Below are 115,343 nucleotides of genomic sequence, written 5' to 3' on the forward strand. Positions count from 1 at the left end.
GTCGACCGGAAAAAGCTGATGCTGTACGCGCTCGCGGTATTCATCGTCGGCAACGCCGCGGCCTTCTTGTTCTCCGGCTTCGGCGCCCTCATCGCGTCGCGCGTTATCGTCGCGCTCAGCAGCGGGGTATTCGTCGTCACCGCGCTCACGGTCGCCGCCAAGCTCGCGCCGCCCGAGAAGCAGGGCAGCGCCATCGCCACGCTCGTCATGGGCTTCAGCACGGCGCTGATCGTCGGCGTTCCGCTCGGCCGGCTGGTCGCTTCCGCTTATGATTGGCAGGTGGTCTTCGCCGGCATCGGCGCGCTCGGCCTGCTTGCCTTGCTGCTCATCGCCTTCGCGATTCCGAAGACGGACGGCGAGCAGCCGGTGCCGCTCCGCGACCAGCTGAAACTGCTTAAAAATCCTAAAATCGTCGTCGCGCTCGGCATTACGTTCTTCTGGCTCGGCGGTTATTCCATCACCTATACGTATATTTCCCCATTCCTGCTCGATATTACGGGCATGAGCGGGAAATTCGTCAGCATCGCGCTGCTCGCGTTCGGCGTTGCCAGCCTGATCGGCTCCAAGCTGGGCGGATTCGGCACCGACCGCTGGGGTTTCAAGCCCACGCTGGTGACCGGCATGCTGTTCCATGCGGCTTGGCTGATCGTGATCTCGTTCGCGGCCCATTCGCCCGCCCTCATGTTCCCGCTGCTCATGCTCTGGTCCTTCTCCGCCTGGTCCTCCGGCCCGACGCAGCAGTACCACCTGATCTCGCTCGCTCCCGAAGCGACCAGCATCATGCTTAGCTTGAACAGCTCCGTCGTGCAGCTGGCCATGGCTGCAGGTGCGGGCATCGGCGGCGTGGTCGTGGAAGGCGCTTCGCTGAGCGCCGTTACGTGGATCGGCGCGGCCGGCGTCGCCATCGCCGCGCTCATGTCCGCGGCGGCCTTCGGGTACTTCCGCGTCGGCGCGGCTTCCCGCGCGGCGCATAAGGAGGCGAGCGCCGACAAGATCGGCGCGTAAGCAGCGATTCGCTGCGCTGTTATCGGTCGCGCCGAAGGGCTTGATCCGACCAACGCGGGAAGAAGCCCGCGGCTCTGCTGTGACAAGCAGGCCGCGGGCTTCTTTTCGCGAAGAGAGTCCTCGGCCGTCGACTGCGCGCAGCATTCGCTTATTTCGTCCGGCAGCCAGAAAGAGATTGATTTTCCCGCGGCGTAGAGGAATAATTAGCTCGTATACAATTAAGTATAAGGCGGTGTTCGAATTGGTTCAATCGGGCGTAGGCATCAGGAGCATTCAACTTAGCATGGAAAATCGGGGCAATCCCTTCAATCCGACCGTCTTGTGGGACGATCGAGACGTCATTCTCGTCGATACCGGAATTCCCGGCCAAACGGAGCTGATTCGCGTCGCGTTCCAAGAAGCGGGGATTCCGTTCGAGAAGCTGACCAAAGTTCTCATTACCCATCAAGACATGGATCATATCGGCAGCCTGCCTGATCTGGTACAAGCGTTCGGAGACCGGATTCAAGTGCTCGCCCATGAAGTCGCCGTGCCGTACTTGGCCGGGGAAATCCCCCTCGATAAGAGCAAGAAGCTCGTCAGTACGCCCGTCAAAGTCGATGTCGCCCTGCAGGACGGCGATGTGCTGCCTTTCGCCGGCGGCATTCGAGTGGTGTTCTCGCCCGGACATACGCCGGACCACACGTCGTTCTACCATATTCCGAGCAAGACGTTGATCGCCGGCGATGCCCTGACGGCGCAAGACGGCATCCTGCAATCTTACAGCCCGGCCTACACGCCGGATCAAGCCACGGCGCTGCAATCCATCGCCAAATTCCGATCGCTGGAGCTCGAAAAGATCATCGCCTACCATGGCGGCGAATGCACGGACAACCTGCAGGATCGCCTGCAGGCGATTTTGGATGCGGGCCCCGTGGAGATAAAGTAATCGCTCCCCGGCTCCCTGCCGACAAGAACAAGCATAAAGGACGGCTAACTTTGGCTTCGAAAGCCATGGCTAGCCGTCCTTTTGAGTTTGGCCCTCGGCAGCTTGCGGGGCTTTCAGCGCGGGGTACCGCAAGGTGCCCGATGAGCCTCTTGGTCCGCCTTTTTGACACCCTATCTCGCTAGTTACCGCGCCTTGCTGTTTGCCTCGCCGAGTTGCTTCATCGGGTCGAAGCGCCGTTATCATCGGCATCTAGCCGCTGTTCATTGCTGCCCGGGACCGCTTGCTTCCTCGCTATCGTCATGCCCCTCCCTGCCCGCGCGGTTAACGAGGAAAACAATGCTGAAATGCGCGAGAAACGCAGCGACGGCAAGCAGAAGAAAGAAGAACTCCCAGCTGTTCTTTGTGGTGTTCAGCAAGAAAGGCAGCAGCAGCAGGAGCGCGCCGTCCATGACGACCACGATTCTCCATCGCGTCCGGGCGGCTTCAGCCAAGCCGCGCAGCCCCCGCTTCGCGGCGCTGGCGCGGATGCCCGCGCAAATGCCTGCCAGCATCGCGGCTTCAACCAGGGTCTTGAGCGCGGCTTCTGCGAGTTGCGGCGTCTTGAACGTTTCGGAACCGAGCAGCGGCACCTCGATGCGATGCCCGAACAGCTCGCCGCAAGCGGGCAGCAGCTGAACCGCCGCCGCGAGCCAGGCGATCAGGAAGACGCGGTTGCCGCCGCTCAGCCGGTAGGCGCCCCACATGACGAGCAGGTACCCGACGACATCCGGAAGCAGATCGAAATTCATGATGCGAAAATCGATCAGCTCGAACGTCAAGCCCAGGACGATGCGGGAATAAGAGAATTTCATCCGGCTTCCCTCCTCGCCGCGCGAACGAAGGCCTTCATCCGCGATTCGGTGAAATCGGGCACATAGCGCGCATCGACGCGATATTCCGTCCGCTCGCCGTCCGCTTCCAGGAATTCATGCGTCAGCAGGAGATTGTACGCCTCCATCGCATGCGGGTCCCCCGCGGGAAATCGGAATTGATAGTCCGTTACGATATGCTGCCCTCTGACCAGCCGGACCGGATAATCCGATTCGGGCTTTACCGACGTTGCGGGTTGACCGATGGCATCGATGAGGCTCACGCGGAACGGAAACGCCTGCCCCAGCCTCGAGAGCCAGGCGGACGTCGTCCCCGTGAGCTCTGCCTCGCGATTGACAAGAGCCGTTACGGAGCCGCTATGATCGGAGCCGCCCGTCGTCGCAGTCACGGTCACGGGCGAATCGATCTCGCGCGGCGGGTAGTCGTCGCGATAGACGATGATTTCGCCTACGCGCATCGTTTGCGTCTGCCCGTCGTCGAAGGTCACATCGACGTCGCGGACGACCAAGGGAGGCAAAGCGGATTTTCGCGCCGGGTCGCCTGCGTAGCTGCCCATGAACGTATACACGGTTTGACGACTCAGCTCTTGCCTCCCGTTTGCGGGGCCGAATCGCAGCGTCGGCAGTCCTCCTACGGCGATCGACCGGATCGTCCGCTTGTCGTCCTTGTTCGCGACGTACACGAGGGCGAACGCCGCGGACGGCGTATCCGTCGCTTCGATGCGATGCACCAGAAACCGCCCCTCCGGCAGCCGATAATACCGGCTGTAGGCAATATTGCCGATCCAGCTCGCGATAATCAGCAGCGCCGCAATGCCGTACGCGGCGTAACGCATTTTCATATCCGGTCTTCCCTCCCCTGCAGATCCGTCGCCTGCAAAGGATAATACTTCCAAATGGGCAAAATGTTCCGAATTAATCGTCAGCGATCGGATTCGGCTCCTTCGGCTTCTTAATCGCATGTCCAATGATTGCGCTTGCAAGAATCCCGATAAAAAAAAGGGATCATCGGCAAAGATGATCCCCCTTACTATCCGTTCTGCAAACCGCAAGATGCCGACAGTGCGCGCTAGCCAGCCGCTATTGCTCCTGCTCCAGCCAATCCCGCTTGACCTGCAGCAGCGTCGCAACGCCGCGCGTCGTAATCGAACGCACGCCCCAATCCGCGTATTGGCGCATCAGCGCTGCGTCCTCGACGGTCCATGCGTAGACAGGCAGGCCTTGCTCCGCGGCATAATCCACGAATTCCTTGCGCAGGATGCCGTGATAGATGTTAATGCCCCGGCAAGCTGCCGCCCGGGCATCCTCGCAGGTCCGGACCATCGCGTCCCGGTAGGACATCGTCTTGAACAGCTCGACGTCGGTGTTGAGCATCTTGCGCATCTCCGGCTGCAGCCGCTCGGCCAGAAGCGCCCGGTCCCGCTGGCAGCCGGAGAAGAAAGCCCGCTCCGACAAGCCGTACCGCTTGACCAGCGCCGCCGTCGGCTCGATCGCCTCGTCGACCTTCAAGTCCAGATTGATGATCTTGCCCGAAGCCTGCATCAGTGGCAGGATGTCTTCCAACCGGAGGAGGCGGAACGTTTCCCGCAATTCCCCCTGCTCCGCTTCCAATTGCAGACCGCTTAATTCCGCGTAGGTCATCTCCGCTATATGCACGGTCGACCGATCCGCGGTCGACCATTCGTCGTCATGCGCCAATACAGGGACGCCGTCCCTGGTCACCCGAATATCTTCTTCCACCACGTCGGCGCCGAGCTCGAGTCCGATCTGAACCGAGCGAAGCGTATGCGCCAGAATGTTCATGCTGCCGGCATGCGCCGTTACAAGCGGAAAACGTCGCGTCATCTCATTCACGCTCCTTAAATTTGCGCGGGTCGGGCCATCGTAGTGAAAGCCTGCCGCAGCGCGGATCATCGCGACTTCGGAAGCCTAGGCTTGGTCCGAATCCGCGTAAATCGCATTGGTGAAGGCGATCGTCGTGCGAACGCCGCGCACCGTTCCCTTCAGCTCCGCCCGCACCCATAGCAGGCCGTCGCCGGGAATGTCGAATCCGTACTCCGTCTGTTCCTCGCTCGCGTCGGCTTCGCCGATCACGCCTAGATTGCTCGTCAACGCGAGCGTATAGCCCGCATCGGGGAATGCCCACTTGCCTTCTCTTGCCCCAAAATCGATCGTCGCGACGGCTTCGTAGCCGGTGCTCCGATCCTGCGCCGGCACGCAGGCGCCGATGCCGAAAACTCCCGTCTCCGACCGCAGCTCGAGCGTGACGAGCGGCCCCATCGTGACCGCGGCCCTGCCGGCGGCCAGCGCGCGCACCGCCCGCTCCGTGACGCCGTCCTTCGAATCGTCGAGCAGCAGATACGTCACCGAGACCGGCTCTTCGGTCCGATCCTGGGCATGCCAGTCGCGTCCGGACGTCGCCGCGATTCGGTACCCTTCGTTCAGCTTCTCCGTCCAGAGCCGGAACGCGCGCGCATTGTCCGTCTTGATCGACGGAAAGGTCCCCGACCACACCTCGATATAATCGAGCGCGTTCCAATCCGAGATCTCGAATTCCCAGAAGCAGCCCGTGCACATCGGACTGCCGATGCGAAACGGATGCGCCATGCCGGCAATGCCGCCGGCGGCGTGGACCCGCGCGATACCCGCGTCGATGTCGCCCGGCCCCGCGGGACGCCAATCCACGAATGCGGTCAGGCCGATCGTGACCATATGCCCGTAGAAGGTCGTCCACTCCATGCCCGATATGATCGTCATGCCCGTATCCGATTCAACGCGCTCTTTGTTCTCCAACCCCGTCATCGTGTTATGATCCGTCAGCGCGACGCACTCGAACCCGAGCGATTTCGCCCCTTCGGCCAGCTCGAGCAGGGATTGCCTGCCGTCGCTGTGAAACGTATGACTATGCAGCTCGCATGCCGTCCAGCGCATGATGCTACGCCTCCTCGTGATGTATTCGCAGCCGGTAACGGCAGTCGTCCGTCACGATCGCGTGCAGGCTCAGCGTGACGCGCCATAAGCCTTCGATCAGCTCGCCGGATACGAAGCCCGGCGACGCTTCCTCTTCGCCCAGCTGCAGGAGCTGCTCGGGATCATGGCGATGGCCCGCCCCCCGATGCCGCGCCGGATCGTCGACGGAGACGGTAATCAAATTTTTGAGCGGCAGGAAAGATTCCCAGCGGTCCATGACCAGCTCGCGCTGCGCCGGCTCCGTGTACTTCTCCACGCCGGCCGCGATCAGTTCCCGCGACCGCTCGCGGTCTTCCAGATTCTTGGGTTCGTACGCGAAATCGATCCACAGCTTGCCGCCCGGCTTAGCCAGGTGGAAGCTGTACGCGATATGCGTCTTGGAGCAGACCGGCTGCACCAGTCCCTCCGCATCCAGCACGAGACGTTTCATCAAGACCGCGCCCCCTCTTCCTTGACCATGCTGCGAATGTAGAAGTAGCCCATGACCGAGCAGAGCAGGAACGTGAAGAACGCCAGCGCGGACGCTTGCTGCTTCTCTTGGAACACGCTGAAGATCTGCTCCATCGATACCCCGAGCATCTGCGGCGCGTTCGGACCGAGCAGGAACGGCGCGGTGAACGAGCCGATGACGCCCATGAAGACGAACGTAATGGCCACGAGCAGCGTCTTGTACGTGAGCGGCAGGATGAACCGGGTGAACAGGCGCATCTTGCCCGCGCCGACGTCCTTCGCGCTCTCGATGACCGCGTCGGGCACGCCCGTCAAGGCGGAGCCGAGCAGCATCGTCGTGAACGGGATGTTGAACCACAATTGCGCGATGATGATGCCTTTCATGTCGAAAATGAGGCGCGGAATATCGCCGCCGCCGAGCAGCAGCACCCAGCGCGAAAGCCAGCCGTGGTTGCCCAGCAGCTGAATCAAGCCGTAGGTCGCGATGACCGACGGGATGAAGATCGGGATCATGTACATGTTTTTGATCCATTTCACGATTTTGCCGTTGTTGAATCGCATGTAAGCCGCCAGCGCATAACTAACGATAAGCACGATCACGACCGAGATGACCGTCACTTCCAGCGAGAAGACGATATTGGAGCGCATCAGCTTGTCGGTGAACAAGAATTTGTAATTCGACAGATCGAAGCCGCCTTCCTTGTTGGTCAGGCTCTCCTTGAACGAGACTCCGATCGGGATGACCACCGTGACGAACAGCAACAGAAAAGAGGGGATGACCAGAAGCAATCCCAGTATCCCCATTTTCACCTGTTTCTTCATCATTGCGCGGCTACGTCGCTTTGCCAGCGTTTATTGATCTCGTTGCCGAGGTCGCCGATGTTGAACGTCCGGAAGCCTTCGGCCACGCCTTTGAAGGAATCCTGGATATCCTGCGGCATGTTGGAGAGCTGGATGCCCGGGAAGCCGTGCATTTTGGTCACGACGACGGCTTGCGCTTCCGGCGACAGCACGAAGTTCAGGAATTCATTGACCGCGTCCTTCTTGTCCGACAGCTTCGGCACCATCAGGTACGTCGGGCCGCCGTTGAAGCCAGGGGTGATTTGCGAGATTTTGGTCGTTTCCGGCAGCTGGCCGTTGCCGATTTGCTCGAGCGCCATGTCCGACCATGCCGGGATCATGTCGACTTCGCCGCTGATCAGCAGATCCAGCGTGCCTTGGTTTTTCTTCGGATAGATGCCTTTGCCGTATACGTATTTGCCGAGGTCCTTCAACGTTTTGAAGCCGGCGTCCCATTGCTTCTCGATGCTCGCATCCGTGCTGTGGATCGCGTCTTCCGGCAGTTTGTCGTACAGCGTCGTCGTGACGAACGAGCTGCCGGCGCCGCCCGTGGACGGGTCGTTGTAGGCAAAGCGTTCCGGATTCGCCTTGATCCAGGCGAACAGCTCGTCGAGCGTCTTCGGAGGCGACTTGACCTTATCGCTGTTGTACGCCAGCACGACCGCGGACGAACGGTACGGAAGCGCCAGGTTGGACACGTCCTTCAGCGTGTTGGGGTCGACGGAAGCGAGGTTGGCGATTTTGGCCGGATCGAGCGTATCCCACAGATCGTCCTTTTGCCCCTGGGTGACGTTGGACAGGCCGTCCTCGTACAGGTCGATGCCGCCGGAGCCTTTGCCCGCCTGCTTCGCCGCGAGAATCCGATCGTACGTCGGCTGCGCGCCCGTGCCGGACGGAATGTACACTTCGTTTACCTTGATATCCGCATGATCCTTCTCGAACATCGGAATGATCGCGTCCCACAGGCTCTTGACGTTCTCCGACCCGGTGAAGTAGAAGTTGAATTCGACCGGTTTGCCCGCGGCGTCCGCGGGAGCCGCGTTGCCGCCCGCGTTCGTCGCGCCGTTGGCCGCGCCGTTAATGGCTGCGCCGTTGTTTGCCGCGTTGTCGCCGTTGTTCGTGCTTCCGCAACCGGCGAGAAGCGCTGCGGTAACGGTAGTTACTGTCAGTAAGGTAAGAGCGGATTTTTTGCGTAACATGGCTTATTTGCCTCCTTGGCATTGGGGGATTCGTTTGGAATTAGACTTCCGGATAAGTGAGTACTTTCTTGAAGCTGACGCGAACCGGGTCGCCCGAATGCAGCGCCTTGACCGCATCCCGCGGCTGAAACGCCCGAATGACGCCGTGCTCCGGCACTTGAATCGAGACTTCGGCATAGTGGCCCAGAACCATGATCTGTTTGATGACGCCGGGCAAGCTTTCTTCCTCATGACCGTTCATGATGACATCTTCAGGCCGGATGGCCAGCCTTACCCCGCCGGATAACCGGTTCGAATTTGGAAACCTCAACTTCCCTACGGTAACTTGGCCTTCCGAAATCACCCCTTTCAAAAAGTTCATTTTGCCGATAAACTGCGCGACGAACAGCGTATTCGGTTCATCGTAGATCTCCTGGGGCGACGCGATCTGCTCGATATTGCCATGATTCATGACGACGATGCGGTCCGAGATCGACAGCGCTTCTTCCTGGTCATGGGTGACGAACACCATCGTAAGCCCGGTCTGCGCCTGGATATCCCGCAGCTCCTCGCGCATCTCGTGCCGCAGCTTGGCGTCGAGCGCGGAGAAGGGCTCGTCCAGCAGTAGGACGGCCGGCTTCAGGAGCAGGGAACGGGCCAGCGCGACGCGCTGCTGCTGTCCGCCCGAGAGCTCGCCGGGATGCTTGTTCTCGGAGCCCGGCAGCCGCACGAGCTGCAGCGCTTCCCCGACCGCTTTGCGGATGTCTTCTTTCTTCATCTTGCGTATTTTAAGACCGAACGCCAGGTTATCGAACACCGTCATATGCGGCCATAGATTGTAGCCTTGGAACACCATCGAGGTCGGGCGTTTCTCGGGCGGCGACTTCAGCACGCTCGTGCCTTCGATGAGAATCTCGCCGGAATCGGGCTCGAGGAATCCGCCGATGCTGCGCAGCACCGTCGTTTTGCCGCAGCCGGACGGGCCGAGCAGCGTCACGAGCTCGCCTTTGCGCACGTCGAGCGAGATGCCGGTCACGCCTTCGCCGGTATGGTACCGTTTCGACAATTGTTGAACGGAAAGCTGAATTTCCATAATGGCCTCCTTGAATCTGCGATTGATCCGCCGCGTTCCGCGACGTTACTTGAGCTGAAAGCCGCTCGACATGACATCCGCGCTGACGAACCGCTTCGCGGCGAGCAGCAGGATGATCGTCGGGGCCGTCAGGATGATCGAGAACACCGCGCCGGCATACGCCGGATAATCGCTGATGATCGAATACATGACGATCGGCATCGTTTTATAATTCGGAATGCCGACCAGGAACGTCCCCTGCGCCTCGTCGAGCGAGTTCAGGAACGTGAAGATCGAAGCGACGATGATGCCCGGCAGGGCCATCGGCAGCGTGATCTTCAGAAACACCCGGAACGGGCCGGCCCCGACGTCTCTCGCCGATTCCTCCTGCGCCTTGTGCACGTTGCGGAAGGCGGCGGTCGGAATCCACGTCATGAACATCAGCACGTTGATCATATGGATCAGCACGACGCCGAGCAGCGTGTTCATGAGACCCAGCTTGTAGAACAGCACCGCGATCGACACGTACAAGCCCATCTTCGGAAACGCGTGCGTCAGCAGGAACGAGAACAGGAAGAACTTGCTGAGCGGGAAACGGATCCGGGCGAACGCGTAAGCCGCCGGGATGCAGATCAGGATGGACAACCCCGTCACGATCGCGGCGATCATGAACGAGAGGCCGATGGACTTCGCGATATCCTCCTGCTTGAAGACGAAGGTCCACCATTTCATGGACCATTGATGCGGCAGCACGTCTGGGTAGCTCCATTTGCCGGTGAAGGCCAGGATGGCCAAGTTCAGCAGAGGGCCGAGGAAGAAGATGACGAAGAGCACGAGCACGATGAATTCGACGATTTTGCGGGTGCCCAACGCTTTGAGATACCAGCGCATGAATGATTGTCGCTCCTTTCGATGGTTAATCTGCGATTATGTCCGAACAAGCCGCCGGCGCGGCGGATGCCCGTTTTGTTCATTTGGTCGATTGCCTGACGATTAGCTTCGGTTGCAGCTGGCTCGGATGCGCGACGTTCGGCTCCTGGCGGATCAGCTGGTCGAGCAGCTTGATCGATTGCCTGCCCATCTCGCCGGCATCGACCTTGACCGTGGTCAAGGAAGGCGCGAACATCGCCGCGAAATCGATGTCGTCGAAGCCGACCACCGAGATCTGCTCGGGGATGCGCACCGACTGCTCCAGCAGAAATTTCATGGCGCCGAGCGCGAGCATGTCGTTGGTGGCGAAGATCGCCGAGTACCGGCCTGCCCGGAAGGGTCCCCACTGGCGGCTCATGATGTCGTAGCCTTCGGCGAAGGTCGAGGTCTCCGCGTAGCGGACCGCGGCTTCCGGCACTTCGATCCCGGACAGTGCCATGCAAGTCATGAAGCCCTTGAACCGCAAATGATGGCTGCGGTGCGTCTGCGGTCCGGCGATGACGAAGATCCGGTCGTGTCCGGTGCGGGTCAGATGCTCGGCGACCAGCCTGCCTCCCTCTTCGTCCTGGTTGACGATGTGAATGACGCCGTCGACGTCCGTCGAACCGTTCACCATGACGTAGGGAACGCCGAATTTGGTAATATGGTCGATGACGTTCTGCTGCAGGCGGCTGATGAGGATGAGCCCGTCCACGCGCTTCTCCATCATGAAATCGGCCGATCGGTACGACATGTCGTGATCGGTCGTGACGAAGACCGAGTAGTTCAGGCTTGCCGCCGCCAGGAGGATGGCATCGACGATTTTTCCGTAGAACGGATGCGAGGCGATCGGATGGTCCCGCCTGTACAGGAGCACGCCGATGTTGTGCGTGCGCTGCGACACCATGGCCCGCGCGACCGCGTTCGGTTTGTATTGCAATTCTTCGATCAGCGCGAGCACCTTGTCGCGGGCTTCGGGACTGGAGTAACCTTTGCCGGAGATGATTCTTGAAACGGTGGACTTCGAAACCCCGGCGCGCAGGGCGATTTCTTTAATGGTCGGATTATCCAAAGGTGCACTCCCTTTCCGGCTGTGAGACCGTTCCCACATGAGACCGTTCCCACACACTTAGAATAGAGAAGCGGTGTTTCTGCTGCGTTAAACTGAACCTAAGGAATTGTAAATCTGACGCCTAAAAAACCCAAAAAATAGCAAAAAGACCGGATCAGCCCCCTGATTCGGTCTTTTTGTGTAAACGCCGTCGCTACAAATCGATTTTTGGCCGGTCGGCCGGCAGACGAAATCCGAAATCCGGTCGGAATCGCGGAGCCGTTCCTTCGCCGCTTCGGCCGCTGTCGTCGTTCGCCTCGCCGCGGCTGGCCGCGCATACGACTGTCAGCAGGCTTTTTCTCACACATCTCATCCTCTCGCTCGATCTAGCTCACAAGAGCAAGCATCCCGACAGGCGATCAAGAAAAAGCGAAGCCGGGATCAAGATAAGATCAAGATTCGCGATGCGCAGCAAAAAAGCAGACGTCCTCCATCCGCCGCGGTGGATGAGACCTTCTGCTCGATTGACGGCATGGCTGCCGAGACTATTACCCTTCGCTCATTCCCATGCCTGGCCGGTCCGCTCCAGCAGCGCCTTCAGCGCGCGGACCGCGGTTACGACGCGCTTGGGATTGGAGGCGTGCGGCAGGTAATGCTGGAGATGCGGCTCCACGGACAAGAAACCGTCATATCCGCGCGCCTGCAGGGCCTGCAGCAGCTCCGGTATCTGCCCTTCGCCCTCGCCGGCCGGCGCGAATTGCCTCGGCTCGGACATGGCGTCCTTCACATGGACGTACGCGACATACGGCGCCAGCTTCGGATACGCCTCCGTCATCGGCCGCACGTCTTCCATGACGAAGTTCCCGGGATCGAACGCGAGCCGGAGCGAATTCGAATCGCAATGCTCCAGGATCTCCAAGCAGCGATCGTCCTTGGAGCCGTATAGGCCGCTGTCGTTCTCCAGGATCAGCACGACGCCCTGGCTTTCGGCGACGGCCGTCAGCCGCTTCATCCGGCTGAGCGCTTCTGCCCGCCAGTCGTCGAGGCCGGCGCCCTCGGGCAGGTAATACGAGAAGACGCGGATATACGGCGTGCCGAGCGCCTTGGCGGCGGCGATGGCCCGGTTCAAGCTCTCGAGCTGCGGCGCGAAGTCGTCGGCGATGCCGTATTTGCCGATCGGCGACGCCACGGACGAGATGCCGAAGCCGCGCGCGTCGGCGATCCTGCGCAACTCCGCCAGCTCTTCGGCGGTCAGGTCGAGGACGTTTTTGCCCCATACGCCCCGCAGCTCGACGTGGGCAAGTCCCTCTTGTCCCAGCACGTCCAGCTGTTCTTCCAAATCATGCGAGATTTCGTCGGCGAAGCAGGTTAGTTTGACGGTTGGCATAGTCGCTTCCTCCTCTTAGTTGGCCGTTCCGAAGGAAGCGGACATGTCTTCCTCGGCGCCCGGCGCGCGTACGGCTTTCTTCACGTAGCTCGAGGTGCGGATCCGCTCTTCCAGTTCCGCCAGGAAGGCGTCGCCGTCGATCGGCACCGTCACCGGACGCTTCTGGAACGAAGAAAGCATGATGCCGTTGGCCAGCGTCAGGGCCCCGAGCCCTTCCGGTCCTTCCGCGATCAAATCGCCGTCCCCGCCGAGCAGGCGCCCGACCAACCGTTCCATGACGACCTGATGTCCGTTCGGCGCATCCCGGTCGAACGCGATCTCCTCGGGCTGGATCTCCCATTCGGCGAAACGCTGGTCCGTCTCCCGCGTGAACGCGAGCATCGGCTGCGGATAACGGTAATGCAGCAGTTGGCCGTTCTCGAGCAGCAGCTTCCCGAGATCGCCGACGATTTCGAGCCGGTTCGTGCCCGGCAGCTCCGCCGTCGTGACGATCAGATGGCCGATCATGCCCCCTGGATGCTCGAAATACGCCGTCACCTCGTCCTCGACCTCGATATCGTGGTATTTGCCGATGTGCGCATGACCCGATATCAAGTCCGGCAGCCCGAACAGCCATTGGTACATGTCGAGCGTATGCGGGCATTGATTGGTCAGTATGCCGCCGCCCTCGCCGGCCCACGTGGCGCGCCAGCCCCCGCTGTCGTAGTAGGCCTGGGAGCGGAACCATTTGGTATGGATCCACGTCGCCCGCGTCAACCGGCCGAGCGTGCCGCTTGCCAGCAATTCCTTCAGCTTGGCGTAGCCGGGCAGCGTCCGTTCCTGGAACATGATCGCGAACTGCAGCTCCGGATGCTGCCGCTTGGCGGCCTCGTAGGCGGCGATCATCTCCCGCGCGGCATTGACATGGACCGCGATCGGCTTCTCGCACATGACGTGGATGCCCCGCCGGAACGCTTCCATCGCGATGCGCGGATGATCGTAATGCGGCACCGCGACGATCGCCAGCTCCAATCCCGATCGCTCAAGCAAATCGACGGCCTCGTAATACGCGGCCGTTCCGTGCGCCTTCGCCGCGGCATCCGCCTTCTCCCGGTCGATATCGCAGACGCCGACCAGCTCCACGTTGTCCATGTTGCTCAAATAATTGACATGATGCTGACCGATGCTGCCGATCCCGACGAGCCCGATCCTGACTTTGCGTTCGCTCATTGGCTTGCCCTCCCGCATTCGATTGAAGTTCTTCCTTCCATCCTATATCATTGCAATTACGACTTCCTTGACGAAATTGCCTTGAAAGTGGATAATCTTGCTCGATTACGCGGGGAGGCAGCAGGATGCTGAACGCTTACATCGCCCGATTGGACGACCATGTCAAATTCCAACATGCCGCGCGCATACCGCCGTTCAACGTTCATTTTCACTTGCACCAGGGGTGCGAGATCTTCTTCCTTATCGGCGGCGACGTCAATTACTTCGTGGACAAAACGGTGTACCCGCTCCAGGTCGGGGACCTCGTCATCACGAACGAGCACGAGATCCATAAGCCCGCGCTGACGACGGACGCGCTGTACGAGCGGGTCACGATCGAATTCAATCCCGTCTTGATCGGCTTGTTCCAGACGGAAGAGCTGCAGCTGCTGCGCTGCTTCTACGATCGGCCCTCCGGCGAACGCAACCGGATCCGGCTGAGCGAGCAGGAGAAATCCGACCTCGCCGCGCTCTTCGCCAAATACGACGACGCGCTGAAGCATCCGTTCCCCGAAGCGCCGCTCCTCAAGCTGAGCTGCCTGCTCGAGATTCTGATCCTGGTGCAGCGCGGCTACCACAAGAACCAAGAGAAGGACCCCGGCGTGGATTTGCCCCCGGTGCTGGTGCCCGTCCTGGCCTATCTCGACCGGCATCTCGCCGAGGATCTGTCGCTGGAGCGGCTCGAGGGCTTGTTCTACATGAGCAAGTACCATCTCAGCCGGCTGTTCAAGAAGCATATCGGCAGCACGATCCACGAGTATATCCTCTACAAACGCATTTCCCTCGCCAAAAAGCTGCTCAAGGAAGGCCGCAGCGTGACCGATGCCTGCATGGAAGCCGGCTTCAACGATTATTCGGGCTTCCTGCGCATGTTCAAGAAGAAGGTCGGCCAGCTGCCGAAGCATTATGCCAAGCAGCATCAGGGGACTTTCCCGGCCAAATGATACCGGGGGCCGCCATGCGCCGGAAACCCGCGGAGGCTCTAAGCCCGGGGAGGCTTGGGTCGGGGAGGCAGTGGGCCGGGGAGGTTGTGAGCCGGGGAGGCTCTGGCCCGACAGGCTCTCGACCGGCAGGCTCTCGACGCAGAAAAACCCGCCGATGGCGGGTTTTTCTGCTGCTATGCTGCGCTTCCTTGTTGCGTTTCTCGTTTCCCCAATGCATTGGTTGCGTTTCTTCGCTACGCTTCAGCGTTGCATCCTTGTTGCGTTTCTTCGTCATTTTTTATGCAGCGATTCTTCATTGAAACGTATATGCAACGACGCTTCTTCAATTCACAATTTCACTGCGCTTCATTGGACTTCAATGCGCTTCGCATTGGTCGCGCACGCATCTCGCTGCGCCGGCTGCCTAACGCAGCAGCGCGTATACGTCCGTATACTCGTAGCCGTGCGCCTCGGCCACGGCCCGGTACGTCACCCGTCCCGCGGCGACGTTGATGCCTTTGGCGATCGCCTTGTTGTCCAAGGCCGCTTGCGCGAAGCCCTTGTTCGCGATCTGCAGGCCGTACGGCGTCGTCGCGTTGGTCAGCGCGAGCGTGGACGTGCGGGCGACGGCGCCCGGCATGTTCGCCACGGCGTAATGAATGACGCCATGCTTCACGTACGTCGGTTCGTCATGGGTCGTGATGCGGTCGATCGTCTCGATGGAGCCGCCTTGATCGATCGCCACGTCGACGATGACGCTGCCCGGGGTCATCGCGCGGACCATCTCTTCCGTCACGAGCCGCGGCGCGCGCGCGCCGGGAATCAATACGGCGCCGATCACCAGGTCCGCGCGGCGCACGACCTCGGCGATATTGTAAGGATTGGACATGATCGTCTTCACGCGGCCTTGGAACTGGTCGTCGAGCTGGCGCAGTCGATCCGGGTTCAAGTCGACGATGGTGACGTCGGCCCCGAGACCCACGGCCATCTTCGCCGCGTTGGCGCCGACGATGCCGCCGCCGATGACCGCGACCCTGCCGGGCTCCACGCCGGGCACGCCGCCGAGCAGGACGCCTTTGCCGCCATGCGATTTCTCCAAGAACCGGGCACCGATCTGCACGGACATCCGCCCGGCCACCTCGCTCATCGGCGTCAGCAGCGGCAGGCTGCCGTTATCCAGCTGAATGGTCTCGTACGCGATCGCGGTCACGCGCTTATCCGCCAGCGCCCGCGTCAATTCCGCTTCGGGAGCGAGATGCAGGTACGTATACAGGATCAAGCCTTCGCGGAAGTACTCATACTCCGGCGGCAGCGGTTCTTTCACCTTGACGACCATGTCGGCCGCCCATGCTTCCCCGGCCGTCGCCACGATCGTCGCGCCGGCGGCTGCGTAATCCTCGTCCTCGAATCCGATGCCGCGGCCGGCCAGGGTCTCGACCAGCACCTCGTGGCCGGTTTTAATGTAGGACAACACGGATCCCGGCGTCATGCCGACGCGAAACTCGTTGTTTTTGATTTCCTTCGGTACTCCGATACGCATGCTGCATCAGCCTCTCTCTTCTTCGACTCCTATCCGGGAATCGGTCTCGTCTCGTTGACTGATTCCACTATAAGGCGAATCCGAGGAGGTTCCATTAGACAAAATGTCATAAATCCGGCCAAACCTTTTCACACTTGGACGTCCGGCCGAAGCAGCTGATGCGCGCGGATGCCCACCTGCAGCGCCAGCCGTTTCTCCGGCTGCATGTAATCGGCGCCCAACAGCTCTTCGATTTTGTCCAGCCGGTAGTACAGCGACTGCCTGACGATGAACAGCCGCTCCGCCGCGAGCCGCTTCGATCCGTCGCAATCGAGATACACCTTCAGCGTGCGCAGCAGGTCGCTGCCCTTCGCTTCGTCATGATCGAGGATCGGCCCCAGATACGTCCGCACGAACGCCGACAGCAGCTGCTTGTCCGCGATGTGGAACAGCAGATGGAACACGCCGATCTCGTCGAAGAACACTTGGTTCGCCCTCAGGATCGGCGCGAGCGAGATCGCCTGGAGCGCTTCCTGGTAGCTGACATGCGCCTGCATGAAGCCGCGGCCGCCCTGGCCGATCCCGATCGTCAGCTTGGCTTCCGCCTCCGCTATCGGGAGCTGCAGGGCTTCGAGCACCTGCCGCAGCCGCTCCTTGGCCGGCTTCTTCGACTTCGGCGCCTTGTCGAACGCGATCACGACGAGCCGGTTGTTCTTGAGCGTGATGAGCGGATGGAACGTCTGCTGTTCGAATACCGCGCGCACGGCGAGCGAGAGATGAATGCCTGCCGATTCCGCGCCGTCGCCCTCTTGTCCGGGCGCCGCGCCCTGCCCGTGGTCGAACGCCACGACGACCGCGTGGTACGGCAGCTCGTTCAACTGCTTGTATTCGCTGCCGATCAACAGCTTGACCTGCTCTTCGTCCCGGATCCGCAGATGCAGCAGATCGTCGACCCATAACGTCTGCGAGTACAGCTTGCGTTCTTCCACGTAGCGTTTGCGAAGCAGATCCTGCGCGATGGACAGCGAGGCCGAATCCAGGATCAAGAACTCGTATTCCTGCGGCTTCCGGTCGGACGCGAGCACGAGATGCGCCCACGTCTTGCCCATGGCGCCGACGGGCTGGATGACGACGGACTGCCCGCCGCGCTCCGCTACCGCGGGCGATCCCGCAGGTCCGTCATCGGGCTTCCCTTCCAGCTGCCCCGCCAGAAAGTCCATCCACCGCTCGGCCTCCTGCGCGGAGACGGGCGGCACGAACTTCGGCTGCCCGTCCTGCGGCACGTAGATCACGGTCGCCTTCGTGCTGCCGTGGAGCAGGTCCAGGACCTGGCCCACCCCCTGCGAGGTCAGCGTCATCCGATGGAACGCGCGGGACGTCTTCTCCAGTTCCCGCAGCGCCAGATGATGCTGATTGATCCTATGCGCATGGATATCCTGCGTAATATCGATGAACCGCACGCTCCGCGGGAATATGATGACCGGCAGCCGGACGGTCTCCGCCGCCTCCAGCCAGGCGTCCGGAATCGCGCTCAGATGATGGCCGAGCTCGATGCAGAGACATGCCGCATCGCTCTGGACGAGCTGGTCCAGGTACGCCATGAACGCCGCGTCGTCGTTCTTGAACGCCGCGCCCGTCGTCAGGATCATCTCCCCGCCCTGCAGCAATTGATCGAAACGGATGACCTCGATGATATGGACCCAGCGGACTAGCCGCCCGAGGCCCGCTTCCCCCGCCGCCAGATAAGCCCCTTGGAAGGCCGGCCGTTCCAGCGCTTCCTTTACCGATAATTGATAGTCTTGATTCAAGCGCGTCACTCCGCTTTCTGCCCATTCATGGATACCCGCGTCCCGCCCGAGGCGGAACGGCACGTTAGTATTCTACCATTCGCCGCAGGCTTCGGACATCCGTTTCTCCGTCCGCCCTGCAAGCGCGGCTGGGATAGAATCCGCGGGAATGGTCATCATAAGGTAAATAAAACCATGGAAGGGGAACCCTATGTCTCTATTCCCCGGAAAACGCAATCGTCAGCCGTACGTCGAGGACATCCCGATGCCCCCGTTCTCCGCGCGCGCGGCGGACAACGTCGAGGCGATCGACCGGCTGCTCGGTTCCCCGTCGGACTTGTCGATCCGGTCCTTCGCGATCGAAGCCGCCAAGCATCCGTATATCCTGATCTGCATCTACAACCTGGTCGACAAGCAATTGAATCAACGATCAAGTGCTGAAGCCGCTGATGCGGCGCTTCGAGGACGCGGAGACGCCCGAAGCGGAGCGGCTGACGACGATGATCGAGCAAGAGGTCCTATCCGTGACCGAGGTGCAGTTCGAAAGCGCCTTGAACGAAGTCGTGATCGCGATCTTGTCCGGCGATACCGCCCTGTTCATCGACGGCGGCAGCCGGGCCATCGTCCTCGACAGCCGGGGCTGGAAGAGCCGGGCCGTCGAGGAGCCGCAGACCGAATCCATCATCCGCGGGTCGCGGGAGGGCTTCAACGAAGATTTATGCACCAATAGCCAAGCGCGGCCGAGTCGGGGTCAGGCGCGTCTCCCTCGGGAACGCCTGAAGCCGCCACGCCAGGCGCGTCCGCCTCAAATTCGGACGCGTCTCCCTCAGACACGCCTCCCGGCTCCGGCGCGGCGCGGCAAAAAAAGCCTTGACGACCGCATGTTCGGTCATCAAGGCCCCCTGTCAAGATCGGCCGCTCACGGCCGCTCCTTCAGCTTCGCATTTACCCATTCACGCTTGGCGAGCAGCCAGGCCGCATCCCGCGGATACGCGCTGAACGTGATCGGCTCGGCCAAGCCTTCTTCCAAGCCGGCGAGCACGTATTCCCTGCCGTACCGTTCCTCCAGCAGCCGAAGCGCCCGCAAATCCTGCAGCGCCTCGCGCACGACTTCCAGCCGGATCGATTCGACCGGCCGGCCGTCCTCGCCCGGGTAGACGAGGAAGGCGTCGCCCGATGGAAAAGCGTGACTCGCGTCCGTGACCCGGTACGGATCGATCGGCCCGAGCGAGTATTGCGAATACCAGAAATTATAGCCCCAGTGCAGGAAGCCGGCGATCTCGAATTTGTACAGCTGGATGCCCAGAATCCGGCTGCGCGCCGAAGGCATGCTGAAGAAGCGGTTGGCCACTTCCTTGTATTGGACGCAGCAATAATACGTCCACAGCCGCTCGACCCCGTTCGCGAGGAACGGCTCGATGTGGTTGTTGGCCGGAATCGGGTTCTTGACCAGGCCTTTCTCGTAGAACGCGTAATCCGACAGCGCGTCGATGACCGGATAGTCCCCGACCAGCTCGCCGACCAGCCGGCTCGCGCTCGCATAAGCGTCGATGTGCTGCAGCGACGGCTCGTCGGAGACATGGAAGAAGCAGCGCCCCTCCAGCCCGTTGTCCTTCACCCAGCCCAGCAGCGCGGGCAGGAACTGCCGGAGGAACGCGCCGTAGGCTTCGCCGCCCGCATCGGTGTCCCAACCGAATATGCGCTTGTCGCCCCCGTCCACGGAAGCGATGATCTTGGGCGCATGCTGCGCGCCCCATTGCGTGAACAGATGCGAGAATTCGAACTGCTCGATGCCCTGCCGCCTGCACAGCGCCACCCATCTGCCCAGCTTGCCGAATCCGAATCCGTAGCTGCCGTCCGCCTCGAGCCGCACGTCGACGAGCTGAACGGTCGGGCGCTCCCCGCCGATCTTCGTATCGAGCGGCGGCGTGAATAACGGCGTCAGCAGCAGATTGACGCCGTGCCGCGCGGCCGTGCGCACGTAATGCTCGATGATCTCCCAATGGCGCTCGCCGAAGACCTCGACGCCGTAATGGGTCGCCAAGCAATCGGCGTGAAACCATTCCGTGTGCAGCAGCTCCTGCTTCGGCAGCGACAGCGGGACGACCTCCAGCTCGAAGACCGCTTCGCCGAGCTTCTCGCCGCCGTCCGTCTCGAAGACGACCGCGATCGGGAATATCCCGGGCTCGGCGTCAAGGCGCGGCTCCGCCGTCACCCAGACGGAGCGCCACTGGCCGGGAATCGCCGTCAAGCCCGTCCCGCCATCGGACGACAGCTCGAACAACGGATCGGGGTAGAGCCCCGGCGTCGTGCGCAGCAGGTCTTCGTCGTGATCGGCATACACGGGCATCTCGGACGGGGCAAGGCCGACCGCCCGCAATGTAATGTCGGCGTCGATCTCCGATCGGACGGACGCCCGCATCCCCTTAATCAAGCTGTCCGGCCGGTACGCGACCTGGAAGGACGCCGCCTCGCCCAGCAGCGCGCTCGCCCGCGAATGGGGCGCATCCCGCAATTCTTCGTCGGCGAACACTTTGGCGAGCGAGCTCACGCATCGCAGCTCGAGCTTCGTTCCGTCTTGACTCATCGGTTGCCTGCCTCCTCGTTCCCGTCTTGCTCCGCTTCGAACAGCAGCGTTCCGAAGCAGCGCGGGATATGATAATCGACGGCGCCCGTCGGACGCCAAGCCCAATAATGGCGAACGCCCGTCCGGTCCTCGTCGATCCGGTACGCATTCCAGCGCCATGCCGTGCCGGCGGCGGGCACCCGCGCGAAGTTCGCGAACGGAATCGCGATCTCGTAGATCCGGGTCGCGCCCTCCTCGCGGACGGCGGTCTCCATGCCGGCGGCATGCCAATCCAGCTCGATCGTCTTCGCGCCATGCGCATCGTTGCGGATCCGCGCGTCGAAGACGACGTTGCGCGGACTGACTTCGATCTCGAAGTATTCCATGCCCGTTCCGAGCTCGTCCAGGAAGAGCTCCACCACGTCCTCCTCGTACAGCGGGTCGTCGTGCCCGGTCATGTTCGCCACCACGTGGTCATCCTCGCACGCGAAGCGAAACCGCAGCTCGGCGCCGGTCCAGCACGCCTGCACGGCCGTCCTCAGCGCCGGCGCCTCTCCCGTGACGACGTCCGACAACTCGACGGTCGCGATGTCGTCCCAAGGGATGCCGCCGCCGGCCGCCGGCTCGACGAATCGGCAGCGGTAGATGCCGTCGCCCGCGCGAACGCCGCGGTTCGTCATCGCTTGACGGCGACCCAGTCGCCCGCGCTGTCGGCGGACGCGATCTCGGCGTCGACGATGCGGATCGTCTCCTGCGTGCTTCGCGGCGTCGCGGCCGTCAACGCTTCTCCGGCAATCAGCGTTTCCACGAAATACTTAAGCTCGAAGTAATAGCCTTGGTCCGCGGAAAGCTCCGGCGAGAAGCCTGCTTCGCCGCTCGGATTGACCTGCACCCCGTCGCCGCGGAAATGCACGTTTCCGTTCTCGAAGTTGACCCGATAGTTCATCTCGAAGCCGAAATCGCCCTGCAGCGTCCAATCCACCTGCGCATTGACCACTTTGCCGTCGGGATAGCGGTAATTCGTCGAGACGATGTCGTAGCCGGAGCCCGGAATCACGTTGCGCGCCTGACACGATACCGCGTCCGGCATGCCGAACAGCCAGTTCACGACGTCGGTGTCGTGCACGTGCATGTCGAGCAGGGCGCCGCCGCTCTTCTCGCGCTCCATCAGCCAAGGTCCCCAGGTCGGCGTCGCGCTGCCACGGAAGAACGAGGCGCTCGTCACCGCGCCGTAGGCTTGCTTCTCCACGAGTTCCTTCAGGTAGACGTACGCCGGCCAGAAACGAAGGCATTGGCCGATCATCAGCTGTTTGCCGCTCGCCTCGGCGGCCGCGATCATCGCCTCGCATTCCGCTTCGTTCAGCCCCATCGGCTTCTCGCACAAGACATGCAGCCCCGCCTGCAGGCATTGAATCGTGATTTCCTTATGCAGGTACGTCGGCAGCGCGATGTCGACCGCATCCAGTTCTTCTTCCCGCAGCAGCTCTTCGACGGACGCATACTTCGCGAACCTGCCGAAGTCGACCGCTTCCCCGGAGGCCGTCTCGATATTCCCGCCCGTCGAACGTCCTTCGAGCTTCGCCGGGTCGATGTCGCAGACCGCCGCCAAGCGGATCGGCAGTCCCTCCTTCTCCAGCCGAAGATAATTGTCCAAATGCGTCCTGCCCATGAATCCCAGTCCGATCAAGCCGATTCTCAGCATGCGTGCTAGCTCCTTCCCAATATCGCGCTCATCGAAGCGGATGTGTTATAGATGATTTGTTTGCCGTGGTGCTTGTACGAAGGAATCATTTCCCCGATCACGAAATCGTCGTAGCCGATCTCTTCGAGCGCCTTGACGACCTCCGGATAATTCACGTCGCCGGCCAGCAGATCGACGAAGCCGGACAAGCCCCCGCTCTCGCGGCGGTAATCCTTGAAGTGGACCTTCTTGATCCGTTTGTTCAGAATCCGGATCCAATGCTCCGGATAGCCCGCATAGACGACGTTGCCGACATCGAAATACGCGCCGACGTAGTTCGAGCCTGCCGCGTCGATGAACTGCCTCAGCTCGAGCGGGGACAGCAGGAATTTATTCCAAACGTTCTCGATGCCGATCGACACGCCCGCCGACTTCGCCGGAACCGCCAGCTTGGCAATCGCTTCCAAAGCAAGGTCGTAGGCTTGGTCGTAAGGGACGACCTCGCTGCCCGGGATAAAGTCGACGCCCACCGCGCCGGGAATGACGAGGATCGTGTCCACGCCGAGAATGGCCGCCGTTTCCAGCTGCTTCTTGACGATATCCTGCGCCTTCTCGCGCTTCGCCGGATCGGCGCTGGTCATCGAATAACTCCAATACAATCCGCTCGCCAGGCTCGTCAGCGCGATGCCGGCGTCCTCCGCGAGCTTGCGGATGTCCGCGATCTCCTGCTCGCCGCTCTCGAGGCTGAGCGGCCCGTTCTCGTTCAGGGACAGCTCGATGCCCTCGAAGCCCGCGTCCTTGGCGGTCGCGATGCAGTCCGCAATGCTCATATGGTCCGGAAACGACCAGACGTTGATTCCTTTTTTCATGGCGTTCGCCCTCCTGTCATGATTCCTGTCATGGTTCTATTATAGAAGCTGGGACGCGAAGTAGATTTAGCAATTCAGCCGGAGTTTTTGCACTGCGGCTGTGCTAAGATGAAGAGAACGACACCTGCGGGCGGGAGGCAGCCGACATGGAATTCACGTCATTCGCGCTGAGCGAATCCATTACGATCGAGAAGCTTTATTCCTTTCATTATTTCGAATACGCCAAAGGCTTCGTGTTCGAGGGCGAAGAGCATCACTTCTGGGAATTTCTCTACGTGGACAAGGGGGAGGTCGAGGTGCGCGCGGACGATCGGACGATTCTCCTGAAGACCGGGGACATGATCTTCCATCAACCCGGGGAGTTCCACACCGTGCAGGTCGCCCAGCACCACAAGCCTCCGAACCTGATCGTCATCTCGTTCGAATCCGCGTCGGCCGACATGGCCCGCTTCGCCGGGAAGGTGCTGGCGCCGGGACGACGGGAGCGCGAGCTGCTGGCGCTGATCCTCCAGGAGGGCTTCCGGACGTTCAACCCGCCGTTCGACGACCCGCTGCTTCACCGGCTATCGCCGCATCCCGACGCGCCGTATGCCGGGCAACAGCTGATCAAGTCCTATCTCGAAGCGCTCCTGATCCTGCTCGCGAGACAGGACGGGGCCGCGTGCGATAACGCGGCGGCCAAGCCGGCCTCGATCCGGAAGGACAACGCCGAGCTGCTGGTCGAAGAGCGCATCATCGCGTATATGCGCGAGCATCTCGCCGACAATCTGACGCTGGACCAGCTGTGCCGCGCGGTCCACCTCGGGAAGAGTCGGCTGAAGGAAATCTTTCAGGCCCGCGTCGGAACGGGGGCGATGGACTACTTCAAGCAGCTGAAGATCCAGGAGGCCAAATCGCTCATCCGCGAGAAGCAGTACAGCTTTACCGAGATCGCCGTCAAGCTGGGCTATGCCAGCATTCATTATTTCTCGCGCGATTTCAAGCGGGCGACCGGCATGTCCCCCTCGGAATACGCACGCACCGTCAAAGCCCGCGCCGAGAACCGCGGCGGATAACCGACGATGCCGCATGATAATTCAAGCCGAAGCCAAGCCGCCGTCGAAAGCGGGCAACTGCCGAAACGTCGGCGGCGGCTGTTTCCCGGCATCGAACCCTACGCGAAGAAAAGGCTGCCCGCTTCATTGGCGGACAGCCTTTTCTCATGTATGCCATATCGCTACGGCGGTTAGCCGCGTCAAGGCGAACGGCTCTCTTCCGCCTTAACGCGCGTACCAATATCCCGGGATCCCGCGATCCAGCCGCATCAGCGCTTCCAGGAAGAAATAATCGCCCCAAATCACGAAATCGTCGGGCGACGCGCCGCTTCTCACGGAATACGATCCGTGCCGCAGCAAGCCTTCTTCGGCCTCGTGCCCGGCCGTAAAGTATCGCGCGACCAAGGAACGCATCGATTGCTCCGCGGCCGCGAGGAATGCATGCCGTTCCGGATCCGCTTCCGGCAGCTGCCCGGCAAGTTCCAGCAGCCCGCAGGCCGCAATCGCGGAAGCCGAGCTGTCCCTCGGCGTGCCCTCCTCCTGGGGAACGTCGAAATCCCAATAGGCCACTTGATCCTCCGGCAGATGCGCGATGAAATATCGCGCCAGCCGCTTGGACGTTTCCAGGAATTCCGGTGCCTTGTAATAGCGATGCGCCAAGGCGAAGCCGTATATCCCCCAGGCCTGGCCGCGGGTCCACGTCGATCCGTCCCGGAATCCTTGATGCGTGCCGCCGCGCAAGGCATCGCCCGTCTCGGGATCGAAATAAAACGTGTGATACGAGGAATCGTCGCCCCTGACGAGGAATCGTCTGCTCTTCTCCGCATGCGCGCGCGCAATCTCCGCATAGCGCCCGTCCCCCGTCTGTTCCGCGGCCCAATACAGCAGCGGGAGATTCATCAGGCAATCGATGATGATCCGGCCGCCGTTCTCCGGGTCGCCTTCCGCCCCCCAAGCCTGGATAAGCCGCGGGCCGGGCCGCCACCGCCGCATGAGCGCGTCCGCCGCCCGCAGCGCGAGCTCACGCGCGGATTCGTCCTGCTCGATGATCCACTGCGCCTTGGCGGAGAGGGAGTACAGAAATCCGATATCGTGATGGTCCAGCTGATTTCCTTGCTCCAGCCGCCGTCCGAAGGAAGCCACGCTCCGTTCCGCCGCCTCGCGGAAGGCCGGTTCTTGGCTGTATTCGTAGCTGAGCCACAAGATTCCCGACCAGAACCCTTCCGTCCAATTCGTTTGATTCATGCGCGCGTATTTGCCGTCTCCGTTGCTTACATGCGGATATGCGTCCTTGAAACGTTCCAAGTTCGCGCTCGTCGTGCGCAGGGCTTGCTTGATCGCTGCCGTCCAATCCATGATCGTCCGATGCCTCCTATAGCGCTATTTTGCTTTTCATACGTATTATAGGCGCAGGCGTTCATCGGTTTGTTGTGCTATTCTATAGGTAAATTGCGAATCGGAAAGGAAGCCGGACGATGGCCAGCTTTGAGCGGATCGACTATGAATTCGGCGCGTTCTCTTATAATTACAAGTACAGGACCGACGCGTCCCGCTACTACCATGCCCATGCGGGCATCGAGCTGTTGTACGTCTACGAAGGCGAAGGCGAGGTCATGCTCGAGGGCAGGCATTATCCGCTGCGCGCGGGAACCTTGCTCTGGGTTCAGCCCTACCAGCTGCATCTCGTCGACGTGCCGTTCCGTTCCGGCGCCGGCTACGCGCGCACGAACCTGACCTTCGATCCTCACGCACCGGCCGTCGGCTTGGCCCCGTTTCCCGGCTTGCGGCGGTTTTACGACAGGCTGTGGAAAGGCCATCTGCCGCAACAGGCGTTCGCGCTTCCCGCGGACGGGCCGCTGCCCGGGATATTGGAGGACATGCGGCAAGCCCTTCTGGGTGACGCCGCGGAACGGGAGGAAGGCTTCGGCCTGATCATGCTGCGCTTGCTGCATTATCTCCAGCAAGGCCCATTCCGCGAAAGCCTCTTGAACGCCAACGCCAGTCCCCGCTCGCTGCAGCATATCGAGAACATCACGGAGTGGGTGGAACGGCATTTTCGCCGGCCCTTCCGGCTGGAGGAGATCGCCGCGGAGTTGTTCCTTTCTCCTTATCATCTGTCCCACTTGTTCAAGGCGTCCACCGGCATGACCTTGTCGGATCACATCATGCTTCGCCGAATCCGGGAAGCTTGCTCGCTCCTGGCCGCCACCTCCAAACCGATTCGCGAAATCGCCGCGGAGGTCGGCGGGCTGAGCTCGTCCTACTTTTGCCAGATGTTCAAGCGGCATAAAGGCGTCACGCCCGAAAATTACCGCAGAACCGTACGCGATACGCGCGGCAGCGCGGACACGCCTCCTGCCGGGCCATGACTCGTCGAAGCTGCTGCATGGCGCCACTGTCGGGCATGCGGCTGGCCCCTTCCGATCGGTCGGATGCGGAAGGGGCCGGCCGAATGCCTCTAACGGATGAACGCTCGATGTAACCGGCGCTAAGCGGACGCGAGCGCCATATCTGTTACGTCGGAAGGACGGCAGCCCCGGTTCGGATGGATTCCGCGCCGGGGCTGCCGCTTGTTCGCGTTGCTCGTACGCTCGCGCATTCGATTGGCAGCGCTTGCGCCCGCGGCCGTTCAATCGGAGTAAGCGATGACCTGTACCAGCTCGTTCAGCGTATCCAGGCTTCTGCGCGAATCGTCCACGTGGTCGGACAGGGAGTCGAGCCGCTTGCTGATCATGCTTAATTCGTTTTTGATGTCTTTCAGGACGGCGATCAATCTTTCTTCGAAATCGGTCACGGGCATCCCCTCTTTTCTGGTTTATATTGATTTATATGAACAAGACGGCGAGTTCTGCCCTAAAATATGCCCGAGGGCAGGAACGCTCTCCTGCCCGGCTTCTTCGACGATAATTACGAATGCAATAGGTTGGCTATGATTTGCGCCGATTCCGCGCGCTTCTCGCGGGCGCGTTGACCGCGATCGGGACACGCGCGTCGTCAGGCTCGAATTCCGCCTCGGTCGATTCGAACGCTTATTCGTAAAGGACCGCTTTGATTTTCGGATCGTCGATGTTGGTTTTATCGTACCAGTAAAAGCCGGTGTCGATGCTCTTAGGCAGCGTCTCGCCCTTGATCGCCGCGACGGCCGCTTTGACGGTCTCGTAGCCGATGCCGACCGGATTTTGCGTGATCGCGCCGGCCATCTTGCCGCTTCGGATCGCGTCCATCTGCGTCTTGCCCGAGTCGAAGCCGACGATGACGACCTTGCCCTCCATCTTTGCCTCCGTGACGCCGTTGACGACGCCGGTCGCCGCGCCTTCGTTCGTGCCGAAGATGCCCTTCAGGTCGGGATGGCCCTGCAGGAGCGCCTTTGTCAGGTCCGTCGCCTTCAGGTTATCCCCGCCGTATTGGATGTCGACGATCTTGATGTCCGGGTATTTCGCTTTGATCTCGTTCACGAAGCCGTCCCTGCGCTGCACGCCGGTCAGGCTGGTCTGGTCATGCGCGACGACCGCGATGTCGCCCTTGCCGCCGATCAATTCCGCCATCTTGTCGGCCGCGAGCGCGGCTGCCGCCAGGTTGTCCGTGGAGGCGGTCGTCAGCGGAATGTCGCTGTCTACGCCGGAATCGAACGCGATGACGGGAATGTTCGCATCCTTCGCCTTCTGCAGCAACGGCGCGGACGCCTTGCTGTCCAAGGCCGCGAAACCGATCGCGCTGGGCTTTTTATCCAACGCGACCTGAAGCATTTCCAATTGTTTATCGACCTGCTCTTCCGTCTCCGGACCTTCGAACGTGATGTCGACCTTAAATTCGGCCGCCGCTTGCTCGGCCCCCTGCTTGACGGCCTGCCAGAACTGATGCTGGAAGCCTTTGGAGATAATCGGGACGTACAGCTTCGAATCGGACGAAGCCGTAGTCGCTGCGCCGTCGTTCGCCTTTGCATTGCCGCCGGCACCGTTGGCATTGTTTGCATTGCTCGAGCCGCAAGCGGTAATCGTGAGCATGCCGGCCAGGACAAGTGCGGCCGCCGACCATCTTCTCGCATTCTTTTTCATCGTATAACGCTCCCCTTCGAACTAATGTGGTGTTGAACTGTATGTCATCTTCGCGGGCGAAGATCATACCGGTCCCGGAACGCCTTGCGTATCGCGATCAGGCCGCTTTCCGGCGGCGCAGGATGTCGACATAGACGGCGAGGAAAATCACGACGCCGACGACCACGGTTTGCCATTCCTGGGGTACCGACAGGATGCGGAGTCCGTTCGTCAAGACGCTCATGATGAGCGCGCCAATGACCGTGCCGACGATGGTTCCTTTGCCTCCGCTTAAGGAAGTGCCCCCGATCACGACGGCGGCAATCGCCTCCAATTCATAGCCTTGGCCAAGGGCCGGCTGCGCCGAATTCAGCCGCGAAGCGATGAGAATGCCTGCTATGCCGGTGAACGCGCCGGTAATCGTATAAATCACGACTTTCCAGAAGTTGACGTTAACGCCGGATAAGCGGGTCGCTTCTTCGTTGCTGCCGATGGCGAAGTTATACCGGCCGACGATCGTGCGGGTCAGCACAATGCTGCCGATTATCGCGGCGCCGAAGAAGATGAGCACGGCATTGGGTATCGAGAAGCCGGGAATGAGGTTCTCTAATACGGAGCCGAGCGCGATATTCGAAAACCCGGGAGCGTCGGCGAAATACACCGGCTTCGTGCCCGAGATGACGAGCGCGAGCCCTTTGGCGATCATCATCATCGCCAGCGTCGCGATGAACGGCGGGATGCGCAGCCGCGCGACCGCGTAGCCGGAGACGAGGCCGCAGAGCGCCCCGGTCGTCACGCCGACGAGCAGCCCCGTCCAGATCGGGGTCCCCCAGAACGAGATGCTGACGCCGGTCATGACGGCGCTCAGCGTCATCACGGTGCCGACGGAGAGATCGATCCCGCCCGTAATGATGACGAAGGTCGCACCCAGCGCAAGCACGCCCGTGACCGCCGTGGAGAGCAGGATCCCGACGATGTTGGAGAATTGGAAGAAGTTCTCGGATGCGACCGAGAAAACGATCAATAATGCGATCAAGCTGCCAAATGCCAAAATTTGCTGCATAAAACCGGTCTTCAGCACGACAGGCCTGCTGTCTGCCCGCCGATCGAGTGCCAACATGGGTCTCTTCATTCGTATCCCCTCCGATTTGCCAGAAGAGTTTCTTCTCTGCTTGACGCGAACCTGTCTTCTCTGCGCGTCGCGTATTGCATGATTGTCTCCTGCGACAGTCCTTCGGCATTGCGGAGATCCGCCGTGACGCGTCCTTCGCACATGACGAGAACGCGGTGGCTGAGCCGGAGAATCTCGGGCAGCTCGGAGCTGATCATCAGGATCGCCTTGCCTTGGCCGGCCAATCGATCGAGCAATTTATAGATCTCGCTCTTGGCGCCTATATCGATCCCCCTTGTCGGTTCGTCGAAGATCAGAATATCGCAATCTTTTGTCAGCCATTTGCCGATAATGACCTTCTGCTGATTGCCGCCGGACAAATTGCGCAGCGCTTGGTGGATGCTCGGCGTCTTCACCTGGAGACTGCCGACGACATCCTCGGCCGCGCGCTCGATCGGCGACTTCAGCATCCAGGAGAAACGCGAGAAGCGCTTGAACGACGAGACGGCCACGTTGGACTTGACGTCCATGTCTACCAAGCACCCGTACCGCTTGCGGTCCTCGGACAAATAGCCGATGCCTTCCCGCACGGCATGATGGGGGCTCATGATCCTCACCTTCCGTCCCTGCACGTAGATATCGCCCGAATCCACGGGATCCGCCCCGAACAGCGCCCTCGCCACCTCGGTGCGTCCGGCTCCGATCAGTCCGGCCATGCCCAGGATTTCGCCGCGGCGAAGCTGGAAACTGACGTTCTTGATCGCCTTGCCGCGATTCAGGCCTTTCACTTCAAGCACGACCTCCGCGCGTTCCTCGCGTCCCCGCGCAGTCGCCGAATGATAGAGTTCTCTTCCGACCATCATCGCGATGATCTTCTCGATGGTCGTCTCCTTCGTCAGCACCGTATCGATGCAGCTGCCGTCCCGCATCACGGTGATCCGGTCGCAGATGCGCTGCAGCTCGGCCATGCGGTGGGAGATGTAGACGATCCCTACCCCGCTCGCGCGCAGCTTGCCGATCGCGATAAACAACTCCTCGATCTCCGCGTCGCTTAGCGCCGCGGTCGGTTCGTCCATGATCAGCACTTGCGACTCGTAGGAGATCGCCTTGACGATCTCGACCATCTGCTGCTTCGCAACGGTCAGGTCGGACACGAGGACATCCGGCGCGATATCCAAATTCATCCGGCGCAGCAGCTGCTCGGCCTGCCGGTTCAGCCGCTTGTCGTCGAGCAGGATGCCGCCCAACCTGCGCGGCTCGCGCCCGATATAGATGTTCTGCGCGACCGTAAGGTCGGGCGCCAAATTCAGCTCCTGGTGAATCATGCTGATGCCGAGCTTCTGCGCGGCCCGGGTATCCGGCAGGTCGGCGGGCCGGCCCCTGAACGCGATCTCTCCCTCGTCCCGCTGATAAACGCCCGTCAATATCTTCATCATCGTCGACTTGCCGGCGCCGTTCTCCCCGACGAGCGCGTGCACTTCCCCCGAGCGCAATTCAAACCGGCAGCCCTTCAGCGCGTGCACGCCGGCAAAACGCTTCTCGATCCCGCTCATGACCACGAGCTGTTCGCCCATCTTTCGATCCCCTCCGGTACGTATTCCTGTTGGCCTAGTTTTACTTTACAGAGAGCGCGAAAGGGCTTACATGTGATTTCCTACTGGAAGAGTCGAAAAATATGCGGAGAATCCGGGGACCGGAAGTACAGGGGGTACGCGGCAGGCAAACGCAAAAAGGCCATCCTAAGGGGACCCTTAGAATGGCCTTTCGCCCGCGGCGCAGGCAGCCGTCGAGGCGCTCGTCTTCCGGCGAATTTGAACCTAATTGACAGTGAGATTGAAACCGGCCTGGATGAAATAGAGACTCGGATACGCAATGTTCCTGGCCGTCAATCCGGTAAACGTCGCGGAACCGTTATTCGTGTACGTGTAGATCGCGGCGCCCTTATGTTGGCCCGCAAAGCGCGACGTTGTGACCCCGTCGAGACCGGTTCCGTCGATCGTAACGTTATTGAAGTTTATATTTTGGAATCCGCCGCCATACCCGAACTGAATCGCGTCGCGCTGCGTGTTCAGAATGGTGACGTTGCTGACCGTTACGTTTTTGATCGAATCCGAGGATGCTTCCAGATCAATCGCGCCGCGTTCCCCGTTGTATAGGTCTTGGCTCGTGCCCGTATTGATCAGGGTGTTATCCGAGAACACGATGCCGGCGTTTTTTTGGAAATGGTAACCCGGAAATACGGTGTTCATGCGGAAACCGGATCCGCCGACCGTATCCACGATCAAGTTATGGGTAGCTTGGTGACCGCTTCCTCCGAAGAACGCGATCGCGGCCGCGCGCCAGTTATTTTCAATCGTGTTGAAGGTGAACGTGTCGTTTACCCCCATGACGGCGCCATTGGTGTTGTCCGTCCACACCGCAAGCGCATCATCGCCGTTATTGCGCAGACTCGAATTACGGACCGTCGAATTGCTCGTTCCTTGGCAGAAGTTGACGCCGTCGGCAAGATTGTTTCGGATACGGCTGTTTTCGATGAGCAGACCTTCGGCATGAATCGCCGGCGTATGCGCGTAGTCGGCTACCCAGAAGCCGCATTCAAAGTGTTCTTCCCAGATATCATGAATGCGGGAGTTGGTACCGAAGTTATCCATGAATGCTTTGTAAATGGCATTTTGGTTATAACGCGAGCGGAGATTCGAGTTCATGTAGACGTTACCGAAATCAAGTTGACCGCTGATGCGGAACGAGATCCCGCCCCCGGCCGCATTGGGATTCGTGAATTGGAGGTTCGTGTACCATATGCCCGCACCCGTGATCGTGAGGTTGTTGATCATGCTGCTGACAGTGCCGATCTGCCACATGCCGCTAAGATGGAACGTCCCTTCCGGAATGTACAGCGTTTTCCCCGAAGCGACCGCGGCGCTTTCGGCGGCGTCGAACGCGGCGAGATCGTCCTGTCCGTCGTTCGGTACGGCACCGTAATCGGTTACGGAAACCGAACCGGACGGACGCGCGATAGCGGTAGGAACGGCCTCGATTTCAAGGAAGTCGACCCCGTACTCCAAGCTGTCGCCGTTGTTCTTTTGAATGCGGATCGTGTCTCCTTGGCGGAGGGCCGTGTCGAGTTTGAAGTGCACCTCGTCGAAACGGAAAAGCGGACGTCCGCCTCCGGGCGCATCGGCAGGCTGGTCACTGGCGAAATACTGCCAGCTGTAATAGGAGGTCAACGAAATGGTTTTGGTTTTCGCGCCGTTTACATACACGTCGAGCGAACCGTTCGATCCCATGCCGTTACTCGAGTCCGGCATCGTAAACCGCATCGTTACGCCGGTTCCGCCTTCCCCCTGCCTGATCGTCCATTGCGCATAGGAGCCGTTCGAAGGGAGGGCCGCATAGCTTTGGCCGGAAGCCTCGGAAGCCGTCAGCGACTGATCGAACGTCGGGGCGGATTTCACGCTGGCGCCGCCGCCGAGGGATGCATCCTGCGTATCGTATCGCGTGTACGGCATGCTCGCGCCGCGCGCGGCATACGCGACCAAGTTCGCGGTACTCGTATTATTGGCTTGTTTCATGCTCACTTCGTTTGCATCGGCGGCAACGGTCGTGACGACCGCGTAACTGCCGTTCGCCGCGGTCCATGTTCCGGACAGCGCGACATTGGCGGATGCGCCCGCCGCGATAACGCCGCTGTAGGATCCCGCGAAGGATTGGACGGTTGAACCGGAAGCATTTTTAAGCGCCAGCGTGACGGCATGCGCGCCGCTTGCCGAAGCAAGGTTCCCTTGGTTCTTCAGATTGACCGTAAAGGAAACATTGTTGCCGACCACGGGATTATTCGGCGTCCATGATGCGCCGGCTACGAAATCGGAGCTCGGAACCGCAGCGACAACCAAGCTGGAGCTGCTTGTGTAGCTGTTATTGCTTTCGTTCAGCTCGATGACGGCATTCTCTTCGTCGACTTTCGCCGTCGGCGCGTAGGTGCCCGCCGATTGGGCCGCGACGCTCGCCGACGCGGCAGCCGTTGCGCCTGCCGCCAATGCCGCGACCGGGGCGGATCCGACTTTCGTCGCCCCTACGTAGAAATTAACCGTCGTGGCCCCCGAGGATGACGTGCCGTTATTTTTCACGACGGCGTTCAGCGTAATCGCGTCGGTTTCGATCGGCGAGGCCGGCGTCCAGGTCATGCTTGTAATCGCGAGGTCCGGATTCGGAGCCGGGGTGCCGATCACTTCGAACTCGGCGACTTGAGCGCCCGGCGCGCCGGAATTCGCCGTGATTTTCAATTGCACGTCGCTCGCTGTCGCGGTCACCGGAATCGTGATCGCGTTGCCGGAAGAAGGATTAAACGTGTAGGTTGCGGCAGCGGCGATCGTCGTGAACGCAGTGCCGCCTTGCTGTTTTCCCAGTACTTCGATCGTCTGGGTACGCGTCCCCCATGCCGCGTCGGGATTCAGCTTGACGCCGACGGACGAGATCGAAGCATTTGCCCCCAAGCTTACGGCAAGCGTAGCCGGATAGGCGCCGGATCCGCTTTCCCAATAGGTGGCGGCGCTGCCGTCGTTCGCATTTGCCGCGACAAACGCTTGCGTGTTTGACGATGCGCCAATCGTTTTGCCGACAGCGAGGTTCGTGCCGCTCGCGGCGCTGCCGTTACGCGTTACCGTATTGCTTGCGGCAGAGACGTTGCCGGCCGCGTCCTTCGCTTTCACGTAATAGCTCACCGTGGCCGCAGCCGGCTGGTTATCGGCGTACGTCAGCACGTTGCCGGCTACGGAGGCGCGCAGGCTGCCGTTCGCATAGATGTCGTAGCCCGTTACGCCGACATTGTCGGTCGAGGCGTTCCACGTCAGCTTGATTTGGTCGGAAGCGGGCATCGCGTAAGCCAAACTTGCCGGCGCAGACGGCGCTTGCGCATCCCCCGCCGCCGCAGAGCCGTAGACTTCGAATTCGGAAAACTGCGCGGCCGGCCAGGCTGTATTGGCCGTGACCGTCAATTTGATATAGCGAGCGGACGTTGCCGCGAAATTAATGGTGACCGTGTTGCTGCTCGCGGGATTGAATGCATAACTGGCCGAGCCTACGATGTCGGTATAGGCGGTATCGTTGGCGCTGCCGAGCACGGAAAGCGTTTGGGTTCGCGCTTCCCAGCCGGTCGGAAGTTTAAGCACGACTTGATTGACGGCATACGCGCTTCCCAGGTCTACGCGTATCGATTGGGGAAATGCATGATTCGTGCTTTCCCAGTAGGTGGCTTGATTGCCGTCGGTTACGTTTGTCGCCGCATAGACATCGTTATAGCCGGTAGCGGCGACCGGTTTGCCCGCCGATAGATTTGCGGCTGCATGGGCAGCGGGCGCCGCGATTCCTAGCTGAGCAAACAATAGCGCCATCATGAGAGCAACAAGCAGGCTTTTTGACGCATACGCTCGTTTGAATTGCAGTTTCATCAGCATTAGACCTCCTTATTTTGTGAACATGCGAAACGGCAAGAGGATAAAAAATTAGAAAGCGCTTCCCACTCCTTCAACGATTGGCATCCGGCCGCCTGAGCACTCGCCGCCACCTCCTAGCGACGACCGTTACCGTAATCATAACAAACCGGTTACGAAGAGCACGATGTGCATCGTTACTTAGTCCATGCGCAGAATTACACATTTCATACAATTTCAGGAAGGCGATCGCGCCGGAGCATAACGCGCTGTTCATTTTAAACCGCGGCATGCCAAGAAGACCTCTCGGCAAGGAAGAGGTCTTCTGCTCCGTCGAATATTTAACGATCGGCTACTGCCGCGGTACCGGCTTGCGGGTTATTTATCGTAGAACGGAAACAACAGCTTTTGGTTCTCTTCTTCGTACATGTTTTGCTTGGTAATGACGAGCGAGCCGGTATCGATGGCTTCCGGAACCGGTTTGCGGCGGATCGCGTCAACGGCCGTTTTGATGCTCAAATAGCCCATCTGGAAGGGCTTCTGGATGATCGTCGCCTGCATGACGCCTTCCTCCAGCTGCTTGATCTCGTCCACGGAGCTGTCGAAGCCGATGAGCGCGATCCGGTCCTGCAGCTTCAGCTCCCGGATCGCCCTGCCCGCGCCGACGCTTGCCGGCTCGTTCAAGCCGACGATGCCGCGCAGGTTGGGGTGCTGCCGGATAATGCGCTTCGCGATTTCATACGCATTCTCCCGTTGCCCCTCCGCATTGTACGTATCCAGCACCGTAATCCCCGGCCTGCGCTCCAGCACCGCGCGCGCGCCCCGCTCCCTGTCCTTCAAGGATGCGGCCGTCGCGGCGTAATTGATGATCGCGATTTCGGCCGGAGCCCGCAGCCGCCGGAGCATCTCCATGCCCGCCTCTTGGCCGGCCTTGCGGTTGTCCGTCGCGATGACGCTCTTCGCGATCTTCGAATCGATGCCGGAATCGACGATGAAGAAGTCGATGCCCTGCTTCGCCACCTGCTCGGAGACGGGCACGAGCCGGCTGGAATCGTTCGCGGCGAGGATGATCGCATCCGGCTTCTTGTCGATCGCCTCCCGAACGAGCGCGATCTGCTCGTCCACGTCCGCGTCCGTCCGCGAACCGGTCACTTCCACGGTCGCCCCGAATTCGCTCGCCGCGACCTCGATGCCGGCCTTCATGACCTGCCAGAATTCGATCGAATCGTCCGTCGATTTCACGATGACCTGTATCGCGATCGGATCATGCCCGGAGAATCGGGCAAAGCCGTAACGCGCCGTTCCCGCGAGCGCGCCGAGCACGGCGACAACCGCCAGGAACCACAGGATCAATCGATAGTTGCGCGCGACCATGGTTCACTCTCCCGAGGCGATGACAGCCCGATTTTTGGGGAACCGGATCACGACCGTGGTCCCGGCGCCCGGCTTGCTCTTGTAGCTGAGCCCGTACTGCGGGCCGAAGTAAAGCTGAAGCCGCTCGTGCACGTTGCGGACGCCGACGCCACGGCCTTCCGTCCGCTTGGCGCCCGGGAAGAGCAGCGTCCGGCAGGTTTCTTCGTCCATGCCGCTGCCGTTGTCCGCGACGACGAGCAGGATGTCGGCGTCCGTCTCCTCCGACGTGATCGTGATCCAGCCCGGTCCCCGTTTCTTCTTGATGCCGTGGTAGATCGCATTCTCCACGAGCGGTTGAAGGATGACCTTGATCGTCAGGTAATGCTGCACCGAATCGGCGACTTCGATCAGATAGTCGAGCTTATCGCTGTATCGCATCTTTTGAATCTTCAGGTAATTGGCGATATGCTCGATCTCGTTGCGGATCGGCACCAGCTCCTCGCCTTTGCTGATCGACGCGCGAAACAGCTTCGCGAGCGCCGACGTCATGGCGATCACCTCCTGCGGCTTGTCGCTTTGGGCCATCCAAACGATCGAATCGAGCGTGTTGTACAGGAAATGGGGATTGATCTGCGCCTGCAGCGCATTGATCTCGCTCTGCCGCTTCTGCTCCTGGTCCGAGATGATCTGCGACATCAGTTCTTTGATCTTGCCGACCATCAGATTGAACGCCCGCGCCAACCGGCCGATCTCGATCGTCCTCGGTACCGGGACGTGCAGGTCGAAATTGCCCTTCTCCACTTCCTTCATATATTTCTCGAGCTGGCGAATGGGCCGGCTCACGCGCCGCGACAGATAGACGGCGATCAGGATCGCGATGACGATGCAGACCGATCCGAGCACGGCGAAGCCGAGACGCATGCCGTCCTGATTGGCGACGAGCTCGTTCACGTAGGAGACGCCGACGATTTTCCAGCCGAAATCCGAGTCCTGCACCGTGTACATCCGGCTGTCGCGTCCTTCGTCGCTCGTGAACGTTCCGTTCTTGAGCTGCAATACCTTGTCGATCATCTCGGACTTCAGGTTGCTGTAGATCAACTGCTGCTGCGGGTGATAGACGATCCTGCCGTTCCGGTCGACGATGAACACATAGCCGCGCCGGCCGAGCTTGATGTCCTTCAGGATATCGTTCATGACGCTGAAGTTCAGATCGACCAGGAAAACGCCGAGGTCCTGCTTGCCGTCCGGGCTGATCAGTTCGCGGCTAAGCGAGACGACCCAGGGATAGCGATCCTTGAAAATCGGCTGCACGTGCGAGGAGGAGACGACATTCGCGCCGTCCGCGGCAAGCGCGTCCCGGTACCACGTCATGCTTTTGATGCCGGCGTAAGGGTTCAGTTCGAGATCCTTGCGGCCCAGCACGAACTTATCGTCGGCGCCGAATATGTTGACGGAGGAGATGTCGTTGCGCGACACGAGCATCGAGCCGAGAAAGTCGGCGATCGTCTCCTTCATCGCCTTCGCTTCTTCCGGATCGGCGTAGCCGGAGGAGAAATAGGCTTGCACCGTCCGGTTGTTGGCGACGAGGTCCGACATGTACATCATGCCGTTCACGTAGGATTCGATGTTCCGGTTCACCTGCTTCACCAGCTCCGTCGTGTAGGCTTGCGCGTTCGATTGCACGGATTCCCTGGACATGTAGTACGAGGTCACGCTCATGACCACGATCGCCATGAGAATGACAAAGACGAAGGCGAGCGCGATATTCGACTGAAAGCTGCGAAGCTTAAAAAAATATTTCATGGGGCATCACGCTTTCTTCGCCGCGAGCTTCAGGCGATAATCGGTCGGCGTGTCTCCGGCATGCTTCTTGAACGCGCCGCTGAAATAATGAGGGTCGCTGTAGCCGACCTCGTAAGCGATTTCATAGCTTTTCATCGCCGTCAGCCCGAGCAGCTCCTTCGCCCGTTCCATCCGTTCATGGGTGACGAACTCAATGAAGGTCTTTCCCGTGTGCTGCTTGAACAAGGCGCTGAAATAACTGGGGCTCATGGCTATATGCTTGCATGTCGAGATGAGCGAAAGCTCCGGATCATGAAATTGCCGCTTCACGTATTCGACGGCTTTCGCGACTTGGGATACGCTTTGGTTCTCGCGCATGCCGCGTATCGCGGTGACCGCCTTCCGGCAGAGGCGCCGCATCCACAGGTGCGTCTCGTCCAGCGAGCCGAGCGCCTCCAATTCCTGGACCGGACCGTCCGCCGTCTCCGTCAATTGCGTCGCGCTCTGGTCCAGCTCGTAGAAAGCGTGCATCAGCGTGAGCACGATCCGTTGCAGATACATCCGGCAGACCGGAATCGGCAGCAGCTGTTCGCGAATGTCGGCGAATAGCCCGTCGACCCAATCTTCCATCTCGTCGACCGTGCCCGTTTTCAACCGGGTGATCAGCTCGCTCTCCCACGCAATGACCGGCGGCATGCCGGGACGTTTGCGCCTTTCCAGATCGGAGAGCCGGATGATCGTGCCGGACCCGATAACGAACCGGTACTCCAAAGCGGACAAAGCTGTCCGATGGGCGGCCTGGACGTCGCCTAGCATGCCGCAGGGGCAGCCGACGCCGATCGAAACTTTCGCCGGCAGGATGGCCGTGACCGCCCGATGAATTGCCTCGGCGGTCGACAGCGCGCGTTCCTCGAGCTCCTCCGGATCGTCGCCGGACAGCAGCGCCAGCACGCGATTCTCGCGGTCCCGGAAGACGGCCGTTCCGTCGCGTCCGCCGACGATCTCTTGCGCGACGTTGAAGACCGCGAAGCGGATGAGCTGCTGGTCGGATACCGTAACCGGCCGCGCCCAATTGAATTCGTCCACGTCCATCGCCAGCTCGATCAACGCGTCGCCCTTCCAAGCGGTCCCGAAATATTGCCAGCCCTCGCGCTTTTCCTTCTCCGGCATCCTCGCCGTCATCATGCGTTCCAGAAACCGTTCTTTGAGCAGCGGCATATTCTCCGCCAGCTGTCGCTTGAGCTCCTCGTAGTCCCGCGCCTTGCTGCGCTCTTCGTCCATTTGGGCGCGCAGCTTAAGCAAGATGCCGCCGAGTTCATCCGGGGTAACCGGTTTCAAAATATAATCGACGGCTTGCAGCTTCACCGCCCGCTGCGCATAATCGAAGTCGTCATAGCCGGTGAGAATGACGACCTTCGCGGCGGGATGCCGCTCGGACAATTCCCGCGCCAGCTCCAGCCCGTCCATGAACGGCATCCCGATATCCGTCAGCACGACGTCGGCATGCTCCCTTGCCATGAATGCCAACGCTTCGATGCCGTCTTCGCAGGCGCCGACGCAGTCGTAGCCGAGCTCGGCCCAGTTCATCTGGCGCTTGATCGCTTCCCGCACCAGCACTTCGTCGTCCACGATCACGAGTTTGTACATGGCTATCCCCGCCTTGTCGTCGTATTCGAATTTCCCGATGCGCGCCGGTCCCGGCAGAGCGATGCCGCGTTCGGCTGCTCGGCGGCGACCGTACGGCCCCCGTATCCCGATTCGCTTCCTCCATCTTCCATTGTAACGCGAACGAGACGATTGCAAATGGGGTTTTCTCGCCTTTTAGTCGAATAATCTATGCAATTCGGGGGTTAGGCCCTGGCCGGTTGCGCAACGCCGGATGGCACGGCCTGCTCGACAAAAAGAACCCTGCGCATGCGGCTGCATATGCAGGGTTCCTCTCGTTTCGGCCTTCCCGAAGGTCGTGGTCGGCATTCGCGCATCGGCCGCGCCGAAGCAGCGCTCGATCCCGTTGACGCGGCCGCAGGACAATTCGTCATCGCGAATGGATCGTCGGGATCAACGACAGCCGACTCCATATATCCGTACCGCGATCATGGATTTAATATTCCCTTTGCGACGTCGGCTATGCGGCGAAGCTTTGCTTTATCGGTCAAGCTGCGCGTATGCACCCGCAGTCCAAGCATGCTGTTGTGCAAACTTTCCGCGAGATCCTCCGCGCGGAGCTTGGACGTGAATTCTCCGGACTGCTGTCCCTTGCGCACGATGTCCGCGAGCAGCGTTTCCCATTCCGCGAAACCCTCGCTTACCTTGGCTCGCGCCTCGGGATCCCAGGAGGCCAGCTCGACCGCCGTGTTCACGATCATGCAGCCCGCGGGACTGCCCTCTTCCATGCCTTGGATCATATAGTCGAACAAGAAATCGATGGCCTGCCTGGGAGCGGCGTTCAGGATGCCCGAGCGCAACCGGTTATCCGCTAAATTTCCGTACCGGTCCACCGCCATGAGATACAGTTTATGCTTATCGCCGAACGTATCGTACAAGCTCCTGCGATGAATGCCCATATGTTCGACGAGATCGTTGATCGACGTCTTCTCGTAGCCTTGCTCCCAGAACAGGCGCATCGCCTTCAAGAGCACGGCGTCTTCCTCGAATTCCTTGGTTCTAGCCATTTCTCTAGCCCCCTTCGATTCGATCTTACCATAATGAGAACAATCGGTAAACAATTCGCAGATACGTCCTTGGTTCCCGTTAGCGCGACGACCGAGCATCTTGAAGCAGCAATGAAGTTCGTCTCAGCGATTCATTATCGTAAAAAATAATTCTTTACTGATCGTTCCCAATAGGTTATGATGGGTTCGCGACCAACTAGAATGATCGTTCTCAATAGGAGTCGAACGCACTTGATCAGCTGACTGCGGCCGCTATGGCGGATAAGCGGCGATCCGCCCTGAACGACGTTCATGTCGGCTTGCACGACCATTTCGATGATTCAAATAAACGGCGAAGGAGCAATTCAAAATGACTACGAACACAAGCAATCTTACGGGGAAAGTCGCTTTCATTACCGGGGGCAACCGCGGAATCGGTCTGGAAACGGCACGCGAATTAGGCAAGCTCGGCGCCCAAGTCGTCATCGGCGCACGCGATGCGGAGAAGGGCAAGACCGCGGCGGAAACGCTCGTTGCCGAAGGCATCCGCGCGGAGAGCATCCGCTTCGACGTGCTGCGTCCCGAAGATCGTCAAGCCGCGTACGACTATTTCGGCCAACGTTACGGAAAGCTCGATATCTTGGTCAATAATGCCGGCGTGCAAAAGGAAATCGAACATCTGGCGCCCATTAACGAAACCAGCACCGTCTCGCCGGAAATCATGCGCGAAACGTTCGAAGCGAATTTCTTCACCCTGGTCGAGCTGACGCAGAAGCTGCTGCCTTTGATCCGCAAGTCGCCCGAAGGCCGCATCGTCAATCTGTCGAGCGTGCTGGGTTCCCTTAACCTGCATACCAATCCCGAAGCCCAAATCTACGACGTGAAAATATTCGCTTACGATGCGTCCAAAGCGGCGGTCAATATGTTCACGATTCATCTCGCGCACGAACTCCGCGATACGCCGATCAAGGTCAACTCCGCTCACCCGGGCTGGGTTAAGACCGAAATCGGCGGCAAATATGCCGAGATCGACGTTACGGAAGGCAGCAAGACGAGCGTGATGCTGGCGACGCTGCCGGCGGACGGACCGTCCGGCCAATTCTTCTTCATGGACAATCAGCTGCCTTGGTAATGCTGCCGAGTGCTATGCCGTAAGCAGAACCGAATCGATGCCGCACGAAAGGAGAGGGCCCCCGAACGTTATCGGAGGCCCTCTCTATTTACCCTTACCCTCGGGAACCGCAATCAGAGATTCTTAATGGCGAGCAGCGCGTCGACGGGCGGGTGATCGGCACCGAACGTATTGACGAATACCGGATTGCGCCGATCGTGCTGTCCTTTCATGATGGTCACTTCATAGCCCATCCTCTCGAATTCTTCGGGCTCCCAGCCGCTGCGATGCATTTGAAACACCTCGCCGTTCAATCCGTAAAGATCGACGTTTTCCTGCGGAAAAAAACCGCGCGGCGTAAAGACGATCACTTGCTTCCTCGCGATGGTCTCCGCTTCCCGCAGCATATCGAGCGCTTCTTGCTTTGGAAAATGCTCGATCGAATCCACGAAGGATACCGCCGAGAATGAATTCGGGACGAACAGCCTGCCTATGGCATGCGCGTCGGCGTTCAGCGGGATGACATGCCCGGATTTCGTCGCGCGGTTGAGCAGATATGGCCGATGAATATCCAGCGCGACGATATGCGCATAAGGAAGATCATCCAATATCAAACACGGGCCGCATCCGACGTCGAGCAAGCTTTCCGTATCGGTCAGCTTCCGACGCAGAAGAGCCAGAAAATCTTGACGTTCTATTTCTTGGGCCAATGGCCTCGCCTCCTTCGCTTCACCTGAACTATCAAGCCTGTCCGAGCTGCGTAAACAGCGGATACTTTACTATATGAATCCCTATTCGCGCGCGCTTGGACGGATTCGGCCTGATATGAACTTCGCGGTCGGTTCGGGCCGATGGATGAACGCCGCAGCTCATCCAATCCCGTAACAAGCAAGGTCAGATCGAGGGTTGGATCGAAGTCGGGGCCGGGTCATCGGCGCGGCGCGGCGCGCCGCGCTAGGAACAAATCGCTGCGCGTGCATTTCCGGACCGTCCCGTCGCAGCCGAAATCGATGAGCGCGGCGATGCATGCGAAAAGCTTCCGGTTAGAATTTCACGCCGCCTTCCTGCAGGCCGGATACGAACTTCTTCGTCATGCTCAGGAACAGCATGATCATCGGAATGACCGTCAACACGCCGCCGGCGGCCATCAAGCCCCAGTTGGTGCCGTATTTGCTCGTGAAATTCAAGTACGCCACGGACACGGTTTTCATCCCGTCGGATTGCAGGATCGCGTTGGACAAGAAGATCTCGTTCCAGCTGCTGAGCGTCGTGAACAGCGCCACCACCGTAAAGGCGGGCTTCGCCAGCGGCAGGATGATCGCGAAGAACGCCCGCGCCTGATTGCAGCCGTCCACGGTCGCCGACTCCAGCAAATCCTTCGGAATGCCGATCATGAACGCCCGCAGCAGGAAGACGTTGAACGCGAACCCCCCGCCCACGTAAGGAATGATCACGCCCCAATAATTGTCGATCAATCCGAGCTTCACCGTCATGAAGAAGATCGGAATGAAGCCGATCGGCATGCTCATCGTCACGAACAGGTAAGCAAGGAAAACGCCGCCTCCCGGCGTCTTCATGAACGTAAGGCCGTAAGCGGCGAGTCCGCACACGACGCACATGAGAATGACCGTGATGCCCGTCACCGCGACGGTATTCAGATAGGCGACGTTATAATGTCCCTTCTCCCACGCCGTCGCGAAGTTGTCCGTCGTCCAGCGAAGCGGCCAGCCGAGCGGATTCTTGATGATCTCGGACTTCTTTTTGAAGGCGTTGAGAAACAGGAAGATCATCGGGAACAACGAGAACGCCGCTGCCAGAAGAAGAGGCAGATGTCGCCAGTTCGGCCGGATACGCATCAGACATCCCATCCTTTCTTCTTGCGGAGGTAGCCGTAGACCGCGATCAGCACGACCGCGATGAACGTTTGGAGCAGGGCGACCATCGAACCGTAGCCGGCTTGCCGGCCGGTGGTGCTCAGCTTGTAGTAATACGTCGACAGCGTTTCGGTCGCATGCGCCGGTCCGCCGCCGGTCATGACGTAGACCATCTCGAACGCCCCGAAGGAGTTCAGGACGGTCAGCATCGTGACGATGACCAGCGTCGGCCGAAGCTGCGGCAGGATGATGTTCCATATGATGCGGAAGCGCCCCGCCCCGTCGATCTTCGCCGCTTCTTCGAGCGACTTGTCGTTCTGGGTCATGGCCGCGAGCAGCCATACGACGTTGCCGCCGAAGCCTTTCCACATATCGGCGATCAGCACGAAGAAGATGGACAACGACGGAATGGTCAACCCCGGGATGTCGATGAATCCGACGCCCGCTTTATCCAAATAAAAGTTCATGCCGCTGAACGGATTGTACAGCCAAAGCCAGATCTGTCCGGCAACCGTCACTGTGATGATCGAAGTCGAGAAGTAGATCGATTGGTAGACCGTTTGTCCGCGCTTGATCTTGTTCAAGAGATACGCGAGGAAGAAGGCGAACAGGGTCGGGACGGTCACCCAGAATAACGCCCACTTGATATTGTTCAGAAAGGCCGCGCCGACGATGGAATCATGGAAGAGCTGCTTGAAGTTATCCAGGCCGTTGAAGGTCGGCATGCTCAGTCCGTTCCATTCCGTAAAAGGCAGATAAAGCGATAGGACCGCCGGAATGGCGACCGCGAAGATATGGAACAGCAGGCCGGGCAGTACGAATAGCCAGCCGCGCGCATTTTTCAATCGGGAGCGTTTCTTGACTTCGGCCACGCGCCACCTCTCCTATTCCTTGAAGTTTGACGGAAAAGCGCGATTCGACCATCCGAACCGCGCTTCCCGACGAGGCGCGATCAGTAGTTCGCCAGATCGAAGATCCGGTTCTCGGCGACGTCCTGCTCCTTCTTCTGCTGCAGATCGGCCAGCCAGGCTTCCACGGTCGTTTTCTTCAGGTACACGCTCGGAAAGTCGGATTCGAGCACCTGCACGACCCGCGGAGGTCCGTAGGACCAAGCCACGTATCCGCTTTTGCCCTCTTTGGCGGCGTCGTTGATCATGTCGAGCGCCTTGGACACGTTCGGCTTCAGGTCCATCGCGCCGTAATCCGTCTCGATCGGCTCCGGAATGCCGTGCTGCGCCATCGTCTTCACGACCTCCGGACTGAAGAACTCGTTCAGCAGCTCCGCGACCGCATCCTTATGCTCCGATTGGGCGTTGATGACGAGACCGCCGCCGACGCCCAGCGGGATGACCGGCGTGCCGTCGTTCTTCCAGCTCGGGAACTGAGCGAAGTCGATATCGAAATCGGGTTCGTTGTCGGCGGCGAGACTCCAGGTTCCGTCCAAGCGCATCGCCGCCTTGCCCGTCAAGAACAACTGCATGCTGTCGTCCTGGGAAATCGCGTACGATTTCTTGTCGGTCACGTAACCGGCGTTCCAGAAATCGCTGTAGCGCTGAATGGCTTCGACGATGGACGGATCGGTCCATTTCGTGTCGCCGGAGAACAGCTGCTTCGTGCCGTCCGGGCCGAGCACGCCGTTCACGATGCTGGTCACCCACCAATCGTCGACGCCCGGATTATCCGAAGACCCCCATGCGAAAGGCATGATGCCCTTCGCCTTGATTTTCGGGACCAGCGCCATCAGCTCGTCGTAGTCGGTCGGAATCGTCCAGCCGTTGTCCTTGAACATCGACTCGTTGTACATGAGAATCAAGCCTTCGTAATTCCACGGAATGCCGATCGCTTTGTCGTCCTCGACGTAGGCGTTCTTCGCCCATTTGTACATCGTCGCATCCCAGCCGTATTTCGAATAATACGCGTCGAGCGGCGCGAGATAATTGCTCTTGTAGCGCTCTTTGGCCGCCGACGGATCCATCAGCATCAGGTCCGTCGCCTCTCCGGAGACGAGCGCGGCGGCGAGGGTCTGATCGTCCTTCATGGTGACTTGCTCGAGTTTGATGTTCGGATGCTTGTCCTCGTACGCATCGTACATGGTTTGAAGCGCGGAGCTTTCTTCGCCCCAGATCTCGGCGTCGGGCACTTTGAGCGTGAACGATTCCTCGGCCTCTTGGCCGTTCGCGTCCCCGTTCGCCTTGCCGTCCTTCGAGGACGAGGAGCATGCCGACAGCGCGAAAACGGATGCGAGCGCAAGTACGGTCAACAGTTTCGGAAAACGATGATTCATGGAAAGACCCTCCCTATTGGCGTCTGTTTATTCCGCGGTCATGCAGCTCTTCAAGTAGGCCGCCATCTCCGCGTAGGCCTGCATGCCGTCGCCCGGGGCAAGCTCGCATTCGACGGCCATGTAGCCGCCGAAGCCGATGTCGCGCAGCGTCTTGAAATACGCCGGGAAATCCGTATGGCCGTAACCCGGCTGCAGACGGTTGCTGTCCGCCAAATGCACGTGCGCGATCAAGGAAGCTTCGGCGCGGAGGCTCGCATGGACGTCCGGCTCTTCGATCTGCATATGGAAGAAGTCGGCCATGATTTTCACGCCCGAGAACCCGCCTTCGCGAATGAGGCTGCCCGCTTCGTCCAACCGGTTGATCATATGATCCTCGTAGCGGTTCAGCGGCTCGAGCAGCAAACGGCTGCCGGCGCGGTTCGCGCGTTCGTTCAGTCGGCCGAGCGAGTCCAGCAGAACCTGGCGCTCTTCCGCGGCATCGCGCGGCGATCGAAACGGCGGCAGCTTCTTCGAGAAGATCCCGAACGCGGCGGGCACGATGACGCCGGCGGCGCCGATCTCTCCCGCGTACGTCAGAATTTCGCCGATGTCCGCTATCGCCTTGGCCCGCTCTTCGGGGTCGAAGGCGCCGATCCAGCCGCGGTACCCGCCGCAGACCGAGCTGATCGGAATCCCCGTCGTTCGGACGGCCTTGCGGATCTCGTCAAACCGTTCGATCAAGTTTCTGCCGTCGATTTCGAAGCCTTCGAAGCCGAGCGTTTTCAAGGATTGCAGCTTCTGCTCGTACGTGGAGCCGAAGAAGGATCTGTCCTGCGTCGCGATTTTCAAGGGGTATTCCTCCATTTGAGTTTAAGATTGCGATATTGCGTCGGCGACACGCCGACATAGGATTTGAACAGACGCGTGAAGTTCTGCAGCTCGTTCGAGCCCAGGGCCTGCGCGATTTCGGTAATCGACATCTCGCTGGTCTCGAGCAGCGTCTTGGCCCGCTGGATCTTCATCTCCCGCTGCACCTGCATCGGCGACTTGCCGAACAATTCTTTAAAGCGGTTACAAATATACGTAGGATGCATATGCAGCTCTTCCGACAAGCTCTGAAGCGAGAGCTGCTCCTGCGGATGCTGTACGATGCGCGCCAGCAGATTGAGAAAACTCTGGGACTGCATCGGGTTGCCGATCATGTCCTTCCGGGAGATCGCGCTGTCGAGGATCATATAGAGCAGCTCGAGCGCCTTCGCTTGCTTCAGAATGGCCGATAGGAGCAGCGGCCGGCTGGTCGACGTCGCCTCCATGAACTGCATGAAGACCCGTTCGAATGCCTCGGCATCGTTCAGCTTGAACAGATACGGAATCTGAAACATCTTCATGACGTCCATGACGCCCGCGATCTGAAGCGTGAAATGCCACCACAGAAACTCGGTTTCGTCCGTTCTCGTCTTGAAATGGTCATGCTCCACGTTCATCGGCACGTAAATGATGGATCCGGGCGGAATATCGTACGTCTCGTCGCCGACCCGGAGCTTGGCGCTGCCCTTCTTATGATAGGACATCATATAATAAGGGAGCGTCCGCTTGAACGTCCGCATTTCCGTTCTGCAGTTCATATCGAATTCCACGATTTTCAATTCGGCATTTTGCAGCAGAAAGTCCAGCTGATGATTCATGGCGCTCCCCCTCGTTCTATAAGACTGCCGGTCCGCGGGCTTTAGACGAAATTGACGCCCAGCTTGATGCTGAGATCCGGACGTTGGTCGACGTACTGCTCGTAGCCGTCGGCGGATTCCAGGAACGGCACGACCGGGTTGATGATCTCCTCGCAATCGAGCTTCCCTTTAAGCAGCATATCCCAGCATACGTCCTCGAGCCTTCTCCAGCTCCAGCGCGGATGATCCGGATTCGGCTCGCTGCACGCGCGCGAGAATACGATCTTGGCATTGTTGAAATGCGCCTCGCGTCCAAGGTCCAGTCCGCCCTTGAATGCCCGTGCCCAGCCTACGAAGGCGATCGTGCCGCCGTACGCCAAACCTCTCAAAGCTTGTTGAAGCGCGAATTCGCTTGCGCTGGTCTCGATGATGACGTCGACGCCCAGCTTGCCGGTCGCTTTCTTGAGCTCCAGGCCGACGTCCTGGTTCACCGGATCGTAGCCCGCATCGGCGCCGGCGCGGATCGCGACTTCGCGGCGCTTCTCGATCGGATCGATGACGGCTACCCAGTTGGCGCCGGCCAGTTTGGCCATCTGCGCCGCGATCTGACCGATCGCGCCCAAGCCGAATATCGCGACGCGGTCGCCGGCGCGCACATGCGCGTCGCGTATGCCGCCGAGCGCGAATTGCGCCGGATCGAAGCATACCGCATTCTTCCAGGACATGCCCGCGGGCACTTTCTTCAGGTAGTAGTTATTCACGGCATTGACGATATGCGTCTCGCGCACGCCGCCGTATCCGCATACGCGTTCGCCGATGGCGTATTCGCTGACGTCCGCTCCCGCTTCGGTAACGATGCCGACCCATTGGTTGCCGAGGTTCCATCTGCCGAACCCGCCGTCCGTCTCTTTATCGCTCGTCTCCCGCCGCAAGAACATGTTCCACTCTTCGTCGAAGTAATCCGCCGTATGCGGGCTTTCGCCGCGGAAGCCCGCGAGCTCCGAGCCGTGCTTCGGCGAAGCGTGTTCCACCTTCACTCTGACTTCGTTCGGTTGGAGCTGCCGTTCTTCGTAATCGCCGATCGCTGCTTTTCTGGGCGCCGCCGCTAGCAGTTGTTTGGGCATGAGCGTATTCCTCCGTTAGATCGTTACCAAAGCAATGATAACAATCATGATCGATTTATTTTGCATACCGCTTACAATCCAAGTATACCGGGCATCGGAGGACGTGTCTTTATCACTTGTATAGGGATACTTATCATGAATACAGGTTCGATTATACCCGAACCCACGACTGGATGCGGCAGCTCTCGACAATCGCGTCGTTGATCCGCATCATATGGTGGCCTTCTTCGATCGACGCGAACGTCGGCGGCGTCATGGCGGAGACGCCCATTCGACGCTCGCGAACCGCTTGATAGAAATTCAGAAACAGGTTCTTCACGCCGTCGGGCCAGCCCTCTTCATGTCCGCCGGGATAATGGACCATTGCCGCCGCTTCCCTCGAGAGCTCCCCCGGATCGCAGCCGACGACGAGGCTGGCCGAGCCGCGGCTGCCGATCCACAGCTTGTTCGCCGCCTCCTGGTCCCAGTGCAGCGACTCGCGCTCCGCCGACAAGTCGAAGAACAGTTTATTCTTGCGTCCGGCGCTTACCTGCGAGACGGTGAACACGCCGTGGATGCCGTTCTCGAAATGAACCAGCACGCTGCCGAAATCCTCGGTCGCGATGCGGATCTCCTCGTACTGCGGCCTTCCGTCCGCATCCGGTTCGGGAAGCGGCTTCCTGCGGACGGGATGCAGCGTCTTCAGATCCGCGAACACCTCCACGATGCGCTGACCGGTAATATGCTGCGCCAGGTCGCACCAGTGGGACCCGATATCGGCAATCGCCCGCGTCGCCCCCGAGAGGTCGGCGTGCAGCCGCCAATTGTAATCCGTGTCTTCCAGCAGCCAGTCCTGCAGGTAACCGCCCGTTATCAGATGAACGGGGCCCGTCTGCCCGGATCGAATCCGGTCCCGGGTTTCCGCGACCAGCGGATAGTGCCGGTAGTTGTAGCATACGCCGCTGACCGCGTCCTGCCGTTTGGCCAATTCGGCGAGCTTGGCCGATTCGCCGGCGTTCATCGCGAGCGGCTTCTCCGACAAGAGATGTTTGCCGGCCAGCAGGACCGCCTCGTTGATTCGAAAATGCAGGTGATTCGGCGTGCAGTTATGGACGACCTGAACGTCGGTATCCGCGATCAGCGCTTCCGGGCTCGAATACGCCCGCGGTATCGCGTATTTCTTGGCCGTCTCCCGCGCCTTGCCGAGCGAGCTGCCCGCGATGGCCACGACTTCTATATAGGGAAGGCGGCGCAGCGCTTCCAGATGGAAGCCTGCGGAGAATCCCGTTCCGATGATGCCGACTTGTAGTTGTTCCAACCGCTACCCTCTCCATTCCAGCCGTTCGAGCCTCGGCTATGATCACTTTTAAAGAACCCGCACCCCAATTATATAAAGAGCGCCGGCCCTTCCATAAGCGTTCGGGTACAGGATAAACAAGCAGTTATACAGGTTTTCGCCCGGCAGCTGCGCAAGCGGGTCGATGCCCTTGCTTCCCCCCAACGCAAGAAAACCACTCTCGGAAAGAGTGGTTTCTCGCGGTCTTCTCCCTGAACGTAATCTAGCTATCCTAGCGGCAGGCTGCTCGCGGGCCGGTCCGTCTTATCGCGACGCGAACCGGAACATCTCTTCGAACAGCAGGAAATGGCTGTCCAGTATCTCCTCCGCCGACAGCCGCTCTCCCGGCGCGTCCAGCCCCATGTTGGATTCGAACGTCATGCTCATCCCGCCGCAGGCATGGTGGACCGCCGACGTCAAATTGAACGAAGGCGCGGAGGCCCCCTCCTTTTCCGTCCATTGGTCCACGAGCGCGAAAGGCAATCCCCGCTCCCGATAGACCTCGGCCATTCGCTCGTTGAACGCCTGATGCTTCCGCCTGACGGCCGCGGGCAAGTACGCGATCGCCGGAAAATGAATCGCCTCGTTCGCCCCGCCGTGCAGCGATAGATGGAAATCGACGGCTTCCCGCTCCGCCAGCGCAAGCAGCGCCGCCGTCTCCCGCGCCATCGGGGCGAAGAAATTGTCGTGCATCATGTTGACGCCGTCGTCGTTGAAGTACGACCCGAGAAAGCCGGCAGCGTCCTTGATCGGATGAACCGCCTTGCACGCGGGCCACGAGCAGAGCGTCCCGTCCTTCCATGACCCCTGCATCCAATAGACGAACTGCTCGTAAGGCGTTCCGATCAACGTGTCGGCCGGCAGCCTCGCCCGTCCGTCGGGATTCAGGCACGGAACCAGCAACAGCCGGAAACGTCCGGCGTTCTCGTAGAGATAATCGTGCCGCTTGCCCCGGTAATCGGTTCCGGTCTCGAGCAAGCGAATCAGGTTCATGACCGCGGCCATGCCTTCGAGCTCCCCGCCGTGAACGCCGCCGACGAGGAGCAGCACGGGCTTGGCGCCTTCGCCTTTGCGGGCGTAATGCGACGGATCGCCCGCCCCGCAAGCCGAGCTGTAATTGGCCGTCCGGCCGAAATCCTCTTTCTCGCCGTATTCGGCCACGTACGCGTCGCGTCCGCCCGCGGACGTCACGAGGACGCCGGCGCGCCCCCGTTTAACCTCCGCCATGCCTTGCGCGATAGCGGGCAAATCGCTTTTCCAGAACGGCTCGACCAACGACGGTTCCTCCTTCTCCGGGCGCGCGCTGCCGGTCATCCCTTGACGGACCCCATCATGGCGCCTTTGACGAAATGCTTCTGAATGAACGGGTAGATCAGCATGATCGGAAGCGTGCCGACGAGAATGACCGCGTACTTGAGCGATTCCAAGACGACGGTCTTGTCGCCGACGGCGGAGCTCATCGTCATATCCGAGGTCTGGCCCATCAGGACGATGTTCCGGATCATCACCTGAAGCGGAAACAGGTCGGCATTCCGAATGAAGATGAGCGCGTAAAAGAAATTGCCCCAGATCTGCACCGCGTAAAATAACGAAATCGTCAATATCACGGGCTTCGATAACGGCAGCACGATTCGCAGCAGGATGCCGAGATCGGATAGCCCGTCGATCTTCCCGGACTCCTCCAGCTCGCGCGGAATCCCCTGGAAGAACGTGCGCATGATGATCAAGTACCAGGAGGATACGAGCCCCGGCAGCACCATCGCCCAGATCGTATCCAGCAAATGATAGCTCCGCACCGTGAGGTACGTCGGGATCAACCCGCCCGAGAACAGCATCGTGAAGACGATCATCAGCATGAACGCCTTGCCGAAGACGAGATTTCTGCGCGAGAGCGAATAAGCCCCGATCGTCGTGAACGCGAGCGAAAGCGTCGTCCCCAGCACGACGTAGAGCAGCGTATTGCGATAGCCGGCGAGAATGCGGTTATCCCGGAAAACGGCGGCATACGCATCGAGTTGAAAGCCTTCGGGCCATAAGCCGACCCGATTGTCGACGACGCTGTCCGCGGAGCTTATCGAAACTGCTGCCATATGGACGAAAGGAAACAGCATGACGCATGCGAAAATGCCCAGCAGCAGGATATTCACGACGTCAAAAAGTCCGGTTTTGTTATTCAATCCGCATGAACTCCCTTACCATAAGCTCGTTTCCCCGAATTTGCGGCTGATCCTGTTGCTCGCGTAGACGAGCAGGAAGCCGATGACGCCCATGAACAAATCGATCGCCGTGCCGTAGCTGTACGCGCCTTGGAGAATGCCTACCCGGTAAACGTACGTCGATATGATGTCCGACGTATCGTAAGTCGCCGCGTTGGACAGGAGGAATACTTTCTCGAAGCCGATTTCGAGCACTTGCCCGACTTGCAAAATGAACATGATGACGACGGCCGTCGAGATCCCGGGCAGCGTCACGTGCCAGATTTGCTTCAATCTGCCGGCGCCGTCCATCCTGGCCGCCTCGTAGAGCTGCGGATCGATCGTCGTCATGGCGGCCAGAAAGATAATGGAGCTCCAGCCGGCCTGCTGCCAAACTTCCGAGCCGACGTAGATCGTCCGAAACCACTCGGATTCCTGAAGGAAATTGACGGCCGGAAAGCCCATCCGCTGCAGGAGATGGTTCAGCCATCCCGTGCTCGGGGACAGCAGCATGACGATCATGCTCGACACGACGACGGAAGACAGGAAATACGGCAAGTAGCTGACCGACTGCACGAACCGTTTGAACAATCTGCCTCTCAGCTCGTTGAGCATCAGGGCCAGCACGATCGGCGCGGGAAACCCGAACAGCAGCTTGTAGAAGCCGAGAAGCGCCGTATTCTTGATGATGACGAGGGCGTCGGGATTATCGAAGAACTGTTTGTAGTATTTCAAGCCGACCCACGGGCTGCCCGCGAACCCCTTGAACAGGTTGTAGTCCATGAACGAGATGACGATGCCGAACATGGGGACGTACTTGAACAAAATATAGTAGAGCAGCACGGGCGCCAGCAGCAGCAAAAAGACGCGGTCGCGCTTCACTTGCCCGATGACCGATGGCTTCAAATCCCGCATCTCCTTCCCGAGAGCAGATAGGGCCGGACGTCTTCGGGAGACGCATAGCCCTATCGGCGTTCCTCTTTATTTCGCGTTCGCTTTCACGCGGTCCAGTCCGATTTGGTAGGCGTCGATGAGCTTCTGGGAGCCCAGCTTCTGCAGCTCGGCCAGGAAGGCGTCCCATTCGGTCATCGGCGTCTCGCCCATGATGAACTTGGCGACGGCCGTTTCGTAATATTTCCGGATCTGTTCTTCCGTATTGGCGATGGCGCTCTTCTCTTCCCCGGTCAGCGGCGGCAGGGCGTTGATGACCGGGAACTGGTACTTGGCGGCCTCCGTGTAGGCGTATTGCTCGTTCTCGTTGCTGAGCGACTTCGAAGCTTCGAAATCGGCCACTCCGTACGCGCCCGTCGTGAACATGCCGAGCTCCTTGCGCAGATCGTTCGGCTCCTTGAACTGCGGCAGGAACTTGCGTTTGCCGTCCACCATCGTGTACGTCTCGCCTTCTTTGCCCCAGCTCAACAGATCCTTGCCCTCGTCGGAATAGAGGAAGTCGAGATAACGCAGCGCGGCGTCCAGATTCTTGGTCGTGGAGGAAACCGCGAAGCCGTATTCTTCGAAATTCGTGTTCGGAATGTAAGGCTGGCTGCCGCTGCCGAGCGGCGGCGCCATGAACTTCAGATGCGCCCCGTCCGTCAGCTGCGCGTTCATGATTTCGATTTGCCCGATGAACTGGATCGTCATGAACGATTTGCCCGTCGTCATGAACTGCGTCCATGCCTTATAGTCCATCGACAGCCAATCCGGCGGCGTCAAGCCCTCCGCGTAGAACTTGCGCAGGTAGTCGACCAGCTTCTTGAAGCCGGGATCGGCCGCGCCGTGCTTGATCTTGCCCGTGGCCGGGTCTTCGTAGAATTCGGGATAAATGCCGAAGGAAGGACCGAAATACTTCAGCGTGTTGATGCCGTGGCGGAAGACGAACGGATAGCTGTCGGGATACAGCTTCTTCAGCTTCTTGGCCGTTTCGTACATCTCGTCCCACGTCTTCGGCACCTCGAGCGAATTCTTCGCGAAGATATCGTCGCGATAGAAGAAGACGGTCTGATTGCCCGCGCCCATGCCGTCGTTGAGCACATGGTACATTTCGCCGCCGGGCGACGTCATTCGCTGCGCGACGTCGGGTCTGGCTTCCAGAAACGCTTTCAAGTGCGGCATTTTGTCCAGGTATTTGGACAAATCGAGGAATGCGCCTTGCGGCCCGTACTTCTGCGCGTCCGGCGGGAACACGGACATCAGGTCGGGCATGTCGCCGGAAGCGACGGCGAGCGCGAGCGACTCCGGTCCCGTCTGCGTTTCCTGCTTGATCGTGATATTCGTTTTCTCTTGGATCCATTTCCATACGGCCCAATCTTCCTTGACGGGCCAGGCTTGGGATTGGTCCGTCAACAGCCTTAGCGTGGCCGGCTCGGGCGTCGCAGGCTCTTGCGCCGGCTTTTCCGCCGAAGCGTTCGCCGGCGCATTTGCCGGATCGTTCGTACCGGACGCGGCCGGCTCGTTCGGCGCCTGCGCGTTGTTCCCTTCTTTGTCCGCACACGCGGCGAGCATGGTCGACAGCAGCATGACCGTCGCGAGCATCGTGCTTGCGGCGGCGCCGCGTTTGCTTTTCTTTCTCTGCTTCAACATGAATGCACCCTCCCCTTCGACTATTCGCTTCAATAGATGAGGCATCTCGCCGAGGCACCGCTCCGCTTGCGGCGGGTCAGGCCCCCTCGATAACGCTAGCATAAAGCATCGGAGAACGGCGGTAAATCGGCCGTTCCGACGCGGCTTCAATTCCTTTATGGTTTTCTTGAAATAATCGCAGCTTCCGGGAAAACGCCTATTCTTTGTTCGCGAAAACGATCGTCGTTATTCGGCGGCGGCATCCGAAGCGCACGGGGTTTCCCCCGCGGCTCCGGGTGCCGGACGCCGCTTAATCTTACTCGGGCAACCGGCTTCGGCCCGTGCTTAAGGCGTCTTGAACATCGTCGCGTAATCGAACAGGTACTCGCCCGTATAGCGGCTCGGGCGGAAGACGAACGAGCTCAGGTTCGAGACGGTTGCGTTATCGTCGTAGAATTTCAGCCCTCCGATCCGGTAGGTTCCGGTCCGCTTGTCGAGCGTGCCGGGAAAGTCCGCGTCCGAGGTCAGCGTTTTGTAATAATCCGATTGCAGCGTAATGCTGTACCGCTTCGCGTCCATGTCCGCGTCGAACCGGAGGGTCATCCATTGATTAGCCGGTATCTCGGCGGTCGAATTCGGGAGCTTGACCAATTTGTTCGTTCCGCCGTCTTTGATCCAATAGCCGAACTTTTTGTCGGAACCGCCCGTAAAGCGGATCAGATCCGTTCCGGATCCGCCGACGATCATCTCGAAGTAGCCGACCTTGTTCGCGATGAACTTCGTTTCGAACGTCACTTTGCCGGTGAGCGCCGTCGTCGCTTTTTGCACGATCGGACTGACCGCCCATTCGTTCGTCGGATCCTCGTAATTATCGAGCACCTTCAGCGCCTTGCCCGCCGTGATCGGCGAGGTTACGGGTTCGACGACCGTGCCGAAATTGCGGGTAAACGTCCAGCCGTTGCCGTTGGCCGCCGTCGTCCAGCTATCGAACGTCTCGTAGTATTCTCCCGCGGCCCCCGTTGTCGGCATGGTCAATGCGATCGTCGGACCATCCGTGGATTCGTTGCCGGCGGCATCCTTCGCTTCGACCTTGAATGTATAGGACGCGCCCGGCGTCAAGCCGGTTACGTCGTAGGACGTTCCGGTGACTTCGACCGCGACGCCCGGCTGATCCGACCGATACAGCTTATAGGAGGCGACATGGCCGGAATTGTCTTCCGCTTCATCCCATTTCAGCTTCGCGATCGCGGGGAACAGATGGTCGATCCGCAGGGCGTCCGCGGCATCCCAGCCCGGCGCGGTCAAGTCGGGCAGCGTCGCGGTCGCGGCCGCGCTCGCCTTGGAACGATTGCCGCTCGAATCCACGGCCCTGACGGTAATGGCGTACGTCTGGCCGGTCGACAAGCCGGACACCGTCGCGGTCAAGGTACCGCCGGCGGGCACGAGCAGTTTCTGCACGCCGTTCGCGTAAATCGCGTATTGCGCGACCGCGACGTCATCCGTGGAGGCGGTCCACGAGACGTCGACCGAATGATCCGTTACGTTCGTTAGCGCCACGTTGCCGGGAATCGTCGGTATGACCTCGTCATCCTTCACTTCGATAAGGCCGATCCAGTCGACGTTCATCGGACCTCTGGCATTCCAGAGCGTAATGTCGATCGGCCCGGGTTCCAGCACCTTGCCGGTTCGTACCCGCGCCGCTTTCCAATATTCCGGCAGCGTCCCGTAGTCCACGGTCGTCTCGGTCTCGAAATAATAAGGAGATTCGCCGATCATGGCCAGTCTGGCGCTTTGCTGTCCCGCCGGCATATCCCAGCCCGACACGTATTTCACGACGAGATCGTAGGTGCCCGCGTTCGGGACGTTCAGCTGCCATTTGCCCCAAGATCCGACGTCCACCCAGGTCCCGACGCCGGCGCCGCCCGACAGGAACGGCCGATTCCGATAGACGGTGAACGACGGGTCTCCCTTCGCGGAGTACGCCTCCGCTTCTTTCCAGACGATCGGGGTCGTCTCCCGCTTCTCGTCGGGATCGTCCCACGTGACCGTGGGCGTCGGCGCGTCCGCCCCCATCTTCTTCAGCTTGACGAGTCCCGCCGCCCCGCGCAGCAGGATCGGAGCATCGGCTTCCAAGAAGACGCTGTCCGCTTTCCCGTGGGAGGCGAACAAGAATCCGGCCGGCGCTTCGAGCACCTGGTATAGGCCCGGCTCGTTGTCCAGCTTGCCCCAAGCGACCGGGTTGCCTTCCGTATCGCTATGCCGCTCCAACTCGATCGTGCCAGGCACCCCGTCGATGTCGACGTTCAGCGTGACGGGCGCCATCGGTTCCGGCATCGGAGCGTCGTTCAGCTTGAACGCCCGCTGGCCATGCTCGACTTGGACGTTCAGCGTGTCGCCCGCCGTCGTCCAATGAACGCCTTGCAGCGCCATCTCTTCCGCAGCCGTGCCGCCTTGCGGGATATCGTCCCCGCTGTCCTGATCGCGAAGCCGCGTCAGCCCCGGCGCAAGAACGGCGACTTGCGTGTCCGCTTGGCCGGATACCGACAGGCGGTCTTGGCCGTAGACGACGGTCGCGGTCTCGCTGCTCGTGATCAGCGCGACGCCGTCCTTCGCGACGCTCTTGCCGTCGACGAGGAGCACCGTGTCTCCCTTGAAGGCGACGGCCGCCCCGTCGAACGAGACGCTGCCCGCGTTCACGACGCCGCTCGTGCCCGTTCGGACGTACACGACGGAACCGTCCTCGAAGGAGAGCTTCAAGTACGCGCCGTTGTTTTCCACGGTCGCTTCTGCCGGTGCGCCGTCGCTTCGTTCGTAGGCTTGCATCGTCGACACGATCGTCGCCTGGGATGCCTTCGGCGTCACGAATGCCGCGTGTTTCTGCTCCCTGCCCGTGAAATTGCCGCCCGGCTTTCGTTCGATCCCGTTCTGATCGAGGAAGTTATCCTCCGTAACCGCGGTTAACCCGCCGGGCGTGAGCAGCTTGACCTTCAAGCCGGCGTTCCCTTTCAGAATCGTCGCTTCCGCGCTCGGCACGTCGACGTCGAGCTCGTCGTCCGCGTGCAGCCACCATTCGAAGTTCGAGCCGCCCGGCTTGTTCGAGGCCAACTGATCGACCACGACGAACGTCGAAGGACGCACGTAGATGATTTTCCGGTCCGCCCGGGACAGCATGCCCGCATAGGCGGCCGAGGCGTCGCCGCTCGTCGCGTCGAAGTCGGGATGCGTCACGAAGCCGAGAATTTTGCCGTCCGCGTCGATGTCGTTCGTGGGCTGTCCTTTCTTCCGGTCGATCGTGATCGCGTTGGAAGCGAACGTCTGTCTGCCGTAATTGATCATGTGTTCGCTCGTGTACGAATCGAAAAATCCGCCTTCGACGGCCAGCGATTCGCCGAACGCTTTGACCACGAAGCTGTTCTGGTCGGCGTGGGTGTGGTTATAGCTCCCGTACGGACTGGACTTGAAATACAGGGACACGCGGTCGGGATCGTAAAGCTCGGAATGCATCGCGACCTCGCCGATATCCTGGAACCATCTGCCGTCCGGCAAATCCACGGGAGGCATGCCGGCCAGGTCGGCATCGCCGTAGAAGTAGTTGAATAACTCTTCGCCGGGCTCCGATCCGATCGCTTCGGACTCCCATTTCAGCCTTGAATCCTGATACATCTGGGCCAGCCGGTTCAGAATGGAGACGCTGTAATGGCTCGGAGAATCCTCGCTTCCGTCTCCGAAGACGCCGCCCGGGCTGCCGTGCGGGAACATATAGAGCGGATACAGCCCTTCGTTCCGCGAGTAGGCTTTATCGTAGAGATTGAACCCGCTGGCGGTATTCAGCACGTCCGTGAATTCCTTGCCGAAGAGGGAGGAATATTGCCAATACCCCGTTCCCTGGGACCAGCCCCCGTCCTCTCCGCCCCAAGGAGGCATGAAGTTGATATAGTCGGGCACGGTGCCCCGGAACCAGTCCTCGGCTTCGGGCGCATCGTGAAGAAGGGCGATCGCGATCAAGCCGACATAGCCGAAGTTGGTCCAGCCGTGGGAATCGAACGGCGTTTTCCGAAGCGGATGAGCCGTGACGAGCTCGTCGTACATCGTCTCCGTCCTGGCCACGATCATCGCGCGCACGTCCGCTTTCTCGCCTTCCGCGAACAGGGGATAATCATAGATCCAGTCGTACGCCATGGCGGACCGGAGCGCGATATACCGGTGCACCTGATCGTTCTGCGCATAGCTCGTGCTGCCGTTCGGATTCCATTCGGCGATGCTTATCAACCGCCGCTTCGCTTCGGCCGCGTAGTCCGCGTTGCCCGTCACGAGATAAAGGAAGGCCGCGTCCGCCATCTTGTCGACGGCCTTGTCGGAGGCTTGGCGCAGGGCCGTCTGCGCGGACTCGTAATCCGCGTCGCGGGGATGCGAGGGCGGATAAGGAAATATCGGTTCCGACGGCAGCGCTTCATTAAGGGCGGCCGTGACCGAAGCCAGCTTCTTCTCGTAGAGCGTCTTGCCGGTCGTCGCCTTCAAGCTCCGGAAATCGGCGAGCGTCTCGGCCGTCGTCCAGATCCGCGGATGGCCCGAGCCGATCTCGTCCAGCAGGTCGTCTACGGAAGGAACGGGAAACGCGACGTCGTTATCGCCGTCGATGCGGAACTTGCGGACGTCGCTCCACGCCGACCAGTCGTCCGGAGCGGAAGCACCCGCCGCGTGATACCGGACGCGCCAATACCACGTGCCGGGGTCAAGCGCGTGAGAGAAGTTGTAGAAGTTATTCGTCAACTCGTCTTCGTCGTACTCGGCGACGGACAGGTCCGCCGCCCGGCCGACCTGCAGGCGGTACTTGTCGGCGTTCGCGATCCACGGCCAATGAAAATCGGGCGGGTTCTGCGTCGTCACGAGGCCGTCCTTCGGACCGTAGGGCATATTGTACCCCGAGGCCGACGGGGCGGGCCATGCCGGCACGGCCGCGTTCGCCCCGGGCATCCGGGAGAAGCCCCCGAAACATCCCAATGCCAACGCCGCCGCCATGAACCAGATGAAGCTTTTACGCGTCTTCGTTTTCCTTTCTCTGACTGTCCGCACATCATTCAGCTCCTTTGCAAATGGTTTTGAGTCCGCTTACAATCGCAAAGCATTCAAATGCTCTTTCATCGTAAAGAAAACCCGCGAGCCCGGTAAATCGGCGCAATTGCCCCTGCTGCAACTCCCTTGCGATATTCGGAAAATAAGCCGATCCTTCGTAAAAAAGCCTAGCGCCTCCGCGGTTGTCGGTTGTCGCATCCAAATCTCGGATCGCCCGCCGCAGACGCAAAAAAACGGATACGCCGCTTAAGGCGCATCCGTCTTCGAAATATAAATCCGTATCTCCCCCGTCAGCCCGTAGGGACGCAGCACGTAGGCCTCCGTATGCTCCCGTCCCTCCGGGTGAAACGAATACCAATCGAGCCACGCTCCGTCCGGCCTGTCGACGTGCAGCGGACCGAGCAGATTGCGCGGGCTCCCGACGACCTCGAGCTCCAGCCTGTTCGTGCCCGGCACGAGCCATGCCGTCAGTTCGACGGTTCCGGCCGCCCGCCAGGGGATATCCGCTGCGTCTCTCCCGTTCACGGACAACCGCATCGTGATCGCTTCATACGACCCCAGCTCCATGAAGGTCCTTGCGCCGTCCTCCTGCTCCGCCGCATCGAATTCGAAGCGGTATACCATGCTGCCGCAATAATGGGGATAGCCCTGCGGGCACCAGTCCCCGAGCCGCAGATTCCCCGGCTCCCGAACCAACCGCCGTTCGCCGTCTATCCCGAAGTCGCCGAGCAGATACGCGTTCTCGATCTCCATGTCGTGCATGTACGCGCATTCGATCTCGAGCACGTTCTCTCCCGCGGCGAGAACCGGGAGCTTCACGGTCGTCAGGCAGCGGTCCAAATACCAGCCTTCCGGGCCTCCCGCGATCGTCTCGCCGTTCAACCGGAAACGAAACCGCTCCGCCTGCTCGAAGGCGACGAACGCATCGCCCGCGGGCACTTCCTTGACCCCGAAGACGAACCGGAACGCGACCGGTTCCCCATCGCGCTCGTGAGGCTCGCCGACCCAGAAATGCCGCTGGAGACCGCCGTTCGCGTACACTTGCCGCATGCCCAGCCTGCCGCGGAGTTCCTTCTGCGCCCGCCACACGTCCATCGTCTCCGACCAAGCTTCATTCCGGACGCGGTATTGGCAGCGGTCCAGCACGAGCGCGTTCGGCGCGGTTCGCGCGAAGGAGGCCGGCGTATCGAGTACGACGAGCGTCTCCTCTTGCCCGCGCCGTTCCTCCGGCTCTCCAACGGCATCTCTCTCCGCCTCGGGGACGACGACATACAACTTCGAATCCGTCGGCTCGAACCGCTCCCGGAAGACAAGGTACCCCTCGCGGCTAACCGCGGGGACGGTCGTCCTGCCGCCCGTGAGCGCATTCCACGACTCGACCCGTCCGCCGCCTTGAATGGCGACTTCCACGTCGTATCCGGCTTGCCGGTCGTTGTTGGCGACGAACACGGCGGTGCAGTCCTCCGATTCCCGGCGCATGCACAGCAGCCGATTCGCCTCTCTGCCGTCATCGCCCAGCAGGCGCACGGCTCGCGGCAGCTCCCGTTCGATCGCCGCGATCAGCTGCTCGCCGTTCCCGGCCTTTCGGAAACCCGGATGCCCCGTCAACGCCGATAGGTCGTAAGGTTCTCCGTCCAACAACCCTGGCGCGTCCCCGTACGACAGCAGGATACCGCCGGCATCCAAGTAGGCGAGCAGCAGGTCGCAAGTCGAACGCAGCAGATTCGCCAAGGAAGGCAGCACGACGATCCGATAGCTTGCCAGCCCGACCTGCAGCCAATCCCCTTGCACGCGGCCGATCTCCTGCAGGATCAGCTCGTCGCCCAAGTCGAAATCGTAGTGCTCCCCGAGCAGCAGCCGGACGAAGTCGTTGAATGCCCGGCTGTAAGCCGCCATCGCTTCGGCATTCCCCGCCCCGTTGCGCCATTCCGGCGCCAATACGTCCTGCCCGAGCCGCGCCCATACCGACGTCGCCGGATGCACGACCAGCACGTCGCGAACGACGCGCCCTACGGTCAGCACCGAAGCGAGCCGGGCGAAGTAATCCTCCACGACACGATTATGCGGCCACCAGTTGGCGTTGTAATTGAAGGAAGGCGGATAATCCCGCTTGCGGCAGCCGCGAAGCGAGTACAGCGCCACATGGTGGGTGATCGCGTTGACGCCGAGCGCGAACTGATAATCGCCGATCCATTTGCGCCCTTCGAAGGTCAGGTTCCAGCCCGTCACGCCGTACGTCTCCGTCATTACGGTCGGCTTGCCGTACTGGTTCGCGACGCTGGACGCCTCCTTGACCGACAAGCTTTCGTCCGTTTGCTCGCCGAGCGTGTCGATCCCGGGGACGTCCAGATAACGGTAATGGGGCATGACGGCCCCGCCGTATCGCGTCGCCTGCACCAAGTCTTCTTCCCAGCAGTAATGGCCGGCGAAAGCAAGGCCGTTCTCCCGGCACCAGTCGCCGATCGGCTTCGAATACGCCTCGCAGAACATCTCCGTCACCGTCTTCCAGTAATCGTGGCGAATCTTGGACGATGGCCCGCCCCGGTAGAAGAAGTAGGGAAGCGTTTCCCAAATCCCGTATCCGTTCTTCGCCGCGAACGTCTCCGGCAGCGAATCGGTCCAAGCGATCCACGTCATCTCCGGCGCGTTCAGCCGTTCCTGGAACCCGCGAAAAAAAGGTTCGTCCGTGAAAATGCCGGGGACGGCGCCCCCGAATTCCTCGCCGACGGCCGCTTTGTATTTCTCGTAAGTCGTCTCGATGAATAGCGCCGCCGACAGCGGGTTCAAGCTGTCGGGATACGCGTCGCCGTGGCACCACTCGTTCGGGCCGGCGACATGCCGTCTCAGCACCAAGTACGCGTCGTCTTCATCCGCCGGCAACTGCCGGCCATCCGTCCAATCAGCCAACCCGGTGCATGCCAGCAGCTCGTCGCCCCGGATTCGCGCCCGGTAAACGGCTTGAATCGACGCGTCCGTCCCGTACGCCTTGCAGACGGTCAGCGATAACGCTTTGGCCCGAACGGCGTCGCCCCCTTCGCGGGGTACCCGTCCGCCGCCCATGCCGGAGGAATAGCGGTCTTCGTCGTACAGCCAGGCATACATGCCTTCTTCCTTTGCTTTGGCGACCGATTGCTTGATCCGCTCCATGAACGCGTCGCCCATGTACGGCGTTTCGAGTCCTTCGCGGACATGCATCATGAAGCCGCCCATCCCCTGCTCCTTGAACCCTTCGATCTGCGCGTTCAATTCTCCCTGCTCCAGCTTGCCGTTCCAGGACCAGAACGGCACGGAGCGCCGGTCCGCGGGAGGGTGCGCGAAACGGCCGAGAAGTCCGGCATACGTCGATGTCGTCTTTGTCAATTCGAATCCTTCCTTTTTCGGTATTCGCTCGGCGTCAGCCCCATGTACTTCTTGAACATCCGGTTGAACGAGGTGATGTTCCGGTACCCGACCGCCTCCGCGGCTTCGCGGATCTTGAGCCGGTCGTCGTCCAGCAGGCCGGCCGCCTTCGCGATCCGGGTTTCGTTAATGTAGTCGACGATGTTCATGCCGGTTTTAGCTTTGAAATAGGAAGACAGATACCCGCTGCTCATCTTGAGCTTCGCCGCCAGCACGTCCAAGTAAATTTCGTCCGCCAAATGCGCATGGATGTAATCGACGACCTGGGTCGTAATCGGGTGTTTCTCTTCTTTCTTCTCCCGGACGGCTTCCGCCGTCTTCGCCGTCCATTCCGCGAGCAGCTCCCCGAGCTCCTTCACCGTGCGGCAGCGCCCGATCCGCTCGCCCGTTTTGCCGAGCAGCGCATCGGTTTCCTCCGGACCGAGGGGGAACGGCGTGACCGCGCCGCGGATCTTGCCCGCGAAAGACTCGGCGAACCGCACGAGCGACGCCGCCGTGGGCACGTCGCGGTGCCACTTCGCGACATGCTGCTGCACCAAGGCGACGAGCTGAGCGGCGTTCCCGGCTTTGAGGCTCGCTTCCAGCTCTTTGTCCTGATCCGGCGAGAAGCCGAGCGCGACGGGAGCGGAGCCCCGCTCGAGAATGAGCTGCGTCTCGCCCGTCATCAGCCGTTCGCCCGCGAGCTCCTGTGCTTCCTCGTAAGCCAAGGTCAAGTGATCCGAAGCCGAGTGCGCCGAGGTTACGGCCATCGTGACGATTCCGTGCTCCGAATCCTGATCGAACGCCTGCTTCATCTGGCCGAGCTGCGCGATGACGTCCGCCCGCCTTTCCGTGAACACGAGGCTGAGCATTTGATCCCGCTCGATCTGGAACGTGAGCGAATCGGGGAAATCCGGCTTCAGCTTGCTGTCGATGAACATGCGCAAGTCATAGAGCCAATTTTGAAAGACCTCGGAAGAACGAAGCTCGCCCATGTGCGGCTGGATATGGTAGAGCACGAAGACGAACGGCTTGCCCGCGAACTCGAGCTTCGGCGCATCCGGCTCGTGGCTTCGGATCGCCTTCAGGTGGTTCATGAACGAAAGCTGCCGGAACAGCATCCGGTTGCCGTGGATTTGGCCGCTGATGATGTTGAATTCCTTGATCGTCGAACGGTACGGAGGCTCGTCGTTCATCTGGCGGATGGACTCGATCACTTTCTTGAGCGGGTTATGGATGCGCGCCGCGATCAGGAACGAGAACAAGACGCTGAACGCGATCGCCGCCAGGATAATGGCCAGCAGCGTCAGGTTGATTCGCGTTTGTTCGGCGATCCGGTCGGCCGGAACCCGGGAGACGTACGTAAACCCGGTTCCTTCGCCCTTGTTCGCGAAATAATACTTTCCGTCCCGGATCAACGAGCCGTTCGCCCCCGTCGCGCCCAAGTCTTCGAGGGTCAAGAACGGTTCCCCGTCGCCCGCTCTGCCGAATATCGGCTTGCCGTGCTCGTCGTAGATCAGGAAGTCCTTATAGACGTTTTGGTGGAACGCCTCGTACATCTTGGCGGCATCGAGCAGCACGATCATGTAGAAGTCCGGGTTGTGGACCCCCTCGATAATGATCGGCATCAGCTCGCCGAGCGGCTGCGGGCTGTCCCGGAAGATATGATTGACCATATCGGCGGCCGGAAGGATCCGAATCGCTTCCGCTGCGCCGAATTGCGCTTTCCAGAACGCCAACGGATATTCCTCGCTCGCGGAGAAGACATTGAACATGGACGCGGCGTTCGTGCTCGTCCCTTTCTCCAGCACGAGGTCGTCTTTCTTCGAATAGAACACGATATTGTTGATATACAGGTAAGGAACGGTCGTCCATCTCGCGATTTCCCGCACGATGACCGGATAATCGACGTTGTCCGGCTGCTGCTGCAAGCGCATGATCTCGTCGCTCGTAAAAAAGAGAAGCATCTGCTGCTTAATGAGATTCAGATGCTTCTCGTAGCTGTCCCTCGTATTGTCGAGCAGCGAGGTGTTGTACTTGACGACTTCCTGCTTCACGCTGCGATTCGATACGGAGACGGCGTACACGGTAAGGGAAGCCAGCAGCAGCACGATAAACAGAAACCCCGCGACGAGCCTGGCGAATAGGGAATTCATTCCGTTTCGCAGATATAGAATCGGTCGAATTTTCCTCATCTCGTCCCCGCCTCCGAATGCTACCGATTGTCGCCGGTTTTTCTCCTATCTTAACAAAGCCGGCGAAGCCGTGTATAGCTATCTCGGCGTCAGTCTGCGGTAACGGTCCAGCGTGATTCGGCCGAGCAGGCGCTCCCCCTTGGCGAAACGCCCCAGCTCGTCGACGACGAAATCGCACAGCCTCCGCTTCAGCGGGCCGTGGAACCCGCCGATATGCGGCAGGCAGAACGCATTCGGCATCGCGAGCAGCTCGTGGTCCGCCGGCAGCGGCTCCCGGTCGTAGACGTCGAGTGACGCCCGGATGCGGTTCGCGCGAAGCTCGTCCAACAGCGCCGCCTCTTGCACGATCGGACCGCGCGCCGTATTGACAAGCAGCGCGCCGTCCTTCAGCCGCTTCAACTGTTCGGCCCCGATCATGCCTTCCGTGCGAGGGGTCCACGTGTTATGCAAGGATACGATGTCGCTGCGCTCGAACAGTTCGTTCAGCCCGCAAAGCCCGACGCCCAGCGCGTCCGCTTCCTCTCGCGTGCAATGGGCGGAGTACAGCAGCAGCTCCGCGTCGAACGGCTTCAGCATCCGGATCACGTGCTTGGCGATTTCGCCGTACCCGACCAACCCGATCGTCCTTCCCGTCACGCCGAGCACCGTTTCCCGGTTGTTGTTGCTCCACTCTCCCCGAGGGATGCGCGCGCTATAGCTCTTCATATCCCAGGCGCCCGCCAGGATCAAGGCGACCGCGCATTCGGCGGTCGAGAGCGCGAGCACCGGATTGGCCGACGTTACGGCGATGGCGGTGGCGAACACGTCCTCGTTCACGATCGAGGCGACGCTGCCGGCCCCGTGGCCGATGAACGCGAGCTTGCCGGCGCGCGCCAGCGCTTCCGGGGTAAAGACCGGCGAGCCCCAGGACGTGATGCAGGCCTCGTAATCTCCGATGCGATCGGCCAGATCCGCGCTCGTGAACGGACGGTTCAACGGCACGAAATCGATCGCGGAGAACCCGGCCAGCTTGTCGATCGACGCCTTCGTCCAAAATAATTCGCGCAGTTCCGCGTTCGCGATCGCGACCAGCGTCTTCATTGCGGAACCCCCCTTTCGCCCGCGCGGAGAACGTTCCGCATGAATGCCACATACCGAGGAAAAACGATCGCAGGGTCCGCGTCCGCCGTCTGCAGCTCCTTCCGCCACTTGGACTCCCACTCCAGCGAGTAATAACCTTCATAGCCCGCCCGTTCGAGCCTGCGGACGATGTCGGCGACCGGCACCCGCCCTTCCCCGAGCTTCGTGTACTTCCAGCTCCGTTCCAGCGGATCCTCGAACGGCACGCCGTCCTTGATATGCACGTGAACGCACCGTTCTCCGAGCAAGGCGATCGTCTCTTCCGGCGATTCCCCTTCTTCGAGCGGATGGATGATATCGTAGATGACCGCGCAATCGGGCTTCCCTACGTCTTCCAGCAGCCGGTTCAGCGATCGGCCGGTGGCGAATTCGTTATGCGTCTCGATCCAGGTTCGCACCCCGTGCGCGGATGCGAATTCGCAAGCGTCGCGGATGCGCGCCACGATGTTCTCGTAGTCAACAGGCGGAGCGGGGTCGTCGAGCCGGGTATTGAAGTAGCCGAGAAAGATCCGCACCCCCGCGGCTTTCAAGTCCCGTGCCAGCAGGACGGCGTCCCGATACCGGGCAAGCTCCGCTTTGTCCCCTTCGCTTCCCGTGAAACAGACGCCCGAGCCGATATTGGTCACGCGGATTCCTTGCTCCTCGAAGAGGCGCAGCGCGGATTGCCGGGCAGCCTGCGTCATGGCGGCGGATATTCCCCAAGCTTCCCCTTCTCTTAGTTCGATGCCGCCGAACCCGCATTCCCGCGCGATCGCCGCCATCTTCTCCGTGCTCCAGCCCTCGCAGGGCAGCGTGCTGAATGCCAGACGGTTCACGCCTTCTTCCCTCCTTCCGGCGCGGATGGCCCGCGCTTCCTTCCCATTATGGCAAGACGATCCCGGCAGCGCTTTCCTTTTTCCGCGATTTCTTTGCACTATTCCGAGAATCCGAGTAACCTTGATTTAACGAACACGCAAACAAGCCCCCGAAGGAGGACGTCATGCCCGACTATCCGGTCTATGCATACAGAGAGGTGCTGGAAGACGATTTCCCTTTCAAAATCGAGGTACGGAATCCGCTGAACATGAACCGGTCCTCGCATGCGCACGAGCATCTGCAGCTGTGCTACATGATGTCCGGCAGCTGCCTGCATTGGGCCGCGGGCGAGCAATACGTGCTGACCAAGGGCGATCTCTTCTCGATCCCCCCATTCCTCGAGCATCGGCTCGGCCCCCGCGACGCGATGGACTTCGCCATGATCCAGGTCGATTTCATGCCCCACGCGATCAACGAAAGCTTCCGGGACGTGGCGCGGATGCAGACGTTCGTCGATTTCGCCTATATCCGGCCGCTCGTATCCGACGCGGGCCTGCAGCCCAAGATGGCGCTCCCTCCCGCCGCCCAGGCGGAGGTCGAGCACGTGCTGAACGCCATTCTCGCGGAATGGGAACGGCAGGAGGACGGTTACCGGCTGGCGATCAAAGCCGATCTCCTGAAATTTCTCGTCATTGCCGGCAGACAGTATCAACGGCATGCGCAGACGCAAAGGCAGCAGGAGCGGCAGAAGGTCGCCCTGCACCGGGAAGCGTTCTACGATGCCGTCGCTTATATGGAAACGCACTATGACGAGGATCTCAAACTGGACGAAATGGCGGCCAAAGCGCTGATGGCGCCGTCCTATTTCAGCCACATGCTGAGACTCGTGAGGGGAAAATCCTACATCGAGTACCTGTCTGCCGTTCGCATCCAGGCCGCCATGGAGCTGCTCGACGGAACGGATCTGAGCGTGACCGACATCGCGACGCGGGTCGGCTACAACCACATCAGCCATTTCAACCGGACGTTCAAGAAGCATGCCGGCGTCACGCCGGGGGATTATCGGAAGCATCGCTCGTAAAAGGCGCCCGCCGGCGTGGATGAAGAGCGATTGTGCCGGTCTTTCCGTCAGCCTGTCGTCGAAGGATGCCCGCTTCCATACCGAATAACCGTCTTGGGAAATGAAAGGGAACAGGCCGCGATCAGCGCCTGTTCCCTTTTCAGTTATGCTCTTCTCGCCGACGCGATGAACAAGCAACAAGCCTCGTCGCCTGCAGGCAACGAGGCTTGTTCGTTTCAACACTTGTTAGGATCCATTCGGTGATCCGTTGATGAATTGCAAGTAGACCAGCATCCGCTTCAGCATGACCGCGCATTGCGCGCGGGAAGCTTTCGCTTCCGGCGCGAACTGCGTGCCGGCCATTCCTTGCATGATGCCCGCTTCGACCAATTGCGCCGCCGCATCGGCGGCCCATGCCGCAATATCCGTACCATCGGCGAACGACTTCAACGCGGCCGCATTCGCTTCGGGCGATTTGCCGGCAAAAGCCAGCGCCCTGGCGATCATCGTCGCCATCTGCTCGCGCGTGACGCTCTCGTTCGGTCGGAACGTACCGTCCCCGTAGCCGTCGATCAAGCCCGCCAGCTTCGCCGTCCCGACGGCCCCGGCGTACCAATCCGCCGCTTCCACATCGGTATAAAGCCCCTCTCCGCCCGCCGCGGCCAAACCGAGCGCGCGTACGAGCAGCGCCGCGAATTCGGCGCGGGTAACGGACGCTTCCGGCTCAAATCCGCCATCCGGCCGGCCGTCGACGATAAGCTTGTTCGCCAACAGCTCGATGTCGGCCCTTGCCCAATGGTCCCTTACGTCCGCAAACGTCCGATCCGTCCGGATGATCGTATACAGGCCGTCGTGCGGCGAATAAACGGTCGCCGTCTTACCGTCGCGAGCGAATACCGCCGGAACGAAATGAGGCGCATCGTGCTCATCGATCCAGACGACCGCCGCATGGTCCGCATCGGCAGGCGCCGGCAGCGCGAGCACCCTCTCCCGATAAGCGGCGTCCCAACCTTCGATGGCCCGTCCATCCGCCTGCAGCGTATATTCGATCGGGCGATCGAGCAGCGCTTCCTTCCCCGACCCGGAGATCGCGCCGCGCAGTGCATCGCTTCTTGAAGGCGCCGCTTTTCCGATCGTGACTGTCACGACCGCATCCGCCTGCACGACATGGAGCGGCATGCGAAGACCGTTTCCGTCGACGATGACGCGCAGTTCAGCGTTCGGATGCGAGATAAGCGCATCATGAAGCGGTTCTGCCGGCAGCTCGATCGTAACCGCATCGACGCCAAGCCCGGCGACTTCGATGACCGCGCTCGCCGATGCGCCGAACAGTCCCGCCGTCTGTTCCGGCGTCAGCCGCAGGCGCGTCACGGTCCGTCCGCCGCCCGTTGTTTCCGTTGATGCCTCTGCCGAACTGCCGACGCCGTTGATCATGATATTTATCCGGTTGGCATCGTCTGAATCGGCGGGAAGATTGACCGGTCCGCCTCCGCCCGGACCGGATCCGCCGTTGCCGCCGTCACCGGATCCGCCGTCGCCGCCGTCGCCGTTTCCGCCGTCGACGGGAGGAACAATAACCGGAGCGGACTCAACCGTCACGGTCCGAACCGCTTCCGCCGATTGGCCAATTGGATTGGTGACCTCGTAACGCAGCGTGTAAACGCCGGGCGTCTCCGGATCAACCGCTCCGCTTGCTTTGATCTGGCCGGTCAAGTCTCCGTAATAGGCGTCCGTCGCCAGCGCCCCCGGATCGGCGAATGCTTCGCCTTCTCTAATCGTTATCTCCGGCTGGCCCAGCAGCGTAATGGCCGGCGGCGCAATTACGTGCACCGAGCGCGTTACCGTCGGCGCCTCGTTCCCGGCGGCGTCCTTCACGTCGTATGTCAGGTAGTACGTATCCGCTTTATTCGTGTAGACCGCACCCGTAACCGTAATCGCGCTCGTCAGATCGCCTTCCTGCGCATCCTGCGCCGTCGCCCCCGGGTCCGCGAACGTACCGTCCAGCGCGACGATCATCGGATTGTCGCCGTTCAGACGGATCAGCGGCTGATCGCCATCGTAGACATGTACGATTCGAGTCGCCGTCCCGACGTTCCCCGCCCGGTCAATCGCCTCGTACCGGATTTCGTAGCTGCCCAGACGAGCCGTGTCCACTTCCCCGCTGACCGTAATGGCGTCTGCTTCCAGCGCCCCGTCGATGTTGTCCGTTGCCTGCGCGCCGGGTTCCGCATACGGCGTTCCCGCCGCGACGTAAAACGGATTGTCGCCGTTCGGGACCAGGACCGGCGCGGCGTTGTCCAGCACGTACGGACCGGCCGTGGCATCGGCGGCATTTCCGGCTTGATCCACGGCGTGAATATGCAGATACCAATTGCCGTTTCCGCCGCTTTGAATCAACGCGTCGCCGCCGGAGAAAGCCTGCCACTCCGCGTCTTCGACCGGCGGGGCGGCCTCGCCCGGCGTCCACGCATAGAACAGGTCCGGCACGTCGGCCGTATCCGTCACCGTTACCGTCGACTCCGCGCGTTGCGCGGGATCGGCGTTGTTGACGGGATCGAAAGCGATCGCTGGGGCACTCGCGTCATACGTCAGGCTGAGCGGGGCCGCTGCCGTATTTTCGTTTCCCGTCGCGTCTAGCGCCGCGCCTCCGGCCACATCGACGGTAACCGTCCCGTCGGCCGTCGGCGTCACGACGAACGTATACTTCGTCGCGCTCTCCGCGCTAAAGCCGCCTGCCGTTCCGTTCCCCACCAGGATGTCGGGCACGTCGAAGCCCGTTACGCCCTCGCTGAACTCCGCCGTCACCTTAAACGCCGCGTTCGTCGGATTGCCCGCCGCCGTGGCGAGTGTCACCGCCGGCCCGGTCTTGTCGTACGCCAGGCTGATCTGCGCCGCCGCCGCGTTTCCATTGCCCGCCGCGTCTTGCGCCGCGCCTCCGGCCACGTCGACGGTAACCGTTCCGTCGGCCGTCGGCGTCACGACGAACGTGTACTTCGTTCCGCTCTCCGCGCTAAAGCTGCCCGCCTCTCCGTTCCCCACCGCAATATCGGTTACGTCGAAGCCGTTTACGTTCTCGCTGAACTCCGCCGTCACCGCAAACGCCGCATTCGTCGGACTGACTGCCGTAGTCGACAACGTCACCGTCGGCACGGTCTTGTCGTATACCAGGCCAAGCTGCTCCGCCGCCGAATTTGCGTTTCCTGCCGCGTCTTGCGCGACGGCTCCGGCTACGTCGACAGTAACTCCCCCTTCTTCCATCGGCGTGACCACGAACGTATACTTCGTTCCGCTCTCGGCGCGTAGGCCGCCCGCCTCTCCATTATCCACCGTAATATCGGTCACGTCGAAGCCCGTTACGTCCTCGCTGAACTCCGCCGTTACCGTGAACGCCCCGTTCGTCGGATTGCCCGCCGTCGTGCCGAGCGTCATCGTCGGCGCGGTCTTGTCATACGTCAGGGCAAGCTGCGGCGCCGCCGCGTTTCCATTGCCTGCCGCGTCTTGCGCCACGGCTGCGGCCGCATCGACCTTAACCGTCCCGTCGGCCGTCGGCGTCACGACGAACGTATACTTCGTCGCGCTCTCGGCGCTAAAGCTGCCAACCGATCCGTTACTTACCGCGACATCGGTCACGTCGAAGCCCGTTACGTCCTCGCTGAGCTCCGCCGTCACCGTAAACGCCGCATTCGTCGGATTGCCCGCCGTCGTGGCGAGCGTCACCGCCGGCGCGGTCTTGTCGTATACCAGGCCGAGCTGCGCCGCCGCCGCGTTTCCATTGCCCGCCGCGTCTTGCGCCGCGCCTCCGGCCACATCGACGGTAACCTTCCCGTCGGCCGTCGGCGTCACGACGAACGTATACTTCGTCGCGCTCTCGGCGCGGAAGCCTCCTGCCGTTCCGTTCCCCACCGTAATATCGTTCACGTCGAAGCCCGTTACGTTCTCGCTGAACTCCGCCGTCACCGTAAACGCCGCATTCGTCGGATTGCCCGCCGTCGTGGCGAGTGCCACCGCCGGCGCGGTCCTATCATACGTTACGCCGAGCTGAGTGGCCGCCGCATTTCCGTTCCCTGCCGCATCTTGCGCCGCGCCTGCGGCCACGTCGACCGTAACTATCCCTTCCCCCGTCGGCGTGACGACGAACGTATACTTCGTTCCGCTCTCGGCGCGGTAGCTTCCTGCCGTTCCGTTCCCCACCATAATATCGGTCACGTCGAAGCCCGTTACGTCCTCGCCGAACTCCGCCGTCACCGTAAACGCCGCGTTCGTCGGATTGCCCGCCGCCGTGCCGAGCGTCACCGTCGGCGCGGTCTTGTCGTACGTCAGGCCAAGCTGCGGCGCCGCCGCGTTTCCATTGCCCGCAGCGTCTTGCGCCGCGCCTGCGGCCGCATCGACCGTAACCGCGCCGTCTCCCGACGGGGTGACCACGAACGTGTAATTCTTCCCGCTCTCGGCGCGGAAGCTGCCAACCGATCCGTTACCTACCGCGACATCGTTCGCGTCGAAGCCCGTTACGTTCTCGCTGAACTCCGCCGTCACCGTAAACGGCGCATTCGTCGGATTGCCCGCCGTCGTGCCGAGCGTCAATGTCGGCGACGTCTTGTCATAGACCAAGCTGAGCTGCGTCGCCGCCGTATTCGCGTTCCCCGCCGCGTCTTGCGCCACGGCTTGAGCCACGTCGACCGTAACTGCTCCTTCCCCCGCCGGCGTGACGATGAACGTGTACTTGGATCCGCTCACCGCACTAAAGCTGCCCGCCGTTCCGTTGCCCACCGCGATGTCGGTCGCAGCGAAGCCCGTTACGCTCTCGCTGAATTCCGCCGTCACTGTGAACGCCCCATTCGTCGGATTGCCCGCCGTCGTGCCGAGCGTCAATGTCGGCGCGGTCCTATCATACGTTACGCCGAGCTGGATGGCAGCCGCATTTCCGTTCCCTGCCGCATCTTGCGCCGCGCCTGCGGCCACATCGACCGTAACTGTCCCTTCCCCCGCCGGCGTGACGACGAACGTATACTTCGTTCCGCTTTCGGCCTTGAAGCCGCCTGCCGTTCCGTTCCCCACCGCAATATCGGTCACGTCGAAGCCCGTTACGTTCTCGCCGAACTCCGCCGTCACCGTAAACGCCGCGTTCGTCGGATTGCCTGCCGTCGTGGAAAGCGTCACCGTCGGCACGGTCTTGTCGTACGCCAGGCCGAGCTGGGCCGCCGCCGCGTTGGCGTTCCCCGCCGCATCTTGCGCCGCGCCTCCGGCCACGTCGACCGTGACCGGCCCGTCGTCCGTCGGCGTGACGACGAACGTATACTTCGTCCCGCTCTCGGCGCGGAAGCCGCTCGCCGTTCCATTCCTTACCGCAATGTCGGCAAGGGCGAAGCCCGTCACGTTCTCGCTGAACGCCGCCGTCACCGTAAACGCCGCATTCGTCGGACTGACCGCCGTCGTGCCGAGCGTCAATGTCGGCGACGTCTTGTCATAGACCAGCTTGAGCTGCGTCGCCGCCGTATTGGCGTTCCCTGCCGCATCCTGCGCGACGGCGCCGGCCACGTCGACGGTAACCTCCCCTTCCCCCGCCGGCATGACGACGAACGTATACTTGGATCCGCTCACCGCACTAAAGCTGCCCGCCGTGCCATTGCCCACCGCGATGTCGGTCGCAGCGAAGCCCGTTACGCTCTCGCTGAATTGTGCCGTCACCGTAAACGCCCCGTTCGTCGGACTGGAAGCCGTCGTGCCGAGCGCGACCGTCGGCGGGCTCTGGTCATACATGACGCTGAGCTGGTTCGATGCGGTATTTCCGTTCCCCGCCATGTCTTGCGCCGCGGCTCCAGATACCTTTACCGTGACCTCCCCGTCGGCCGTCGGCAATACCGCGAACGTATACGTCATCGCGTCCACGCGGGTAAAGCTGCCGACCGTGCCGTTCCCTACCGCGATGTCGGCAGCATCAAAGCCCGTTACGCTCTCGCTGAACGCCGCCGTCACCGTAAACGGCGCGTTTGTCAGAGCTAACGCCGCGCTTAGCGTCACCGTCGGAAAAGTTTTGTCGTATTGCAGGAAGAGCGTCGGTATCGCCGGCATATTAGCGTTCCCCGCCGCGTCTTGCGCCACGCCTCCAGTCACGCCGACATTGACTATCCCTTCGCCCGTCGGCGTGATGACGAACGTATACACGGAGCCGCTCACCGCGCTGAAGCTGCCGACCGTGCCGTTCCCCACCGTAATGTCGGCAGCGGCGAAGCCCGTTACGTTCTCGCTGAATTGCGCGGTCACCGTGAACGCCGCATTCGTCGGACTGACTGCCGTCGTGCTGAGCGTCACTGTCGGCGAAACGGCGTCGAACGCCAGGCTGAGCCCCGACGCCGCCGTATTCGCGTTCCCCGCCATGTCATAAGCCAGGGCTCCGGCTACGTTGACCGTGACCGGACCGTCTGAGATCGGAACGATGACGAACGTATACTTGGTTCCGCTCACCGCGCTAAAGCTGCTTGCGATTCCGTTGCTCACCGCAATGTCGGTTACGGCGAAGTCCGTTACGCTTTCGCTGAATTGCGCCGTCACCGTAAACGCCCCGTTCGTCGGACTGGACGCCGTCGTCGACAACGCAACCGCCGGCGCCGTACGGTCGTACGTGACCGTCAAGGCTGACGAGACCGCATTGCCGTTGCCATAAGCGTCAGCGGCCGCGCCGCCCGCAACCTTGACCGTTACCGGACCATCCGCCGTCGGCGTAACCAAGAACGCGTACGTATCTCCGCTGCCTTGGATGGAGCCCGCGGTTCCGTTCGTTACCGTCACATCGCCATTCGCGAAGCCGCTCACCGCTTCGCTGAAGGCGGCCGTCACCGTAAAAGGTTGGTTGGTATTGCCCGCCGAAGCCGTCAGCGCCACCGTCGGCGCAACCAAATCCGACGTATAATGCGCGTAAAGCGTCATGCTGCCGCCGATCGCGCTCGATTCCGTGAACCGCGTTCCGCCGGAAGGCTGCGTATACCATCCGTCCAGCATATAACCGGTAAGAGCCAACCCGGGCAAGGCTTTGCCGGCCCCTGCCAATGAGGCCGTGTAGATGGTTACGGAAGCCGGATTCGTCTGAGGGACGCCGTTCCAGTCGAATTTAACGGTATAATTATTGCCGTCCACGGCTCCGGCTCCGGTAACCGTCCCCTTGATGGTTCCGGTGTTCGTCACCGTCACGCCGGCCGGAATCGAGAGCTGGTTTCCGCTTGCGATCTCAATCGTTCCGGAGTTGACCAAAGAACCGAACGGCGTGCCCCCGATGGGAGGGCCTTGTCCGTTGCCCGATACGGTCACGACGCCTCCGGTAATCGTCACATTGGCTCCCGGGGACTGACCTCCACCCCCGATGCCCGCACCTCCGTTTTTGCCGGTTGCCGTCACGGTCCCTCCGTTAATCGTGACTGTTCCGGCACTGGCCCCGCTATATCCGCTCCCGATACCCGCGCCTCTGGTACCGCCGATTGCGGTCACGTTCCCGCCGTTGATCGTTACCGTGCCGCCGGACCCGTAGCTGGAACCGCCGATACCGGCCGAGGAGCCGCCGGCGACAGCCGTTACGTTCCCGCCGTTGATTGTTACATTACCGCCGTTGGGACTTTGCTGTCCCCCGCCGATACCCGCTCCATCGAAGCCTCCGTAAGCACTCACTGTCCCGCTCTCAATCGTGATCGTCCCGCCGGAAGATTTATAATCCCCTCCGATGCCCGCGCCGATGCCGGCTCTCGCGTCTGCCGTCAGCGTTCCGTTTCCGACGGAATCTTTAATGGTCAGCGACTCCCCGCCGCGCACCTGAATGGCCGCGGCGTACAAATCGCTCGTTTTAATGGAAAGGCTATGCCCCGCCAAGTCGAGGATCAGGCTCTTTCCCGACGGCACGGCAAGCGAGCCGGACGGTTGATCGATATCCCCGCCGAGCGTCACGGTGCTGCCGCTGGCCTCGGTTCCGAACGCAGTCGTCAATGCGTTCCATGTCGATACCGTTGCGTCCGCATGCGCCTGCCGGCTGCCGATCGCGGCCATCAATCCGGACAAGAGCATCAGGCAGAGCGCTCCGTGTATTCCTCTCTTCCATAATCTGCGCGATGCCCTCCGTAAATCGTACTTCATGCCAAACTTCCTCTCTAGTAAATTATTGCTTTCCTTCGACGAGATTCATTGCATTCAAGCCTGTAACCTATGTAAAGAGTTCAATAGAATCAACAAGAATGCGACTGCCCGTACAACCGACTCGCACCGCCCCTTTTTTGCCATATATCGACATTATACCACCCCATTCGACCCATCGAATAGCATATTCTAGTGAAGAATACCTAAAGAAGAATCGCTTTTAGGTACTATAAAGCAGATTCAGGCAGGCTGATAATCGCTATTCTCGGCGGCCGATCCGCATCCTGTACTCTCGCTCTTCTATCTAATGCGACCGCAATGCTTCGCGATCGCCGGACTCCGTGCCGTCCCGTTCGCAGATGAAAAAGAGCCAGCCTGATCAAGTTTGATCAGACTGGCTCTGAACGGATTCACATGGAGCAGCTATGAAAATCTAGCGGCCCGCGGCCTCTTCGCTCCGATCCGTCGCAAGCGGAGGATCGATGGACAAGGCGGTAATTTCCTTGCGCCATTCGCTCGTAAAATCCAAATCTGCCGCGGCAAGCGACGGCTCCAGCTGCTCCAGGTTCCGCGCGCCGATGATCGGAGCAGTTACGGCAGGGTGATGAAGAACCCACGCGACCGCCAACGTCGCGGGATGAATGCCCTTCTCGGCGGCATAGCCCGCGAATCGATCGGCGATCGCATAATAGGCTTCATCGTTATACCGCTTCGTGTAATTGCTCTGCTCGACCAGCCTGCCCGCGGCCGGTTTCTTGCCGATGCCGTATTTGCCCGTCAGCAAGCCGCCGCCCAGCGGACTATAGCTGATGACGCCCAGGTTTTCCGATTCGGCCAGCGGCAATAGCTCGACTTCCGCTTGCCGCTTCGCAAGATTATACATCGGCTGAACGAGTTCGAAGCTTGCCAGGCTTTCCTTGGCCGAGATGCCCAGCGCCTTCGCGATCTGCCAGGCCGCCCAATTGCTGACGGCGGGATAGAGGATCTTGCCCTGCCGCTGCAAATCGTCGAGCGCGCGAAGCGTCTCTTCGATCGCCGTCAACGAATCGAAACGGTGAATGAAATAAAAATCCAGGCGGTCGGTGCGGAGCCGCTTCAAGCTCTGTTCCACGGATAAGAACAAATGCCTGCGCGAAGCTCCCCGAGCGTTCGGGTCGGAACCGAACGGGAAGCCCGCTTTCGACGTCAACACCAGCTCGTCGCGCTTGCCTTCGATCAACTCGCCCAGTATTTCTTCGGAAACGCCCCTGCTGTAAACATCGGCGGTATCGAAGAAGTTGATGCCTTTGTCCAAACAGCGATGGAACATTCGCTTGGAGGTTTCCTTATCCGCATTCCCGCCGAAGGACATCGTACCGAAGCAGAGCTCCGACACCTGGATGCCCGTCCTGCCGACCGTTCTGTATTTCATCGCATGATCGCCTCCTGTATCATCCGGGGCTTCGACCTCCCCCTCTCTTCATTCTAACTTAACGCGCGCCGGTATTGCGAAGCGGGATGATGCTCCGGCAGCAATCGGTTCCCCGAACCGAAGAGCTTTTCCCGCATCGTTCCCGGCTCATAGTCTTTCTGATAGATCCCCCGGCGCTGGAGCTCGGGAACCACGTGATCGACGAATTCGCGCAGGCTTCCCGGCGTGATCAGATGCGCAAGATTAAACCCGTCCAGGCCGGTTTCCTCCAGCTGCTCCTGCATGGCGTCCGCGATATCCGCCGGCGTCCCCGTCAGCAATCGTCCCTGCCGGCTGTCCAGCGTTCCGATCCGCTCGATGACCTCCCTCACCGTAAGGCGGTTCTGCACCTGCTTGGTAAATTGCGCGGCCCGGCTCTGCCCGTGGTCCGTCGCTTTGTACGCGAGATATTCGTCGGGCGCGTACGCGGATAAATCATAGCCGCTGGAGCCTCCGAATTGGGCAAGCGCCGCTTCCCCGCTCCATAGCGCGGCATACGCCTTCAGCTTATTTTCCGCTTCTGCCCGCGTGCTTCCGACGATCGCATTCAGTCCCGTCAACATCTTGATGCTCTGGGGATCCCGGCCTAACCGCTCGGCTTTGTTCCGAATATCGTCGATCGCGGACTTGATCGACGCCTTGGAATTCCCCCCGACGAACACGCACTCCGCGTGCTTGGCCGCAAAGTCGCGGCCCCGATCCGAGCTCCCCGCTTGGTACAAGACCGGCGTCCGTTGCGGCGAAGGTTCGGACAGATGCGGGCCCGGCACGCGGAAAAACCGGCCTTCGTGGTCGATTTGATGCACCTTTCCCGGCTCCGTATATACGCCGCGCCCGGCATCCCTTACCACCGCGCCTTCCTCCCAGCTGCCTTCCCACAGCTTATAGGCGACCTCCAGGAATTCGTCGGCCAGCTCGTAACGATCGTCGTGCCGAATCATTTTGGCCAGTCCATGATTCAATGCGGCATTCGGCAAGTAAGACGTCACGATATTCCAGGCGATTCTGCCGTTCGTCAAATGATCCAGCGTAGTGAAGCGCCTCGCGTGCGCATAAGGATGCTCGTACGTCGTCGTGACGGTGACGGCGAACGACAAGTGTTCCGTCACGGCAGCCATCGCGGGCACGATAAGCGCGGGATCGTTTAGCGGAACCTGCACGGCGTCCCGGATGGCCGGCTCCCGGCTTTGCTTGTAGACATCGTAGATGCCGACCACGTCCGCCAGGAACAAGGCGTCGAATTTCCCCCGTTCCAGCAGCCGCGCCATCTCCGCCCAATACGATAATTCCGTGTAGCGATGCCGCTCGCTGTCGGGATGCTTCCATAAGCCGTGCGAATTATGCATCGCGCCGTTCATGTCGAACGCGTTCATGATCATTCGTTTCCCCATTGCCCGTGCCGCCTTTGCGTTAGAGTACGCCTATATTTTATATTCGTGGTAAACCCCGTTCAAAAACCACTTCCCGACATGGTGCAGCTTAAGCCGGGCGGGATCGTGAAGGGTATGGATGCGAACGTTGCGCCAATGACGGTCCAGATTATGCTTGCGGTCCATGGAGGAAGTGCCCGCTACTTCGAAGAGCGCGTTCGTGATCTCGATCGCCGTCTCCGTCACGAGCCACTTCGCCGAATCGACGGTCAGCGCCGCATGGCCGGCGGTATGCGCATTTAACTCGGCCCTCGCCAGGTCGATCGCTTCGGCGGCACGATCCAGCAGGGCTTCGGACGCCTGCAGGCGAATGCCGAGTTCTCCGAAGCGGCGGACCAGGTCGGGCTCCTCGGCCGCCGTGGCGACGCCGCTGCCGTAGGCCGGACGCGTATGGGACCGCACGAACGCCGCGGCATCCTCCAAGGCCGCGCGCGCGATGCCGAAGTCGATGGCCGCATGCATGATTTGGCCGAATGGCGAGAAGTATTGCGGACCTTCGAATATCTTCCAATGCGGCAGCACCTGCTTCTCCGGCACTTTGACGCCGCGAAGCACCACGCTGCCGCTCGCCGTCGTGCGCTGCCCGATCCCCGACCAATCGTCAAGCACGGTTACGCCGGCCGCATGCCGCGGCACGAAAGCGGTCACGCGCTGTTCGTCTTCGTTCAAAGCGGTGACGGGAATCCAATGCGAGTACAACGCCCCCGTCGAATAAAACTTGCTGCCGTTAAGCTCGTAATCGCGATCCCCGTCCGCTCTGCGAATGGACGTCTTGATCTTTCTTTCCCCTTTGCCGCGGCTTCGCTCCGCCAATCCGTTGCCGAATTGCGCGCCTTGCAGCACCTCGCGGAAAAAAAAGCTCTTTTGTTCCTCGCTGCCGATCAATTCGATCGTCTTGACGAAAAAATGATGGTTTTGCGGAATTTGGCCAATGGATCCGTCCGCGTGCGAAATGATTTTAAAGACGTCGACGAGCGTGCGCGTGCTCACTTCGGGCCCGCCGTACGCTTTGGGCACGACAAGTCCCAGCAAGCCAAGCTCGGCCAGCCGCCGCATTTCCGTTAGCGGCAGACTGCGCCCGCGGTCGCGGTCCGACGCGCCCGCACGGATTTCATCCGCGAATGTCCGGGCCGCCGCCAGAGCTTCCTCGTCGCTATGCAGCCTACGCGCCGGCGGACGCTCGAAAAAGAACGACGGCGGCAAATCGCGTTCCGCATAAAGCGAAAGCGGCTCCTTTTGGGGACGCTCGATTTCCCCGCCTTCCGCGATGACCACGGCCTTCCGATGAACGGCATGCCCCTGCGCAGGATCCAGCGCGATCTCGCCTTGCAGCCATCCGCCCGCCTGCAGTTCCTGCCGAATGCCGATGAGGCGATCCCACTTCTGCTCGGTCAGGTCGACCCCGAATTGCCGATGAAGCCGCTCCGAATAGAAGGAACCGATCGCTTGCTCGGGAACGCCGAGCTGCTTGGCCGCCAGCCGATGCGCTTCCGCGGGATGGCGAGTTGCCCATTCGGCAGCCGAATGGACATGCGCGAGCAGGCGTTCGATGTCTTCGGGCCGTTCCTGAAGCCATCGCGACGACACGACCAGTGCCGTAAGCTCCGAGGCGGCAGGAAGAAAGCCCTCCAATTCCCGAACGCCCAACAATTGCAGCGTTTCGGGCGAAACCGCGCGATCGGCGTACACCGCCTCTACTTCGCCATGCAGCAGCGCGCGAAGCTCGCTGCCCCCCGAAGCCGCGTCGTCATGAACGTTCTCGGCGCGCAGCTCCACCCACGCCGGCTCTCCGTCCGACGTGCCGGCCCGCCTCAGCGCTTCGTCCATCAATCGGGCGGCTTCCCGCTTCCGCAAGCCGATCGCCGGCGGATATCGATCCGCGATCCCGATGCCCACGCCTTTAAGGTCGGCCACGGAACGCAGCGCGGATCCCGATCGTACGAGGACGACCATCTGCCGCTCCTGCATTTGCAGACCGATCACCGCGATCTTGTCGCCAGCGGCTAATCGTCCGAGCGCCCGGACAGGATGCTCGAAGGCGAGGAAGTCGTCGCTCCCGTCATTTCGGCCGTCATTTCGGCGGACCAGGAACGAGCCGGCATCCCGGGTGATCGGAATGTCGTTACGGCGCAGATCCAACGGCAATTCTCCCAGCGCGTACGCCAGCGCCAGGGCATGAGGCACGCCAGGCTCGCCGGATGGCAAAGCCCCTATACGAATCGACATACGTATCCTCCATTTAAGTCAAAGTAGTCTGTTTGCGATAGGCTGCGCCGGGATGGCCCGCAGGCAGCCGCCGAATCTCCGATCCTAGCAGGCGTTCCCGCAAGGTCGTTTCTTCATAGTCTTCCCGGAACATTCCCCTCCGCTGCAGCTCGGGAACGACCAGCTCGATAAAATCGCGCAAGGTGTCGGGGGAGAGGATTTGGATGACGTTGAAGCCGTCGATCCCGGTTTCTTCCACCCAGTACTGGATACGGTCGGCGACCTCCTCGGGCGTTCCGACTACGAACAAGCCCCGCCCGCCGAGCGTTCCTAACGTCTCCTTCACCTCGCGAACGGTTTGGGGACGCGGGCTTTCCTTGGTGAATTGAGCCGCGGCCGTCTGCCCGTGGTTCGTCTCCGCATAGGTCAGAACGTCATCGGGGGCATAGGCGGATAAGTCGTAACCGCTGCCGCCGCCGTAATGCGCCAATACGCCTTCCAGGCTGTAAAGCGATTGAAAACGTTCGAGCTTCTCCTGCGCCTCTTCCCGCGTTCGTCCCACGATCGCAAGCAGGCCCGTCATCAGCTTGATATGCGCCGGGTCGCGGCCGTTGGCGGCCGCTTGAGCGCGAATGTCATCCGCGTAGCGCTTCAACGCCGGGATGCTCCCGCCTCCGAGGAAGACGGCCTCGGCATGCTTGGCGGCAAACGCGCGCCCGCGCGCGGAACTGCCCGCCTGGTAGATGACCGGCGTTCGCTGGACGGAAGGCTCGCTCAAGTGCGGTCCGGGCACGTTGAAGTAACGCCCCTCATGGCGAATGAGATGCACCTTCCCGGGATCCGTGTAGATCCCCCGTTCGACATCGCGAATGACCGCATCGTCCTCCCAGCTTCCTTCCCACAGCTTATAGCAGACGTCGAGGTATTCCTCCGCGATCTCGTAGCGTTCGTCATGGGCGATCATCTGCTCCAGTCCGAAATTACGGGCCGCGCTGGGCAAATAGGAAGTGACGACATTCCACGCGATTCTGCCTTGGGTCAGATGGTCGAGCGTCGACATCCGTCTCGCATGCGCGAAGGGTTTCTCGTACGTCGTGGAGAACGTGACGGCGAAAGCAAGATGCTTCGTGACGAGCGCCATCGGAGGGACGACGAGCAGCGGATCGTTGCAAGGAACCTGCACCGCCTCGCGAATCGCGGTTTCCGCTCCTTGTTTGTACACATCGTACACCCCTACCACATCCGCCAAAAACAAGGCGTCGAACTTCCCGCGCTCCAGCAGCTCCGCAAGCTCGGTCCAGTAACGAATATCCGTGTACCGATGCCGGTTATTGTCCGGGTGGCGCCAGAGTCCGTGCACGATATGGCCGACGCAGTTCATCTCGAAAGCATTCAGATGGATCTTTTTGGGCACGGTCATGACCGCCTTCCTTATAAGCGTTTATCCAATTTTCGAACGACGTAGTTCCCCGCGAACTGAAACGCCTGGACAAATAGCACCATAATGACGATCGTCACGAACATCACGTCGGTTTGGTAGCGATAGTACCCGTACCGAATGGCAAAATCGCCGATCCCCCCGCCGCCGACGAGCCCCGCGACCGTCGAATAGGAGAGAAAGCTCACCGTGACGATCGTGATCGCATTGGCAATCCCGGAACGGGCCTCCGTATACAACACCTTCCATACGATCTGGAACTTATTGGCGCCCATCGACTCCGCGGCTTCCACGACCCCGCGATTCACGTCCAGCAGGATCTGTTCGATGAATCGGGCGAAATACGGGACCGCATTGATAATCATGGGAACGGTCGCGGCCGTCGTCCCGAGCGCCGTGCCGACAACCATCCGGGTGAACGGAATAATCGCGATCATGAGGATCAGGAATGGAAACGAGCGGATCAGATTGACGAACCCGTTGAGAATCACGTAAAATCGGGGCCATTTCAAAAAGGAATTCGGACGCGTCAGGAACAAAACGGTTCCGAGCGGAGTCCCGATCGCGACCGCGATCGGAATCGTCAAGACCAACATATACAACGTTTCCAGCAGGGCCTGAATCAGCTCGGGCCACGCGCTGCTAATATTGCTAAGCATAGCTGGCCTCCATTTCCCTTACTAGCGTAATCTCGTTCTTGAATAGGTATTTGGCGATCGGGGATTGCGGCGCGATATTCTTCTCGCGCAAGTCGAATTTCTCGACGATTTTCCCTTGCTCCATCACGGCCACTTTATTACAGATCGCTTTCACGACGTTCATCTCGTGGGTAACGATCACGATGGTGATGCCTAGATTCCGGTTGATCTCCTGAAGCGCGGCCAAGATGCTGCCCGTCGTTTGCGGATCCACCGAGGACGTCGGCTCGTCGCAAAGCAATATCTTCGGATTGCCGGCCAGCGCGCGCGCAATGGCGACCCGCTGCTTCTGTCCGCCGCTTAATTTGGCCGGAAACGCCTTGGCCTTGTCGGACAAGCCGACCATCTCCAGGCAGCTCTCGATACGCTGCCTGCGCTGGGCTTTGGGAACCTTGGCGATCTCCAGCGGGAAGCTGACGTTGTCGTAGACGTTCCGGTTATTGAGCAGGTTGAAATGCTGAAAAATCATGCCGATCGACAGCCTTCTTTTTCGCAGCTCGCGAAGCGGCAGCCCGGTGAACTCCTCGCCGTCGACGATCACGCTGCCTTCGTCCGGCCGTTCCAGCAAATTGATCGTGCGGAGAAGCGTCGATTTGCCGGCTCCGCTAAAGCCGATCAGCCCGTAGATATCGCCTTGCTCCACTTCCAGCGAAGCGGAGGATACCGCGTGAAGCGGTCCCTCCGCGGTCGCGAACGTCTTGCTAATATTGTGCAGGGTGATCATGATAAGCCCTCCCCATCGTCATTTGTTCAAATCATCCAAGACCTCGATGGCATCGCCGTATTTTTCCTTGTAGAAATCCTTGATGGCTTGGCTCTCGTACGCCTTTTGAAGCGCCTTGATCTTGGGCGTGCCGAGCAGCTTGTTGTTCACGGCCACGATGCCTTTGTACGGCAGGTCTTTGCCGTCTTCCAGCGCCAAAGCGTCCTGCTTGGGCTTGTAGCCCATTTGCACGGCCGTCCCGGCGAACAAGAAGCCTACGTCCACGTCATCGAGCGTACGCTGGAGCATCAATTGATCCACTTCCAAGAACTTGTATTTATGAGGATTATCCGTAATATCCTTCAGCGTTGCATGAATGACGTCCACGCCGTCCTTGAGCTTCAGCAAGCCCAGGTCCCGCAGCATGAATAACGCGCGTCCGTTGTTGGCCGGATCGACGGGAATGCCGATCAGTGCGCCGTCGGGAACCTCTTTGAACGACTTGAACTTTTTCGAATAAAGGCCGGAAGGCGTGAACGTCGTGTAAAAGGCCCTGGAGATGTTTTTAAGGCCCTGATCCTTGACGAACTGGTCGAAATACGCCTCGTGCTGAAAGGAATTCGTATCGGCTTGGCCGTCATTGACGATTTTGTTCGGTTGAATGATGTCGTTGACGATCACGTAATCCAGCTCGTAGCCGTCTTTGGCCAGCTCCGCTTTTAAAATTTTCACGATTTCGCCGTTGAATCCCGCGTCGCTCATCACGTGATGAATGATTTTATCCTCCGGGTTTGCCGTCGCTGCCTCGTCGTCCGTTTTCCCCTTTCCGCAAGCCGCGGCCAGGAACGCGAGCGCCAGGATGACGATGAACAAGGTGAACCGATTTGATTTTTTCATTTTTTACCGCTCCTTAAGTGAGATGAATGGATAAGAAAATAGCGCCTAGGACGGCGGGCCGGGCCGAACGTTGTCGACCCTCGCCGCCGGGTCTTGTTGCAGCGGCGACCCGATGCCCGTTTGCCAGGCGAATGGCGGATGCGTGCCGTTCACGGCATACTCGCCGACGATTCGTTCTTTATAGATCAGCGGATTATGGGAAGCAATCGTTCTGGCGTTGCGCCAGTAACGGTCCAGCGCTTTGGATCGGATCGTCGCCGACGCGCCCAGCGCATCGAAAATGGCTGCTACGGCGTCAAGCACGAGTCCGGCGACGACCGTCTGCGCTTGCGCGACTTCGATTTCCGCCTCGACGTTCGCGTCGTCCTCGGCATCCGCCAAGCTCCGCGCCTCGTAGGCGCGCTGCACCGATTCGGCCGCCTTAAGCACGAGCGCCCCGGCCGCGTAGGCTTGGCTATGCACCCGTCCCGCCACTTGCAGCACTTGCGGATCCTCGCTGGACCGGCCGGCGGCCGCGTGCGAATACGTTCGCCGTCGTTCGGCGATCGACGCGGCGACGTCGATCGCCGCCGCGCGGGCTATTCCCGCCAGCGTCGACAAATGAACCATCTGGGCAAACGCCGTCGCGTACTTGGCATACGTCTCGCGCGTAAACACGTCGTCCGGTTCCACCGGCGTCTCCCGGAAAACGGTCGTGCCGCTTCCCGTCAACGTCTGACCGAAGCCTTCCCAGTCATCGACGATGTCGACGCCGCTCGCCGTCGACGGAACGATCGCCGTCACGACGTCGCCTTGCTCCGACGTTGCGCCCACGACGATCCAATCCGCGTAAAGGGTGCCGGTGGAATAATACTTGGTGCCGTTCAATCGAAGGCCGTCCTCGCGCAGGGCCAGCTTCGTATTATAACTGCCGACCTGCGCGCTGCCGGTCTCCGTTAAGGCGTTCCCGACAATGGCGCCGTCCGCGATCCGCTTCAGCCATCGGCGCCTGCGGTCGCCGTCGGGCAAATTCAGAATGCGCTCGACGAATCCGAAATGGATTCGCAAGGCTTGCGTGACATTGGAATCGGCTTCCGACAGCTCGATCAGCAGATGGAACAATTCGGGGATCGATACGCCAAAGCCCCCCTCCTCCTCCGGAATGCGCAGCGCACCGAATCGACGCTCCTGGAGCAGGCGTATTTCTTCGTGCAGCAGCTTCCGGTTTAACTCCCGATAAACCGCGCCTTCGCGAATCCGCCGGAAGTCGGGTCTGAACCGCTCGGCCAGCTGCTCGTAACGGTCGGACGCGAATCCCCAGACGCCTTTGCTTTTTCCCATATCGCTCCCCCTAAAAACTGCATTTCCCGCAATAAAAATAAGACCTGCATGCCTGAAGAGGCTGGAGGTCTCCGGTTGTCCGGTTGATCGGTTCCGTATTTAATTGCTGACAGCCCCGCGCTTGGCGGAGTCTTTGATCAACTTCCAGATCGGAGCCGTCAGACTCTCTTTATCGTGATACAGGTACTGGTTCGCGAATCCCCGCACGGGATCTCCCGCGTAAAACCGCTCGTAAAGCTCATGCCGGGCTCCTAGCGGGCTTCCGACCAGATCCCAGGCAAGCTTGAACAATTGCACCTTTTTCTCCGCGCTGACCGTGGCGCCCTCGAAGTACTGGCTCATCAACTCGGAAATCGTACCGTAGAAGTCCTCGATGCTGGAAGGAACCTGGACAAACCCTCCGCCGCCTATTTGCTGCAAAATCTCGACCGCGCGCGGATAAAACTTCGTCCCGATGTTCCTTGCCGTATGAATGTAGGACAACTCCGGCACCAACACGCCGTTCCCGTCCACTTTGGCTTGCGTCTCGGAAGCGAGAACGAGAGCCTTCATGCAGTCGATTTGCGTGAGCAGCTCGCCGAGCTTTTCTTGGATATGCAGAAATCCGCCCACCCCGATGGCTTCCGCAATGGCAAAGGCCACCCCGGTGATAAATTCAAGCTTGGCGACGTAGCGGACGATATTTTGATGAAAAGCGAGGGCATTCGCAGTCGTGTTCGCCCTTAGCGCCATCACTTTCTCCGCATCGCCGTACATCAAGACGCGTTCCCAAGGAATCAATACGTCGTCGAAAAAGAGAACGGCATCCATTTCGTCGTATCTGGCGCTCAGAGGCGAATCGTGTTCATTCTCGCTGGCGAACGATTGCCTGCAGACGATATGCAGGCCCTGGGAATTGGCCGGGACGATCAGGACGTGGGCATGTTCCCGGTGGGCCTGCTCCAGCTTGAGAAACGAGAAGATCACGAAATCATGCGTATAGGGGGCGCCGGTGGCAATCATCTTGGCCCCTCTCACCACGATGCCTTCGCTCGTTTCCTTGACGACGTGCAGAAACCGCGAAGCGATGCGTTCATCGTCAAGACCGCTGGAACGGTCGATTTGAGGATCGATAATGGCCGTCGTCAGAAAGAGATCGTTGTCGCGGGCCGTTTCATAATAAGCCGCGATTTTATGGGCGAAGCCGGGATCCAATCGATCCAGCTCATTCCGCGCCGCATACCAACCGGTTATGAACGAACGCGCATAATCGGAGAGCCTGCTCATCATGCCGTTGCACTGTTTGGACCAAAAGGCAAAGGATTGACTTCGCTGGGCGAGCTGCTCCGGCGTGCGGGGTACCAGAAAGGAACTGTGCGCGTACGCCTCTCGTCCCGCGATTCGAAAACCGACCTGAGCGCGAAGCTCGGGATCATCCAGCGTATTGAAAAGAGCGCGAATCGTTCCGAGCGTCCCGCGAAAGGCAGGGTGCGTCTCCACCCGGGAAACCTTGCCGCCGTTCAACCAGACCGTTCGCCCGTCGTCCAAGCTCTTCAAAAACTCGTCGCCTCTCACCTGTTCACCTCCTTTGTCATAACTTATAATTCCGATGCATTAACTCAGGTATTGGCTATATCTTAGCTGTCATCCGACATAGGGTCAACAAACAAAAAGCCGGCTTCTGGCGCTTTTCGGACATTATTTCAAGATGTGAACGATACTGCTCCTTCAATCCTACAAGAATCCATTATTTGTTTGCCCTGTGATTCATCGCTTGATAAAATCCCATCGCGGCAAGCCTGCTCATTTGGATCGCCATATAGTTCGGCGAATAGATCATGCCCTGCTTTAACCAGGATATCGCCGTTCCGCCGATCCAGAACGCCATGCTCTCGAGCAGAATGTCCAATGGAATCGGCTGCTTCTGGTCCATCCGGTTATTGTCGATTCGCAGGCCGATGGTCTGTTGGACGGTTTCGATCAGCCGCTCCTCGAAGCCGGATTCCGGCACATGCAATAAGAGGATCCGGTAGGAGGGAGCTTGCTCGGCCAAATGTTCGAACAGGAACGTAAAATACGGATCCGGCGTTTCCTGCTGCGGCACATAGGCGTGAATCTTGGCTTTTTTGCTCTCGTAAAGGGCGATCAGTTCCGCCAGCTTGTCTTTGACGATCTGTTCCATCAGCACGTATTTGTCTTGAAAATGCGCATAAAACGTAGAACGGCTAATATCCGCGGCTTCCGTAATGTCTTTGATCACGATCGAATCGAATTTCCTCTTCTCGCATAATGACAAAAAAGCATGCACGATCTGCAGCTTCGTCTTATGAATTCGGCGATCCATCCGGACCTCGGCCATGCGAACCACGCCTTTCTGATAGAAGTCATACAAATTCTTATATGGTGTATGAAAACGGACATATTCAGTAGATTTGTTCAGATTACAGCTTTTGTTAAATGTTATCATAACGAACAAATCAAAGTTAATCAATCGGAATTATAGATTAAACGATCGCCGAGGACACCGGCTTTTCATTCCCGAAATGAAAAAAAGCCAGTCGGATCAAGGGTTTGATCTGGCTGGCTTTTAAATATGAACCATTTTTATCGATAACTCCGACGACGAGAGGAACAAACTTCCAATACGGGGACTAGCGGTACGCCCGCATCGCCTTGAACAGCTCCTTCATCGACGGCTTCTTGCCGTACATCAGCACGCCGGCGCGGTAGATCTTCGCGGACAGCCAGCCGCAGGCCAGGATCGAGGCGAGCAGGATGGCGATCGACAGCCACACCTGCCAGAGCGGCGGATCGGACAGGCCGAGCCGGACGACCATCGCGTACGGCGAAAAGAACGGGATGAACGACGACACTTTGATCAGCATGGAGCCCGGGCTGTTGAGGCCGCTGAAGATACAGATGTAGAAGCCCGCGAGCGACAGCATCGTGATCGGCAGCACCGCCTGGCCGAGATCCTCCGTGCGGCTGACGATCGAGCCGACCGCCGCGAACAGCGTCGCGAACAGGAAGAAGCCGGTCAAGAAGAACAGGATGGCGTACACGAGCAGAGCGGGATCGATCAGATCCAGCGAGATGCCGTAACCGCTCAGCGTGTCGGCGTTCTGCGGCAGCGTCATGTTGACGACGATCACGACGATGTACGCCGCCAGCTGCGCCAGCACGACGAGGAACATGCCGAGAATCTTGCCGAACATTGCCTTCAGCGGCGCCACGCTCGTGATCAGAATCTCCATGACGCGCGAGCTTTTCTCCGCCGTGATCTCGCTCGCGATCATTTGGCCGCTGATCATGATCGCCATGAACAGCATGAAGATGATGACGTAGACCGTGGCCATGTCCATGCCCTGCTGCTCGGACGATTTGCCGTTGCCGATGGAGCCGGCGCCTTCGCCGGTGGAGATTTGGACGGTATCGAGCTTGATGGGCTTCGTCAGCACCGCCTTCAGCTCGTCGCTAATGCCGCCGCTGTCGATGACCGCTTCCATCTTCACGGCCTGCAGCGCCGTCGAGAGCGACTGCGACACCTTCGTTTCCATCAGGCTTTCGGATTTGTACGTTACGGCGGGGAACCCGCTCTCCGGGTCCGGCGCGAAACCGATATACCCGTCGACGAGATCGTCCGACACCGCTTGCTTCAGCGCCTGCTCGTTCGCGTCCGCGGAGCCCGCGTCCGCGATCGGCACGAACTTCAGCTCCGGCTTCTCCTGCGCTTCGTAGTACGCATCCAGCAGCGAGACGATGCGCGTCGACGTGAACAGCTGCGATTGCGCCTTGTCCGCCGCGCTGTCCAGGTAGCCTACCGCCGTCGGTTTGCCCTCGCCGCTGAACTGCGAGATAATATACGGCAAATTGATGCCGATGCTCATGATGACCGCGATAATGATGGTCGTGACGAGAAACGCTTTGCCACGCAGCTTGTTCTTCGCCGTGAAGCCGACAACCGTCCAAAATCCGTTATTCATGGTTCTCACCTACCGTCTTAATAAAGATTTCATTGAGCGTCGGTTCCATGATTTCGAAGCGCGTGACATTCGTCTGCGTCATCGCCAGCTCCAGGATCGGCCGGCCGGCGGCCTCGTCGGCGATCATCAGCTCGTAGCCGTATTCATGCCGCGTCACGCCCGTGACGCCGCCGAGCGCTTCCAGGCCGGACACGTCGCCGTCCGTCGCGAGAACGACGCGCTCCCGCGGAAATTGCTTCTTGATCGCTTTCAAATTCCCCTGCAGCACGGGGTTGGATTTGTGCAAAATCGTAATGTTGCGGCACAGCTCCTCGACATGCTCCATCCGGTGCGTGGAGAACAGGATCGAAGAACCGCCGTCGCGTAGCTCCTTGACCGTCGACTTCAGCAGCTCGACGTTGACCGGATCGAGTCCGCTGAACGCTTCGTCCATGATGACGATGCGCGGATGATGGATGACCGCCGCGATGAACTGGATTTTCTGCTGATTGCCTTTCGACAGCTCCTCGACCTTCTTGCCGTAATACTCCGGCACGCCGAACCGATCCAGCCAGCGCCTCAGGTTCGCGTCCGCATCCTTGCGGGACATGCCGCGCAGCTGCGCGAGATAGAGAATCTGGTCGCTGACCTTCACCTTCGGGTAGAGGCCGCGTTCCTCGGGCAGATAGCCGAGGCCTTGCAGCAGCTCCTTGGAATAAGCCTTGCCGCCATAACGGATCTTGCCTGAATCGGGATAGATGAGACCGAGCACCATGCGCATCGTCGTCGTTTTGCCCGCGCCGTTCGCGCCGAGCAGGCCGTAGATCTCTCCCTGGCCGACCTCGAAGCTGATGCCGTTCACGGCGGTATTGGCGCCGTACTGCTTGAAAACCTGTTCCAGCGATAAAGCATTCATGATTAGTAAACTCCTCTCGCATGTTCGGTTAGATTCAACAGGATGTCGTCCAGCTCCAATTTCCGCTTGCTGACCAGCACCGCTCCGGCCGCGGCCAGCCACTGCTCCGCTTCGAAGGCTTGCTCCGTCACGACTTTATACGTCGTGCCGCCCGCCAGGTCGCAGCTCCGGTAACCGGGCATCTCCTTCCACGGCAGCGTCCTGCCGCCGGCATCGACGTACATCGTCTGCCACGCTTCCAGCAGCGCGTCCTTCTCGTACATGCCGAGCACCTTGCCCTGCGCGACGAACGCGATGTAATCCGCGAGCCTGCGCACTTCGTCGATGATGTGGGAGGCCATGACGATCGTGCGGTCGCCCCGCTCCATGAAGCGGTGAAGCGCGTCGATCATCGTCTTCCACGCGATCGGATCCAGCCCCGAGGAAGGTTCGTCCAGCAGCAGCAGCTCCGGATGATGCGCCATGGCGAGCGACAGCTCGAACTTGCGCCGCATGCCCTTGGACATTTTGCCCAGCTTAAGCGCGGGATCGACCTCGAAGCGCCGCAGCAGCTCCCGGTAATAGTTCACGTCCCAGCCGGGATACCACTGCCGGACGAAGGCCGATTTCGCCTCGCCGCTGAGCCGGTCCTCGATATCGATCGCCTCCTCGGGCACGTATCCGATACGCGTCTTGAGCGATACCCGGTCTTCGCCGCGAACCTGCTCACCGAGCAGCCGCACGCCGCCCGAGTCCGGGCGCGCCAGCCCCAGCATCAGCCGGAACAGCGAGCTCTTGCCCGAGCCGTTCGGCCCCACGATCGCCGTCACGTATCCCTTCGGAATGTTCAAGTCCACCGGACCCAGCTCGAAATGCGCCCTTCGCTGCACCAAGCCCTCGATCGCCACGGCCGTTTCCGTCGTCATGCCGGTTCCCCTCCTTCATCCGTCGGCGCGCCCTGCCGTTCTGTCAAGGCCTCCGCCGCCCGTTTTCGCCCAAGCACCTCGCGCAGCATCTCCATCATCTCCTCGTCGGTAAAATGAACTCGGATCCCGGCATCCACAGCCGCCTCGATCGCTCCGATGACCGTGCTCCGCCGCTGCGTATCCCGAAGCGTCTCGTCGACCTTGGCCACGAACGTGCCCGTTCCCTGCCTGGTGCGGAGCAAGCCTTCGTTCTCCAGATCCTGATAGACGCGCCGGACCGTAATGACGCTGCACTTCGTCAACTGCGCCAGCTCTCGGATCGAGGGCAGCAGCGTGCCCTCGGGCATCTGCCCGCTGACGATGAATGCGCGGAGCTGCACTTCGATCTGGTGGTACAACGGCTCTGCGCTTTGTTCATTCAGTTGTATCGGTATCCACACCGCGACCACCCTTTCTTCGAATGTCGAGCCCGCCTAATGATAGAAATTGCGCTTCGCAAGCTGCTTTCGAATCAGGAGCCCGATAAGAACCGTCGCCGCTGCGCCCAGCAGCAGCGACACGACCGGCCACGCCCATTCGTGAGCGCGGGATGCCTCGATCGTCCGGTACAGCAGATCCGTATCCGTCCGCCACAGCACGACCCCGATCAGCAGGTAGAAGATCAAATAGCCGTGGCAAACCGCCAAATAGGCTTTCCCGCCCAACGTTTGCTCGAAAAACGCATAGGTGGCGCCGAGCGTCAAGGCGTAGCCGTACCAGACCAGCGCATAGACGATATATTCGCTAGGCGCCATCAGCTCGCGTAGCTCGTTCAGCAGCGCGTACTGCACGGTAAAGAAAAACACCGAAACGATCGTGAGCACGATACAGAGCTGCAGCATCCGGGACAGCACGATGGCATTCCAGCTGATCGGCAGCGTGCGCCAATACGCAAGCCTCCGGGAGTACGGATCGCGGCTCCAATAATGAAACACGCTGCGGTTCAAGATGAAGGCCATGTTGGGCAGGAGGGTCATATACAGGAAATTGCCGATCCAGCCGTACACGCCCTTGCCCCCGTGATCCAGCAGGTTCTGAAACAACGGCATCATGACCACGCTGATGTACGCGGAGAAAACCATCGTCAAGAGCAGCCCGCCCCAAGACCGGCGTCCCTCGGATCGAAGCAGCGTCAAAGCGCCTTGCCAAGTCGACATCGTCTCAGCTCCTTCCGCTTTATATACTGTATATATTCATATACACAGTATAATCACTCTCCAATTCGATTGTCAATAGCTGGATTTCCGCGAAACGCAAAATAACCGCCGGCTCCGGACCGGCGGCATGGATAACGGGAGCACGGCAAATAGCCGACGACTTGATCTCACTGCTTTCTTGGGAGATTGCCCGCCATGCGCGGCGTTATGACGGAACCAAAAAAAACCGCCGATCCGGGCCTCTCGGCACGCATTGGCGGTTCGATCATCGCTTGCATTACTTGTTCGGCCCCTGAAACGCCTGCTCGCAGCTCGAACATTGGCAGCCTTCCGGATGTTTGCCGCCGGGCTTGCCGTCCATCGTTCTAAGCAGCGCGAGCAGCGTCTCCTGCTCTCGCAGCTGCGCGGCCATGTCGGAATAAATCTCGCTTAGCTGCGGCGGGCAAGCAGCCGAATCGAACGCATCCGGAAAATAGCCGAGCGGCCGCTTTCCTGCCGGCGTTCCGCGTCGGGGCTTGCGTTTGCGCGTCGTGCGCCAGACGCCCGCCGGACGGATGGCCGCCGCCTCGCGCTTCAGCACGAGCAGCAGCAGCAGCGCCGAGACGAGCATGACGGTCCCGGATTTCCACGAGGACGTGAAGCCGAGCACCAGGCAGGCGAACAGAATCGCCGGGTATACGAAGAAAGCGGTGAACAGCCGGATCAGCGTCTTGGTCAGGAGCGACTTGAATGGATGCATGCGTAATCCCCCCTGCACCTGTCGTTACTCATCTATATGCGCGGAGGGGTTATCCGTATTTTGAGGAATCCGTGACGGCAGCGATCATGCAGGCTGCGAACCGGCGCATCGTCCTTCCTTCGTCTGCGCATCGTCTGCGCCTTGTTCGCGCCACCGCTCATCCGCCCGCCCCGTCAATCCATCCGAGCATGGGGGCGCTCGCTCATGCGATTGCCGGTCAGTCCTTCGCGCATATCCGATCATGCAAGAAATCAACCAGATGCAGGGCTTCCATTCGCCCGCCCATGCCGTGCTTCTCGATGCCGTTCTTCATCTGCAGCAGGCAGCCGGGATTGCTTGTCAGCAAATAATGGGCGCCGGTCCGTTTCACGTGCTCCATCTTGTGATCGAGAATCCGGCCCGCCATCTGAGGCTGCGTCAGATTGTAGATCCCGGCCGAGCCGCAGCAGCGGTCCGCCTCGGCGAGCTCGACGAACTCGGCGTTCGCCACGCTGCGCATCAGCTTGCGCGGCGCCTCGGAGGATCGCATCACGTTGCGCAGGTGGCAGGAGTCCTGGTACGTGATGCGGACCTTCTCGTCCGACGCGAATCCGACGCCGCCGCTGCACGAACCGCCGCAGCCGCCGGATGGCGCGCCATGGCCGCCGCTTACTTGCGCGGACGCCGGCGTGGCGCCGCTCCCGCCGATCATCGCGCCCGCGCCGGCGGCGACGGCCGCCCGCGCGACGGTCCGCAGCCGGCCATGCTCCACGAGCAGCTTACCAACGTCGACGCTTCGCTTCGCGAACCAGCGCGCATCGTCCTTCCACTGCGGGTCGTCATGCAGCAAATGGTCGTATTCCACGAGCAGCGCCCCGCAGCCGCCCGCGTTGGAGGCGATCCAATCGACGCCGGCCGCCTTGAACGCCGCGATGTTGCGCTTCGCCAGCGCCTTCGCGCCGTCCTGCTCGCCGCTATGCGCGTGCAGCGCGCCGCAGCAATTTTGCGTTTCCGGAATGACGACGTCGAAGCCCGCTTCGTTCAGCAGCTCGACCGTGTTTTTGTTCGTCGCAGTGAACAGCACGTCCATGATGCAGCCGCGGAACAAGCCGACCGTCGCGATCCGCTCGCCCTTCGCCGGATGGAACGCGCCGATCTGCTCGACGACGCCTTTGTACGACGCGTCGGGCAGAATCGCTTCCATGTCCCGCATATGCTGCGGGAACAGCTTCATCAGCCCGGCGCCGCGCACCAGCTTGCGCAGGCCGGTCCGTTGGTACATCTGCAGCGCGCCGCCGAGCAGGCGCATCCGGTTCTGATGCGGGAACATGCCCTCGAACGCGGTTTTGCGAGCTGCCTTCACCCACCAGCGGTGCGTCGTCGTATGCTTCTCGACGGAGTCGCGCGCCTGCTCCAGCAGCTGGCCGTACTTGACGTCGGCGGGGCAAGCGGGCTCGCAGGCGCGGCAGCCGAGGCAATGGTTCATCTGGGTCTCGAACGCTTCGTCCGGATCCATCAGGCCGTCGGCGACCGCCTTCATCAGGGCGATCCGGCCGCGCGGCGATTCCGCCTCGAAGCCCGTCTCCCGAAACGTCGGGCAGGCCGGCAGGCAGAACCCGCAGCGCATGCAGTTCGTCAGCTGATCGTAATCGAGCGCGTTCTTGAGCGTCGTCGCCAGCCCTGCGCGATCGCCATGCGTCGGGATCAAATCGCTTAACGTTTTAGCCACGGCTCAGCACCACCCTTTTGCGCGCCGATTTGGCGAACATTTTGCCCGGATTCAAAATATTGTTCGGGTCGAACGCCTGCTTGATCCCCTGCATGACCGCGATCCCGGCTGCCCCGACCTTCCATTCGAGGAACGGCGCCTTCACGAGGCCGACGCCGTGCTCGCCGGTAATCGTGCCGCCGAGCGCGATCGCGGCCTCGAAGATTTCCGCGAACGCTTCCTCCACGCGGTGAATCTCGTCGGCATCGCGGGCATCCGTCGTCGCGGTCGGATGCAGGTTGCCGTCTCCGGCATGGCCGAACGTGCAGATCGTCACGCCGTGGCGCTTGGCGATCTCGTTGATCGCGAGCACCATGTCGGCGATCTTGGAACGGGGCACGGTGGCGTCCTCGAGAATCGTCGTCGGCCGCAGCCGCGCCAAGGCGGTGAACGCGCTGCGCCGCGCCGTCAGCAGCTTCAGCGCCTCCGCCTCGTCGGCGGCGATGCTGACGCGCTCCGCGTTCTCGCTGCGGCAAATCTCCGCGATCCGTTCGATATCGCGGTCGACCATCTCCGCTTCGCCGTCCTGCTCGATCAGCAGGATCGCGTCCATGTCGAGCGGCAGGCCCAGCTTCGCGAAATCGTCCACGACGCGGATCGTGGGATTGTCCAGAAATTCCAGCGTCGCCGGAATGATCCTGTTCTCGATGATCTTGGATACCGTGCGCGCCGCGCCGTACAAGTCCTTGTACATCGCGAGCATCGTCTTCTTCGTCTTCGGCGGGGGAACCAGCTTCAGCGTTGCTTCCGTGATGACGGCGAGCGTGCCTTCCGAGCCGACGAGCAGCTTCGTCAGGTCGTAGCCCGCCACGTCCTTCATCAGCTTGCCGCCGGTGCGGATGATCTCGCCGCTCGCCAGCACCGCTTCCAGGCCGATGACGTAATCCTTCGTCGTGCCGTACTTCAAGCCGCGCAGGCCGCCGGAGCACTCGGCGATGTTGCCGCCGATCGTGGAGATCGCCATGCTGCTCGGATCCGGCGGGTAGAACAGGCCGAGGCTTTCCACATGCGTAATGAACGCTTTCGTATTGAGTCCGGGCTGCACGGTCGCGGTCAGATTCTCGAGATCCACTTGCAGGATGCGGTTCATCCGGTGCATGACCATGACGACGCCGCCCTGCACGGGCACCGTTCCGCCGCATAGATTCGTGCCGGAGCCGCGGCTCACGACGGGAACCCGATGCTCTTGCAGCACTTTCAGGATCGCGGATACATGGGCCGTATGCTCGGGATACACGACGCCGTCCGGCAGCGATTGGAGCATCGGCGTGCCATCGTACGAATGCGTGATCAGGGATTCGGGATCGTCTTTGAACCACTGTGCGCCGACGATGGCGCGAAGCTTGCCGGCTACTGCTTCTTGAAGCATGGTGAACTCCCCTTTATGATGAAATAGATCAGGTCGTCTGATGACTTTGCTTTGCAAGTAGTATATCATAAGATGAAAGCAGCCTGCACCTTCAAAATTACGCACGCGATCTATAGCGATCTCTACTTCTAGCGATACAGGAGGCCCGCCACATGTCCATGAACGAACGGCCGCTCAAGAGCAACGAGTGGGTCGCCCAGAAGCTTCACCTCAAATTGACCTCCGGCGAGCTGTCCCCCGGCGACAAGCTGCCTTCCGTGGTCGACCTGGCCGCCGAATACGGCGTCGGCCGCTCCACGATCCGCGAAGCGCTGAGCGCGCTGAAAGCGAAAGGGCTGCTCGATATTCGCCAAGGCGGCGGCACTTACGTCAAGGCGCCGCCGGACGAGCCCGCCTTCGCGCAGGAAGCCTGGCTGGACCGCGCCGATTCGCTGCTCCAGCTGCTCGACGTGCGCAAGGTGCTCGAGACCGGCTGCGCCGCGCTGGCCGCGAAGCATCGATCCGAGGCCGATCTCGAAGCCTTGGACGCCACGCTGAACGAGATGGCGGATCGGCTCGACGACGAGATCTTCGGCGAACAAGCCGACGTTCGGCTGCACGAGCAGATCGCCGGAGCGACGCATAATCCGATGCTGATGGAGCTGATGAAGACGCTCTCCGAACGGCTCCACGAGAGCATGCGCGACACGCGGTCGCTCTGGTTCTACGCCGAGCACCGCTCCGCCAGCCGGCTGCTGGACGAGCATCGGTCCATCGTGTCCGCCATCCGCGGCCGCGACGAGGCGCTCGCCTCGTCGCGCATGGGACAGCATCTCGCCAAGGTCGAACAGGTCCTGCGCGACAAAACCGGCATTCTCTAGGAGAATGCCGGTTTTGTTTGCGTGCTTCGGTTTTGTTTGTGTGCATCGGTTATGTTTACATGCTTCGATTATGTTGCATGCTTCGATTATGTTGCATGCTTCGATTATGTTGCATGCTTCGATTATGTTGCATGCTTCGGTTATGTTTGCATGCTCCAATAATGTTGCGTGCTTCGGTCATCTCGCAAGCTTCCTTCATTGGTCGCGAGAAGCCAAGATACCGCCGTCTTCCCTAGCCTGCTTTCACGCGCATGATCAAGGCTCCCGCCCTCCATGGCGCTCTGCCGGTCCCGGGCTCGCCTGCCTGCGAACAGCCGCCGAAGCTAGTCTTCCACGATCGCGGGCATGCGCTGAACGTTCGGATCCGTGAAAATATCGAATTCATCGCGGCTCGTGGTCGAAAACTCCGATACGATCGCGCCGTTTTCCCCGGCTTGGAACCAGTGCTTCGTGCCCGGCGGAATCGTGTATTGCTGGCCGGGATGCAGCTCGATCTCGTGAAAAACCGTGTAATACGCCTCGCTTCCCTCCGGCACCTCCGCTTGAATCGTGCCGTCGTTTTCGCCTTCGACGTAGAGATAGACGACGCCGTGGCGGCAGCGGAACGTCTCCATTTTGCCGGGCTCCCCGCCGACCGGGGGATGCAGATGTTCCGGGCAGGTTTGGCCCGGGAACAGCACCAGCTCCTTCGCGCAATAGCGGTCCGTATTGATATACGTCACGAGCTCCAAGCCTTGGCGCTCCAAATTGCCGAGCCCGAATCCGGCCACCTCGACGTTCGCGCGCTCCTCCGGCGTCAACATAATGCCATGCGCATCGAGCAGGTCCGTCGCTCTCCTCTGAGCCGCTGCGACTTCGCTTCGTTTCATGCCGATCAACCTCCTGGTCGCTCTAGTATCCGCCTAAATTGTGCCAATCATGCGCGCCGCATGCAGCGTTCTTCCGGTCCGTGCCAAATTCCCTCGACCTCGATCCAGCCCGGCAGCGGCAAATGCTTGCTTCGCTTGCTCCATCCCGCGGCGATCCGCGCCTGCACGGCTTCCCACGACGGCACGCCGCTTGTCGCATCGGCTTGCTCAACGTTGCAGGCGCCTACGGCCACCGCCCCGCTTAAGGCCGACTCCGGGCCGAGCCCTTTCAGCAGCCCCGCCAAAAATCCCGCGATCGTGCAGTCCCCGGCGCCCGTCGTGCCCGCCGCTACCACCTCGAAGCAAGGGGCGAGCAGCTCGCGATCCAGCCAAGCCTCCGTTGCCGGCGCGCCGGCGCCCGCGGAAGCCAATCTGACCGCGTCACCGGTCGTGCGGAGATAGAGCCCATGCTCGCCAAGCTTCAGCACGACGATGGCCGCCCCCTGCGCGATCAGCTCGTCGGCCAGTTCCCGCAAGAGCGGCCCGTTCGCATACGGGAGCAGGTCGTCGCCATGCGCCGCGGTTAGCTCCTTGTAGCTTTCCGGCCGCAGCATGTAGAGGACTTCCTCGAAGCTCGGCAGAAACACGTCGACAAAAGGCAGCGCTTTCGCAAATATGCAGCGCCAATCCGCTACTCCCGCAGGCGAGGCCGGATCCGGCTTCGCCAAGTCGAGCGACACCGTCAGGCCCTTCGAATTTGCCTTGGAGAGCAGCTTCGCCAGTTCCTCTCCGCCGTCCGCGTACATTCTCCGCATGAGCGGCGGGTAGCCGAAATGGAAGACGCGCGCCCCTTCGAGCGCGTCGGCCGGCAGATCCTCCGCGGCAAACGTATCGTTCGCGCCGGTGCAGTGGAGGAAGATGCGGTCGATATTCGGCGGGTTGATGACGATGGTGTAGGACGTTTGCTCGCCCGGCGCCACGATCATGCCTTCCGCCAGCTCGTCGCCGTACTCCCGCAGCACGTTCTCGACCGCGCGTCCGAACATATCGTCGCCGATCTTGCCCATCAGCTTCGTGCGAATGCCCAACCGGTGCAGCGCGAGTCCCGTGTTGGAGACCGCGCCGCCCGTGGCGATTCGGGCCGCTCCGATCTCCACGAGCTTGCCCGGCACGAGCAGCGCCCCCATACCGCCATGGGCGATGTGAATCGTCGGGATAACGTCGAGACAGATATGCCCGGCTACCACGACTTCCGAACCTATGCGCGCTTCGCTCACGCTCAATTCCCCCAGTCGATCGACACGGTCGCGCCGGTGCGCTCCGATTCCAGCGCGGCCGTGAAGACGCGGTGGCTGCCCAAGGCTTCTTCCGGCGTCGCGCAGCGGAACGGCTGCGACATGCCGGCCGTGCCATGCGCAAGCTCGTCGCAGAAGGCGGCCCACATTTGCAGGATGGAATCCGAGAAGCCGAATTCGAAGATCCCGCCGGTTATCGTGCCGTAAGCCGATTTGTAAGGGACGTCCACCGTATGCCAAGCCTGCTGCTTGCCAGGCGAATACGGCAGCGACGAGACCTGCTTCGGATTCTTCGTGCTGAATACCGCCGACAGCTCCGTGCCTTGAATGCGGATGAACCAGGTGTTGGCATGGCCCGGCGCGATCCTTTTCGTTGACAGCACCATCGGAAACTGCTGATCCGCCGTCCGCACGTCGCAGGCGAGGATCGCGTTATCCCATGTTTCGCAAGGGACGTACTGGCCTTGGCCGTCAGGACGTTCTGCCACGATCTTGCTGAGCAGCGCCCTTACGCTCTCTGGTTTCCAGCCGAAACGCATGGGCAGATGAAGTACGTGCATGCCCAGATCGCCCATGCAGCCATATTCGCCGTTCGTCGCGATTCTCCTCTTCCAATTGATCGGCTTCGTCGGATCGAGATCGCTGGAATGCCAGAACCCGGCTTCGACTTCGATGATGCGGCCGAATTTGCCTTCGTTCACCCACTGGATTACCTGATGCGCCCCGGGGTAGAAAGGGAACTCCGACGAGCAGCGTACGATCACGTCCGGATTGGCCGCCAGCGCCGCATTGATCCGCGCGTTTGCCTCCGCGTCGATGCCGAACGGCTTCTCCCCGAGCAGATGCTTGCCGGCTTCGATAATGTCGACGTAGATCTGCGCATGCAGGTTATGCGGCACCGCGCAGTAGACCGCTTCGACCTCGCCGTCCGCCAACAGCTCCTTATAATCCGTGTAGGCGCGCTCCACGCTCGTCGCTTGTTCCTTGAACCATTCCGTCGCCGCAGGGTTGGCATCGCAGACCGCCACGATGCGCGGTTCGAAATCGACGCCGCCCAGATGCAGCCACCTCGCGGCGGCGCTTGCGAATTCTTTACCCATTAATCCGCAGCCGATAACGCCGAAACGAATGATGCGCTTGCTCATCTTATCGCGCCTCCCCGCCGTTTAGGATCGCGAGCGCCTGCTCCGCCGTCGCGCCGTGGTGCACGATCGCCATCAGCGCGCTCGTCATGCCCGCCGGATTCGGATGCTGAATGACGTTGCGGCCGTAGACGATGCCGGAAGCGCCTTGATTCATCAGCTCGACCGTGCGGCTCACGATTTCTTCGTCGCTGGCCCGGCCGCCGCCGCGTACGAGTACCGGAATGCCGGAAGCCACTTCGATGACCCGATGATACGCCGAGACATCGTCGCTGGGATCGGCTTTGATGACGTCCGCGCCAAGCTCGACGCCCTGACGGACCAACGGCATGATTTTATCGATGTCGCCATCCACCATATAGCCGCCCTTCGCTTCGTTCGGAAGCATGACGAGCGGCTCGACCATCAGCGGCATGCCGTACTTCTCGCACTCGCTCTTGAGCAGCGTGATATTGCGGACGCATTGGTGATGGAGCTCCGGCTGGCCCGGGAGCAGCAGCAAATTAACGCAGACGGCGACTGCATCGAGCGCCGCCGCCTTCTCGATGGCGCGGTCGATCAGCTCGCTGAACAGAAAACGCGGCAGCTCCGTGCCGTAAATATTCGCCGCGTCCGTGCGCAGGACGAGCCCCGGTTTCCGCTTGCCGGGAACGTCCTGCAGCCACTTCGCCTGCCCGACGCTGAGCTGGATGCAATCCGGATTGGCCTCCACGATCGTTTGAACGGCTTTCCTCATATCCTCAATGCCGGACAGGAACGACACCTCATTGAAGAATCCGTGATCCACCGCGACGTCGAAGCATTTCCCCTGTTCGCTGAACATCCGGTTGAGCCTTGGTTTGACTGACATCCATATCCATCTCCCTTGTTATATTGAAACAAATAATGTTCGTTTATAACAATAATTTAACGCAACGGGATTCATATGTCTATCATTATGTTTGAATCAAACATTTTTACTGGCAATCACGACCTCGACCGTTTGCTCCCGGCAAGCTTGCAGCAGCGATTCTTCGGGCGGCTCGCTGCTTATGATACGATGCGCTTCGCCGAGCGCCGCGAACGAGAACAGCTCCTTCGCACCGTACTTGGTATGGTCGACCACGATATTCGTTTCCGACGCCTGCGCGATCGCCATCCGTTTGATCTCGGCCTCGTACATATTGGAATTGCTGAAGCCATGCTTCGCCGTCAAGCCGGTTGCGCCGAGAAATACGCGGTCGAACGCCATTTTGCCGATCGTCTCCACCGTCCCGGGCCCGACCAGCGTCGCCGTCGTCTCCAAGGCCATGCCGCCCGTTACGACCGTCGTAATTTTCCGTTCGAGCAGCTCGATGGCGATATTGAGCGCATTGGTCACGACCGTTATATTCAGATCCGGCTTCAAATACCGGGCGACATGCAGCGTCGTCGTGCCGCCGTCGATGAAGATCGAATCGTTCTCCTGCACGAGCGCGGCGGCGGCTCGGCCGATGGCCTGCTTCTCGTCCGCCATGACGCCCGCACGGTCCCCGATCGCGACATCCTTCGAGGCGAGAATCGCGCCGCCGAACGTTCGTTTCACGTATCCGGCCAGTTCCAGCTTCTCCAAGTCCCGCCGGATGGTCATCTCCGTCACGCCAAAGTGCTCCTTCAACCCGGCCACCTTCACTTCGCCGGCGCTTTCCAGCATGCCGAGCAGCTGCTGCTGCCTTTCGTTCAAACTCATGAATGATCCTCCTCGCCGATCTTCAATCGATCGACAGCTTTAATTCGTATTCGACGGACTCGCCCGGCTCCAGCATCCGCAGCGTGCCCCTTTCTTGTTCGACCGCCATGCCTTCCACGCCGCAGTTCGCCGGTTCGATGCCGAGCGCATGCACGCCCGCGCCGGGCATTCTCCACTGCACCAAGCGGGGCAGCGCATCGGTATTCCAATCCAGCTTTACGGTTACGGGAGCCGTTATTCGGGCAGCGAACGGGAAGTTTGGCTGATGGATCGCCACCGCCGTTCTTCCGTTCGGCGTCTTCGGCAGCTCGTGATAATAGACGCGTTCCCCGTTATCGGGGGACGGCGCTTCCCATCGGCCGTAGCCTTCCAGCGGAACATCCGGTATAACCGACGTTATCCGCGTGCTTGGGAACGTGACCTTTGTGTCCTCGGACATCAGCGGATAGCCGAAATTAAAATGATACAGCATCATATGCGGACATGCCTTGAACCCCGCATTCTCCGCTACGTCCCGAATCGTGATCGCATTCTCCCCGAACCTGCTCCGAATCTCGCGCCGCAGCCGCAAATGACCGCCGAACATCGACGTCTCTTCGATGATTCCGCGCACGCAAAGCTCTAGCTCGTCGCCGACCCAAACGCTCTCCGCGGTGACTTGCCTAGCCGCCGTATGATGCGCGCGGCCATGCTGTCCGTAGGTTACGCCTCCTACCGTACTCGGTAAGCCTGCGCTGATCAAGCCGCAGCTCATGAGCAAACCGCCGGAAGCCGTACGCAGCCAATCCTTTTCCCGGTCGTCATAATAAGAGGGATGCACGTCGCCGTTGGCCGACTGCCATGCCAATGACGAACCCGCGAACGAAGCCATCGAGATGTCCATGCCTTTATCCGGCGTCACCTCATAGGCGAGCCCGGCCCCCGTCCGTACCGCAATGACACTTGCCCCTGCTTCATTGCCTTCCGTCAGCGCCATCCTCCGGATCCCGCCGATTTGCTCGATCCGCCCGACGCGCGCCTCGATTTCCCTTCTCGTAAAGCTTCGACCGTGCAATAGCATCGTACATCCTCCTCTGTTTAAAACAAACATAGAATGTTCTTAACTAACAACAATTGTACAAAAAAGCGGTAAACCTCACAAGGAGATTTACCGCTTTAGACGAAAAGCTATTCGATGGATCCGATTATCCGTTGCCGAACAATACGTCGAGGACCGGCTTCGTATGGCCGCCCGGATACATCAGATAGAGCAGCACGTAGACGATCACGCCCGTGATGGCCGTAAAAAACCAAATCACCGACGTAACCCGCCCCCACTTGCGGTGCTTCGCGAATTTCTCGCGAAAACCAAGCGTCAGCGTCGTAATCCCGAATATCGCGCCTACGGTCGCAAGCACGATATGGAAGAATAGAAACGTCAAGTAATACGGCTTCATTTCATCCGAGCCGCCCCAGTCGGTATTGCCGACGAAGACCGTGCGGGAAACATAGATGATGAAGAACAAGAGCGCGGCGATGGCGCCCGCAATCATGACCTTCTTATGCGATTCGAGCCTTCTCTTAATGGCCAGGTTCCAGCCTATCGCGACCAATATCGCGCTGATGACGATAAACGAGGTGCTGATCGTCGGAAAAATATCATACTTTGACAAGATTCATCCCGTCCGTTTCTATGCAAGAAATTTGCTTATTCGCTTAATTGAAAGCACCGTTATCCGGAATCTCGTCATCCGTCGCATCCCCGTGCTCTCGCTTATACCATTGGAAAAACACATAAGCCAAGATGCAGCCGTACATCAATTCTTGGACCAGCTTCATGACGATGCCGCCAAGCTGCTGATCCTCTGCGGGCGACATCAGGTTGAAAAACGTCGGTCCCGTGAATTTGGCGAGCAGCGCGCCCGGATCGCCGGAAACGCAGTATCCCATGGCTCTTGCCCATACTTCCGGATCGCTGTACGTCGCATACATGGAACTGGTCGAGAATATGATCAGCGCGCATGCCGGGGTAAGCAGCATGCCGTTCGCGAAGATATAGGCCATTTTACGAAGATCCGTAAGCCGGTTCCACTCCGGTACCGGGCAAGCGATCTGCCACCACATCATAAACGAAGTGACAAGCAATACCAAATAGTAGAGTCGGTGCACGGCGAAATGCGTCATGACATAATCATGCACGACCGGCACATGATAGATCGAGAACAGCATATTGAACAGGACGAGCGTAAAAATCGGGTGCATCGTCCAACTCAGCTTCGCCCAGAACGATCCGCGAAAAAAGCGCCGCCACATAAACGCGGGAATGCCGAGCAGCAGCAGCGGAGGCGCGATCAAGTACGATAACGACATGTTCACCATATGAAACGTAAACATCAAATGCCCGAGCAGTTCAAGCGGCCCGCCCTGCGCCATATAATACAGCACCATTCCCGATACGAACAACGTCTTCTGCAAGACGGTAACCTTCGCATCCTGCGGCGCATGCTTTTCCTTCCAAGGTCCAGCTAAATAGAAATAGAGGATGACTAGCGCTGTCATAAAGAAGAAAAACCATGGGCTCCACAACTCTTCAAAGCTGAAGTATTGCAATCCGAGCATGTTGGTACCCCTTTCCAAGGTGATACTCGCTTACAACAAAAGAGGGGGCCAGCTAGGACCTCCCTCTCTTCAATTTAGGACCGTATTACCACCAAGCCCAGTATTCGGCCATGATGACAATCGTGAATACGACGAACACGCCCATCAAAATACCTATGATCGGGAACGCATGTCCGCGATCTTTCATGTGCATCCAGAAGCCCATTTGCACGAAGACCTGAATGGCTGCCATTAGAACCAAGAAAATGTAGATGAACGTAGTGTTGATTTCGCCTGCCGCAACCATCGCAAACGCGATGATTGTCAGAAGGATGGAAAAGATGAACGCAATGATATGTTTTTTGGGACCTTCGTGTTTATGGTGCTTTTCACGCTCTTCGACTGCGGAATGTTCAGCTGACATTCTTTAGCCCACCTTTCCCATCAAGTACACGACGGTGAAGATGAATACCCACACGACGTCGATAAAGTGCCAGTAAATACCGGCCACATATATCTTAGGAGCTGTGACGACCGTCAAACCTTTTTTGAAGATCTGAGCAATCAGGATGCTGATCCAGAGAACCCCGAACAATACGTGCGCGCCGTGGAATCCAACCAACGTGTAGAAGGACGAACTGAACGCGCTTGTCGAGAACTTATGGCCTTCGTCGACGTAGGTTGCGAATTCGACGACTTCGAGCGCCAGGAACCCAAGTCCAAGCAATACCGTGACGACCAGCCAGATGATCATCGACTTTACTTTATTCGTATGCATCGCTTGAATCGCGAATACGCTGGTCAAGGAAGACGTCAAGAGAATGAACGTCGCCCAAGCGGTCGTTGAGAGCTCGAACAATTCTTGCGATGACGGGTTGCCGTCTCCGACTTGATGGCGCAGTGCCAAGAATGCGGAGAACAGCGTGCCGAACAATACGGTTTCGGCGCCGAGGAACAACCAGAAACCAAGAACCTTATTACGGCCTTCGAGCGTTGCTTTCTCCGGCTCGTGCGGAAGCTTGCCGTCTACGTGCGAGTGTGCGCTCATGCTTTTACCCCCTTATCCCCCGTAATTTCATCCGGTTCAATATGGAAGCCGTGATCGTCGATCACCGAACGCAGGAACATGCAGGCAAGCGTAATTGCCAATCCGATGATGGCTACGATGTGGTTGTTGAACAGGAAGGCTTTGAAGCCGTCACCGTAGTCGCCTTTTCCATACATGAATCCGAGACCCGAGATGAAGAGGCCAACGGCCATGATCAGCGGCAGGATCGAAGGCGAAGGCATGTGAATCGAACCAAGCGGCTCGGCTGGCAGCATTTCCTTCTTGCCTTCCATTTTTTCTTTCCAAAATGCGTCATATCCGCGTACAAGCGGCGTTTGCGCGAAGTTGTACTCCGGAGCCGGCGAAGGAATCGACCATTCCAGCGTACGTCCGTCTTCCCATGGGTCATTGGTTGCATTACGCGGTTTGAATGACGTAATGACGACGTTGAGCAGGAAAACGATCGTGCCGACGCCCATCAAGAACGCGCCGACCGTACTGATCATATTGAGATTATTGAAGCCTTGTCCGTCCAGGTACGTCCATACGCGGCGAGGCATCCCCATCAAACCGAGGAAATGCTGCACGAAGAACGTCAGGTGGAAGCCGATGAAGAATGTCCAGAAGCAGAGCTTGCCAAGACCTTCATGCAGCACCCGGCCGAACATTTTCGGCCACCAGTAGTATAGACCTGAGAACAAGCCGAGAATCAAGCCGCCCACGATTACATAATGGAAGTGGGCAACGACGAAGTACGAATCGTGATACTGGAAGTCGGCAGGCGCGGCAGCGAGCATGACGCCCGTTACGCCGCCCATGACGAAGGTCGGAACGAAACCGATGGCGAACAGGTTCGCCGTCGTGAACTTGATGGAACCGCCCCACATCGTGAACAGCCAGTTGAAAATCTTAATCCCCGTAGGTACGGCGATCAGCATCGTGGCGATGGAGAACAATGCGTTCGCTACCGGTCCAAGACCCGTCGTGAACATGTGATGCGCCCATACCATGAAGCCCAGGAAGCCGATCAGCACGGTTGCGAATACCATCGAGCTGTAACCGAACAGGCGTTTTCGCGAGAAGGTACTGATAACTTCGGAAATGACGCCGAATGCCGGCAAGATAAGGATATATACCTCAGGATGTCCGAAAATCCAGAAGATATGCTCCCATAGCACGGCGTTACCGCCGTTGGTCGGTTCGAAGAAATTGCCTCCGAAGAGCCTGTCGAACATCATCGCCACCAAACCTACGGTCAGTGCCGGGAAAGCGAACAGGATCAAAGCGGAAGTGATGAACGCCGTCCAAGTAAACATCGGCATGCGCATGAAGCTCATGCCCGGCGCGCGCATGTTGATGATCGTGGCCAAGAAGTTGATGCCGCCGACCAATGTACCGATACCGGCGATCTGAAGACCGATTACATAGTAGTCGACGCCGTGTCCGCCGCTGAACGTATTCGTTGCGAGCGGCGCATAAGACGTCCAGCCCGCATCCGGCGCTCCGCCGGCGAACCAGCTGACATTGAGCAAGACGCCGCCCGCGAAGAATGTCCAGAAGCCGATCGCGTTAACGAAAGGAAAGGCAACGTCGCGCGCGCCGATTTGCAGCGGCACGATCGCGTTCATCAAGGCGAAGATGATCGGCATCGCTGCCAGGAAGATCATTGTCGTGCCGTGCATCGTTAGCAATTCGTTATAAGTATGTGCCGCGACGAAGTCGTTAAGCGGCTTCCATAATTGAATCCGGATCAGCAGCGCTTCCAATCCCCCTACGAGGAAGAAAAACCCGCCCGCGATCAGATACAGAATGCCGATCTTTTTATGGTCGACGGTCGTTAGCCAGTCCATAAGACCGCTATACCGCTTAACCTTATGTGCGTGAGCCAAAGTAGGTACCTCCTTCATTCCGTGATTGTTTAGTAGTCTAGTTTCAGTCCAGCCAAGTACTCCGCGATGGCTTTGACTTGATCTTGGGTCAGGTCGACCTTCGGCATCAGCGTGCCCGGTTTAACGGCTTGCGGATCTGCGATCCACTTCTCTAAGTTTTGTTCAACCGAACCTTCGTTCTCATACTTCGGTTGATCCGTGTTCACCAAGATGCCCGCAACCGTTTGACGGCTGCCGATACCCATCAGGTTCGGGAATGCCGCGCCGTTGCTGCCAATCGCATGGCAGGACAGACATTGTTTATTCAGCAAATCCGCGACTTCTTGATCTTGCGGAGGCGCTACCGGATTTTTCATCGCCGCAACCCAGCGGTCGAACGAAGCACGGTCCACTACTTTCACTTTAAAATCCATCAAGGAATGGGAAGGTCCGCAAAGCTCGGCGCACTTACCGAGGTAAACGCCGGTTTTCGGCGCTTCGAAGTACATCGTGTTAACGTTTCCGCCCGGATTCGTATCGATTTTACCGAAGAGGGACGGAACCCAGAAGGAGTGAAGCACGTCCGCGGTTTTGGCTTCCACGGAAATAATTACGTCGTTAGGCACCAACAGCTCTTGCGCCGTCTTGACGCCCAGATTCGGATATTCGAACTCCCACCAGTATTGGTGAGCCGTTACTTTGACCTGAAGCGCATTCGGATCTTTCGTGTGGTCTTTGGCAAGACCGAATACGGTGTTTACGGTCGGAATACCGATAATGATCAGAAGTACAATCGGAATGACCGTCCAAATAATTTCGAGCTTGTGATTGCCTTCGACTTGAACCGGGATCGTTTTGTCGCCCGGCCGGCGGCGAAAGCGAATAATAACGTAGCCAGCGATTACAAATACGATCAGAATGACGATAACCATGATCGTGATCGTAAGTTTCATTAGTCCGAACTGTTCTTCGGCTACCGGTCCTTGCGGTCTCAGCGTCGACAAGTCAGCTCGTCCGCAAGCTGACAGCAGCAACACCATTCCGGCGAGAAGCGGCAATAGCCGTTTTAGAACGTGCCACCGATTCATCATCAATCAACCCCACTTTTTACGTTTTGACAGCAGCCGTAGACAGTGCAAAAAGCGGCTCTGCTGCTTGCAATTCCTAGATGTTTAGACAACTTCCGCAATCTAATCACTTTAATAAATATAAAGTTGCAGGTGCTTTTTGTCAATCTTCCCAAGGATGTTCACAAAATGTTCTCATACCAGTAAAATCAACGCTTTTCGGCGTTTTTTTGCTTGCCATTTATAACCTGTGAAGCTCCATGTCTATCCTTCATTGTGTGCAAAAACCATGGTTCTTTATGTATCGGATGTTCATGCATATTTGCTCCCCCGTCGCCCATTCTAAAGATAAGCTGACGAAAGGAGCGACCTTATGACAAAGCATGCACGTTTCCTCACTCTGGTAACCGCGATAACGCTTAGCCTATTCGTAATCAACGGGTGCAACTACCAGCGTTACGTCCAAAACAGCACTTACGATTACGGCAGCAAAAACAAAGGCGACCCGAAAATGCTGGGCAGCCGCATGTACGGCACCATGAGCGGGTTGCCCGGTCAACACGATAACGCATGGTTCGAGTACAGCTCCCTGCTCTCGAACGACGTTTCGAATATTAACGGCGTTGCCGGCGCGATCGTCATGCTGACCGACAAAAACGCCTACATCGGTATCACGACGGACTGGACGGCGACCGGAACGCATAAATCCGGCGGCCGCGGCACCCGCGAGCAGGATAATACCGGTTCGACGGAAGGCGTCTACAACAACGATACCGGCAGTCCTTATTGGAATAATCAACGTATCGCAACGCCGTACAACTCCTACTTTACGGTCAACGACCACAATCAGCTGTCGGGCGAATTAAAGCAGACGATCGCGGTTCATGTCCGCAAATTGGCGCCGGCCGTCCAGGAAGTGCACATTTCCGCGAACAAGGAATTCAATAACCATTTGATTCAGTATGCCCAGGAAGCATGGGCCGGCCGTTCGCTCACGCCTTGGCTCGCTTCCTTCAATACGCTCGTGAAGCATCAATTCGCGGGAGGCAACGAGGTGCCGGCTCCGCTCGACGTTCAACAGGGGCGTGCCGCAACGCGAAAATAACGAAGCGCGGCTTTAAGGCTGGGGTGTCCGAAAAGGCGCTCCGGCCTTTCGTCGCGATTCTGCGCATGATCTATATATAATGAAGAGAAAAAATAAATTTCCTTGGACTTCCAGCATGCGCTCCACCAGTCGCTCGTCCATTCCTCGCGCGTACATATTGATACTCCGGCTTTATATATGGCTTATCTCATCGACTTCGTGATCGACGAACCGTTCTGCAGGAGTCGGATCGAACTCGTTTCTTCATTAATATACGCTCAAGATCGCGCCTTAATCCTGGCTTGTCCCGCGTTCATTCGGTTCTACCGTATAATAAACGATTTTGGCAAGGTTTCAATCAATGGGCTTGGAGTAGTTTTGGCCCGATGCGTGTGCCATCCTGCGACCGAACTTTGCCTGCTCTATAGTTATTCACTTGACATTATCGCGGTAATAATTTATCTTTAAATAAAGATAATGAATATTGAGAAAATGACATTCATCGAGGTGACGGAAATGACGATCTCCCAGTCGGACAACGAACTTCGGCTGTTTATCACCCTTTCCCGCGCGCACCAATGGGTGACCGCGCACGTACATCAGGATATCCGCAAGCGCGGACTCAATCCTACGGAATTCGCCGTTCTGGAACTATTGTATCATAAAGGCGAACAGCCGCTGCAGCAAATCGGCGAGAAGATCTTGATGACGAGCGGGAACATCACCTACGTCATCGATAAGCTCGCGGACAAAGGATTGGCCAAACGCAAGGCTTGCCCGTCCGACCGCAGAGTTACGTTCGCCGAGATCACGGAGGAAGGCAAAAGCTTCATCGAAGCGGCATTTCCGCCCCATACCGAGGCGATCGCGAAGGCCGTTCACGGCCTTACGCCCGAAGAGCAGGCGCAGGCGATCGAATTGCTGAAAAAGTTGGGGATCGCTGCGCAAAACAGTTTTACTTAGCGGCGGAACGCAGACGGCGATAAGAAGGCAGCACACATAACGGGACGTTCCATCGGAGGAGATTTCAATCGGCATCGCGCTTGGTCTATTAATCATTCGGTTAGCCGTCGGATTGACGTTAGCGGGGCACGGAACCCAGAAGCTGTTCGGCTGGTTTGGCGGATACGGCTTGAAGAGCACCGGCGGGTGGATGAGTTCCATCGGGCTGAAGCCCGGCATCCTCGTCGCGCTGCTGGCCGGAACGGCTGAATTGGCCGGCGGCTTGCTCTTCGCGCTTGGCCTTTGGCTTGTGGTCGCGGCGGTCCTTGTCGTGCTTACCATGCTCGGTGCCATCGCCGCCGTTCACTGGCGCCACGGCTATTGGGTCCGGCAAAACGGCGTGGAGTACAATATCATCCTCATCGCAATCACGGTCGGACTGGCGCTGGCGGGACCGGGCGACTATGCAGTAGGTTAAGGCGATTGGTTTGCGTTCACTGTCGCAAGACAGGGAATGCAGCATTCGCCCGCTTCGAGAGCATCGCCTTGGCGATTGGGCCAATGGACGATTGGCAACAAAGCACGTATAGGGAGGGATTCATGATGCAAACACTCGTATACGGTCCGACTTTACAAGGCAAAGGCGCCTTTGACGGCGGGAAAATCACGGAACAAAAACCGATCGGCTTCTCCGGCGAAGGATCCGTCGTGAAACGGGTCAGCACCTTGTTTTACTGGGCATGGGCGCATGCCGCGAAGGACGGTTATATTCCGCTTCATCCCCATCATGCCTTCGAAATCATGACATACGTCGTATCGGGGAAAGCCGAGCACGGCGATACGCTTGGCACGAAAAGCTCCATCGGCGCGGGCGGCGTGCAGTTGATGCAGACGGGCTCCGGCGTGAGCCACGAGGAACGCTTCGTGGGGCCGGACATGGAAGGCTTCCAAATCTGGTTCGAGCCGTTCATGCAGGAAGCGCTCAAAACGGCGCCAACCTATAACCAGTACGAACACGAGGAGTTCCCGATCCTGAAGGGCAATGGCTATTCGCAGAAAACCATCATGGGCTACGGCTCGCCGATCAGCATCGTCGCCGATGCACGGATGTGGGACGTCGAGGTCGCCCCCGGCGCGGTCTACCGGCATCCCGTAGCGGATGGCCGCTCGCTGACCGCGCTAGCCATTCGCGGCGGCGGCATATGGTCCTACGCCGACCAGCCCGACAACCAAACGGCCTTCAAACACAAGGACTTCGTTCTCGTGCGAGCCGACAGAACCGACGAGGCCGTCATTACCGCGGCGGAAGACGCGCCGCTCCGGCTCATCCTGATCGACGTACCGACGTCGGTGGGTTATGAGCTGCACCCGAAACGATAATCGCTAACGATCGTCGCGAATCTCGCTGCCAAAAAAAGCTCCGCATGTTCGGTTGACGATCAACCGAACATGCGGAGCTTTCGCGTTGACTAATGGGCCGCAGCCGGACGTTCCTTCGCTTTATCCGACTCGTTCGCGTTGCGGGTCGCCGCTTCGCGGTCCTCCATCAGTTCTTCGATCGTCTTCGTCTTGAGACGGGCAGCGCCGCGATAATCGTTGCGGGTCGGCACCAGGCTGCCCGCGGCCAGACGTTCCTTCGCCGCTTCGATCGATGCGCCGTATTGGGGCAGCCATTGCGCCTGCGCGACCAGCATCTCGTCGACCATCTGCCAAATTTCCTTCGGATTGCACACCGCGCCGACCAGCGGATCCATCATCATCGCTTGGCGCAGCAGTTTATCGTCGCCATGAACGGCGGCTTCGACGGCCAGGCGCTGCACCGAGATGCTGACGTTGCACACGGCGGCGCAGCCGAGCGGCAGGTCGCCCACTACCGGCATGTTGATGCCGTTGCGGTCCACGTAACCGGGCGCTTCGATAATCGCGTCGTCCGGCAGGTTCGTGATGACCCCGTTGTTCACGACATTGAAGTGTCCGCGATAGACGCGTCCCGTCTCCAAGCCCTCGATAATATAAGAGCCGTGCTCTTCGCCGCGGTTCTCGGCGACATACTTCACCGGCTCGGCTTTCATCCAATTCGGGAAATCGGTCTCGAACCAATTGCGGCCTTCGGTGCAGACGCGCAGGTAGCCCCCGGTCTCGCCGTTGATCCAAGAACCCAAATCGATCCAGTCCTTGATCTCTTCGGCGCGTTTGCGGTACCACGGCACGTATTCGCTCAGGTGGCCGTTCGATTCCGTGGAATAGTAGCCAAACCTTCGCATCATGTCGATGCGGACCTTCTCCGTCTGCACGAAGTCCGGAACGCTCTCGAACGCGTCCAGCAGATCGCCCGTTCTGTCGACGCCGTTCGTCTTGACGGAGATGTACCAGGTCTGATGGTTGATGCCCGCGCAGATGATGTCGACGTCCTTCTTCGACAGCCCGAGCGCGCGCGCGATTTGATGATGGCCGCCTTGCACGCCGTGGCAAAGGCCGATCGTGCGCACGCCGCCGTACTTGTTGCAGGCCCAAGTCAGCATTGCCATCGGATTCGCGTAATTGAGCAGCAGCGCATTCGGCTCGGCGACTTCGCGGATGTCTTTGCAAATCTCGAGCATCGCCGCGATGCCGCGCTGACCGTACATGATGCCTCCCGCGCAGAGCGTGTCGCCGACGCATTGGTCGACGCCGTATTTGAGCGGGATGTCCACGTCATGCTGGAAGGCTTCCAGCCCGCCGATCCGCACGACGCAGAAAACGTAGCGCGCATCCTTCAGCGCCGCGCGACGGTCGGTCGTCGATTGAATCTCGATCGAGAGGCCGTTCTCGTTGACGTCCCGCTGGACCAGCTGCGTGACCATATCGAGATTATGTTCGTTAATGTCTGTAAATGCAACTTGAATGTTCTTGAACTCCGGCACCGCCAGCAGGTCCCGCATCAAGCCGCGCGTAAATCCGATGCTGCCCGCACCGACAAAAGCTACCTTAAAGGACATAAAAAAAGCCTCCTATTCGCCATTTGGGTTCATGAATCTCACTACCCCCATTGTAGCAGGCGAATAAAGAAGGCGTTTCCACATTTGCAACCGGTTTAATCGCGGAATGTCAACTATTTAAACTTGCGCACTGGAGAACGACTGAATGGACGCCTTGGATTTCCGGTAGGCGGCAGGCGACATCCCGGTCATTTTCTTGAACAGCATGCTGAAATATTGGCGGCTGTTCAGACCGATATAATCCGCGACCTCGATGATCGGCACATCGGTCCGGGCGAGCAGCATCTTGGCCTTCTCCATGCGCAGCTCCGTCAAGTACTCGGTGATGGAGACGCTCATGTTCGCCTTGAAGATGCGCTGCAGGTAGACCGGATGCAGATTGACCGCCGCCGCAACGTCTCTGGCTTGAATATCGCAGTCGTAGTGCTGATGAAGGTATTCGGCCGCGATTTGCACATAGCGGTGAATCTGGCGCTCCGCCCCGTC

At 59.9% G+C, this 115,343-nt stretch carries 92 protein-coding genes and 1 pseudogene (2 of these 93 only partly in view); 13 read left to right on the forward strand and 80 right to left on the reverse strand.

Translation table 11 applies throughout. The features are described from left to right. A protein-coding gene (locus GT019_RS08170; protein ID WP_161742624.1) for an MFS transporter crosses the window boundary here: on the forward strand, positions 1-1,005 show its 3' portion. Its footprint begins 198 nt before the window's first position; the window shows 1,005 of its 1,203 coding nt (coding positions 199-1,203); the start codon falls outside the window, past its left edge; it ends in the stop codon at positions 1,003-1,005. Positions 1,006-1,288: 283 nt separating this feature from the next. Continuing rightward, the gene (locus tag GT019_RS08175) at positions 1,289-1,933 is read left to right on the forward strand and encodes an MBL fold metallo-hydrolase (RefSeq protein ID WP_161742625.1); all 645 of its coding nucleotides are present in this window, start codon (positions 1,289-1,291) and stop codon (positions 1,931-1,933) included. Between the two features lie 260 nt (positions 1,934-2,193). On the opposite strand, the gene GT019_RS08180 is transcribed toward GT019_RS08175, so the two are convergent. From GT019_RS08180 to GT019_RS08240, 13 genes are all read right to left on the reverse strand, one after another. Further along, positions 2,194-2,784, reverse strand: a complete 591-nt coding sequence (locus GT019_RS08180) for a hypothetical protein (RefSeq protein WP_161742626.1) — start codon at positions 2,782-2,784, stop codon at positions 2,194-2,196. Then, complete coding sequence (locus tag GT019_RS08185; RefSeq protein WP_161742627.1) at positions 2,781-3,644, reverse strand: hypothetical protein; 864 nt, start codon at positions 3,642-3,644, stop codon at positions 2,781-2,783. Before GT019_RS08185 ends, GT019_RS08180 begins: the two co-directional genes overlap by 4 nt. Positions 3,645-3,882: 238 nt before the next feature. Further along, positions 3,883-4,647, reverse strand: a complete 765-nt coding sequence (locus GT019_RS08190) for a glycerophosphodiester phosphodiesterase (RefSeq protein WP_161742628.1) — start codon at positions 4,645-4,647, stop codon at positions 3,883-3,885. Between the two features lie 84 nt (positions 4,648-4,731). Continuing rightward, positions 4,732-5,733 (reverse strand): CehA/McbA family metallohydrolase, encoded by a 1,002-nt coding sequence (locus tag GT019_RS08195; protein ID WP_161742629.1) that lies wholly within the window; start codon positions 5,731-5,733, stop codon positions 4,732-4,734. 4 nt (positions 5,734-5,737) lie between these two features. Next, positions 5,738-6,202, reverse strand: a complete 465-nt coding sequence (locus GT019_RS08200; RefSeq protein ID WP_161742801.1) for a hypothetical protein — start codon at positions 6,200-6,202, stop codon at positions 5,738-5,740. Next, a complete protein-coding gene (locus tag GT019_RS08205; protein ID WP_161742802.1) occupies positions 6,202-7,044 on the reverse strand; it encodes an ABC transporter permease in 843 nt (280 codons plus the stop codon). Before GT019_RS08205 ends, GT019_RS08200 begins: the two co-directional genes overlap by 1 nt. Continuing rightward, on the reverse strand, positions 7,044-8,261 hold the full coding sequence (locus GT019_RS08210) for an extracellular solute-binding protein (protein WP_161742630.1): 1,218 nt from the start codon (positions 8,259-8,261) through the stop codon (positions 7,044-7,046). Before GT019_RS08210 ends, GT019_RS08205 begins: the two co-directional genes overlap by 1 nt. A gap of 40 nt (positions 8,262-8,301) precedes the next feature. Beyond that, positions 8,302-9,333, reverse strand: a complete 1,032-nt coding sequence (locus tag GT019_RS08215; RefSeq protein WP_161742631.1) for an ABC transporter ATP-binding protein — start codon at positions 9,331-9,333, stop codon at positions 8,302-8,304. A 45-nt stretch (positions 9,334-9,378) separates the two neighbouring features. After that, on the reverse strand, positions 9,379-10,203 hold the full coding sequence (locus GT019_RS08220; protein WP_161742632.1) for an ABC transporter permease: 825 nt from the start codon (positions 10,201-10,203) through the stop codon (positions 9,379-9,381). Positions 10,204-10,282: 79 nt separating this feature from the next. Further along, positions 10,283-11,293: a LacI family DNA-binding transcriptional regulator gene (locus GT019_RS08225; RefSeq protein WP_235947236.1), complete on the reverse strand. Its 1,011-nt coding sequence runs from the start codon at positions 11,291-11,293 to the stop codon at positions 10,283-10,285. A 193-nt stretch (positions 11,294-11,486) separates the two neighbouring features. After that, positions 11,487-11,636 (reverse strand): hypothetical protein, encoded by a 150-nt coding sequence (locus GT019_RS08230; protein WP_161742634.1) that lies wholly within the window; start codon positions 11,634-11,636, stop codon positions 11,487-11,489. Between the two features lie 195 nt (positions 11,637-11,831). Next, the gene (locus tag GT019_RS08235; protein ID WP_161742635.1) at positions 11,832-12,659 is read right to left on the reverse strand and encodes a sugar phosphate isomerase/epimerase family protein; all 828 of its coding nucleotides are present in this window, start codon (positions 12,657-12,659) and stop codon (positions 11,832-11,834) included. Between the two features lie 15 nt (positions 12,660-12,674). Further along, a complete protein-coding gene (locus tag GT019_RS08240; protein ID WP_161742636.1) occupies positions 12,675-13,868 on the reverse strand; it encodes a Gfo/Idh/MocA family protein in 1,194 nt (397 codons plus the stop codon). A gap of 125 nt (positions 13,869-13,993) precedes the next feature. Here GT019_RS08240 and GT019_RS08245 point away from each other — a divergent pair, with 125 nt between their 5' ends. Next, positions 13,994-14,851: an AraC family transcriptional regulator gene (locus GT019_RS08245; protein WP_161742637.1), complete on the forward strand. Its 858-nt coding sequence runs from the start codon at positions 13,994-13,996 to the stop codon at positions 14,849-14,851. Positions 14,852-15,254: 403 nt separating this feature from the next. On the opposite strand, the gene ald is transcribed toward GT019_RS08245, so the two are convergent. The 3 genes from ald to GT019_RS32270 all read right to left on the reverse strand — a co-directional run bounded on the left by ald (position 15,255) and on the right by GT019_RS32270 (position 18,508). Then, positions 15,255-16,370, reverse strand: coding sequence for an alanine dehydrogenase (gene ald / locus GT019_RS08250; RefSeq protein ID WP_161742638.1), 1,116 nt, complete (start codon positions 16,368-16,370; stop codon positions 15,255-15,257). A gap of 128 nt (positions 16,371-16,498) precedes the next feature. Next, the gene (locus GT019_RS08255) at positions 16,499-18,157 is read right to left on the reverse strand and encodes a PucR family transcriptional regulator (protein ID WP_161742639.1); all 1,659 of its coding nucleotides are present in this window, start codon (positions 18,155-18,157) and stop codon (positions 16,499-16,501) included. A 219-nt stretch (positions 18,158-18,376) separates the two neighbouring features. Continuing rightward, on the reverse strand, positions 18,377-18,508 hold the full coding sequence (locus GT019_RS32270; protein ID WP_268896033.1) for a hypothetical protein: 132 nt from the start codon (positions 18,506-18,508) through the stop codon (positions 18,377-18,379). A 77-nt stretch (positions 18,509-18,585) separates the two neighbouring features. Between GT019_RS32270 and GT019_RS32645 the strand changes: the two are divergent. Then, positions 18,586-18,807, forward strand: a pseudogene (locus GT019_RS32645) (spore germination protein); the annotation flags it as partial. Between the two features lie 248 nt (positions 18,808-19,055). Here the strand turns inward: GT019_RS32645 and GT019_RS08265 are convergent. From GT019_RS08265 to GT019_RS08280, 4 genes are read right to left on the reverse strand one after another with little or no spacing between them, the layout of a single operon-like run. Continuing rightward, positions 19,056-20,723, reverse strand: a complete 1,668-nt coding sequence (locus tag GT019_RS08265; protein ID WP_161742641.1) for a DUF4091 domain-containing protein — start codon at positions 20,721-20,723, stop codon at positions 19,056-19,058. Beyond that, positions 20,720-21,382: a carbohydrate-binding family 9-like protein gene (locus tag GT019_RS08270; RefSeq protein WP_161742642.1), complete on the reverse strand. Its 663-nt coding sequence runs from the start codon at positions 21,380-21,382 to the stop codon at positions 20,720-20,722. The genes GT019_RS08265 and GT019_RS08270 overlap by 4 nt, the downstream gene beginning before the upstream one ends. Then, complete coding sequence (locus GT019_RS08275) at positions 21,379-22,404, reverse strand: Gfo/Idh/MocA family protein (RefSeq protein WP_161742643.1); 1,026 nt, start codon at positions 22,402-22,404, stop codon at positions 21,379-21,381. Before GT019_RS08275 ends, GT019_RS08270 begins: the two co-directional genes overlap by 4 nt. Before the next feature lie 5 nt (positions 22,405-22,409). Further along, positions 22,410-23,252: a sugar phosphate isomerase/epimerase family protein gene (locus GT019_RS08280; protein ID WP_161742644.1), complete on the reverse strand. Its 843-nt coding sequence runs from the start codon at positions 23,250-23,252 to the stop codon at positions 22,410-22,412. A gap of 146 nt (positions 23,253-23,398) precedes the next feature. Here GT019_RS08280 and GT019_RS08285 point away from each other — a divergent pair, with 146 nt between their 5' ends. Then, positions 23,399-24,307 carry an AraC family transcriptional regulator gene (locus GT019_RS08285; protein ID WP_161742645.1) on the forward strand — a complete coding sequence of 303 codons (909 nt, stop codon included), beginning with the start codon at positions 23,399-23,401 and terminating at the stop codon, positions 24,305-24,307. Positions 24,308-24,511: 204 nt separating this feature from the next. Here GT019_RS08285 and GT019_RS08290 read toward each other — a convergent pair whose 3' ends face one another. Then, positions 24,512-25,642, reverse strand: a complete 1,131-nt coding sequence (locus GT019_RS08290; protein ID WP_161742646.1) for a glycoside hydrolase family 88 protein — start codon at positions 25,640-25,642, stop codon at positions 24,512-24,514. Between the two features lie 119 nt (positions 25,643-25,761). On the opposite strand from GT019_RS08290, the gene GT019_RS08295 reads away from it, so the two are divergent. Beyond that, positions 25,762-26,655 (forward strand): AraC family transcriptional regulator, encoded by an 894-nt coding sequence (locus GT019_RS08295; protein WP_161742647.1) that lies wholly within the window; start codon positions 25,762-25,764, stop codon positions 26,653-26,655. Positions 26,656-26,915: 260 nt separating this feature from the next. Here the strand turns inward: GT019_RS08295 and GT019_RS08300 are convergent, their stop codons facing one another. From GT019_RS08300 to GT019_RS08340, 9 genes are all read right to left on the reverse strand, one after another. After that, positions 26,916-27,080, reverse strand: a complete 165-nt coding sequence (locus GT019_RS08300) for a hypothetical protein (protein WP_161742648.1) — start codon at positions 27,078-27,080, stop codon at positions 26,916-26,918. A gap of 235 nt (positions 27,081-27,315) precedes the next feature. Then, on the reverse strand, positions 27,316-28,290 hold the full coding sequence (locus GT019_RS08305; protein ID WP_407945069.1) for an ABC transporter substrate-binding protein: 975 nt from the start codon (positions 28,288-28,290) through the stop codon (positions 27,316-27,318). Between the two features lie 148 nt (positions 28,291-28,438). Then, entirely contained in the window at positions 28,439-29,440 is a 1,002-nt protein-coding gene (locus GT019_RS08310) for an ABC transporter permease (protein ID WP_161742803.1), read from the reverse strand. Between the two features lie 8 nt (positions 29,441-29,448). After that, the gene (locus GT019_RS08315; protein WP_161742650.1) at positions 29,449-31,005 is read right to left on the reverse strand and encodes a sugar ABC transporter ATP-binding protein; all 1,557 of its coding nucleotides are present in this window, start codon (positions 31,003-31,005) and stop codon (positions 29,449-29,451) included. Between the two features lie 243 nt (positions 31,006-31,248). Continuing rightward, positions 31,249-34,878 carry a discoidin domain-containing protein gene (locus GT019_RS08320; RefSeq protein WP_235947239.1) on the reverse strand — a complete coding sequence of 1,210 codons (3,630 nt, stop codon included), beginning with the start codon at positions 34,876-34,878 and terminating at the stop codon, positions 31,249-31,251. Between the two features lie 360 nt (positions 34,879-35,238). Continuing rightward, complete coding sequence (locus tag GT019_RS08325) at positions 35,239-36,234, reverse strand: substrate-binding domain-containing protein (protein ID WP_161742651.1); 996 nt, start codon at positions 36,232-36,234, stop codon at positions 35,239-35,241. Positions 36,235-36,237: 3 nt separating this feature from the next. Continuing rightward, positions 36,238-38,016, reverse strand: coding sequence for a cache domain-containing sensor histidine kinase (locus GT019_RS08330; RefSeq protein WP_161742652.1), 1,779 nt, complete (start codon positions 38,014-38,016; stop codon positions 36,238-36,240). 6 nt (positions 38,017-38,022) lie between these two features. Next, positions 38,023-39,642, reverse strand: a complete 1,620-nt coding sequence (locus GT019_RS08335) for a response regulator (protein WP_161742653.1) — start codon at positions 39,640-39,642, stop codon at positions 38,023-38,025. 446 nt (positions 39,643-40,088) lie between these two features. Beyond that, on the reverse strand, positions 40,089-40,667 hold the full coding sequence (locus GT019_RS08340; RefSeq protein WP_161742654.1) for a TetR/AcrR family transcriptional regulator: 579 nt from the start codon (positions 40,665-40,667) through the stop codon (positions 40,089-40,091). A gap of 349 nt (positions 40,668-41,016) precedes the next feature. Between GT019_RS08340 and GT019_RS08345 the strand changes: the two genes are divergently transcribed. Further along, positions 41,017-41,778, forward strand: coding sequence for an SDR family oxidoreductase (locus GT019_RS08345; protein WP_161742655.1), 762 nt, complete (start codon positions 41,017-41,019; stop codon positions 41,776-41,778). 113 nt (positions 41,779-41,891) lie between these two features. Here GT019_RS08345 and GT019_RS08350 read toward each other — a convergent pair whose 3' ends face one another. The 17 genes from GT019_RS08350 to GT019_RS08430 form a co-directional block, all read right to left on the reverse strand. After that, complete coding sequence (locus GT019_RS08350) at positions 41,892-42,467, reverse strand: class I SAM-dependent methyltransferase (RefSeq protein ID WP_161742656.1); 576 nt, start codon at positions 42,465-42,467, stop codon at positions 41,892-41,894. A 333-nt stretch (positions 42,468-42,800) separates the two neighbouring features. Beyond that, complete coding sequence (locus GT019_RS08355; RefSeq protein WP_161742657.1) at positions 42,801-43,613, reverse strand: carbohydrate ABC transporter permease; 813 nt, start codon at positions 43,611-43,613, stop codon at positions 42,801-42,803. Further along, a complete protein-coding gene (locus GT019_RS08360) occupies positions 43,613-44,503 on the reverse strand; it encodes a carbohydrate ABC transporter permease (protein WP_161742658.1) in 891 nt (296 codons plus the stop codon). Before GT019_RS08360 ends, GT019_RS08355 begins: the two co-directional genes overlap by 1 nt. An 80-nt stretch (positions 44,504-44,583) precedes the next feature. Next, positions 44,584-45,915, reverse strand: a complete 1,332-nt coding sequence (locus GT019_RS08365; protein ID WP_161742659.1) for an ABC transporter substrate-binding protein — start codon at positions 45,913-45,915, stop codon at positions 44,584-44,586. A gap of 27 nt (positions 45,916-45,942) precedes the next feature. Beyond that, positions 45,943-46,743 carry a sugar phosphate isomerase/epimerase family protein gene (locus tag GT019_RS08370; protein WP_161742660.1) on the reverse strand — a complete coding sequence of 267 codons (801 nt, stop codon included), beginning with the start codon at positions 46,741-46,743 and terminating at the stop codon, positions 45,943-45,945. Next, positions 46,740-47,579, reverse strand: coding sequence for a helix-turn-helix domain-containing protein (locus tag GT019_RS08375; protein ID WP_161742661.1), 840 nt, complete (start codon positions 47,577-47,579; stop codon positions 46,740-46,742). The genes GT019_RS08370 and GT019_RS08375 overlap by 4 nt, the downstream gene beginning before the upstream one ends. Before the next feature lie 41 nt (positions 47,580-47,620). Then, entirely contained in the window at positions 47,621-48,682 is a 1,062-nt protein-coding gene (locus GT019_RS08380) for a zinc-dependent alcohol dehydrogenase (RefSeq protein ID WP_161742662.1), read from the reverse strand. A 151-nt stretch (positions 48,683-48,833) separates the two neighbouring features. Next, a complete protein-coding gene (locus GT019_RS08385; RefSeq protein WP_161742663.1) occupies positions 48,834-49,979 on the reverse strand; it encodes a Gfo/Idh/MocA family protein in 1,146 nt (381 codons plus the stop codon). 282 nt (positions 49,980-50,261) lie between these two features. Next, on the reverse strand, positions 50,262-51,272 hold the full coding sequence (locus GT019_RS08390; RefSeq protein ID WP_161742664.1) for a M14 family zinc carboxypeptidase: 1,011 nt from the start codon (positions 51,270-51,272) through the stop codon (positions 50,262-50,264). Between the two features lie 35 nt (positions 51,273-51,307). Continuing rightward, on the reverse strand, positions 51,308-52,174 hold the full coding sequence (locus GT019_RS08395; protein WP_235947242.1) for a carbohydrate ABC transporter permease: 867 nt from the start codon (positions 52,172-52,174) through the stop codon (positions 51,308-51,310). A gap of 15 nt (positions 52,175-52,189) precedes the next feature. Continuing rightward, positions 52,190-53,107, reverse strand: coding sequence for an ABC transporter permease (locus tag GT019_RS08400; RefSeq protein WP_161742665.1), 918 nt, complete (start codon positions 53,105-53,107; stop codon positions 52,190-52,192). Between the two features lie 66 nt (positions 53,108-53,173). Continuing rightward, complete coding sequence (locus tag GT019_RS08405; protein ID WP_161742666.1) at positions 53,174-54,772, reverse strand: extracellular solute-binding protein; 1,599 nt, start codon at positions 54,770-54,772, stop codon at positions 53,174-53,176. Between the two features lie 324 nt (positions 54,773-55,096). Beyond that, entirely contained in the window at positions 55,097-59,824 is a 4,728-nt protein-coding gene (locus tag GT019_RS08410; protein WP_161742667.1) for a DUF4962 domain-containing protein, read from the reverse strand. 246 nt (positions 59,825-60,070) lie between these two features. Continuing rightward, a complete protein-coding gene (locus GT019_RS08415; protein ID WP_161742668.1) occupies positions 60,071-63,184 on the reverse strand; it encodes a glycosyl hydrolase in 3,114 nt (1,037 codons plus the stop codon). Then, entirely contained in the window at positions 63,181-65,397 is a 2,217-nt protein-coding gene (locus GT019_RS08420; protein ID WP_161742669.1) for a helix-turn-helix domain-containing protein, read from the reverse strand. The genes GT019_RS08415 and GT019_RS08420 overlap by 4 nt, the downstream gene beginning before the upstream one ends. Before the next feature lie 78 nt (positions 65,398-65,475). Then, positions 65,476-66,477, reverse strand: a complete 1,002-nt coding sequence (locus GT019_RS08425; protein ID WP_161742670.1) for a hydroxyacid dehydrogenase — start codon at positions 66,475-66,477, stop codon at positions 65,476-65,478. Then, complete coding sequence (locus tag GT019_RS08430) at positions 66,474-67,331, reverse strand: sugar phosphate isomerase/epimerase family protein (protein ID WP_161742671.1); 858 nt, start codon at positions 67,329-67,331, stop codon at positions 66,474-66,476. Before GT019_RS08430 ends, GT019_RS08425 begins: the two co-directional genes overlap by 4 nt. Positions 67,332-67,495: 164 nt before the next feature. Here GT019_RS08430 and GT019_RS08435 point away from each other — a divergent pair, with 164 nt between their 5' ends. Next, positions 67,496-68,392 (forward strand): helix-turn-helix transcriptional regulator, encoded by an 897-nt coding sequence (locus tag GT019_RS08435; RefSeq protein WP_161742672.1) that lies wholly within the window; start codon positions 67,496-67,498, stop codon positions 68,390-68,392. Positions 68,393-68,617: 225 nt separating this feature from the next. Here GT019_RS08435 and GT019_RS08440 read toward each other — a convergent pair whose 3' ends face one another. The 19 genes from GT019_RS08440 to GT019_RS08530 form a co-directional block, all read right to left on the reverse strand. Beyond that, complete coding sequence (locus GT019_RS08440; RefSeq protein ID WP_161742673.1) at positions 68,618-76,486, reverse strand: Ig-like domain-containing protein; 7,869 nt, start codon at positions 76,484-76,486, stop codon at positions 68,618-68,620. A 433-nt stretch (positions 76,487-76,919) separates the two neighbouring features. Further along, on the reverse strand, positions 76,920-77,897 hold the full coding sequence (locus GT019_RS08445; RefSeq protein WP_161742674.1) for an aldo/keto reductase: 978 nt from the start codon (positions 77,895-77,897) through the stop codon (positions 76,920-76,922). A 53-nt stretch (positions 77,898-77,950) separates the two neighbouring features. Then, positions 77,951-79,327, reverse strand: coding sequence for an LLM class flavin-dependent oxidoreductase (locus tag GT019_RS08450; protein ID WP_161742675.1), 1,377 nt, complete (start codon positions 79,325-79,327; stop codon positions 77,951-77,953). A gap of 30 nt (positions 79,328-79,357) precedes the next feature. Continuing rightward, entirely contained in the window at positions 79,358-81,592 is a 2,235-nt protein-coding gene (locus tag GT019_RS08455) for an SfnB family sulfur acquisition oxidoreductase (protein WP_161742676.1), read from the reverse strand. Positions 81,593-81,605: 13 nt separating this feature from the next. After that, on the reverse strand, positions 81,606-82,991 hold the full coding sequence (locus GT019_RS08460; RefSeq protein ID WP_201755283.1) for an LLM class flavin-dependent oxidoreductase: 1,386 nt from the start codon (positions 82,989-82,991) through the stop codon (positions 81,606-81,608). Positions 82,992-83,002: 11 nt separating this feature from the next. Next, positions 83,003-83,668 carry a methionine ABC transporter permease gene (locus tag GT019_RS08465; RefSeq protein WP_161742677.1) on the reverse strand — a complete coding sequence of 222 codons (666 nt, stop codon included), beginning with the start codon at positions 83,666-83,668 and terminating at the stop codon, positions 83,003-83,005. After that, positions 83,661-84,431, reverse strand: coding sequence for a methionine ABC transporter ATP-binding protein (locus tag GT019_RS08470; protein WP_161742678.1), 771 nt, complete (start codon positions 84,429-84,431; stop codon positions 83,661-83,663). Before GT019_RS08470 ends, GT019_RS08465 begins: the two co-directional genes overlap by 8 nt. 18 nt (positions 84,432-84,449) lie before the next feature. Then, positions 84,450-85,307: a MetQ/NlpA family ABC transporter substrate-binding protein gene (locus GT019_RS08475; RefSeq protein WP_161742679.1), complete on the reverse strand. Its 858-nt coding sequence runs from the start codon at positions 85,305-85,307 to the stop codon at positions 84,450-84,452. Between the two features lie 45 nt (positions 85,308-85,352). After that, positions 85,353-86,627, reverse strand: a complete 1,275-nt coding sequence (locus GT019_RS08480) for an acyl-CoA dehydrogenase family protein (protein ID WP_161742680.1) — start codon at positions 86,625-86,627, stop codon at positions 85,353-85,355. 99 nt (positions 86,628-86,726) lie between these two features. After that, the gene (locus tag GT019_RS08485) at positions 86,727-88,181 is read right to left on the reverse strand and encodes a 4-hydroxyphenylacetate 3-hydroxylase family protein (RefSeq protein ID WP_161742681.1); all 1,455 of its coding nucleotides are present in this window, start codon (positions 88,179-88,181) and stop codon (positions 86,727-86,729) included. A 172-nt stretch (positions 88,182-88,353) separates the two neighbouring features. After that, on the reverse strand, positions 88,354-88,965 hold the full coding sequence (locus GT019_RS08490) for a TetR/AcrR family transcriptional regulator (RefSeq protein ID WP_161742682.1): 612 nt from the start codon (positions 88,963-88,965) through the stop codon (positions 88,354-88,356). A gap of 292 nt (positions 88,966-89,257) precedes the next feature. Then, positions 89,258-90,589, reverse strand: coding sequence for an ABC transporter permease (locus GT019_RS08495; RefSeq protein WP_161742683.1), 1,332 nt, complete (start codon positions 90,587-90,589; stop codon positions 89,258-89,260). Next, positions 90,582-91,484 (reverse strand): ABC transporter ATP-binding protein, encoded by a 903-nt coding sequence (locus GT019_RS08500; RefSeq protein WP_161742684.1) that lies wholly within the window; start codon positions 91,482-91,484, stop codon positions 90,582-90,584. Before GT019_RS08500 ends, GT019_RS08495 begins: the two co-directional genes overlap by 8 nt. 2 nt (positions 91,485-91,486) lie before the next feature. Then, a complete protein-coding gene (locus GT019_RS08505) occupies positions 91,487-92,389 on the reverse strand; it encodes an ABC transporter ATP-binding protein (protein ID WP_161742685.1) in 903 nt (300 codons plus the stop codon). Next, positions 92,386-92,829 (reverse strand): GntR family transcriptional regulator, encoded by a 444-nt coding sequence (locus GT019_RS08510; protein WP_161742686.1) that lies wholly within the window; start codon positions 92,827-92,829, stop codon positions 92,386-92,388. Before GT019_RS08510 ends, GT019_RS08505 begins: the two co-directional genes overlap by 4 nt. Before the next feature lie 33 nt (positions 92,830-92,862). Further along, positions 92,863-93,585: a hypothetical protein gene (locus GT019_RS08515; protein ID WP_161742687.1), complete on the reverse strand. Its 723-nt coding sequence runs from the start codon at positions 93,583-93,585 to the stop codon at positions 92,863-92,865. Positions 93,586-93,862: 277 nt separating this feature from the next. After that, on the reverse strand, positions 93,863-94,324 hold the full coding sequence (locus tag GT019_RS08520; RefSeq protein ID WP_161742688.1) for a hypothetical protein: 462 nt from the start codon (positions 94,322-94,324) through the stop codon (positions 93,863-93,865). Positions 94,325-94,541: 217 nt separating this feature from the next. Beyond that, entirely contained in the window at positions 94,542-95,930 is a 1,389-nt protein-coding gene (locus GT019_RS08525) for a (Fe-S)-binding protein (RefSeq protein WP_161742807.1), read from the reverse strand. 94 nt (positions 95,931-96,024) lie between these two features. Next, a complete protein-coding gene (locus GT019_RS08530; protein WP_161742689.1) occupies positions 96,025-97,440 on the reverse strand; it encodes an FAD-linked oxidase C-terminal domain-containing protein in 1,416 nt (471 codons plus the stop codon). 152 nt (positions 97,441-97,592) lie between these two features. Here GT019_RS08530 and GT019_RS08535 point away from each other — a divergent pair, with 152 nt between their 5' ends. Beyond that, a complete protein-coding gene (locus GT019_RS08535; protein ID WP_235947258.1) occupies positions 97,593-98,300 on the forward strand; it encodes a FadR/GntR family transcriptional regulator in 708 nt (235 codons plus the stop codon). Between the two features lie 323 nt (positions 98,301-98,623). Here GT019_RS08535 and GT019_RS08540 read toward each other — a convergent pair whose 3' ends face one another. The 12 genes from GT019_RS08540 to coxB form a co-directional block, all read right to left on the reverse strand. Further along, the gene (locus GT019_RS08540) at positions 98,624-99,169 is read right to left on the reverse strand and encodes a D-lyxose/D-mannose family sugar isomerase (RefSeq protein ID WP_161742690.1); all 546 of its coding nucleotides are present in this window, start codon (positions 99,167-99,169) and stop codon (positions 98,624-98,626) included. Between the two features lie 47 nt (positions 99,170-99,216). Continuing rightward, entirely contained in the window at positions 99,217-100,425 is a 1,209-nt protein-coding gene (locus GT019_RS08545; RefSeq protein ID WP_161742691.1) for a carbohydrate kinase family protein, read from the reverse strand. A gap of 2 nt (positions 100,426-100,427) precedes the next feature. Beyond that, positions 100,428-101,588: a Gfo/Idh/MocA family protein gene (locus tag GT019_RS08550; protein WP_161742692.1), complete on the reverse strand. Its 1,161-nt coding sequence runs from the start codon at positions 101,586-101,588 to the stop codon at positions 100,428-100,430. Between the two features lies 1 nt (position 101,589). Next, positions 101,590-102,435 carry a class I fructose-bisphosphate aldolase gene (locus GT019_RS08555; protein ID WP_161742693.1) on the reverse strand — a complete coding sequence of 282 codons (846 nt, stop codon included), beginning with the start codon at positions 102,433-102,435 and terminating at the stop codon, positions 101,590-101,592. 96 nt (positions 102,436-102,531) lie between these two features. Further along, the gene (locus tag GT019_RS08560) at positions 102,532-103,293 is read right to left on the reverse strand and encodes a DeoR/GlpR family DNA-binding transcription regulator (RefSeq protein WP_161742694.1); all 762 of its coding nucleotides are present in this window, start codon (positions 103,291-103,293) and stop codon (positions 102,532-102,534) included. Between the two features lie 22 nt (positions 103,294-103,315). Continuing rightward, positions 103,316-104,353, reverse strand: a complete 1,038-nt coding sequence (locus GT019_RS08565) for a DUF4432 family protein (protein WP_161742695.1) — start codon at positions 104,351-104,353, stop codon at positions 103,316-103,318. A 124-nt stretch (positions 104,354-104,477) separates the two neighbouring features. Further along, entirely contained in the window at positions 104,478-104,945 is a 468-nt protein-coding gene (locus GT019_RS08570; protein ID WP_161742696.1) for a DUF420 domain-containing protein, read from the reverse strand. 43 nt (positions 104,946-104,988) lie between these two features. Next, a complete protein-coding gene (gene ctaG, locus GT019_RS08575) occupies positions 104,989-105,891 on the reverse strand; it encodes a cytochrome c oxidase assembly factor CtaG (RefSeq protein WP_161742697.1) in 903 nt (300 codons plus the stop codon). Positions 105,892-105,976: 85 nt separating this feature from the next. Then, the gene (locus tag GT019_RS08580) at positions 105,977-106,294 is read right to left on the reverse strand and encodes a cytochrome C oxidase subunit IV family protein (protein WP_161742698.1); all 318 of its coding nucleotides are present in this window, start codon (positions 106,292-106,294) and stop codon (positions 105,977-105,979) included. Positions 106,295-106,297: 3 nt separating this feature from the next. Further along, a complete protein-coding gene (locus tag GT019_RS08585; protein ID WP_161742699.1) occupies positions 106,298-106,918 on the reverse strand; it encodes a cytochrome c oxidase subunit 3 in 621 nt (206 codons plus the stop codon). Next, entirely contained in the window at positions 106,915-108,768 is a 1,854-nt protein-coding gene (gene ctaD, locus GT019_RS08590; protein ID WP_201755311.1) for a cytochrome c oxidase subunit I, read from the reverse strand. Before ctaD ends, GT019_RS08585 begins: the two co-directional genes overlap by 4 nt. Positions 108,769-108,836: 68 nt before the next feature. Then, on the reverse strand, positions 108,837-109,877 hold the full coding sequence (gene coxB / locus GT019_RS08595; protein WP_161742701.1) for a cytochrome c oxidase subunit II: 1,041 nt from the start codon (positions 109,875-109,877) through the stop codon (positions 108,837-108,839). Positions 109,878-110,226: 349 nt separating this feature from the next. Between coxB and GT019_RS08600 the strand changes: the two genes are divergently transcribed. From GT019_RS08600 to GT019_RS08615, 4 genes are all read left to right on the forward strand, one after another. Beyond that, entirely contained in the window at positions 110,227-110,958 is a 732-nt protein-coding gene (locus GT019_RS08600; protein ID WP_161742702.1) for a hypothetical protein, read from the forward strand. A 471-nt stretch (positions 110,959-111,429) separates the two neighbouring features. Then, complete coding sequence (locus GT019_RS08605; protein ID WP_235947262.1) at positions 111,430-111,900, forward strand: MarR family winged helix-turn-helix transcriptional regulator; 471 nt, start codon at positions 111,430-111,432, stop codon at positions 111,898-111,900. Between the two features lie 73 nt (positions 111,901-111,973). Continuing rightward, entirely contained in the window at positions 111,974-112,357 is a 384-nt protein-coding gene (locus GT019_RS08610) for a DoxX family protein (protein WP_161742810.1), read from the forward strand. Between the two features lie 125 nt (positions 112,358-112,482). After that, positions 112,483-113,259, forward strand: coding sequence for a pirin family protein (locus GT019_RS08615; protein ID WP_161742703.1), 777 nt, complete (start codon positions 112,483-112,485; stop codon positions 113,257-113,259). An 89-nt stretch (positions 113,260-113,348) separates the two neighbouring features. Here the strand turns inward: GT019_RS08615 and melA are convergent, their stop codons facing one another. Both melA and GT019_RS08625 read right to left on the reverse strand, forming a co-directional pair. Continuing rightward, entirely contained in the window at positions 113,349-114,857 is a 1,509-nt protein-coding gene (gene melA / locus GT019_RS08620) for an alpha-glucosidase/alpha-galactosidase (RefSeq protein WP_161742704.1), read from the reverse strand. Between the two features lie 117 nt (positions 114,858-114,974). Beyond that, on the reverse strand, positions 114,975-115,343 hold the final stretch of the coding sequence (locus tag GT019_RS08625) for an AraC family transcriptional regulator (RefSeq protein ID WP_161742705.1). Its footprint extends 537 nt past the window's final position; 369 of the gene's 906 nt are visible here — the last part of the coding sequence; the start codon falls outside the window, past its right edge; its stop codon occupies positions 114,975-114,977.

The organism is Paenibacillus glycinis (genome assembly GCF_009909185.1).
GTDB classification, from domain to species: domain Bacteria; phylum Bacillota; class Bacilli; order Paenibacillales; family Paenibacillaceae; genus Paenibacillus_Z; species Paenibacillus_Z glycinis.

Excerpts from the sequence above, each read along its gene's own strand:
- GT019_RS08175 (WP_161742625.1), top strand. The coding sequence starts at position 1,289 with ATGGAAAATCGGGGCAATCCCTTCAATCCGACCGTCTTGTGGGACGAT.
- GT019_RS08180 (WP_161742626.1), bottom strand. The coding sequence starts at position 2,784 with ATGAAATTCTCTTATTCCCGCATCGTCCTGGGCTTGACGTTCGAGCTG.
- GT019_RS08185 (WP_161742627.1), bottom strand. The coding sequence starts at position 3,644 with ATGAAAATGCGTTACGCCGCGTACGGCATTGCGGCGCTGCTGATTATC.
- GT019_RS08190 (WP_161742628.1), bottom strand. The coding sequence starts at position 4,647 with ATGACGCGACGTTTTCCGCTTGTAACGGCGCATGCCGGCAGCATGAAC.
- GT019_RS08195 (WP_161742629.1), bottom strand. The coding sequence starts at position 5,733 with ATGCGCTGGACGGCATGCGAGCTGCATAGTCATACGTTTCACAGCGAC.
- GT019_RS08200 (WP_161742801.1), bottom strand. The coding sequence starts at position 6,202 with ATGAAACGTCTCGTGCTGGATGCGGAGGGACTGGTGCAGCCGGTCTGC.
- GT019_RS08205 (WP_161742802.1), bottom strand. The coding sequence starts at position 7,044 with ATGAAGAAACAGGTGAAAATGGGGATACTGGGATTGCTTCTGGTCATC.
- GT019_RS08210 (WP_161742630.1), bottom strand. The coding sequence starts at position 8,261 with ATGTTACGCAAAAAATCCGCTCTTACCTTACTGACAGTAACTACCGTT.
- GT019_RS08215 (WP_161742631.1), bottom strand. The coding sequence starts at position 9,333 with ATGGAAATTCAGCTTTCCGTTCAACAATTGTCGAAACGGTACCATACC.
- GT019_RS08220 (WP_161742632.1), bottom strand. The coding sequence starts at position 10,203 with ATGCGCTGGTATCTCAAAGCGTTGGGCACCCGCAAAATCGTCGAATTC.
- GT019_RS08235 (WP_161742635.1), bottom strand. The coding sequence starts at position 12,659 with ATGCCAACCGTCAAACTAACCTGCTTCGCCGACGAAATCTCGCATGAT.
- GT019_RS08240 (WP_161742636.1), bottom strand. The coding sequence starts at position 13,868 with ATGAGCGAACGCAAAGTCAGGATCGGGCTCGTCGGGATCGGCAGCATC.
- GT019_RS08245 (WP_161742637.1), top strand. The coding sequence starts at position 13,994 with ATGCTGAACGCTTACATCGCCCGATTGGACGACCATGTCAAATTCCAA.
- ald (WP_161742638.1), bottom strand. The coding sequence starts at position 16,370 with ATGCGTATCGGAGTACCGAAGGAAATCAAAAACAACGAGTTTCGCGTC.
- GT019_RS08265 (WP_161742641.1), bottom strand. The coding sequence starts at position 20,723 with ATGAGTCAAGACGGAACGAAGCTCGAGCTGCGATGCGTGAGCTCGCTC.
- GT019_RS08270 (WP_161742642.1), bottom strand. The coding sequence starts at position 21,382 with ATGACGAACCGCGGCGTTCGCGCGGGCGACGGCATCTACCGCTGCCGA.
- GT019_RS08275 (WP_161742643.1), bottom strand. The coding sequence starts at position 22,404 with ATGCTGAGAATCGGCTTGATCGGACTGGGATTCATGGGCAGGACGCAT.
- GT019_RS08280 (WP_161742644.1), bottom strand. The coding sequence starts at position 23,252 with ATGAAAAAAGGAATCAACGTCTGGTCGTTTCCGGACCATATGAGCATT.
- GT019_RS08285 (WP_161742645.1), top strand. The coding sequence starts at position 23,399 with ATGGAATTCACGTCATTCGCGCTGAGCGAATCCATTACGATCGAGAAG.
- GT019_RS08290 (WP_161742646.1), bottom strand. The coding sequence starts at position 25,642 with ATGGATTGGACGGCAGCGATCAAGCAAGCCCTGCGCACGACGAGCGCG.
- GT019_RS08295 (WP_161742647.1), top strand. The coding sequence starts at position 25,762 with ATGGCCAGCTTTGAGCGGATCGACTATGAATTCGGCGCGTTCTCTTAT.
- GT019_RS08305 (WP_407945069.1), bottom strand. The coding sequence starts at position 28,290 with ATGCTCACGATTACCGCTTGCGGCTCGAGCAATGCAAACAATGCCAAC.
- GT019_RS08310 (WP_161742803.1), bottom strand. The coding sequence starts at position 29,440 with ATGTTGGCACTCGATCGGCGGGCAGACAGCAGGCCTGTCGTGCTGAAG.
- GT019_RS08315 (WP_161742650.1), bottom strand. The coding sequence starts at position 31,005 with ATGGGCGAACAGCTCGTGGTCATGAGCGGGATCGAGAAGCGTTTTGCC.
- GT019_RS08320 (WP_235947239.1), bottom strand. The coding sequence starts at position 34,878 with ATGAAACTGCAATTCAAACGAGCGTATGCGTCAAAAAGCCTGCTTGTT.
- GT019_RS08325 (WP_161742651.1), bottom strand. The coding sequence starts at position 36,234 with ATGGTCGCGCGCAACTATCGATTGATCCTGTGGTTCCTGGCGGTTGTC.
- GT019_RS08330 (WP_161742652.1), bottom strand. The coding sequence starts at position 38,016 with ATGAAATATTTTTTTAAGCTTCGCAGCTTTCAGTCGAATATCGCGCTC.
- GT019_RS08335 (WP_161742653.1), bottom strand. The coding sequence starts at position 39,642 with ATGTACAAACTCGTGATCGTGGACGACGAAGTGCTGGTGCGGGAAGCG.
- GT019_RS08340 (WP_161742654.1), bottom strand. The coding sequence starts at position 40,667 with ATGGCTAGAACCAAGGAATTCGAGGAAGACGCCGTGCTCTTGAAGGCG.
- GT019_RS08345 (WP_161742655.1), top strand. The coding sequence starts at position 41,017 with ATGACTACGAACACAAGCAATCTTACGGGGAAAGTCGCTTTCATTACC.
- GT019_RS08355 (WP_161742657.1), bottom strand. The coding sequence starts at position 43,613 with ATGCGTATCCGGCCGAACTGGCGACATCTGCCTCTTCTTCTGGCAGCG.
- GT019_RS08365 (WP_161742659.1), bottom strand. The coding sequence starts at position 45,915 with ATGAATCATCGTTTTCCGAAACTGTTGACCGTACTTGCGCTCGCATCC.
- GT019_RS08375 (WP_161742661.1), bottom strand. The coding sequence starts at position 47,579 with ATGAATCATCAGCTGGACTTTCTGCTGCAAAATGCCGAATTGAAAATC.
- GT019_RS08380 (WP_161742662.1), bottom strand. The coding sequence starts at position 48,682 with ATGCCCAAACAACTGCTAGCGGCGGCGCCCAGAAAAGCAGCGATCGGC.
- GT019_RS08400 (WP_161742665.1), bottom strand. The coding sequence starts at position 53,107 with ATGCGGGATTTGAAGCCATCGGTCATCGGGCAAGTGAAGCGCGACCGC.
- GT019_RS08405 (WP_161742666.1), bottom strand. The coding sequence starts at position 54,772 with ATGTTGAAGCAGAGAAAGAAAAGCAAACGCGGCGCCGCCGCAAGCACG.
- GT019_RS08420 (WP_161742669.1), bottom strand. The coding sequence starts at position 65,397 with ATGAGGAAAATTCGACCGATTCTATATCTGCGAAACGGAATGAATTCC.
- GT019_RS08425 (WP_161742670.1), bottom strand. The coding sequence starts at position 66,477 with ATGAAGACGCTGGTCGCGATCGCGAACGCGGAACTGCGCGAATTATTT.
- GT019_RS08435 (WP_161742672.1), top strand. The coding sequence starts at position 67,496 with ATGCCCGACTATCCGGTCTATGCATACAGAGAGGTGCTGGAAGACGAT.
- GT019_RS08440 (WP_161742673.1), bottom strand. The coding sequence starts at position 76,486 with ATGAAGTACGATTTACGGAGGGCATCGCGCAGATTATGGAAGAGAGGA.
- GT019_RS08445 (WP_161742674.1), bottom strand. The coding sequence starts at position 77,897 with ATGAAATACAGAACGGTCGGCAGGACGGGCATCCAGGTGTCGGAGCTC.
- GT019_RS08450 (WP_161742675.1), bottom strand. The coding sequence starts at position 79,327 with ATGGGGAAACGAATGATCATGAACGCGTTCGACATGAACGGCGCGATG.
- GT019_RS08455 (WP_161742676.1), bottom strand. The coding sequence starts at position 81,592 with ATGTCGATTCGTATAGGGGCTTTGCCATCCGGCGAGCCTGGCGTGCCT.
- GT019_RS08460 (WP_201755283.1), bottom strand. The coding sequence starts at position 82,991 with ATGACCGTGCCCAAAAAGATCCATCTGAATGCTTTCGAGATGAACTGC.
- GT019_RS08465 (WP_161742677.1), bottom strand. The coding sequence starts at position 83,668 with ATGCTTAGCAATATTAGCAGCGCGTGGCCCGAGCTGATTCAGGCCCTG.
- GT019_RS08470 (WP_161742678.1), bottom strand. The coding sequence starts at position 84,431 with ATGATCACCCTGCACAATATTAGCAAGACGTTCGCGACCGCGGAGGGA.
- GT019_RS08475 (WP_161742679.1), bottom strand. The coding sequence starts at position 85,307 with ATGAAAAAATCAAATCGGTTCACCTTGTTCATCGTCATCCTGGCGCTC.
- GT019_RS08480 (WP_161742680.1), bottom strand. The coding sequence starts at position 86,627 with ATGGGAAAAAGCAAAGGCGTCTGGGGATTCGCGTCCGACCGTTACGAG.
- GT019_RS08490 (WP_161742682.1), bottom strand. The coding sequence starts at position 88,965 with ATGGCCGAGGTCCGGATGGATCGCCGAATTCATAAGACGAAGCTGCAG.
- GT019_RS08495 (WP_161742683.1), bottom strand. The coding sequence starts at position 90,589 with ATGAATAACGGATTTTGGACGGTTGTCGGCTTCACGGCGAAGAACAAG.
- GT019_RS08500 (WP_161742684.1), bottom strand. The coding sequence starts at position 91,484 with ATGAATGCTTTATCGCTGGAACAGGTTTTCAAGCAGTACGGCGCCAAT.
- GT019_RS08505 (WP_161742685.1), bottom strand. The coding sequence starts at position 92,389 with ATGACGACGGAAACGGCCGTGGCGATCGAGGGCTTGGTGCAGCGAAGG.
- GT019_RS08515 (WP_161742687.1), bottom strand. The coding sequence starts at position 93,585 with ATGTCGACTTGGCAAGGCGCTTTGACGCTGCTTCGATCCGAGGGACGC.
- GT019_RS08520 (WP_161742688.1), bottom strand. The coding sequence starts at position 94,324 with ATGCATCCATTCAAGTCGCTCCTGACCAAGACGCTGATCCGGCTGTTC.
- GT019_RS08525 (WP_161742807.1), bottom strand. The coding sequence starts at position 95,930 with ATGCGCTGCGGGTTCTGCCTGCCGGCCTGCCCGACGTTTCGGGAGACG.
- GT019_RS08530 (WP_161742689.1), bottom strand. The coding sequence starts at position 97,440 with ATGCTTCAAGAAGCAGTAGCCGGCAAGCTTCGCGCCATCGTCGGCGCA.
- GT019_RS08535 (WP_235947258.1), top strand. The coding sequence starts at position 97,593 with ATGTCCATGAACGAACGGCCGCTCAAGAGCAACGAGTGGGTCGCCCAG.
- GT019_RS08540 (WP_161742690.1), bottom strand. The coding sequence starts at position 99,169 with ATGAAACGAAGCGAAGTCGCAGCGGCTCAGAGGAGAGCGACGGACCTG.
- GT019_RS08550 (WP_161742692.1), bottom strand. The coding sequence starts at position 101,588 with ATGAGCAAGCGCATCATTCGTTTCGGCGTTATCGGCTGCGGATTAATG.
- GT019_RS08555 (WP_161742693.1), bottom strand. The coding sequence starts at position 102,435 with ATGTCAGTCAAACCAAGGCTCAACCGGATGTTCAGCGAACAGGGGAAA.
- GT019_RS08560 (WP_161742694.1), bottom strand. The coding sequence starts at position 103,293 with ATGAGTTTGAACGAAAGGCAGCAGCAGCTGCTCGGCATGCTGGAAAGC.
- GT019_RS08565 (WP_161742695.1), bottom strand. The coding sequence starts at position 104,353 with ATGCTATTGCACGGTCGAAGCTTTACGAGAAGGGAAATCGAGGCGCGC.
- ctaG (WP_161742697.1), bottom strand. The coding sequence starts at position 105,891 with ATGCTCGGATTGCAATACTTCAGCTTTGAAGAGTTGTGGAGCCCATGG.
- GT019_RS08580 (WP_161742698.1), bottom strand. The coding sequence starts at position 106,294 with ATGTCAGCTGAACATTCCGCAGTCGAAGAGCGTGAAAAGCACCATAAA.
- GT019_RS08585 (WP_161742699.1), bottom strand. The coding sequence starts at position 106,918 with ATGAGCGCACACTCGCACGTAGACGGCAAGCTTCCGCACGAGCCGGAG.
- ctaD (WP_201755311.1), bottom strand. The coding sequence starts at position 108,768 with ATGGACTGGCTAACGACCGTCGACCATAAAAAGATCGGCATTCTGTAT.
- coxB (WP_161742701.1), bottom strand. The coding sequence starts at position 109,877 with ATGATGAATCGGTGGCACGTTCTAAAACGGCTATTGCCGCTTCTCGCC.
- GT019_RS08600 (WP_161742702.1), top strand. The coding sequence starts at position 110,227 with ATGACAAAGCATGCACGTTTCCTCACTCTGGTAACCGCGATAACGCTT.
- GT019_RS08605 (WP_235947262.1), top strand. The coding sequence starts at position 111,430 with ATGACATTCATCGAGGTGACGGAAATGACGATCTCCCAGTCGGACAAC.
- GT019_RS08615 (WP_161742703.1), top strand. The coding sequence starts at position 112,483 with ATGCAAACACTCGTATACGGTCCGACTTTACAAGGCAAAGGCGCCTTT.
- melA (WP_161742704.1), bottom strand. The coding sequence starts at position 114,857 with ATGTCCTTTAAGGTAGCTTTTGTCGGTGCGGGCAGCATCGGATTTACG.